A 109,046-nucleotide genomic window follows, 5' to 3' on the forward strand; every position below is an offset into this window, starting at 1 on the left:
GCTCGCCCGCGCTGGCCCAGACCGGTCGTCGCGCCTCCGTCCGCGTCGACCCGGAGGTCAACGAACTTCAACGCCGCACCTTTGACTGGTTCGTCCACGTCACGGATCGCGCGACAGGCCTGACGCCCGACCGCTGGCCAACGGAAAGCTTCTGTTCGGTCGCCGCCGTCGGCTTCGCCCTGGCCTGCTGGCCTGTCGGGGTCGAGCGGGGATGGATGACCCGAGCCGAGGCGCGCGAACGCACCCTGATCACCCTGCGCTATTTCGCAGGTCTGGCGCAGGGCCCCGAGGCGACCGGCGTCAGCGGCTACAAGGGCTTCTTCTATCACTTCCTCGACATGCAGACCGGACACCGGTTCGGCACGACCGAACTGTCGACCGTCGATACGGCCCTGCTGCTCGGCGGTATGCTGTTCTCGGCACGCTTCTTCGACGGCCGCCATGCCGAGGAAGTCGAGATCCGGCGCATCGCCCAGAGCCTGTATGAGCGTGTCGAGTGGGACTGGGCCGTGATCCGGCCGAACCGCATCTCCATGGGTTGGCACCCGGAGACCGGCCACATCCCGCACGACTGGAATGTCTACAACGAAGGCATGCTTGTGCTGCTGCTGGCCATCGGCAGCCCGACCCATCCGGTCCCGGCCGGGGTCTGGGACGAGTGGGTCCACGTCTACGAACGGAGCTGGACCGACCGCTGGGGCGAGTGGCACCTGCAGTTCGCGCCGCTCTTCGGCCACCAGTACAGCCACATGTTCATCGACTTCCGGGGCATCCGCGACGCCTGGATGCGCGGCCAATCGGCCATGACGGGCGAACAGCTCGACTATTTCGAGAACAGCCGCCGCGCCGTCCACGCCCAGCGCAAATACGCCGTCGACAATCCCGGCGGCTGGGACGGCTATTCGGCCGATGTCTGGGGTCTGACGGCCTGCGACGGACCGGGCGACTTCAAACAGGTCATCGATGCGCGCGAGCGGGAGTTCTTCAGCTACTCCGCGCGCGGCCCGGGCGACCGGGATGACGGCACCATCGCCCCGACGGCGGCCATGGCCAGCTATCCGTTCGAGCCCGCCATCGTCACCTCGACCCTGAAGGCGATGAAGGCCCGCTACGGCGCCGGCATCTACACCCAGTGGGGCTTCCTCGACTCGTTCAACCCGACCCTCACGGAGCGGGAGGGGCGGTTGCAGCACGGCCGGATCGTGCCCGGCGTGGGCTGGGTCGATGGCGACTACCTGGGGATCGACCAGGGTCCGATCGTTGTGATGATCGAGAACGGTCGGTCCGAGCTGGTCTGGCGCTACATGCATGGCGAACCGAACCTGAAGCGCGGCCTGCAGCGCGCCGGCTTCACCGGCGGATGGCTGGACGCATGATCGACCGGCGCGCCGCGCTGGGGGTGATGGCCGGGGCAGGCGCCGCGCTGGCGGGCTGCGGGCGGAACGACGGGCTCACCCGGCTGACCTTCTGGGCCATGGGGAACGAGGGGACGAATGTGCCTTCGATCCTGCCCGCCTTCGAGGCGGCGAATCCGGGCATCAAGGTGATCGTTCAGCCCCAGCCCTGGACCGCCGCCCATTCCAAACTGTTGACCGCGTATGCCGGAGCCTCGCTGCCCGACGTCTCCCAGATCGGCAACACCTGGGTGGCGGAACTGGCGGCCATCGGCGCCCTGTCGCCGACGCCGGAGGCAGCCGCCGACCTGCTGACCGACCAGTTTCCGGCGGTGCTGGAGACCAACGCCATCGCCGGTCGCGCCATGGCCACGCCCTGGTATGTCGACACCCGTCTGATCTTCCTGCGCACCGACCTGCTGAACCGCGCGGGCTTCGACGCCATGCCGACCGACTGGGCCGAATGGAAGCGGTCGATGCACGCGGTCAAGCGGGTGGCGGGCGACGGAAACTTCGCGATCCTGTTGCCGGTCAATGAGTTCGAGCAGCTTCTGACGTTCGGACTTCAGGGCGATCAACCGTTGCTGCGGGATCAGGACACGCGCGGCAATTTTTCCAGCCCATCCTTCCTGTCGGCCTTGGCCTTCTACAGGAGCCTGTTCGACGAGGGCCTCGCGCCGCTGGCCTCGGCGGCCCAGATCTCGAACGTCTGGAACGAGTTCGCCAAGGGCTATTTCACCTTCTACTTCTCCGGTCCCTGGACCATCGGCGACATGAAGAGCCGTCTGCCGGCCGCCGTGCAGCCGCATTGGACCACGGCCGGGGTGCCCGGTCCGACGGGGCCGGGGGCCTCGGCGCCCGGCGGATCTTCGCTGGCGGTCTTCAAGTCGTCGCCGCATCAGGAGGCGGCATGGAAGCTGGTCCGCTATCTGTCCGATCCGACGGTGCAGGCCGAGTTCAACGTCATCTCCGGCGACCTTCCCGCGCGGCGCTCCGCCTGGGCCGCGCCGAAGGTGGCGTCCGACCCCTATGTCACCGCCTTCAACGGCCAGCTCGCTCGGTCCAAGGCCGTGCCCAAGGTCCCCGAGTGGGAGCGGATCGTCACCGAGATGCAGATCGTCGCCGAGCGGATGGTGCGCGGCGAGTTCACGGTTCAACAGGCCGGCGCCGAGATCGACCGCCGCGCCGACCGGCTGCTCGAAAAGCGTCGCTGGATGATGGAGCAGGGGCGGGCATGATCAATCGTCGTGAACGCGCCGCCTGGGGCTTCGTCGCTCCGTCGCTGATCGCCATCGCGGTCTTCTTCGTCGTGCCGGTCGTGTCATCGCTGCTGCTCAGCCTGACCGATTTCGACATCTATGCCCTGGCCGATCTCGGCAACATGCGGTTCGTGGGCCTGCAGAATTACGAGCGGCTGCTGACCAATCCGCTGTTCTGGCAGGCGATGAAGAACACCGTCTGGTTCAGCGTCCTGGGCGTGCCGCTGTCGATCATCGCCTCGCTGGCGGCGGCGGTGATCCTCAACGCGCGCACCATCAAGTGGCGGCCGGTCTGGCGCGTCATGTTCTTCGCCCCCTATGTGACGACGCTGGTGGCCACGGCGGTGTTGTGGAACTACCTGCTGCACAGCCGCTACGGCGTCATCAACTGGGCCCTGACCAGCGTGGGCCTGCCCGCCGTCGACTGGCTGGGCGATCCGAACACCTCGATCCCGGCCATCCTGATCTTCGTGGTGTGGAAGATTTTCGGCTACAACATGCTGATCTTCCTGGCGGTTCTGCAGACCGTGCCGGACGACCTCTATGAAGCCGCGCGGATCGACGGGGCCGGGCCTTGGGCGCGGTTCACCAATGTCACCCTGCCGGCCATCGCGCCGACGCTGCTGCTGGTGTCGATCATCTCGGTGGCGGGCTTCTTCCAGCTGTTCGCCGAGCCCTATGTGATGACACAAGGGGGACCGGCGCAGTCCACCGTGACGGTGCTCTACTTCATGTACGAAGAGGGCTTCAAATGGTGGAATCTGGGGTCCGCCTCGGCCGTGGCCTTCGTCCTGTTCCTGTGCATCTTCGCGGTGACCATGGTCCAGCTGGCCGTGTCGCGGCGGCTGGGAGGAGAGCACACGTGAATCCCCGGATCCTGCTGCTGAACGTCGGCGTGGCCCTGATCGGGCTGATCGTCCTGTTCCCCCTGCTGTGGATGCTGTCGGTCAGCTTCATGGCGACGGGGGAGGCGGCCGTCTTCCCGCCGCCGCTCCTGCCCAGCGCGCCGACGCTGGAGCACTATCGCGATCTGTTCGTGAACCAGGGCATGGGCCGCTACATGTGGAACAGCTTCGCCCTGGCGACCCTGGCGACCGGGTTGGCCTTGGCTTTCACAGTTCCCGCCGGATACGCCTTCGCCAAGCTGGCGTTCCGGGGGCGAGACAGACTGTTCCAGCTGCTGATCGGCGCCTTGGTCATCCCGGCCCAGATCGGCACCCTGCCGCTATTTCTGATGCTGAAGTCCATGGGGCTGGTGAACACCTATGCCGGAGCTCTGGTGCCGTGGCTGGCCTCGATCTTCGGCCTGTTCCTGGTGCGCCAGTACGCCCTGTCCATCCCGGACGAGATGCTGGAGGCCGCGCGGGTCGATGGCGCCAGCGAGGGCCAGATCTTCCGCCGCATCGTCATACCGACCCTGACGCCCATTCTGGTCACGCTGGGACTGTTCGTGTTTTTGGGCAGTTGGAACGATTTCCTGTGGCCGCTGATCATCCTGACGGACCAGTCGAACTATACGCTGCCGGTCGCGCTGGCGGCCCTGTCGCGCGAGCATGTCCAGGATGTCGAGCTGATGATGGCGGGCGCGGTGATCACCGTGGCGCCGGTGCTCATCCTGTTCCTGGCGCTGCAACGGTTCTACATCCGCGGCATGCTGGCGGGCAGCGTGAAGGGTTGAGCATGCGTCTGTTGTTCGGGCTGATCGCGGCCGTCCTCATCGCCGCGCCGGTCCAGGCGCAATCGAACCGCACCCTCGACACGTTCGAGGCCCTGGCGCCCTGGAGCGCCGACGCCTCGACCGACGTGACGTCCACCCTGTCGAGCGTGGCCGGCCATCGCGGCGAAGCGATGCGGCTGGACTATGATTTCAACGGCCGGTCGGGCTATGCCTTCGCCGCCCGCGACCTGTCGTTCGAGGCGCCCGAGAACTACGAAATCCGCTTCTGGATCCGGGGGGAAGGGCCGACCAACACCTTCGAGGTCAAGTTCACCGACGCATCGTCCGAGAACGTCCACTGGCGCCAGACCACCCGCTACGACTTCCCGAACGGCTGGACCCAGTTCGTCATCAAGCGCCGACAGATCGCCTGGGCCTGGGGTCCGAAGGCCGACCGCACCTTCCGGGGCGCTGAGCGGATCGAGTTCGTGGTCACCGCCGGGGAGGGCGGCAAGGGTTTCATCGAGATCGACGACCTGACCCTGCGCACCCTGCCGCCGGAGCCGTCGGTGCCGCCGCGCCCGGTCGCGGAGGCGACGAGCGAAGATGGAAACTCGATCGCGTCGCTGAGTGTGGATGATGACTCTCGCAGCGCATGGGTGACGCAAGGGGCGGGCGAACAGAGCCTGACGCTGGACCTCGGCTACGAGCGTGAGTTCGGCGGCCTGACCCTCCAGTGGGTCGAGGGCCGTGCGGCCTCCGCCTATCGCGTCATGGGCTCCAGCGACCGGCGCCAGTGGCATGAGATCGCACGGGTGCGTCACGGCGACGGCGGGACCGATTGGTTGAGGACGGAAGAGGCCTCGGCGCGGTGGTTGAGGCTCGACCTGACAACGCCCCAGGCTGCGGCGAGCACGGCGGGCCAGATGGGGGCCGGCAACGGCGCCGCCGGCGCGGCCCAGGCCTTCTACGGCCTGGCCGATGTGCGCATCGAGCCTCTGGCCTTCGGCGCCTCGGACACGGCCTTCCTGACGGCCGTGGCGGGCCAGAGCCGGCGCGGCCTCTATCCGCGCGGCTTCCGCGGCGAGCAGCCCTACTGGACCCTGGTCGGGGTCGACGGCGGCGGCGAAAGCGGCCTGATCTCCGAGGACGGCGCCATCGAGCTCAAGCGCGGCGGGGCCTCGATCGAGCCGTTCGTGCTGGACAACGGGCGCCTCATCACCTGGGCCGACGCACGGATCGAACAGGCCCTGGTTGAGGACGACCTGCCGATCCCGACGGTGACTTGGACGCATGACGACTGGACGCTAAAGGTCACGGCAATGGCCGAGGGTTCGCCTGACGCGGCGGCCCTTTACGGTCGCTATGACCTGACCAACACCTCCCTGCGTGAAAGGACCCTGACCCTGGCCCTGGCCGCACGGCCGATGCAGGTGAACGGGCCGGTCCAGTTCCTGGCCGTGCCCGGAGGCGCCTCGCCCATCCGTCAGATGCAGTGGCATGGCGGCGAACTGGTGCTGGATGACACGGTTCGGGTCCATCCGCTGGTCGCGCCGGACAGCGTGCGCGCCGCGACCTTCGAGGCCGGCGCCGATCCGCAGAGCCTTCTGGCCCGCACCGGCGAAGGCGTTCGCGATGGCGCCGTGGTCGCCGACGCCGGCGGCCTGATGTCGGGGGCCATGCTCTACACCGTGACCCTTCGTCCCGGTGAGACGCGCACCTTCGGCTGGGCCTCGGCTCTGGCGGGTCAGCGTCCGGCGCTCCCGGCCACGGCCTCCGTCGAGGCGGCGCTGGATACGATCCAGGACCGGGTCGCCGCGAGCTGGCGCGAGAAGCTGGACCGGTTCGACCTGATCACCCCGCCCGAGGGCGAGCGGATCGAGGACACGATGAAAACCTCGCTGGCGCACATGCTGATGTCGCGTCAGGGTCCGGCGCTCCAGCCCGGCACCCGCAGCTACAACCGCTCCTGGATCCGCGACGGGGCCATGATGGCCGAGGGGCTGAACCGGCTGGGCCACGCCGCCCTGTCACAGGATTACCTGCGCTGGTACGCCCCCAATGTCTTCAGCGACGGCAAGGTGCCCTGCTGCGTCGACAGCCGGGGCGCCGATCCGGTGCCGGAGAACGACAGTCACGGCGAGTTCGTCTTCCTGGCCGCCGAGACCTATCGCTACACCGGCGACCTGACCCAGCTGCGCGCCGTCTGGCCGCAGGTGCAGGCGGCGATCGGGTATATGGACGCCCTGCGCGCCTCGACCCGGACCGAAGCCAACCGCACGCCGGAGACGCGTCACCTCTATGGCCTGCTGCCGCCTTCGATCAGCCACGAGGGCTATTCGGACCGCGCCGCCTGGTCCTACTGGGACGATTTCTGGGGCCTGCTCGGCTATCGCGACGCAGTGGAGATCGCCGAGGCGCTGGGCGAGACGGAGGCGGCCCTGCGCTTCGAAGCGAACCGTGCCGAGTTCCTGAACGACGTCACGACATCGATCACCGGCACGGCCATCCATCATCGGATCGACTGGATCGCGGGTGCGGCGGACCGGGGCGATTTCGACGCCACCTCGACCACCATCGGCCTGTCGCCGGGCGGGCTGCAGGCCGACCTGCCGCAGGGTCTGTTGATCCGGACCTTCGAGAAATACTGGGAGAATTTCACCGCCCGCCAGGCCAACCGCACGGCGTGGAAGGACTACACCCCGTACGAGCTGCGCAATGTCGGCGCGTTCGTGCGGCTAGGGCAGCCCGAACGGGCGATGGCGGCGCTGGACTTCTTCTTCGCCGACCGCCGGCCCCAGGCCTGGAATGGCTGGGCCGAAGTGGTGGGCCGCGATCTGCGGGAGCCGCGCTTCATCGGCGACATGCCGCACGCCTGGATCAGCTCGGACTACATCCGCTCGGCGCTCGACCTGTTCGTCTATGAGCGGGATGCGGACCATGCGCTGGTGCTGGCGGCGGGCCTGCCGATGTCGTGGATCGACAGCGCGACGGGCGTCGGAGTGCGGGAAGTGCGGACGCCCTACGGACCACTCACCTATGCGCTGCGTCGCCGGGCCGGGCTGACGACGCTGACCCTGGCGCCGGGCGTGACCCCGCCGGGCGGTTTCGTTCTGCGCTGGCCAGAGGGGCAGGATCTGCCCGCGCGCATCCGCATCGACGGGCGCGGCGGCGACTGGAAGGGCCGTGAGCTGATCATCCCGGCAGGCGCGCGGCGGGTCGAGCTGCGCTGACGCTTTTCGCCGGGTCGGTGAGGGCGTAGATCGCCTGCATGACCCAAGCTCTCCGCCGCCTCCTCGACCTGCCCGGCGTGGCCGATCTCGAGACCAAGGCTCTGATGAAGCCAGGCTATGCCGACCCTTCGCGCCGGGACGAGTTCCCGGAGGTGGACGAGGTGCTGGTCGCCGTCTTCGGCCTGAGCGCCGAACAGGCCGAGGACGCGGCGCGGCCCGACGACTGGGACGGCGTCGAGCGCCTGTCGCCTCAGGATCAGGCCGATGTCTTCGAGGTCGAGGGCTGGGACGTGCGCGACGCGAAGAGGAAGCCGCTGCGGATGCTGGCGGTGATGGCCGAGCCGCTGGCTTTGGCTATACGCGGGGTGGCGGGGACGCTGCCGGAAGCGGCCTTCGTTCCCGAACCCGCCGAAGAGAAGAGCGACTGGGGAGCGGGCCTCGCCGCCGAGGCGGCTCGGTTCAGGAAGCGCTGAGCCGCATGAACGCCTTGCCGTCCGCGTCGAACAGGTGGGCGCTGGCGGGGTCAATGTTCAGGGCCAAAGCTTCGCCGACCACCGGGCGCACGTCGCCGGGCAGCTGAACCGTCCAGGTTTCCTTCGAGCCGGGCTGACCGACATAGGCGTAGGTGGCGTTGCCCAATGTCTCGACGAAGGCGGCCTTTGCCGTGATCGCATCGCCGGGGCCGCTGAGGCCCATGTGTTCGGGACGAACGCCCAGCAGCACCGATTGACCGGGCCGAGCGGAGGCGGCGTCGACGGCCACCCGGACCGTCTCGCCGGCCGTCGTCTTGACCGTCGCGCCGGTCGCGGAGGCCTCGACCACCTCCGCGGGGATCATGTTCATCTTCGGGCTGCCGATGAACTCGGCGACGAAGCGGGTCTTCGGGTGCTCGTAGAGCTCCATCGGGGCGCCGACCTGTTCGATCACTCCGCCGTTCAGGACCACGATCCGGTCGGCCAGGGTCATCGCCTCGACCTGGTCGTGGGTGACGTAGATCATGGTGGTCTTCAGCCGCTCGTGCAGCGAGGCGAACTCGTAGCGCATGCGCACGCGAAGCGCGGCGTCCAGATTGGACAGGGGCTCGTCGAACAGGAAGACCTGGGGCTCGCGCACGATGGCGCGGCCGATGGCGACGCGCTGGCGCTGGCCGCCGGAGAGGGCCTTGGGCTTGCGGTCGAGGTATTCGGTTATGTTCAGGGTTTCGGCCGCGGCCTTCACCCTGCGGTCGATCTCGGCCTTGTCGGTCTTGGCCAGGGTCAGGCCGAAGGCCATGTTCTGGCGCACGGTCATGTGCGGATAGAGGGCGTAGGACTGGAAGACCATGGCGATGCCCCGGTCCGACGGCGAAAGAGCGTTGACGGTGCGGCCGCCGATGGAGATGTCGCCCGCGTCGACCTCCTCCAGACCGGCGATGGTGCGCAGCAGGGTGGATTTGCCGCATCCGGAGGGACCCACGAAGACGACGAACTCGCCGTCGGCGATGGTCAGGTCGACGCCCTTCAGGACCTCTGTCGCGCCGAAGGATTTGCGGATGCCGCTAAGGGCGACGTCGGCCATGTTTCCGTCCCTGAACCTGTACTTTTGCAGGGACTGTAAGCGGTTACGCCGGGCGGGAGAAGGCGTTTCGCATCATCCCTTGATGGCGCGCGAGCCCGGATCATGACGTGGGGCGCTTCGTCCGTTTGGTCGTGTCGAGCGCACCATGACGAAACGGACCAACGGACGAAACGCGTCGGCGTCCGCTCTGTCCGCGAGCCGAAGCCGCCGTTCTGGGGCGCCCGGAGGCCAAGGCGAGTCGATCGATCGAAATAGACCGCTGGAGCAGACGGGGCCGTGTTTCGCACTGTCGAATGAACTTTTATCTTCGACAGGATTCCTCTCGTTCAGCCTCCGTGCGCCCCAGCCCCCGCTGGGGTGCACGGGCAGGGAGGGGGATGCGCCCTTACCCGTTCGGCTTCTTTTTGCCCTTGAACGGCTTGCCGGCGCCCTTGGGCTTGCCGGTCCAGGCCTTGTCGCCCGTCGGAGCGGCGTCCGGGCGCGGCGTCCAGGGCTTCTTCGCGCCCTTGGGCTTGTCGATCCAGGCTTGCTTGCCTTCAGGGGTAGGGCCGTCCTTGGTCCGCTTGACCCATTTGGGCCTGGCTTCGGCCGAGGCCGCGTCGTCGCGCTTGGCCCAGGGCTTCTTCTCGACGAAGGGCTTGTCCTCGCGAGATTTCCAGGCGGGCTTGTCGCCGCCTTCACGATCCTTCCAGGCCGGCTTGTCGGTGCGGGCCGGGCGCTCGCGTGACGCCGCGGCGGCGCCCTCCGACTTGTTCGCCCAAGGTTTGCGCTCCGGACGCTCACCGTCGCCCGCAGGCTTCTTGTCCCAGCGGCTGGCGGGGCGTTCCTTCGGGCCCGGAGCGACGGCGTCGTTGACGGTCACGCCGTCTTCCAGACCGTTCGCGATAGCGGCGCGGAACCTGGCCTCGGCGGCCTTGGTGATCTCGAACTTGGTCTCGCGGTCGAAGATCTTGATCGAGCCGATGTCGCCCTTGGTGACGTGGCCGAGGCGGCACAGCGTCGGCAGCAGCCATTTCGGATCGGCGTTCTTGTCGCGCCCGATGTTGATGCGGAACCAGGCCATGTCGCCGCCGCGGGCGAAGTCGGTCAGGGGACCGTCTCGCTGGCCGCGATCGTTCACGCCCGTTGTCTGGGCGCGCTTCATGCGGTCGTCGTCATAGACATCTTCCGGGGCCGGCAGTTTCTGGCGGTACAGGCGGATCAGCGAAGCGGCGACCTGTTCGGGCGTCGTCCGCTCCAGCAGCAGACGGCCCAATTCCAGAGCTTCCTCGTCCTCGACCGGTGCGGTCAGTGCGGGGTCGGCCAGCAGGCGTTCGCGGTCCTTCTCCCGGATCATCTCGGCCGACGGCGGGCCAGACCATTCGGCGACGATTGAGGCCGATTGCAGCATCAGCTCGACCTTGCGGCGGCGGGTGTAGCTGACCATCAGGACGGAGACGCCCTTCTTGCCTGCGCGGCCGGTGCGGCCCGAACGGTGCAGCAGGCCGGCCTTGTTGACCGGGATCTCGGCATGGATGACGAGGCCAAGATCAGGCAGGTCGAGGCCGCGCGCGGCGACGTCGGTGGCGACGCAGACGCGGGCGTGGCCGTCGCGGAGGGCCTGAAGCGCTTCCGAACGGGCGCTCTGGGTCAGCTCGCCCGACAGGCCTACGACGGCGAAGCCGCGTTCACGCAGGGAGGCGGTGAGGTGTTTCACTCGCTCGCGGGTGTTGGCGAAGACCAGGGCGCCGGGGGCCTCGAAATAGCGCAGGACGTTGACGACGCCGAGCTCGACCTCGTTCGGGGCGACGCGGATGGCCTTGTACTCGATGTCGGCGTGCGACTTGTTGCCGGCGACGGTGTCGATACGCAGGGCGTCGCGCTGATAGGTCTTAGCCAGCTGAACGATGTCGCGGGCGAGCGTGGCCGAGAACAGCAGGGTCCGACGTTCGGCGGGCGCGGCGTCCAGCATGAAGGTCAGGTCTTCCTGGAAGCCCATGTCCAGCATTTCGTCGGCCTCATCGAGGACGATGGCCTTGGCTTCGGACAGGTCCAGTGCGCCGCGCTCCAGGTGGTCACGCAGACGGCCGGGCGTGCCGACGACGATATGGGCGCCGCGTTCCAGCGCCCGGCGCTCGGTCTTCGGGTCCATGCCGCCGACGCAGGAAACGATGCGCGCATCGGTCTGGGCATAGAGCCAGGTCAGCTCGTTTGAGACCTGCAGCGCCAGCTCGCGAGTGGGAGCGATGACCAGGGCGAGCGGATTGCCGAAATCGGTGAACCGCTCTGCGTCGCCAAGCAGGGTCGGGGCGAGGGCCAGGCCGAAGGCGACGGTCTTGCCCGAGCCGGTCTGTGCCGAAACCAGCAGATCGCGGCCAGCCTCGGCCTCCAGCACGGCGGCTTGGACCGGGGTGGGCTCGGCATAGCCGCGTTCGGACAGGGCGCGATCGAGCGCGGGATGGCTGGCGGGGAAGGGCATACTGTATCCGTGAGTGCGCCGGGCCCGGATTGGCAAGCGGCGCGAGGTTCGTCTGGGGAGGTCGCGGATTTCGCGAGGGCGGGGCTTCTGCGCCGCGATCAAGGCCGAATGAGGGTGATGCGGCAAGAAGGTGTCGGAATCTGACCCTCGTTCCGCGAACCCGTGACATCAGGCGGGACTGTAGGCAATGTCCGGCCGTCTACCGGGGGTGAGAATCGTCATGCGCAACGTCCTGTTTTCCACGGCTCTTTCGCTGTCGCTGGCGACCGCACCCCTGTTGACGGGACCCGCGATGGCGCAGCAGAGGCTGCAGCCCGGCGGTCAGGTCCAAGGCGAGCTGTCGGGCGGCGACGACCAGCTGGATTCGGGCGAGTTCATCGACGTCTACGAGGTGCAGGGCCGGGCGGGTCAGCCGCTGTCGGTGGTCATGCGCTCAGCAGATTTCGACACCTATCTGATGATCCGGGGACCCGGCGACTTCCAGGAGGACAACGACGACGGCGGCGAAGACGGCACCAACTCGGCGCTCGACGTCCGCCTGCCGGCCGACGGCACCTATCGCATCACCGCCACCAGCTATGAGCCGGGCGAGAGCGGCCGCTACAGCCTGTCGATGACGGGCGGCCAAGGCGGCGGCGGTCGCGCGATCGCCTCGAACATGGGCGGCGGTCGCGGGCAACAGAACTCGGGCGGCGGCATGTTGCAACCGGGGCGCGAGGCGTCCGGCGTCCTGGCCCAGGGCGATCGCCAGCTTCAGGCCGGCGAATACGCCGACGACTGGGAGCTGCAGGTACGGCGCGGCCAGACCTATACGGTCAGCCTCGATGCCGGGGATTTCGACGCCTATCTGATGGTGCGCGGCCCCGGCGGGCTCTCGGAGGACAACGACGATGATCCCGGCCAGCGCGGCGGCCGCAACAGCCGCCTGACCTTCACCGCCACGGCCGACGGCGTCGTCAATATCGCAGCGACCAGCTTCGGCTCCGGCGAGACCGGCCGCTACCAGATCCTGGCCGAAAGCGGCGGGCGGTCCTATGGCGACAACGGCCGGCCGCAGCAGCCCGCCTATCAGCCTCCGACCCGTCAGGCCGACGGCGTTCTGCAGGTCGGTCAGTCGGTCAACGGCGCCCTGGGGCAGGGCGACCGCCAACTCACCAGCGGCGAGTATGTGAACACCTACACCCTGCGCGGGCGGCGTGGTCAGCAGCTGGACCTGCGTCTGTCGTCCTCGGCCTTCGACCCCTATCTGATGATCGAGGGGCCGGGCCTAGCGGAGGCCAACGATGACGATCCGGACGGCGACGGCGTGCGCGACAGCCGCCTTCTGGTCACCCTGCCGCAGGACGGCGAATACCGTGTCAGCGCCACCAGCTACGAAGCTGGGGAACAGGGGAGCTATCGATTGTCGGCGATGCTGTCAGACGGCCGCGCCCCGCAGGGCCGGCCGCGTCAGGACTCCTACGTCGAGACGCGCGGCCAGCGTCAGGACGTGCGCGGCGGCAATATCTCCATCGGCGCGACGGTCGGCGGCGCCCTGCAGGCCGGCGACGAACAGCTGGACAGCGGCGAGTACGTCGACACCTTCACCTTCACGGGCCGTCGCGGCGAGCGGGTGGCGGCGGAGCTGACCTCCTCGGCCTTCGACGCCTATCTGATCCTGACCACGCCGTCCGGCGAGCAGCTGGACAACGACGACGGCGAGGACGGCACCAACAGCCGCCTCGATACGGTTCTCCAGGAAGAGGGCGAGTATCAGGTCATGGTGACCTCCTTCGCGCCGGGCGAGACGGGGTCGTACCGGTTCTCGGTCAGCCCCAGCCGGGGATCACCGCGTCAGGCCTCGGTCGAGGGCGGCCAGAGGGTCTTCGCCATCATGGTCGGGGTGTCCGACTACGGCGGGGCGGCCAACGACCTTCCGTACACGGACGAAGACGCCGAGAAGTTGGCCGAAACGCTTCAGCGGGGCGGCGTGCTGAACCCCTCCAGCGTCGTGCTGACCAATGCCGAGGCCACGGTCGGCGGCGTGCGTCGCGCCTTCCAGCAGGTGGCGCGCGAAGCCGGACCGGACGACATGTTCCTGTTCTTCTTCTCCGGTCACGGCAGCCAGGAAGACGCCCAGGCCAGTTCGCAGGAGCCGGACGGCCGCATGGAGTCCATCGTCCTGCGGGATGGCGAGATCACGGACCAAGAGATGGCCCAGCTGTTCGACGGGCTGAACACCCGCCTGTCCCTGCTGGTGCTCGACAGCTGCTTCTCCGGCGGCTTCGCGCGCAACGTGGTGGATCGTCCGGGCGTCATGGGTCTGTTCTCGTCGGAAGAAGATCTAACCAGCGCAGTGGCCGACAAGTTCGAGGCCGGCGGCTACCTGTCGCACTTCCTGCGGGCGGGGCTGGCCGGGGCGGGCGACGTCGACGGCGACGGCATGGTCACCGCCGGCGAGCTGGCCACCTACCTGCGCCGTCAGTTCGTGGCCGAGGTCGAGAACGTCGAGGCCGAGACCATGGAAGGTCAGCGCAATTACCAGAACCTCGTCATCGATCGGGGCGGGGTGCAGGTGGACGACGTCGTCCTCCGCCTGGCCTCGAACGGCTATAACGCCGGCTCGCACTGAGCCGTCCCAAGTTCCCTGTGGAGTACAGTCCCATGATCATCCGTTTGGCCGCCCCGGCCGCCGCCGTCCTCGCGCTCGCCGCCTGTCAGCAGCAGGAGGCCAAGGTCCCGGCCGTCCCCGCCGTTCCGGTGGCGGAGGTCGTGAGCACCGCGACCGGCGCCGATCAGGCGGTCGGCTGCATGGCCTATCTGGCCCTGAAGCAGGGGGCGCTGGAGGCCCAGACACCGCCCGGCGACGTCACCGCCGTCCGCGCGGCCATGAACGACTGGGAAGGCGTGGCGCTGAAGACCATGACCCAGGACGAGGTGAGCCAGTACTTCGCCTCCTCCGTCGCCGTCGAGGACGACGCCTCGCCCGAAAAGATGGAAGTCACGGCCGCCTGGTGCCTGGCCAACAAGCCGGCCGCCTCGTGATGGGAATGGGCCTCGCCTCGCGAGGCCCGTCTGGTGCATGACGCCCGGATGAGCGGCGACGACGGCTACTATTCCGACCTTGAGTACACCTCCGGCTATTTCCACGAGCTGGGGCCGGCGCATCTGAGGTTCTGCGGTCTGATCGCGGGGATCGACGTCGCGGTCCCCGAGGCGCCCGCCTATCTCGAGCTCGGGATGGGGCAGGGGGTGTCGCTGGCCGTGCACGCCGCCGCCAACGACGGCGACTTTTGGGGCGTCGACCTCGGTTCAGCCCATGTCGCCCACGCGCGGACCCTGGTCGCCGCTTTCGACGGCCAGGCTCAGCTGCATGAAGACAGCTTCGAGGCGTTCGCGGCGCGCGACGATCTTCCTCAGTTCGACGCCATCACCCTGCACGGTGTGTGGAGCTGGGTCTCGGACGCCAACCGGCGGATCCTCGTCGACCTGATCCGCGACCGGCTCAAGCCCGGCGGCGCGGTCTATCTGAGCTACAACTGCCAGCCCGGGTGGGCGTCGCGGTCCCCGGTCCGGCACCTGCTGAAGCTCGGCTACGAGGCGCGACCAGGCGGCGATGCGGCCGGCCGGATCGAGGCGGCTATGGAGTTCATGGAGGACGTGGTCGCCGCCGACGGCCGCTTCTTCAGCGAGAATCGGCCCGCCGCCAGCCATGCGGCGTCGCTACGCAAGGTGGGTCGTCAGTATCTCGCCCACGAGTACATGAACGACAACTGGCACGTTCCCTACTTCTCCGACGTGGCCGGCGCCCTGGCCGGGGCGGAGCTGTCGTTCGTCACCTCCGCGCGGCTGCTGGACCGAATGAACGCCATCCAGTTCCAGCCCGCCGGACAGGCGCTGCTGGACCGACAGAAGGATCCGGTCCTGCGCGAAAGCGTGCGCGACTTCCTGGTCAACCAGCAGTTCCGCCTGGACGTCTTCGCCCGAGACGCTCGGTCGCTGTCGACCGCCGAAGAGACGGCGCGGATGGACGCCCAGCCCTTCGTCCTGATCTGCGGTCTCGACGAGATCGATTTCGAGCTGACCGGGGCCCAGGGACAGGCGATGCTGCCGCAGGCGACCTACGGGCCGCTCGCCCTGGCCCTGGCCGCCGACGACTTTCGCCAGAAGGCCACCGCCGAGCTGATCACCATGCCGGGCGTATCGGCCCTGAGACGCAGCGATGTTGTCGCCGCCCTGATCACCCTTGTCGGCATGGGGGTGCTGCGTCCCGCCCAGCCTTTCAGGCCTGAGATCCGAGCCCGCTGCGGGGCCTACAACCGGCTCGTACTCGACCGCGCCGTGACGGGGCCGCATCTGCAGCACATGGCCTCGCCCGTTGTCGGCGGCGGCGTGCTGACGCCTCGCTCCGCCCAGCTGTTCCTGCGCGCCTGGCAGGCGGGCGCCCGCACGACCGACGAGATCGCCCTGTCGGTGTGGGACGTGTTCGAGACGACGAACGAACGCGCCGTCCGCGATGGCCGCGACCTGATCACTCGCGAGGACAATCTGGCCAGACTCGGCGAGATGGCCCGGCGCTTCGTCGACCAGACAGTACCGCTCTATCGCGCGCTGGCCATTCTCTAGACCCAGCGCGGGATCGGGCCGAGTTGCGGCGTCTGGTTCGGCAGGTCGACGATCGTCTGGTCCACGAAGCACCAGCCCCAGCCCTCGGGCGGGTCGTAGCCTTCGATGATCGGATGATGGGTCGCCTTGAAGTGAGCGGTGGCGTGGCGGTTCGGCGAGTCGTCGCAGCAGCCGACGTGGCCGCAGCTCCGGCACAGCCTCAGATGCACCCACATCGACCCGGTTTTCAGACATTCCTCGCAGCCCCTGGCGCTGGGCGTCACCGTGTTGATGGTCGCGGCATGTCCGCAGTTCTGTGTCAGCACCGTCGTCCCTCCCATTTCGTCCCTCGACGTCTACGCCGATCGACACGGACAAAGCCACCGCTCGACAGGCTGCGGCCGGTGGGTCAGGGTCGGTCCTTCCCGCCCGTCAGTGATTGAGCCGCCCGTGTCCCGTATCAGCCTCGCCCTCCTCGCCGCCTGTCTGACCGCCGCTTCCGGAGCGTTCGCTCAGGAAGGCCGCATCGATCCCGACCGGCTGAACGCCGCCGTCGCCGTGCTCGCGGGCGACGACTTCGAGGGCCGCGCCCCCACCACGCCGGGCGAGGAACGCTCCGTCACCTGGATCGCAGACCAATTCCGCGCCCTGGGCCTGGAGCCCGCCGGCGACGACGGCTCCTGGTTCCAGACCGTGCCGATCAACCGCTTCGTCCAGGACGGGCCGGCCCTGATTACGGCGAATGCGGGCGGGGAGATGATCACCCTGCAGCGCGGCACGGACATCATCTCAAACAGCCACCGCCCTACGAACCACATCACCATTACCGACGCGCCGGTGGTCTTCGTCGGTTACGGTGTGACTGCGCCCGAGCGCGGCTGGGACGACTTCAAGGGCGTCGACGTGCGCGGCAAGGTCGTGCTGATGCTGGTCAACGACCCGGACTTCGAGGTCCCGGCCGACAGCCCCACGGCCGGCAGGTTCGACGGCCTCGGCATGACCTGGTACGGCCGCTGGGTCTACAAGTTCGAGGAGGCGGCGCGGCGCGGGGCGGCGGCCGTCTTCGTGATTCATGAGACGGCGGCGGCCGGCTATCCGTGGAACACCCTGCAGAACTCCTCCACCGCGCCGGGCCTCGACATCGTCCGCGCCGATCCGGAGCGCGAACGGGTGCAGGCGCAAGGGTGGATCCAGCAGGCGCAGGCGGCGCGACTGATGCAGGCCGCGGGTCTCGACTATGCGACGCTGAAGACGGCGGCCCAGTCGTCGGACTTCCGCCCGGTGGAACTGAACGGCGTGACGATGTCGCTCGACTTCGGACAGACCTTCAGTCGCCTGACGACGCGCAACGTCGCGGGTCGCCTGCCGGGGACGCGCCACCCGGACGAAACGATCATGTACGGCGCCCACTGGGACGCCTACGGCCGCGCCGTGCCCAATGCGGCGGGCGACGACATCTATAACGGCGCCGTGGACAATGCGACGGGGGTGGCGGCGGTGCTGGAACTGGCGCGCCTCTATGCCGAGGCGCCGCGCACCGACCGATCGGTGATGTTCGTGTCCTGGGCGGCGGAGGAGGCGGGTCTGCTGGGCGCCTACTACTATGCGGCGCATCCGCTGGTTCCGCTGGAGACCACGGTGGTCAACATCAACATGGACAGTCTGCTGCCCGGCCCGGCGTCATCCGAGATCGTGGTCATCGGTTTCGGCAAGACCGACGCCCAGAACCGGCTGGCGGATCTGGCCTCGGAGGAGGGGCGGTCGCTGATCCCCGACCCCGCGCCCCAGGTCGGCGCCTTCTATCGCTCCGACCATTTCCCGCTGGCCAAGATGGGGGTGCCCGCCCTGTTCGCCGCCGCCGGCTTCACCGGAGCATCGGACGCCAGCCGGGCCTATGTGCGTGATCGCTATCACCAGCCGACCGACGCCTGGTCCTCCGACTGGTCGATGGAGGGGGCGGCGCAGGATGTGCAGTTGCTCTATCGGGTGGGCCGCGATCTCGCGAACAACCGCGAATGGCCGCTGTGGACGCCGGGCAACGAGTTCGAGGCCGTGCGCGAAGCCAGCGCGGCGTCTCGGATCGAATGAGGGAAAATGGTGGATGCGACAGGGATTGAACCTGTGACCCCCTCGGTGTGAACGAGGTGCTCTCCCGCTGAGCTACGCATCCATCTCGGGCCCCGCCGAAAGCGGGGAGGCGCGGACATAGCCCGCTCGCCGACTCGAGGCAAGCCTCAGATGCCGGCCGCCCGCACGCCGTCTGCGGTTTCCGCCTCCGGGTCGCCCGGCAGCCAGGCGACATGGCCGTCGTAGATGCCCTGGTTGAGGATGCCTTCTTCCTTGGCGACCAGCACGGGGACCAGCATCTGGCCGGTCACATTGGTGGCCGTGCGCATCATGTCGATGATCCGGTCGATGGCGACGATATAACCGATCCCCTCCAGCGGCAGGCCGGCCGTCGACAGGGTCAGGGTCAGCATGACGATGCTGGTCCCGGGCACGCCGGCCGTGCCCAGCGACCCCAGAACCGCCGTCAGGCCGATGAGAACGTACTGGGTCAGCGACAACTCGATCTGGAAATACTGGGCGATGAAGATCGAGGCGATGGCCGGATAGATGGCGCCGCAGCCGTCCATCTTCACATTGGCCCCGAGCGGCACGGCGAAGGCGGCATAGGCCTGGGGCACGCCGAGACGCTCCACCGTCTGGCGCAGGGTGATGGGCAGGGTGCCCAGCGAGGAGGAAGTGGCGAAGGCCGTCTGCTGCGCCGCGAAGGCGCCCCGGAAGAAGCTGCGGACGCCCAGGCCGTGGGCCTTCAGCAGGCCCGAATAGACGATCAGGATGTGGAAGAGGCAGGCCGCGTAGATGGCGAAAATGAATTTGCCGAGCGGCAACAATGCCTCCCAGCCGTAGCCGCCGACGACCGAGCCGATCAGGCCGAACACTCCGAAGGGGGTCAGCTGGATGACCCAGCGGGTGATGCGAAAGACGATGGCCGCGCCTTCGTCCACGAACCGTCGCGCCGTCTGGGCCCGGTCGCCCAGCGCCACCAGGGCCGCGCCCACCAACGCCGAGAAGAAGATGATCTGCAGAACCTTGCCTTCGGCCAGGGCTGCGAAGGGATTTGTCGGGACGATGCCGATCAGGACCTCGAGCGGAGTCGGGATCTCGCGCTCGCGCACCTCGCCGAGCGGCAGGTTGGCGAGGCCGACGCCCGGATTGATCAGGTGGCCGAAAGCGAAACCGACCAGCACGGCCAGCAGGGAGGTGATGGCGAACCACATCACCGTGCGCGCCCCCAGCCGGATCGCGCCGGCGCCTTCGCCCAGCTTGGCGATGGAGGAGGCGATGGTGAACAGCACCAGCGGCGCCACCACCATGCGGATCAGGTTCAGATAGATGTCGCCGATGGGCTGGAGCCAGACCTCCGCCTGCTCCCTCAGGATCAAACCGGCGACGATGCCGAGGGCGAAGCCGGCGGCGGTGCGCTGCCAAAGGGGGATGGCGAAGAATCTGGCGAGCATACAGGCGGCTTTCCGGGGAGGATCCTCGCAAGATGTTCGCCGCCTCCCTGCGCCGCAATGACGCGGCGGCGCAGGAATTCTGTTCGGCGCTTTAGTTTATCTGCGGCTCAGTCCAGCGGTCGGTGGTGGCTGTTCACGATGCCGAAGGTCTTGGCGTAGTCGCCGCGCGCCTCGGCGTTGCGCAGGAAGCCGACGCGCTCGACCAGAACCTCGTCGTGGCCGGCCTCGAACAGGCCGACGCTCTCGCCAATGAACTCGTCCAGCGGCATCGAGGCCGGATCCTCGGCATGACCGGGCATCAGGTCGGTGGCCACGCCGGGCGGCGCCCACTCCACCACCTTCACCGACGAGTCCCGCAACTGATGCCGCAGCGACTGCGTCCAGGAATGGATCGCCGCCTTGGTCGCCGAATAGGTGGGGGTGAAGGCCAGGGGCACGAAGGCCAGGCCCGACGATACGGTGACGAAGGTCGCTTTCGGCCGGGTCAACAGATGCGGGAGGAGGGCGTCCGCGAGCCGCACCGTGCCCCACCAGTTGATGTCTACGATCTCCTGCATCTTCGCCATGTCGAATGTCCCGCTCGACAGGTCCTCGGCCTTCATGATCCCGGCGTTGGACACGACGGCGTTCAGGTCGGGATGTTCGGCCGTGAGCTTCGCGGCGAAGGCGGTGATGTCGGCCGGGTCGGCGACGTCGAGCGTGTACCAGGCCATGCCGGGGTTGGCCTCGGCGACCTTCTTCAGCACATCCGCGCGGCGTCCGGCGATGATGACCTTGGCGCCCCTGGCGTGCAGGGCTTCAGCGAGGCCGCGCCCCAGGCCTGTGCCGCCGCCGGTGATCAGGACGGTGTCTTTGGCGGTATCCATGATGTCTCTCCTTGGGGGATGCGAACCGTTGGCGGATCAGCTATACCCGGCACTCTCCATCGGGAAGTAGGCACCCGAAAGTTCTGTACGCACCAGAAGGTAAGAAATGTCCGCTCCGGCCGTTCGCCCGCCGATTTTCGATCACCCGCCCGTCGACGCCCGCGTCGAGGCCCTGGTCACCGAGGTCATCGGCCGGGTAGCCGACAAGTGGACGATGATCGTCCTGGAGGTGTTGGTCGAGCACGGGGAACTTCGCTTCACCCGCCTGGCCGAACTGTCTGACGGCATCAGCCAGAAGATGCTGACCCAGACCCTGCGGGCGATGGAGCGCGACGGCCTGGTCGTCCGCACAGTCCACCCGGTCATCCCGCCCAGGGTCGAATATCGCCTGACCGACCTCGGCTTCAGTCTGGCGGAAGCCTTCTGCGGCGTCTGGCTGTGGGCGGAGAAGAACCTGGAGCGGATCGAAACGTCGAGGGCGGCCTTCGACGCGGCAAGGGCCGGCTGATCCCACGAAAAAGGGCGGCCCGAGGGACCGCCCTTTCATGTCGAAAAGGAAAAGACGTCCTATTCGTCGTGGACGGTGACGTCGCCGCCGTCCAGCTCGCAGAAGTTCTCCGAACCGACGACCAGTTCGCTGCCGTCGCTGAACTCGGCCTTCAGGTCGTATTCGCAGTCTTCCAGATCGTCGTCGATGGTGACGTCGACGCTGTCGCCCGACTCCAGAATGCCGTCGCCGAAGATGTCTTCTTCCCACTCGTCGGTCGAAGGGACCGAGATATAGAGCGAGATCAGGTCGTGCTCGCTCTCGTTATGCAGGGTGAAGGTGACCGGCTCGGTCACCTGGGCGAAGGCGGCCGGAGCGGCGCCGGCGAACAGGGCGGCGGTAACGCCGGCCAGAAGGATGTTTTTCACGGTAGGTCCCCGAAGGATGGATGCCGCAGAGCGCGGATGACGCTTCCCTAGCACCATCTGCATCGCGGGTCATCGACACGAAAACTGACAGTTGGCCGTCATTTGGCGATCAGGCCCAGCGCTCCACCGATCAGAACGGCGGCGGCGATCCAGGGAATCCAGTCGTGCCGCTCCAGAAATGTGCGACGACGCAGGTCGCTGACGTCATCGTCTTCCTCGTCCATCAGGCCCCCGTGAGCGCCCGGGCGACGTAGTGTTCGACCACGATCATATCGACGGCCTCTTCGACGTCCTCGAAGGCGTCGACGATGATGTCGGGCTCCAGTTCTTCCATCGGGATCGGTGTGTAGCCGAAGGTCACGCCGATGACGGGCAGGCCGGCTTCGCGCGCGCAACCGACGTCGGGCGACGCGTCTCCGACCATGATGGCCCGCTCCGGATCGCCGCCGACGGATTTGACCGCCTCGACCAGATGGCAGCCTGAGGGCTTGCGCACCGAGACCCGGTCTGGCCCGACGATGGCGGCGAAATGCTTGGTCAGATCGATCTTGCCGAGCAGCAGCTCCGACAGGTCCGACCGCTTGTTGGTGACGACGACCAGGGTCGCGCCGCGCTCGGCCAGGGTTTCCAGCGTCTCGATCACGCCCTCGTACGGGGCGGAATGATCGGCGATGTGGTCGATGTAGTCGGCGATGAAGGCGTCGAAGAGTTCGGGGGAAGCCGCGCGCTCGGCCGAGGCTCCGGCCAGCTCGAACCCGTGCTTCAACAGGGCGCGCGCCCCGCCTCCAATCAGCTCGCGCGCGCTTTCCATCGGCGCGGGCGGCAGGCCTTCCTGAACCAGCATCCGGTTCAGCGTGCCGACCAAATCCTCGTGCGTCTCGACCAGGGTGCCGTCCAGGTCGAAGCCGATGGTCCAGCCTTCGAGGTCGCGTTCGATCATGGTTCTTCTCCCGTCCGGCCGCCCGATGGGTTAGACCACGCCGCGTGACTAGCCGCCGGACCGATTCATGACCACACCTTCCGCACGCGCCGCCATCATCCTCGCCGCCGGCCAGGGGACGCGGATGAAGTCGCCCCTGCCCAAGGTGCTCCACCCGGTCGGCTGCCGCGCCATGCTCGACCACGCCATCGATGCGGCCGAGGCCTTGGGCTGCGAACGGATCGTCGTCGTCGTCGGATCGCACTCGCCCGAGGTCCGCGCTCATGTCGTCAAGCGTCTGGGCGAGGACGCCGTCGCGGTTCAGGACCCGCCCATGGGCACGGGCCACGCCGTCCGGGCCGCCGAGGCGGTGCTGGGCGACTTCGTGGGACAGGTCGTGGTGACCTATGGCGACGTGCCTTTGCTGCGCGCCCATGACATCGAGGCTGTGTTCCAGAAGACCGATGGCGTTACCGTCATCGGCTTCGAGGCCGCCGATCCCGGCGCCTACGGTCGGCTCGTCATGGACGGCGAGACCCTGACCGCCATCACCGAGGCGAAGGAGGCTACGCCTGAGGTTCTGGCCATAACTGCCTGTAACTCCGGCGTCATGGCCGCGCCGGTGGGGCTACTCTTCTCCCTTCTGGCCGAGGTCACGAACGACAACGCCAAGGGCGAATACTACCTCACCGACGTGGTCGAGCTGGCCAGGAAGCGTGGCGAACCGACCCGGGTGACCATGGCCTCGGAGGACGCGGTCATGGGCGTCAACGCCCAGGGCGAGCTGGCCCAAGCCGAGGCCCTGTTCCAGAAGGTCCAGCGCGAAACCTTCCTCGCCGCAGGGGTCACGATGGCCGCGCCGGATACGGTCCACTTCGCCTGGGACACCCAGGTCGGAGCCGGATCAATCATTGAACCCTTCGTCGTCTTCGGGCCGGGCGCCCGCGTCGCCGAACGCGCCCTCATCAAGAGCTTCAGCCATATCGAGGGCGCCGCGATCGCCCCCGGCGCCGAGGTCGGTCCCTACGCCCGTCTGCGTCCCGGCGCCGATCTGGGCGAGGACGTGAAGGTCGGGAACTTCGTCGAGGTGAAGAACGTCCGCATGGACGCCGGCGCCAAGGCCAGCCACCTGTCCTATCTCGGCGACGGCTCGGTCGGGGCGGGCGCGAACATTGGCGCGGGCACGATCTTCTGTAACTATGACGGCTTCTTCAAACACCGCACGATGGTGGGCGAGGGAGCTTTCGTCGGCTCCAACTCCGCCCTCGTCGCCCCTGTGACCATCGGCGCCGGCGCCATGGTCGGATCGGGCTCGGTCATCACCCGCGATGTCGAGCCGGGCGCCCTGGCCCTGGGACGCGGCGAGCAGAGGGTTAAGCCCGGCTGGGCCGCGCGCTTCATGGAGACGATGCGCGCCAAGAAGGCGAAGAAATGAGCGACGCGCAAAAGCAACGCGCCGGAGAAGCCGCGGCCCTCCGCGTCGAGGCCGGCATGGTCGTGGGCCTGGGCACCGGCTCCACAGCCGCCTGGTTCGTCAAGGCGCTGGCGGCGCGGAACCTGACCGGGCTGCGCTGCGTCCCGACCTCGGAGAAGACCGCCGACCTGGCCCGCGAGCTCGGCCTGCCTCTGGTCACTCTGGAGGACGTGTCGAAGATCGACCTGACCGTCGACGGGGCCGACGAGGTCGGGCCGGGTCTGGCCCTCATCAAGGGCGGAGGCGCGGCCCTGTTGCGCGAGAAATTGGTGTGGGAGGCGTCGGATCGCTGCATCGTCATCGCCGATGCGGCCAAGGTCGTGCCGGTGCTCGGCGCCTTCCCCCTGCCGATCGAGGTCGTCGCCTTCGGGCACAAGACCACCGGCAACCGGATCGCCGACGTCCTGATCGACCACGACATCGCCATGCCCGCCCGCCTGCGTCAGGCGGATCGCGGCGTGGTCCGCACCGACGGCGGCAACGTCATCTATGACGCCAAATGCCAGGCCATCCACGACCCGGTCCGCCTCGCCGACGACCTCAAGCTGATCACCGGCGTGGTCGAGCACGGGCTGTTCCTGGACCTCGCCGACGAAGCGATCATCGGCTTGGATTCCGGCGTTAACGTCCTACTTCCCTGATCTCCGACGCGACCTGAAAGCTGAGCATGGCCGAGTACGACTACGACCTCTTCGTCATCGGCGCCGGTTCCGGCGGGGTGCGCGCTGCAAGGCTGACCGCGTTGGGCGGCAAGCGGGTCGCCATCGCAGAAGAGTTCCGCGTCGGCGGCACCTGCGTCATCCGGGGCTGCGTGCCGAAGAAGTTCATGGTCATGGCCTCCGAGGTCAGCCACGCGCTCGAGATCGCCAAGGGCTACGGCTGGTCGTTCGACAATGCGACATTCGATTGGCCGAAATTCATCCAGGCCAAGGATGTCGAGATCGCCCGGCTGTCGGGCATCTACGCCGCCAACCTCGGCAAGGCCGGCGTCGAGCTGATCCACGGCCGCGCGGTGCTGAAGGACGCCCACACGGTCGAGATCCTCGGCAAGGACCAGACGATCACTGCCGATAAGATCCTGATCGCCACCGGCGGCCGCCCCTGGATGCCCGAGACCCTGCCGGGCATCGAACACGCCATCACCTCCGAAGAGGCCTTCCACCTGCCGGAACTGCCCAAGCGCATCCTGATCGCGGGCGGCGGCTATATCGCGGTGGAGTTCGCCGGGATCTTCGCCGGGCTCGGCGTCGAGACGACCCTGATCTATCGCGGCCCGAACATCCTGCGCGGCTTCGACGACGACGTGCGCGCGCACCTCGCCGGCGAGATCGAGAAGCGCGGCATCAAGGTCATTCTGGGCTGCCAGCATAGCGAGTTGAAGAAGACCGCGACCGGCATCGTCAACGTGCTGGAGAACGGCATGGAGATCGAGACCGACGTCGTCATGTTCGCCACTGGCCGCGTCCCGCACGTCAAGGATCTGGGCCTGGAGACCGCCGGGGTCGAGCTGAACGAGAAGGGGGCGATCAAGGTCGATACTCTGTCGAAGACCACCGCCGACAACATCTGGGCCATCGGCGACGTGACCGACCGGATGAACCTGACCCCCGTCGCCATCCGCGAGGCGGTCGCCTTCCATGAGACGGTCTACAAGGACAACCCCCAGCATTTCGACTACGAGGCCGTCGCCACCGCCGTGTTCTCGCAGCCGCCGGTCGGCGTGGTGGGCCTGAGCGAGGCGGATGCCCGCCACACCTGCGCCAAGGGGGTGGACATCTATTCGACCCGCTTCCGGCCGATGAAATACGCTTTCACCGGCTCCGAGGAGCGGGTGTTGATGAAGCTGGTGGTCGACGCCGACACCGACCGCGTCGTCGGCGTCCACATCGTGGGTCCCGAGGCTCCGGAGATGATCCAGCTGGCCGCCATCGCCGTGAAGGCCGGTCTCACCAAGGCTCAATGGGACGCCACCTGTGCCGTCCATCCGACCATGGCCGAGGAATTGGTGACCCTGAAGGTCAAGCAGTCGCAGGAAACAAACGCCGGGTAGTTTGTTGTTTCGCATCCGCGAGACGCCTATCTTGCGGCCATGACCAAGCGCTGGACCCCTGAATCCTGGAGAGAAAAGCCCGTCGTGCACATGCCGACGGACTATCCGGACCCGCGCGCTTTGGCCGCCGTCGAAGACGAACTGCGCGCCCTGCCGCCGCTGGTCTTCGCGGGCGAGGCCCGCAGCCTGACCGCCAAACTGGCGCGGGTCGAGGCCGGCGACGCCTTTCTGCTTCAGGGCGGGGATTGCGCCGAGAGCTTCAAGGAGTTCTCGACCGACAACATCCGCGACACCTTCCGCCTGATCCTGCAGATGGCGGTGGTCCTGACCTTCGCGGGCAGGAAACCCGTGGTGAAGGTCGGTCGCATCGCCGGCCAGTTCGCCAAGCCGCGGTCGTCTCCGGTCGAGAAGATCGACGGCGTCGAGCTGCCCTCCTACCGCGGCGACAACATCAACGGCTCGGCCTTCACGCCCGAAGAGCGGGTGCCCGATCCCCAGCGTCTCTTGAAGGCCTATAACCAGTCGGCCTCCACCCTCAACCTGCTGCGCGCCTTCGCCGGCGGCGGCTATGCCGACCTCTACAATATTCACCGCTGGACCCAGGGCTTCGCCGAAGGCGGCGTGGGCGCCCAGTACCGTGAACTCGCCGAAAAGATCGCCGAGGCCCTGGCCTTCATGGAGGCCGTCGGCGTCACGCCCGAGACCCATCCGGACCTCAGCCGCGTCGAGGTCTTCACCTCGCATGAAGCCCTGCTGCTGAACGTGGAGAGCGCCCTGACGCGGCTGGACGGCGGGTCTGGCGACTGGTTCGACACCTCGGCCCATATGCTGTGGATCGGCGAGCGCACGCGCCAGCTGGACGGCGCCCATGTCGAGTTCATGCGCGGGATCAAGAACCCCATCGGCGTGAAGTGCGGCCCGACGATGGAGCCGGACGACCTGCTGCCCCTGATCGACGCCCTGAATCCGGACAACGTCCCCGGCCGTCTGACCCTGATCGGCCGTTTCGGCCATGACAAGGTGCACAAGCGTCTGCCGCAACTGATGTCGGCGGTGAAGGCTCACGGCAAGCGCGTCATCTGGTCGATCGACCCGATGCACGGCAACACCCTGATGGCGGCCAGCGGCTACAAGACGCGTCCGTTCGACCGCATCCTGGGCGAGGTGAAGGGCTTCATCGAGGTGGCCGAGCACGAGGGCGTCCACCCCGGCGGCGTCCATCTGGAGATGACGGGCCAGAACGTCACCGAATGCATCGGCGGCGCGCAAGCCGTGTCCGAGGACGACCTGTCCAGCCGCTACCACACCCACTGCGACCCGCGCCTCAACGCCGATCAGGCGCTGGAGCTGGCCTTCCTGGTGGCCGAGCGTCTGAAGTCCGGCCGTCTGAACACGTCGCGGGCCGCGTGACCGATACGGACGACAGGGGAGGGCGCACCGCCTACCAGGGCGCGCCAGGCGCCTTCAGCCACGAGGCCTGCCTGGAGCTGCGTCCGTGGGACGAACACGTCGGTTACGACACCTTCGACGAGGCCATTTCCGCCGTGAAATCCGGCGCGTGCGACTGCGCCCTTATCCCGGTCGAGAACTCGACCATCGGCGTGGTCGAGCCGGCCGCGACCTTTGTCGCTCAGTCCGGCCTGCTGGTTCTCGGCGACGCTTGGCGTCCGATCCGCATGGCGCTGCTGGCCATCGACGGCGTGGAGTTGGACAAGCTGAAATCGGTCGCCAGCCACCCGGTCGCGCTGCGCCAGTGCGCCCGGACGCTCGAACACCTGGGGTTGGAGATCGTCGAGGCCTTCGACACCGCCGGCGCGGCTCGCGATCTGGCCGAAAGCGGCGACCGCACCCGCGCGGCGATCGCGCCGGTCGCCGCCGCCGAGGTCTATGGTCTGGTGATCCTGCGCAACGACCTTCAGGATTCCGACGACAACCGCACGCGATTTGTTCTTCTGGCCCGCGAACCGGCTTGACGCCGCACGATCGTTGCGTGTCTTAAGGCTGGACGGATCGCTGACGATCCGAACAACTGGTTCGACCCATGTCCCCGCTGCGCGCTTCGCTTTCGACCCCTTCGCTCCGTTCGCGCGCGGCTGCCTCCTATTTTGGCGGTTCTTTCTACGGCTTTCGATACGCCGGCTGAGGCCTCGAGCGACCCCCGCTCCTGACAGCCTCGCCGGCGACCGCCCTTAACCAGGGCGGCGGCGCACCCATTCGCCCTTCGTCGAAATGCATCCCCTGAAAGCCCAAAATCCATGTCCGCTTCGAACCTCCAGCAAGTCTGGCCCGCCATGACCCCCGAAGAGATGTCGCCCGAGCAGATGGCGCTGGCCGCCCTGCGCCACGAGATCGACCTCGTCGACGACGAACTTCTGTCCCTGTTCCAGCGTCGTCTCGCCATCGCCGCGAAGGTCGGTCAGGCCAAGGACGCGCCCCACGGACCCCACACCAAGCTGCGCCCCGACCGCGAACAGACCGTCCTCAGCCGCGTCATGGCCAAGGCCGATCCCGAGAACCTCCAGGCTGTCGAAGGCCTGTGGCGCGAGATCGTCGGCTGGGGTCTGGCGCGCCAGGGCCAGCTGCAGGTCCAGGTCTGGGCCCCGACCGATCCGACCCGCGCCTTCGACGGCGCTCGACACCGGTTCGGCGCGGCCGCCTCGATCCGCATGGTCCGCGATCCACAGGGCGCCCTGGCTTTCGCCGCCGAGGGCAAGGGCGTGGCCGTGCTGGCCGTCAACACCGACGATCCCTGGTGGCTGGGTCTGCGCCGCGACTGGTCCAGCTTGAGCGTGTTCGACGGCTTCGGCGCCGCGGGCGGGCAGCCGACCTCCCTGGCCGTGGGCAAGATCGATCCGTCGGCGCTGCCCACGGGCCGCCGGGTCGTGGTCAGCGCAGGCGGCGACGCCGGCGACGGCGGCGGCGCGCGTCGCTGGGGCCTCAATACCCACCACGGCTGGACCCTGGCCCTGACCGATGCGGACCTGACCCCCGGCGACGCCGAGGGCTGCGTCGGTGCGATCGGCTAGGTCGCCGGAGCGGCCGCCGGTCTTGCGGCGGCCGAGGGCGGCAGCGGGGCCGGCGCCGGCTGGCCCGGATCGCCGGGCAAGGACTTGATGTAGCGATAGACGTTGCGCTTGTCGGCCTCCGACATGGCGCGGACGCTCGGCCAAGGCATGGGCGGCAGGCTGTCGCCCGTCTCCAGCAGATGGACCCACTCGTCCTCGGAATGGCCGGCGGCGGTCAGGCGCAGGTTCTTGCCGTAGCTTGTGCCCCACGGCCCCGTATGACCCTCGGTGGAGCCCTTCAGCCACTCGCTCTCGGGCGGTTGGGCCCCGCCGGTCATGGCATATTGCGGCGTGTGACAGTCGTTGCAGCCGCCGATCCGCACCAGATACCGACCGGCGTCGATGTCGGTCGCGGCCGCCACGGTCGGACCGTTCGAAACATCGGCCTCCGCGGTTGTCTTCGTCGAGACCTGCCCACAGCCGGACAGCAGCACACCGGCGAGGCCGGCGACGAGAATGGCCGTTCTGTGCATCTGAGATTCCCCCGTTCTCGGAGGAGGGAGCGCCATGGCGACGCTTGCGTCAACCCACGACGGCGTCAGACCGCCATATTGTCGATCAGCCGCGTCTTGCCGAGCCAGGCCGCGACCAGAACCCTTCCCGGACCGTCAACCACGCCGCTGGAGAAGGCCGCCAGATCGTCCGCACGACGCACGGCGACATAGTCCACGCGCTCGAACCCGGCCTTCAGGATCTCGGCGTAGGCGTCGCGCTCGACCGCAGCCAAGGGTCGCTTGTCCGCCGCCTTGATCGCCGCCTCGGCGATGATGCCGTTGAGCCGCCGCGCGACCTCCAGTTCGGTCTCGGACAAGTAGGCGTTCCGCGACGACAGGGCCAGACCGTAGCCGTCCCGCTCGGTCGGCGATCCGACGATCTGGGTCGGGATATCGAGGTCCCGCGCCATCCGCGTGACGACCATCAGTTGCTGATAGTCCTTCTCTCCGAACACGGCGACGTCGGCCTGGACCTGGTTCAGCAGCTTGGCCACCACCACCGCCACCCCGCCGAAGAAGTGCGGGCGGAAATCCGTCTCCAGCCCCTGCGACGGCCCGCCGACGCTGACGCCGGTGACGAAGCCCTCGGGATACATCTGGTCCACCGTGGGGGCGAACAGCAGATCGCATGCCGCGCCGGCCAGCAGTTCAGCGTCCCGCGCCTCCTGCCGGGGATAGGTCCCCAGGTCCTCGTGCGCCGCGAACTGGGTCGGGTTGACGAAGACGCTGGCGACGACCTTGTCCGCCCGCCGCCCGGCCTCTCGCACCAGGGTCAGATGGCCCTCGTGCAAGGCGCCCATCGTCGGCACGAATCCCACGGTGAAGCCCTGGCGTTTCCAGTCGCGCACGATCGCACGCAACGCTTCGACCGTTCGCGCGATAGGCAGGGGAGGAGGGTTGTCGCTCATGCTTACCGGATTAACCCTTCGACTTAAGCCTGTTCGTGCACGGGGCGGAAAAACCTGCCGGGCTAAGAGGGGCTTATGACGCCCAGCAGAATGCTTCGTCCAGTGCTCCTCGGTCTCGCCGGCCTCGCGACCTCGTCGTGCAGTGCGGTCGAGGGCGACCCGCACCGGTTTGAACAGATGGCGCAGTATGTCGCCGACATCCCGCTCGACGGCGGCGCCGCCGGTCCGGCCCGCGCGGCCGCCAACAGCGGTCTTCGTCCGGCGCTGGCCACGACCGAAGCCGTCGTGAACCCCGGCGCCCTGCGTGTCGAGGTTCTGGATCCGCACGATCTCTGGGACGCCCGCGACGCCGGCCTGCGTGGCGCGGTCGAAGCTGCGGCTCCAGCCCTTATCGAGGCCGCCGCTCCCGTGGTGACCGAGGCCGTGGTCCAGCGCGTCTCCGCCGAAATGCCCGCCCGCCGCATCGCTCCGCCGACGCCGCGTCAGGTCGCCCGCACGACTCTTCAGCTCGGGGCCTTCGCCAGCCCGGCCGCCGCCCAGCGCGCTTGGGGCCGGATCGCCGACGCCGGTCACGGGGTGGCCGAACTGACCCCGGTCTTCGAGGCGGTCGAGGTGGACGGGCGCAGCCTGACCCGGCTCAAGGTATCGGCTCCGGTCGACGACGCCCGCGCCGTCTGCCGGGCCGCGGATGCTGCCAAGCTGGGCTGCTTGCGGCGAGGCTAGGTCTCATCCACAGCCGTCTTTTAACCTTTCGTTGACGGAAGGCGCGGCGCCCCCGATTCTGGCGAACCATGAGGACCGGCAAGTGAGTCGGTCGTCGCCAGCATTCGGAACTCTCCATGACGCAGCCTCAGGTCATCGTCGTCGGCAATGAAAAGGGCGGGGCCGGCAAGTCCACCCTGGCGATCCACATCGTCGCGGGCCTGCTGCACGCAGGCCGGCGCGTCGCCATTCTGGATCTCGATCTGCGCCAGCGGTCGATGAGCCACTTCTTCGCTCACCGCGCCGCTTGGACCGCCGCCAACGGCGTCGTCCTGCCCATGCCGTCCGAGCCGGATCTGGGCGACGGCAAGGTCCTGGCCCGCGCCGACGAGGCCGAGCAGATCGCGACCTTCGAGCGCGCCTTCGCCGAAGCCCAAGGCGCCGACGTCATCCTGATCGACACCCCCGGCGGCGACACGCCCCTGTCGCGGGCGGCCCACGCCAAGGCCGACCAGATCGTCACCCCGATGAACGACAGCTTCGTCGACTTCGACATGCTGGGTTCGGTCGATCCCGTGACGCTGGAGCTGCTCAAGCCTTCGACCTATTCCGAGAGCGTCTGGGAGGCCCGCAAGCACCGCGCCATCAAGGAAGGCCGCCACGCCGCCATCGACTGGGTCGTCATCACCAACCGCCTCGCCGTCGCCGAGGCCCGCAACCGCAAACGCCTCGAAGAGCGGATGCTGAAACTGGCCAAGCGGGTCGGCTTCCGCGTCGGCCCGGGCCTGCGCGACCGGGTCATCTACCGCGAGCTCTTCCCCTTCGGCCTGACCGTCGCCGACCTGTCCAGCGAGGTGCGCCCCGTCGCCGTCTCGCTCGCCCACGTCGCCGCGCGTCAGGAGATGCGCAACCTGATGCAGTCGTTGGGCCTCGACGCCGCCAGCCTGCCGGCGCTCGACGCAGCGGCCTGACTCGAGCTCACCGATGGGCCTGATCTGGCTGGTGCTCGTCGCCATCGGCGTCTGGGCGCTGGTCCGGCTGGGTCGACAGACCGAGGGGCCCCGACGTGGGCAATGGCGGGTCGCGGCGACGCTGATCTCGGCCGTGCTGCTCGCGGGTGGGGCGCTGGTCCTGTCGAAGGGCGGATGGATCAGCGGGGCGGCGCTTGTCGGGGCGGGGCTGTGGCTGACGGTGTCTTCGCGGATGCGGACCGTGCCCCGCACGGCGGAGGGGCTCAGCGCCTCGGACGCTGCCTCCACTCTCGGCGTGTCGGTCGATGCCACTCCTGAAGCCGTCAATGCCGCCTGGCGCAGGCTGATGGCGCGGGCGCACCCGGATCAGGGCGGCACCGAAGGGCTGGCGGCGCGGCTGAACGCGGCCAAGGATCGGCTGCTCAAAAAGTAACCCTCCCCTGGTGGGAGAGGGCTTGAGGCCCGCAGAGCGATAGCTATGCGTCGGGGCCGAAAGGGTGAGGGTCGAAGCTCACCGGCACGCACGACCCTCACCCTTTCGCGTTTCCAATCGCTGCGCTCGTGGACGCTCAAGCCCTCTCCCATTGGGAGAGGGTGACGGTTGGATCAAACCCCCCTAAACCTCGCCCCATGCCGAAGCTGACCAGTTCCATCGATCCGCAGTCGCCGAGCTTCAAGGCGCTGCACGCCCACAACACCGCCCTCAACGCCGAACTGCGCGAGCGGGTGGCGACGGCGGGCAGGGGCGGTTCCGACGCCAGCCGCGATCGCCATGTCTCGCGCGGCAAGCTTCTGCCCCGCGACCGCGTCGAACGCCTTCTGGATCCCGGTTCGCCCTTCCTCGAGGTCGGCCAGCTCGCCGCCAACGGCATGTACGGCGACGAGGCCCCCGGCGCCGGAATGATCTGCGGCGTCGGGCGCGTCTCGGGCCGCGAGGTCATGATCGTCGCCAACGATCCGACGGTGAAGGGCGGCGCATACTTCCCGATGACGGTGAAGAAGCACCTGCGGGCCCAGGAGATCGCCGAGCAGAACAACCTGCCGTGCGTCTATCTGGTCGATTCCGGCGGGGCCAACCTGCCGCACCAGGCCGAAGTCTTCCCCGACCGCGACCATTTCGGCCGCATCTTCTTCAACCAGGCAAACATGTCGGCGAAGGGCATCCCCCAGATCGCCTGCGTCATGGGCTCCTGCACCGCCGGCGGGGCCTATGTGCCGGCCATGTCGGACGAGACGGTCATCGTCCGCAACCAGGGCACCATCTTCCTGGCCGGCCCGCCTTTGGTGAAGGCCGCCACCGGCGAGGTCATCTCCGCCGAGGAACTGGGCGGGGCCGAAACGCACGGCCGCAAGTCCGGCGTCGTCGACTATGTCGCCGAGAACGACGAGCACGCCCTGGAAATCGTCCGCGACATCGTCGGCCATCTGAACAGCGTCAAGCGCGTCGACATGGACATCCGCGAGCCCAAGGCGCCGGCGCTGGACCCGGCCGAGCTCTACGGCCTGATCCCCGACGACGTCCGCGCCCCCTATGACGTGCGCGAGGTCATCGCCCGCGTCGTCGACGGCTCGGAGTTCGAGGAGTTCAAGCCGCTTTATGGCACGACACTCGTCTGCGGCTTCGCCCGCATATGGGGCTATCCGGTCGCCATCCTGGCCAACAACGGCGTGCTGTTCTCCGAGAGCGCGCTGAAGGGCGCGCACTTCATCGAACTGGCCTGCAAGCGGAAGATCCCGCTGGTCTTCCTGCAGAACATCTCCGGCTTCATGGTCGGTGGAAAATACGAGGCCGGCGGCATCGCCAAGGACGGGGCCAAACTGGTCACCGCCGTCGCCTCGGCGAGCGTGCCCAAGTTCACCATCCTGATCGGCGGCAGTTTCGGCGCCGGCAACTACGGCATGTGCGGCCGCGCCTATTCCCCGCGCTTCCTCTTCACCTGGCCGAACAGCCGGATCAGCGTCATGGGCGGCGAACAGGCGGCCTCCGTCCTCGCCACCGTCCACCGCGACGCCGACAGCTGGACCCCCGAACAGGCCGAGGCCTTCAAGGCTCCGGTCCGCCAGAAGTACGAGGACGAGGGCAACCCCTACTACGCCACCGCCCGGCTGTGGGACGACGGCGTCATCGACCCGACCCAGACAAGGGATGTGCTGGGGCTGGCGATCTCCGCCTCGCTGAACGCGCCGATACCCGACACGACGTTTGGCGTGTTCAGGATGTGATTGAGGAGCTTTCCATGACCGACCAACCCAACGAATCCGACCTGAACGCGCTCGATATCACCGACGCCGAGGCCGCCGAGATCAACGCGATCGCCCAGCCGCTGGTGCCCGGCGCCGCGCCCGACGCGAACGACGACCTGGTGCAGGTCGACGGCACGACCGACGGCGTGGTCTTCGTCACCATCAACCGTCCGCACAAGAAGAACGCCTTCGACGCCGCGACCATCGCGGCCCTGTTCGAGACTTTCGAGACCCTGCACGGCGCCGACAACGTCCGCGTCGTCTTCATCCGCGGCGCGGGCGGAACGTTCAGCGCGGGCGCCGACCTGTCGTGGATGCGTGACGCCATCGACTGGTCCGAGGGCGACAACCGCGACGACGCCATGGGCTTGGCGAAAATGCTGAAGGCCCTGCACGACATTCCGGCCCTGACGGTCGCCCTGGTCGAGGGTTCGGCCATGGGCGGCGGGGCCGGCATCGTCTGCGCCTGCGACATGGCCGTGGCGGTCGAGGGCGCGCGCTTCGCCTTCTCCGAGGTCAAGCTGGGCCTCATCCCCGCGACCATCGCCCCCTATGTCATCGAGGCCGTCGGGCCGCGCCGTGCGAAGCAGTTGTTCCTGACCGCCAACATCTTCGACGCCGACTACGCCGCCCATGCCGGCATCATCGACATGGTCCTGCCCGAGGGGTCGATCGACGAGTTCGTCTCCATGCTGACCGACAGCCTGACGCAGAACGCCCCCCAGGCCATGGGGGAGGCCAAGCGTCTGGTTCGCGATGTCGCCGGTCGCCACATCGACCACGGCCTGATGGAAGAGACCGCCAAACGCATCGCCCGCGCCCGCGTCTCGCCCGAAGGCCAAGAAGGCGTCCGCGCCTTCCTCGACAAACGCCCGGCCCGCTGGGCGGAATAGAGAGCCTCATGTTCAAGTCCGTCCTGGTCGCCAATCGCGGCGAGATCGCCTGTCGCGTCTTCCGCACCGCCAAGCGGATGGGTATCCGCACCATCGCCGTCTACTCCGAGGCCGACGCGAACGCCCTGCACGTGCGTGAGGCCGACGAAGCCGTCCTGATCGGCCCGGCCCCGGCGCGCGAGAGCTATCTGGCCGCCGAAAAGGTCCTGGCCGCCGCCAAGGCCTCGGGCGCCGAGGCCATCCACCCCGGCTATGGCTTCCTGTCGGAGAATGCGGAGTTTGCGGAGGAAGTGGTCGCTGCCGGCATCATCTGGATCGGCGCCCCGCCGGCCTCGATCCGCGCCATGGGTCTTAAGGACGCGGCGAAAAAGCTGATGGTCGAGGCCGGCGTCCCGGTCACCCCCGGCTACATGGGCGAGGACCAGTCGCCCGAGCGCCTGAAGGCCGAGGCCGACGCCATCGGCTACCCCGTCCTGATCAAGGCGGTGGCGGGCGGCGGCGGCAAGGGCATGCGCCGTGTCGATGCGTCCGACGCCTTCCTCGACGCCCTCGCTTCGTGTCAGCGCGAGGCCGCGTCCAGCTTCGGCGACGACCGGGTGCTGATCGAGAAATACATCCTGTCGCCTCGCCACATCGAGGTTCAGGTCTTCGGCGACAGCCACGGCGAGGTCGTCCACCTGTACGAACGCGACTGCTCCCTGCAGCGCCGCCACCAGAAGGTCATCGAGGAGGCTCCGGCTCCCGGCATGGACGCCGCGACGCGCTCGGCGATCACCGACGCCGCCGTCCGCGCCGCCAAGGCCGTGAACTACGTCGGCGCCGGCACGATCGAGTTCATCGCCGACGCCTCGGAAGGGCTGAAGGCCGACCGCATCTGGTTCATGGAGATGAACACCCGGCTGCAGGTCGAACACCCGGTCACCGAAAGCATCACCGGCGTCGATCTGGTCGAATGGCAGTTCCGCGCCGCCGCCGGCGAGCCCGTACCGCTGAAACAGGCCGCCATCCCCCTGAACGGCTGGGCCATGGAGGCCCGCCTCTATGCCGAGGACCCGTCCAACGGCTTCCTGCCGTCGATCGGCAAACTCGATCATTTCGTCCTGCCCGACGATATCCGGGTGGACACCGGCGTCTATCAGGGCGGCGAGGTCAGCCAGTTCTACGACCCCATGATCGCCAAGCTGATCGTCCACGAGGACACGCGCGAGGCCGCCGCCGAAGCCCTCGCCGAAGCCTGCGCCGATGTCGAAGTCTGGCCCGTGCGGACCAACGCCGGCTTCTTGGTGCGCTGCTTGGAACATCCCCGGTTCGTTGCGGGTGAGGTCGATACGGGGTTCATCGGTGCAGAAGAGGCCGAACTCGCCGCTGCGGACCTGAGTATGGAGGTGCAACTCGCAGCTCTGGCCGTTGAGAATGCCGGTATTCACGAGCCTGGCCTGTCCGTGCCGTCATCGCAAAGTGATCTTTGGTCACCGTTCGATCCGCTCTTTGGTCTAAGTGGTCTTCGGCTAAACGGACAACGCTCCCAAGCCTTCAGGGTCTGGGTCGATGGGCAGCGAATCGACGGCGGGGTGAGCCTGAACGGAAGCCATTACACCGTGACCGTAAACGGAGCGGAAGACTTGGCCCTTGTTTACGGCGGGAAGGTTGAACTCTCCGCGCGCAACGCCGTGGTTGGCGTCGCTGGCCGAAGCCAACCGATCCTTTTCTTCCGCGGCAATGCTCATCTGATGTCAGGCTATGCCTCAGCCGCGACGGGCGGCACCGCCTCGGACGGCACGCTCCGCGCCCCCATGCCCGGCAAGATCGTCGCCACGCCCGCAAAGGCCGGCGACACGGTGACCAAGGGCCAGCCGATCATCGTGCTGGAGGCCATGAAGATGGAGCACGCGCTGACCGCGCCCTTCGATGGCGTCGTCGGCGAGATCGGCTATGCGGTCGGGGACCAGGTCGGGGCCGACGCCGTGCTGGCGAAGGTCGAGGCGAACGCCTAACTGCCGCCCATGCCTCTGCACATGATCAAGCTCTGCGTCGGCGTCTCCGACGTGGAGTGGCTCGAGACCCGCGCGGCCAAAGGCGAACCCCTGATCGTCCACACCCGGATGACGCCCAAGCGCGCGGCCGAAATCGAGGACGGCGGCTCGCTGTTCTGGGTCATCAAGGGGACGATCCTCTGCCGCCAGCCGGTGCTGGACATCACCACGACAGGAGAGGGCAAGACCTCTCGCTGCGAGATCACCCTAGCCCCCGAGGTGATCCGCACCGCTTCGCTCGCCCGTCGCCCGTTCCAGGGCTGGCGCTATTTCGAGCCCAAGGACGCGCCCGTCGATCTTTCGACCCTCGACGCCGGCGACATGCCCGAGGACTTGGCGAAACAGCTGCGCGAAATGGGGGCGTGGTAGGGCTACATCCTCCCGCAAGGGGAGAAGGGCTTTGTTGACCTTCGCCGCCCGACGTGGTCTCCGCGCCCTCCCATGACCTTCCTTAGCCCCGCCACCCGCACCGCCACCCGCGAACTCTTGACCCTGGCCTGGCCGGTGGTGCTGGCGCGGATCGGCATCATGACCATGGGGCTGACGGACGCCATCGTGGTCGGCAACTACGCCTCGCGTGAGCTGGCCTTCCATTCGCTGGCCTGGGCGCCCCATTCGATCATCGTGGTGACGGCGGTCGGCCTGCTGTTCGGGGTTCAGGTCATGACCGCCCGGATGCTCGGCGAGGGCCGCCGCGCCGAGGTCGGGGCCGTCCTCAGGCGGGGTCTGGCCTACGCCTTCCAACTCGGCATGGCCGCCTCCATCGCCCTGGTGTTCGTCGGTCCCTGGCTGCTGGGCCAGATGCGTCTTGAGGCCGGCCTGGCCGAGGGCGCGGGACCGGCCCTGGTGGTCCTGGCCCTGTCCATGCCCGCCTATCTGATCTCCGTGGCGGCCCAGTTCTTCCTCGAGGCGCTGGGCAAGCCCAAGCCCGGCATGGTCGCCATGTGGATCGCCAACGGCGTCAACCTGGCGCTCAACCTGCTGCTCGTCCCCGACCTTCTGGGCCTCGGCATTCATGGCGCCGAAGCCTCCTGCTGGGCCACCTTCTCGGCGCGCGCGGCCCTGGCGCTATTCCTCGTCATCTACATCGTCCGCCTGCCAGAGGCCCGGGCGCTGGGCGTCTTCACCAAGCCCGCGCCGGATCCCGTCGCCGCCGCCGAACAGCGCCGCATCGGCTATGGCGGCGGCTCGTCCTATTTCATCGAGGTCGCAGCCTTCGCGGCCATGACCTTCATCGCCGGCCAGCTCGGAACGAACGAGACCGCCGCCTGGGCCGTGGTGCTCAACATCTCGGCCGTCGTCTTCATGGTTCCGATGGGCCTGTCCTCGGCCACGGCGGTCCTCGTCGGCCGCGCCTATGGGGCGGCCGAGGGCAGGGCGGTTCTGCGCGCCGGCCTCGTCGGCATCGGGGTGGTCACGGCCCTGACCCTGATCGTGGCCCTGCTGGTCTGGCCCAGCGCCCACCTGCTGGTCGGCGCATATAATCGCGATCCGGCCCTGCTGGCGCTCGCCGCGCCCGCCGTGGTCCTGGCGACCCTCTTCTTCATGGCCGACGGCATCCAGGTCGTCGCGGCCCAGGCCAATCGCGCGGCGGGAGACGTCTGGTGGCCGACCATCATCCATTTCGCCGCCTATGGCGGGGTGATGATGCCGTTGGGCTGGCTCCTGGCGCACCAGATCGGGGTGAACGGTCTGGTCTGGGCCGTCATCATCGCCAGCCTGGTGTCATCGACGCTTCTCACCGGCCGCTTCGTGCGGATCGCGCGGCGGATGAGCTCGCGCACCTGACATTTTTCCTCCCACTCGGGAGGGTGGTCGAAGCGAAGCTGAGACCGGGTGGGGGCGGCAAGGCAAACCCCGCAGACGTCTCCGGGTCGCCTTGCCCTTCCCACCCGGCTTCGCCTACGGCTCAGCCACCCTCCCCCGATGGGGAGGGAGATGACGTGGCCCGTGCCGATCTCTATATCCCGCAGCTTCCTCAGAACGACCGGAAACCCATGTCCCGCATCCTGATCACCTCGGCGCTGCCGTACATCAACGGCATCAAGCATCTGGGGAATCTCGCGGGCTCCATGCTGCCGGCGGACGTCTACGCCCGCTTCAAGCGCGCCCAGGGCCATGAGACCCTCTACATCTGCGCCACCGACGAGCACGGCACCCCGGCCGAACTGGCCGCCGCCGCCGCCGGTCAGGACGTCCAGACCTATTGCGACGAACAGCACGAGATCCAGAAGCGGGCAGGGGAGGCGTTTGGCCTCAGCTACGACTGGTTCGGCCGCTCCTCGAACGCCGCCAACCGTCGCCTGACCCAGCATTTCGCCAAGGTCCTCGAAGACAACGGCCTGATCGAGGAACGCGTCGACCGGATGATCTATTCGATCGACGACCAGCGCTTCCTGCCCGACCGCTATGTCGAGGGGACCTGCCCCCACTGCGGCCACGTCGGCGCGCGCGGCGACCAGTGCGACAACTGCGGCCGCCTGCTGGACCCGACCGACCTGATCGCCCCCTATTCGTCGGTCTCGGGCTCGACCAACCTCGAGGTCCGCGACACCCGCCACCTCTATCTGCTGCAGACGAAGATCGAGGGCCGCATCCGGGAGTGGATCGAATCGAAGTCGGACTGGCAGACGCTCGCCCGCTCCATTGCCCTCAAGCATCTTGACGAAGGCCTGATCGACCGCGGCATCACCCGCGATCTGAAATGGGGCGTGCCGGTGGTCGGTCCCGACGGCGGGCCGCGTCCGGGCATGGAGGGCAAGGTCTTCTACGTCTGGTTCGACGCCCCCATCGAATACATCGGCGCGACCGAGGAATGGGCCGAGGCGAACGGCCGGACCTGGCGCGACTGGTGGCGTCTGGACGAAGGCGCCGAAGACGTCCGCTACGTCCAGTTCATGGGCAAGGACAATGTCGCCTTCCACACCGTCAGCTTCCCCGCGACCATTCTGGGTTCCGGCGAACCCTGGAAGACGGTCGATACGCTCAAGGCCTTCAACTGGCTGAACTGGTACGGCGGCAAGTTCTCGACGTCCCAGAAGCGCGGCGTCTTCATGGACCAGGCGCTGGAGCTCCTGCCCGCCGACTACTGGCGATGGCGTCTGACGGCCTACGGCCCGGAACATTCCGACTCGGCTTTCACCTGGGAGGATTTCCAGGCCTCGACCAACAAGGACCTGGCCGACGTCCTCGGCAATTTCGTCAACCGCATCGTCAAGTTCGCCGAGTCGAAGTTCGAGGGCGTGGTCCCGGAAGGCGGCGAACCCGGGCCGCTGGAACAGAAGCTGGAGGCCGACGTCCGCGCCGGCCTCGCCGAAGCGACCGAGGCCTTCGAGGCCATGGAGTTCAGGAAGGCCTGTCAGGCCCTGCGCGCCGTCTGGGTGCTCGGCAACGAATACCTTCAGGAGGCCGCACCCTGGACCGCCTTCAAGACCGATGTCGACCGCGCCGCCGTCGGCGTTCGCACCGGCCTGAATCTGGTCGCCCTGTTCGCGCGCATCGCCGCCCCGGTCATGCCCGTCTCGGCCGAAAAGATCGCCGCCGCCGTGGGCGAGACGGACCTCGCCTGGCCCGCGCTCGATGCGAACCTGCTGGACCAGCTGCCGCGCGGCCAGAAGGTCGCCGCCGCCGAAGTCCTGTTCAAGAAGATCGAGGACGTTCAGGTCGCCGAGTGGTCGGAGCGGTTCGGAGGCGCCCAGTGACGCCCGCGCTGGCGGAACATTCGCCGGCGACCCTCTCGGCCGTTCGCGACCGCCTCGCCCGCACCGGCCGCGCCCAGCTCCACGGGCTCCTGACCGAGTCCTACGCCGCCCACCTCCGGGCCGAGGCGGACAAGCCCGACTTCAACGTCGTGACCCGCCGCTCGACCGGCCACGTCGACCTGCCCGGCGCCTGGCTCCATTCGCTGGAGCCGCAGCAGCGTCAGGCTCTCGGCCAGGCGGTGCAGACCGCCGCCACCGAAGACTTCCAGTACCTGTTCGACAACCACCCGATCTTCGACATGGCCGAGGCGGGGACCGCCGAGCCGGTCTGGGCCGATCTGGTCGCCTTCCTGAACGGCGAAGCGTTCTTGACGCTGATGCGCGAGGCGACGGGCGAACCCCGCGTCGCCATGGCCGACGCCCAACTGACTCGCTTCCGCAAGGGCCACTTCCTCACCGAGCACGACGATACGGCCGAGGGAAAGAACCGCTACTACGCCTATGTGCTGGGGCTCACGTCCGGCTGGCGCATCGACTGGGGCGGCCTACTGGCCTTCCACGACGGTTGGGGGAACGTCGCCGAGGCCTTCACTCCGCGCTTCAACACCCTGAACCTGCTGAAAGTGCCCGCGCCCCATTCTGTGACGCAAGTCGCCCTGTCCGCCGGCGCCGACCGGATCTCGGTCACCGGCTGGCTGCGCGGCGTCTGACTATTCGAACAGGCTTTCCGGCGCGCCGTATTCGTCGTGCCAGCCCATGTAGGCGACGTCGGTCGGGCCGATGATGTGGACAACTTCGGTCCAGCGTCCGCCCTGTCGACGCATCAGGCCAAAGGTGCCCGGCCCATCGAACATGCCCTCCGCCAGCTCCTCGGCGTAGGAGGTGCGGGTGAAGTCGATCGGACGGCCGTCCGGACGCTGCACCTTACCGGAGAAGAAGGCCCAGTCGCCCTGAACTCTCAGCGTATCGACGACGAACTGGACCGGCTGGTTCAGCTCGGCCTCGATCGGCGCGCGTAGGGTGTCCAGCAGCGGGCGGCGCAGGGGGTCGCCAACGGGGATGTTACGCGTGCCGGATTGGACGATCGGCGCCGGGTGCGCCGACTTGGTCTCGCCCGCCATGGGGCCGGCCAGCAGAAGGGACAGAAGCAGCACGCTCATCGAGGAATTCCGGACCATGCGGCCGCCGGAGTCAGTCCGCCTTCGCCGCCGGTTCGGACACTACGGGGCCCGCGGCCGGGGTGGAAGCCGCCGCCGGCGCCGTGTCAGGCGACGTCAGGGGCGCGCCCTGGCCGGGCAGGGCGCTGTCCTCGCTGCGGGTCCCGCGCTCGAACTCCTCGACCTCCTCGGGCGAAATCGCGAGGAAGGCCGGGGCCGAGGCGTTGAACTGTTCCGTATTGCCGGTGCGGACCACGACGGAGCGCGCTCCGTCCCAGACCATGTGCAGGGCGACGTAAAGGACGATGATCAGGCCGACGTAGCCGATCCAGCGGTACTTGTTCAGCAGCTTGGCGATGAAGGTCGCCGCCACGCCCATCAGGCCGATCGACAGGATCAGGCCGAACACCATGATCCATGGATGCTCGTGCGCCGCGCCGGCCACGGCCAGCACATTGTCCAGCGACATGGTCACGTCGGCGATCATGATCTGCAGCAGGGCCGCGCCGAAGGTCTTGCGCTTGATGCCCAGCTCTTCCGGCGTCGGCCCCTGACCGTGCTCGATGGCCAGCGCCAGTTCGAGTTCCTTCTGCGCCTCGGCCTGATCGTGGGTCGCCTGCTCGCGCAGCTCGCGCCACATCTTCCAGCAGACCCAAAGCAGCAGGACGCCGCCCGCCAGCAACAGGCCCACGATGGCCAGCAGCTGCACCGTCACCAGGGCGAAGACGATGCGCAGCACGACGGCGGCGGCCAGACCGACGAGAATCGCCTTGCGACGCTGTTCGACGGGCAGGGCGGCGGCGGCCAGACCCACGGCCACGGCGTTGTCGCCGGCCAGGACCAGGTCGATGGCAAGCACCTGTCCGAGGGCGGTCAGCTGGCTGGTGAGTTCGGGGGAGGAGAGGAATTCCATGATCGCTCTCTAGCGTCAGCGTGGCCGTGCGCCAAGTCGCCGCATCAGCCCCTCTGCTTCCGCGAGGCCTCGTACAGGGCGATGGCCGCCGCGTTCGACACGTTCAGGCTTTCGAATCCGCCCGGCATGGAAATCTTCGCCAGCACATCGCAGTGCTCGGCCACCAGCCTGCGGATACCGTCGCCCTCCGAACCCATGACCAGAACCGTCGGCCGGTGGTCCAGCGCGCCTTCCAGCGTCTCCTCCGACGACCCGTCCAGCCCGACCGCCCGCCAGCCCAGCTCGGCGAGGGTCTCCAGCGCCCTCGAGAGGTTCGTCACCCGTGCACAGGGCAGGCGCTCGGTCGCTCCTGCCGCCGCCTTGGCCAGCGCCCCGGCCAATACCGGCGAATGCCGGTCCTGGACGACGATTCCCCGCGCCCCGAACGCGAGCGCCGAGCGGAAGATGGCGCCGACGTTCTGGGGATCGGTCAACTGGTCCAGCATGACAATGATTCCCTCCGCCGGCTCGGCCAGGTCCTCGAGCGCCACGCCTTCCAGCGGCTGAACCTTGAAGGCCAGGCCCTGGTGCACCGCGCCGGCGGGCAGCATCCGCTCCAGCGCCAGGGCGTCGATCACCTCGATCTTGTGGCCGTTCGGAACGCCGTCCCGCTCCAGCTCGGCGGCGCGATCGGCGGTCGCCAGGAGGCGACCCGTCCCCTTCCTCGCCGGGTTGGAAAGCGCCGCCAGCACAGGATGTCGGCCCCACAGGAACCCGTCGGCGTCGACCTTGCCGCGCCCTGCGCGAGGGGCCCCGGTGGAGAACCCCTTGGTCGGCGGATTGGGGTTCCAGCCGCCCCGGTCGGGGCCGCCTTTCGGGGGATCGAAAGCCCCACCCTTGCGGGGTCGATCGCCGGTTTTTCCGGGCGTATTTTTACCCGATTTCCGGTCGTTGCGTTCTGGATTTCTCGACACTATAAGACGCCCTCCGATTTGGAGCCCTAGGGCTTTCGGGTCTGGCGCCCCCTCTATCTCAGGCGTGTCAGAGACCGAAAGCTTTTGTGTCCGGACGGTTCGAAAACGCGCTGGGGGAATGTCCCGAGCGGCAAAGGGGGGGGACTGTAAATCCCCTGCGTAAGCTTCGAAGGTTCGAGTCCTTCTTCCCCCACCACGCGCTTTCGAAACGACGGATCGGACCCCATATGAGGATCGGCGGTCGAGGCTTTCGCGAGCCGAGGCCGTCTCCGTGCGGGTATAGTACAATGGTAGTACAGCAGCCTTCCAAGCTGAATATGTCGGTTCGATTCCGTCTACCCGCTCCAGGTTTTTGACAGCACACAGCGCCCCTCAACCCGGGCCATCAGGAGTTTGGCCATGGCCAAGGAAAAGTTCGAACGCACCAAGCCGCACTGCAACATCGGCACGATCGGTCACGTTGACCACGGCAAGACGACGCTGACGGCGGCGATCACGATGACGCTGGCCAAGGCCGGCGGCGCGAAAGCCATGAACTACGCCGACATCGACGCCGCGCCGGAAGAAAAGGCTCGCGGCATCACGATCAACACGGCTCACGTGGAATACGAGACGGCCAACCGTCACTACGCCCACGTCGACTGCCCCGGCCACGCCGACTATGTGAAGAACATGATCACCGGCGCGGCCCAGATGGACGGCGCGATCCTGGTGGTGTCGGCCGCCGACGGCCCGATGCCGCAGACCCGCGAGCACATCCTGCTGGCCCGTCAGGTCGGCGTGCCGGCCCTGGTGGTCTTCATGAACAAGGTCGACCTGGTCGACGACAAGGAGCTGCTGGAGCTCGTCGAGATGGAAGTGCGCGAGCTGCTTTCGTCCTACCAGTTCCCGGGCGACGACATTCCGATCACCATGGGCTCGGCCAAGGCCGCGACCGACGGCGTGAACCCGGAAATCGGCGAGCAGCAGGTTCTGGCGCTGATGGAAACCGTCGACGCCTACATTCCGCAGCCGGAACGTCCGGTCGACCTGCCCTTCCTGATGCCGGTCGAAGACGTCTTCTCGATCTCGGGCCGCGGCACCGTGGTCACGGGTCGCGTCGAGCGCGGCATCGTCAAGGTCGGTGAGGAAGTCGAGATCGTCGGCATCCGTCCGGTCCAGAAGACGACCTGCACGGGCGTGGAAATGTTCCGCAAGCTGCTGGACCAGGGCCAGGCCGGCGACAACGTCGGCGTTCTGCTGCGCGGCACCAAGCGTGAAGACGTCGAGCGCGGTCAGGTCCTGTGCAAGCCGGGTTCGATCACCCCGCACACCAAGTTCCTGGCCGAGGCCTACATCCTGACCAAGGAAGAAGGCGGCCGTCACACGCCGTTCTTCACGAACTACCGCCCGCAGTTCTACTTCCGCACCACGGACGTGACCGGCATCGTTCACCTGAAGGAAGGCGTCGAGATGATCATGCCCGGCGACAACGCCGAGCTGAACGTCGAGCTGATCACCCCGATCGCCATGGAAGAGAAGCTCCGCTTCGCCATCCGTGAAGGCGGCCGCACCGTCGGCGCCGGCGTCGTCGCCAAGATCGTCGAGTAAGCAGGAAGACCGATCTTCGGATCGATCTGGAGAGGCCCCGGAGAAATCCGGGGCCTTTTTCTTTGCCCTCTCCCGGTGGGAGAAGGTGGCCGCGAAGCGGACGGATGAGGGTCGGGTCTGTCCATCGGCGAAGCCGTCGCACCGTCTCACTTCGAGAGCGCGACCCTCACCCTTTTGCGCAAGGCCGATCGCTCCGCTCCCGGGCGCTCAAGCCCTCTCCCCCGGGAGAGGGACGCCCATACCCATCAACGGTTCGTCCGAATTCCCCAGTCCGATCAACGCCCGGCTCTAATGAGAGCCTTTTTACCCATCACCCCCCGAAACGCCCTCACACTGTCCGATCCATAGCGGAGGGGCGGACATGGATGAGGCGATCGAAACTTCAGGCCGGAACCGGGTGCCGCCTGAGGTCTGGGAGGCGGTCAGGGACGACTATATCGCGGGTCTGTCGGGACCGGACTGCTGCCGGCGGCACGGGGTGACCCTGTCGGCCCTGCGAGACCGGGCCGCACGCCATGGCTGGCGGCGCACCGACCAGCCCTGGATCCCGCCGCAATCGCTCGACCCGCGCGACGAGGGGCGGCTGCTGGAAGAAAAGGTCTACGGCAACCTCGACATGATCGAGTGGAGCGATCTGTCCGAGGTCGCCGACGGTCGGATGATGCGCGCCGTCCTGCGCGGCGACGCGGCCGAGTTCATGCGCTGGCACAAGGTCTGCGAAATCATCCGGCTCCGCCAGGCCGAGGTCGATCGCTGGAAAGAGGAGGACGCGGCCCGGGGCTTCAATCTGCGCGAAGCGGCCCGCGAGGTCGAAGCCGCCGAGGCCGAACCCGACTCAACGGACTATCTCGACTCCGAAACCGACGAGAGTCTGGAGGACCAGGGGCCAGTGAAGGGCTTCACCGTCACGCGGGAGGGGAAACTGGTGCGGAAGAGATCACACGTCTTCTCCCCATGCGCAGGCGCGCATGGGGAAGAGACAGGACCGCCTCACCCGTTCGGTTTGCCCGTCGCGGGATCCGTCGCCGTCTCGCCCGAGTTCGACGATCCCTTCGATCCGCCGGGCTCGGTGGCGGGGCGAGGGGGCTGACCGTCGCCGGCCGGCTTCTCCTGTTCGTATTCGGACTGGCGGCCCGGGCCGCGGCCGGTGTCTCCGACGGGATCAGTCATGGTCGTGCTCCGTGTTGATCACAGCAACGCCCCTCGGCGGCCGTCGGCTCCGCAAGATCTTGTTCACCACGCCATTACACCGTCCCGAAACGGGCCTCGCGCTACACCAGCGCAGGAACGCGCCTTGCTCGGAGGCGTGGGTCGGAGACGCGCATGCCCGGAACGCTACAGATCGAGGTCGTCAAGGCGGACCAGCTCACGGTCGCCGACCGGGCCCTGTGGCGCGCCATGGTCGACGCCAACCCAGAACTCGCCAGCCCCTATTTCCGCTGGGAGTTCACCGAGATCGCCTCGAAGATCAGCCCGGACGCGGCCGTGGCGATTCTGAGCCGCGACGGAAAGACCATCGGCTATTTCCCCCACCAGCGGCGCGGATCGGCGATCCAGCCGCTCGGCGCCCCGATGAACGACTATCACGGCGTCATCGCCATGCCCGGCGAGACGCCGTCCCTGGCCGCCGTCGCCGCCCTGCTGAACGCGCCGCGCCTGAACGTCTCGGCCTGGGTCGGGCCGTCGGGGGCGGGGGAGCTGCGCGAGACCCTGATGACGGTCACGCCGGAAGAAGGCTACGACGCCTGGTACGCCGAGCGCCGCACGACCTGGGGCAAATACTTCAAGGACAAGGAACGGGCGCGTCGCAGCCTGGAAACCGAACTGGGTCCCATCCGCGTCGAACGCGGCCTGCGCGATCCGAAGCTGCTCGACGAGTTGATCCAGCTGAAGCGCGACCAGTACGCCCGCACCAACCGCCACGACATCTTCGCCTGCGGCTGGACCGGCGATCTCCTGCACGCCCTGATGGCGTCGAAGCACGGGGACTTCGGCGCGTCGATGGCCGCGCTGTGGGCCGGGGACCGGCTGACGGCGATCGAATACTCGCTGCACGCCGGCGATCGCTACCATTTCTGGTTCCCGGCCTATGTGCCCGAGCTGGCGCGCTGCTCGCCGGGCATCCTGCTGACCATGGACACCATGCGGCTGGGCTGCGCGGCGGGCTTCCGGGTCTTCGACTTCGGGTTCGGCGGCGAGGGCTACAAGAAGTATTTCTGCAATGCGACGCAGAGCGTGCGCGAGGCGGTGATCCTGAAGCCGGGCGTCGGAGCCATGCTGTCGGACGCGGCCGTGGGCCTTTTGAACACCGCCGGCGGCAAGGGCGAGCGGATCCGCACGAGCGTGCGCCGTCGATGGGCCGCCATCGAGGCCTGCGAGGTGACCCCCGCCAACCGCCTGATGGGCGCGGTCGCCGCCGCCGGCGCGGCCATGAAGAAGGTGAGCGGCGCGCGCCACGCCGCCTGATCGAGATGAGCATGACCCAGACCAACAGCCGCACCCGCTATCCCGGCCCGATCACCGAGGCGAAGAAGCACCCCCACGCCCTGGTCGACCAAGGCTTCGCCACCGACGAGGCCCTGGCCGAAATCCTGCACCGATACCCGGCCGAACTCTTCGACATCAATCTGTACGACTACGATGACGAGGGGCAGGTGAGCCTGCGCACCGGCGCGCGCGGCGGCCTGACGGGCGACCAGCTGCTGGCCGCGATCCAGGCCGGGCGTCTGTGGGTCAATCTGCGTCAGGCCGAGAAGGGCTGTCCGGACCTGTGGAACGCCGCCATGGGCGAGTTCGCCAAGATCCAGGCGACCTATCCCGGCATGCGGGCTGTGACCAACGCCGGCCAGCTGATCATCTCCTCGCCGGTCGCCAAGGTGCCCTACCATTTCGACGCTGCGGGCGTGGTGCTGTTCCATCTGCGCGGCCGGAAACGCCTCTTCATATATCCTGGCGACGAGGCCCATCTGCCGGAAAAGGCGATGGAGCAGGTGGTGGCCCGCCAGACGACCGAGGAGCTGCCCTATACCCGCGCCTTCGAGGCGGACGCCCAGGTCATGGATCTGGAGCCGGGCGAGGCCCTGACCTGGCCGCTCTATGCGCCGCACCGGGTCGAGAACCTCGACAAGTTCTGCGTCTCGCTGTCGATGGATTTCCAGACCTGGCCCACGCGGTTCAGGAACGGCGCCATCTACACCAACGCCGTGATCCGCAGCCGGGGAGGGCGCCCGCGCTTCACCGACGGCATGTCGACGCCTGAGCTCGCCGCCCGCTGGGCCGCCTCCCTGGCGCTGCGTCGCGTGGGGGGACTGAAGAGCCGCATCGAGCATTTCAAACGCGATTTCACCCCGGAAGTCGGCGCGGCCGATGGGGCAGGGGCCTTACAGACCTGACAGGTTTCTCCCTCCCACACGGGGGAGGGTGGTCGCGCAGCGACCGGGTGGGGGCGGCCGGAGATGCGGACGGGGGCCTGTGGGCTTGATCCTGTCGCCGCCACCCGACCTCCGCTTCGCTCCGGCCGCCCTCCCCCCAGAAGGAGGGAAAGGTCCTGCGAAGGTGAATTCGAGGTCATGACGTCGAGTTAAACTGACATCCGTCCATCGTGGGGTCAGGTTCGTCTCGTTCAGGAGAGGAAACCAAGCCATGAGAAAGACCGTCACCGCCGCCGCCGCCGTCGCCCTGCTGGCCGCCCTCGGCGCCGCCGCCCCGGCCTCGGCCAAGGCCGACCGCGAAGTCCGCATTCGCTACGCCGCCGCCCGGGTGGTGGTCATCGTCGAAAACCGCAACGACATCGCGGTCGAGATCGAACCCGGCTCCGGCAGCCTGCCCATGCCCACCGTGACTCGCTCGGGTGACGAGGTCCGCATCAACGGCAACCTCGGCCGCAACGCCTTCCGCCGCTGCCAGAGCGGCCCCGCCTCCGCCCGCCAGCCGGGGGAGGGCGCCTCGGTCGAGGTTCGCCGGCACGGCCGCGTCAACCTCTCGGCCGCGCCCCTGATCGTCGTCCGCACGCCGCCCGCCGTGGACGTCTCCAGCGAGGACTCGGCCGTGTTCGGCTCCATCGGCCGCGGCGCGACTTCGATCGAACTGGGCGCGGGCGGTTGCGGCGACTGGACCGTGGCCAACACCGCCGGCTCCTCGGACCTGTCCATCGGCGGCTCGGGCACCATCCGCGCCGGAACCTCGGCCAGACTGGAAGCCTCCATCGGCGGCTCGGGCAACATCTACGCCGGAGCCACCCGTGATCTGGACGCCTCGATCGGCGGCTCGGGTACGATCGTGGTGGCCAGCGCCACGGGCGAGGTCGATGCGTCCATCGGCGGCTCGGGCGACATCCGCGTCAACGGCGGCCGTCCCGCTTCGGTGGACGCTGCAATCGCGGGCTCGGGCGACATCACCATCACCGGCGACGCCGGGGCTCTGGACGCCTCCATCGCCGGCTCTGGCAACGTCACCGTGACCGGCACGGTCTCCAGCCTCGACGCCAGCCTGATCGGCGGCGGCGACGTCCGCGTCGGTCGGGTCACCGGCTCCGTCTCCCAGTCCGTCATGGGCGGAGGCCGAGTGAGAATCGGCAGCTGAGCCTCCTGAACTCAGTCTGCTGAAAAGAGACGGCCCGGGTGCGTGGAACCGCCCGGGTCGTCTTGCCATGCCTATTCTCAAAACGAATGATGCGCCGGGGAGCGCTTGCGTCAGAAATCGAGGTTGGGCGAAGTCGAACAGCGGTGTCAGGTTAGCCTCCCCGGACTGCGCCGGGCGAGATGCGATGATGATCAAAACCCTGCTCGCGGCCGCCGCCGTTCTGACCCTGTCCGGTTGCGCCATGGTCGCCCAGACCAGCGCCCCGCCTGCCGGCCTGTCCTGGTACGTCATCAGCCAGCTGAACAGCTTCTATGACGATCCCGAGGACCCCACCAACCGGCCGCCGCTCTTGACCGAGCCGCCCGCCGGCGTCGTCCGGGCGATGGACGTCAATGGCGACGGCGCCAACGACTGGGTCGTCGACTGGCCCGAAGGCGCCCAGTTTTGCGGCACGGGCGGCTGCCGCTACACCGTGTATCTGACGCACGGCCAGAACCTAGTCCGCGTCTTTGATCGACAGGTGCTCGATGGCCTAACCTTCTCCATGGCCGACGGAGAACCCCGGTTCGAGGGCAGCTTCCACCACGGCTCTTGCAACGATCGTCGTGACGACTGCCGCCTGGCCTGGGGGCTGGACTCCACGACGCGCACGCTGGTCCCGCGCCCATCGGCCAACGGCGACACCTTCTCTTCGCGGGATGAAGAGGGACCGATCGACGACATCTGGTCGGGCGAGGACTGATCGCCTTCAGAGCGTGAGAAAGTCGGTCAGACCGTCCCTGACCGCTTGACCAAATCGGAATCAAACGTCATAAGCGCCAACTCTTGTTGGACTGGCTGTGCGGGCAACCGCAGACGCAGTTCGCAGGAACGACCTAAGCGCCTGTTCTTTGCAGCTTCTTGGGACTTCACGGCCTTCGCGGGGGACTGCGTGGGCCGATCGTTTTTGCGAAGTGCGTACCTGAAGGGTTTCGACCCTTGGGCTCCGGTCTTTGAAATGGTTCACAGGACGCAGGTTCGCCTGCTTGGGAAATACGACCGATATGGATCAAAGCATCCGCATCAGGCTCAAGGCCTTTGATCACCGCGTCCTCGACTTTTCGACGCGCGAGATCGTGAACACGGCCAAGCGCACCGGCGCGACCGTTCGCGGTCCGATCCCGCTGCCGACCCTGATCGAAAAGTTCACCGTGAACCGCTCGCCGCACGTCGACAAGAAGTCGCGGGAGCAGTTTGAAATCCGCACGCACAAGCGTGTCCTCGACATCGTCGACCCCACCCCGCAGACCGTGGACGCGCTCATGAAGCTCGACCTGTCCGCCGGCGTGGACGTCGAGATCAAGATTTAAAGAAACAAAGGCGGGATCCGATATGCGCACGGGCGTGATCGCCAAGAAGCTGGGCATGACCCGCGTGTTCGCCGAAGACGGCGCGCACGTTCCGGTCACTGTGCTCCAGCTCGACGACTGTCAGGTCGTCGGCCAACGCACTCAGGAGCGGGACGGCTACGTCGCCCTGCAACTGGGCGCCGGGGTCAAGAAGGCAAAGAATACGAACAAGGCTCAACGCACGACCTTCGCCAACGCGGAAGTCGAGCCGAAGCACGTCGTCATGGAGTTCCACGTTTCGGAAGACGCCATGATCGACGTGGGAGCGACACTGTCGGCCGACCACTTCGTCGCCGGCCAGAAGGTCGACGTCCAGGCCGAGACGATCGGTAAGGGCTTCGCCGGCGCCATGAAGCGCTGGAACTTCGGCGGTCTGCGCGCCACGCACGGCGTGTCGCTGTCGCACCGCTCGCACGGCTCGACCGGTAACCGTCAGGACCCGGGCAAGACCTTCAAGGGCAAGAAGATGGCGGGTCATTACGGGACCGAAACCGTCACCACCCAGAACCTGACCGTCGTCCGCGTGGACGCCGAGCGCGGCCTGATCATGATCAAGGGCGCTGTCCCGGGTCACGAAGGCACGTGGGTCAAGGTCCGCGACGCGCACAAGAAGCCGTTCGCCGATCTGCCGTTCCCGGGTTCGTTCAAGACCAAGGGCGGCGCTGCTGCTGCTTCCGCTCCGGCCGAGACGCCGGCTGAAGAAGCTCCGGCCGTCGAAACCGTCGAAGGCGGTGAAGCGTAATGAAACTCTCGAGCATCAATCTGGACGGCAAGGCCCAGGGCGACGTTGAACTGTCGGACGCCGTCTTCGGCATCACCGACATTCGCGGCGACCTGCTGGCCCGTTACGTCAACTGGCAGCTGGCGAAGCGCCGCGCCGGCACCCACAAGGTTCAAACCCGCAACGAGAACTCTCGTACGGGCAAGAAGATGTACAAGCAGAAGGGCACCGGCGGCGCTCGTCACGGTTCGCGTCGCGCCCCGCAATTCGTCGGCGGTTCGCGCGCCTTCGGCCCGATCGTCCGCGACCACGGCTTCGACCTTCCCAAGAAGGTTCGCGCCCTGGCCCTGCGCCACGCCCTGTCGTCCAAGGCCAAGAGCGGCGACCTCGTCGTCGTCGACGCCCTGACGGTCAAGGACGCGAAGACCTCGGCCCTGCGCGAAACCTTCGGCAAGCTGGGCTGGACCCGCACGCTGATCATCGCCGGTCCGGAAGTCGACGAGAACTTCGCCCTGGCTTCGCGGAACATCCCGCAGATCCACGTGCTCCCGAATGCCGGCCTGAATGTCTATGACATCCTGCGCGCCGACAAACTGGTGCTCTCGAAGGCCGCCGTTGAGGCGATCGAAGCCCGCTACGCCGACTACGTTCCGTCGCGTCGCGAGCAAGCCGAGAAGGACGCCGCGTAATGGCTGCCCAACCTACCGCCAAACACTACGACACCATCCTTTCGCCGATCATCACCGAGAAGGCGACGATCCTGTCGGAGCAGAACAAGGTCGTGTTCCGCGTTGCCGGAACCTCGACCAAGGACGAGATCGCCGCTGCGGTCGAAAGCCTGTTCAAGGTCAACGTCCTGAAGGTCAACACCCTGGTTCAAAAGGGCAAGACCAAGCGCTTCCGCGGCATCATGGGCCGTCGGGTCGACATCAAAAAAGCGATCGTGACGCTGGCCGAAGGCCAGTCGATCGACGTCACCACGGGGCTCTAATCAGATGGCCTTGAAATCATACAATCCGACCTCGCCGGGCCGTCGCGCCCTGGTGCTGATCGACCGCTCGGAACTGCACAAGGGCCGTCCCGAGAAGTCGCTGACCGAAGGCCTGACCAAGTCGGGCGGCCGGGGCGCCGGCGGCCGTATCGCCGTCCGCTTCCGCGGCGGCGGCGCCAAGACCCTGTACCGCAAAATCGACTTCAAGCGTCGCAAGTTCCAGACGGCGACTGTCGAGCGGTTGGAATACGATCCGAACCGCACCGCCTTCATCGCCCTCATCACCTATGAGGACGGCGAAAAGGCCTACATCATCGCGCCGCAACGCCTCAAGGCGGGCGACGCGATCGTGGCCGGCGAGAAGACCGACGTTAAGCCGGGCAACGCCATGCCGCTGCGCTCGATCCCGGTCGGCACCATCATCCACTGCGTGGAAATGAAGCCGGGCAAGGGCGCTCAGCTGGCCCGCTCGGCCGGGGCCTACGCCCAACTGGTCGGTCGCGATCAGGGCTACGCCCAAATCCGTCTCGGCTCGGGCGAGCTGCGCATGGTCCTGGACGGCTGCATGGCCACGGTGGGCGCCGTATCGAACGCCGACCACATGAACCAGAACCTCGGCAAGGCCGGTCGCGTTCGCCACATGGGCTGGCGTCCGCACGTTCGCGGCGTCGCCATGAACCCGATCGACCACCCGCACGGTGGTGGTGAAGGCCGGACCTCTGGCGGTCGCACCCCGGTTACGCCGTGGGGCAAGGACACCAAGGGCACCCGCACCCGCAAGAACAAGGCGACGGACAAGTTCATCATCCGTACCCGCCACGTTAAGAAGGCTCGCTAAAGATGGCTCGTTCCTCCTGGAAAGGCCCGTTTGTCGACGGGTATCTGCTCAAGAAGGCCGACGCCGCTTCGACGTCGGGCCGCAAGGACGTGATCAAGACCTGGTCGCGCCGCTCCACCATCCTGCCGCAGTTCGTGGGCCTGACGTTCGGCGTCCACAACGGTCACAAGCACGTCCCCGTGCACGTGAACGAGGACATGGTCGGCATGAAGTTCGGCGAGTTCTCGCCGACCCGTTCGTTCCCCGGCCACGCCGCGGACAAGAAAGCGAAGCGGAAGTAAGATGCCCAAGACCAACAACACCCGTCGCGTCGGCGAGACCGAAGCGCGCGCCAAGCTGACGAACGTCCGGATCAGCCCTCAGAAGCTGAACCTGGTCGCCGCCTCGATCCGTGGCCTGCCCGTCCAGCGCGCGCTGAACGAGCTGGAGTTCAGCCGCAAGCGCATCTCGGACGACGTCCGCAAGGTCCTGTACTCGGCCGTCTCCAACGCCGAGAACAACCACAATCTCGACATCGACAATCTGATCGTGTCCGAGGCCTTCGTGGGCAAGAACCTGGTGATGAAGCGTTTCGCGAGCCGCGCTCGTGGTCGCTCGTCGCGTATCCTGAAACCGTTCAGCGAGATCACCATCGTGGTCCGTGAAGCCGGCGAGGCCGCCTGATATGGGTCAGAAAATCAATCCGATCGGTTTCCGCCTCGGCGTGAACCGCACGTGGGACAGCCGTTGGTTCGCCGACGGCGCCTCCTACTCGCGTCTGCTGCACCAGGACCTGAAGCTGCGCACGTGGCTCAAGGAACGCCTGAACGCCGCCGGCGTGTCGCGCATCATCATCGAGCGTCCGCACAAGAAGTGCCGCGTGACGATCTACGCCGCCCGTCCGGGCGTCGTGATCGGCAAGAAGGGCGCTGACATCGAGAAGCTGCGCAAGGACATCTCGGCCCGCACCGAAGGCGAAGTCCACCTGAACATCGTCGAGGTCCGCAAGCCCGAGACCGACGCTCAGCTGATCGCCGAGAACATCGCGCAGCAGCTGGAACGCCGTATCGCCTTCCGTCGCGCCATGAAGCGTTCGATGCAGTCGGCCATGCGTCTCGGCGCCAAGGGTGTCCGCATCAACGTCTCGGGCCGTCTCGGCGGCGCGGAAATCGCTCGTATGGAATGGTACCGCGAAGGTCGCGTGCCGCTTCACACCCTGCGCGCTGACATCGACTACGGCTTCATCGAAGCCAAGACGACCTACGGCATCATCGGCGTGAAGGTCTGGGTGTTCAAAGGTGAAGTGCTCGAGCACGACCCGATGGCCCAGGACAAGCGCTGGGCTCAGGAAGCCGCAGGTCCGTCGTCCAACGAAGGCCGTGAACGTGGTGGCCCGCGCGGCGACCGTGGTCCCCGCCGTGGCCGTGAGGGCTAAGGAACATGCTGCAGCCTAAGAAAACTCGTTATCGCAAGGCCTTCAAGGGCCGCATCCACGGCGCGGCCAAGGGTGGCTTCTCGCTGAACTTCGGTTCGTACGGCCTGAAGACCCTGGAGCCGGAACGCATCACCGCGCGTCAGATCGAGGCGGCTCGCCGCGCGATCACCCGTCAGATGAAGCGGCAGGGCCGTGTCTGGATCCGCGTCTTCCCTGACCTGCCCGTCACGGGCAAGCCGGCCGAAGTCCGCATGGGCAAGGGCAAGGGCGCCGTCGACCACTGGGCGGCGCGTTGCCACCCGGGTCGGATCCTGTTCGAAATCGACGGCGTCGCCGATGACGTGGCTCGCGAAGCCCTGCGTCTGGGCGCCGCCAAGCTGCCGGTCCGCACCAAGGTGGTCACCCGCCTGGACGCCGGTATCGCGCACGTGGAGCACGCCGCCTGATGACCAAGATCGCTGATCTCCGCTCGCAGACGCCGGACCAGCTGGGCGACCAGCTGCTCTCGCTGAAGAAAGAGCAATTCAACCTGCGCTTCCAGGCGGCCACCGGCCAGATGGAAAAGACTCACCGCGTCGGTGAAGTCCGCAAAGACATCGCACGCATCTCCACGCTTCTGCGTGAGAAGCGTTCGGCCTCGTAAGGAAACCCCATGCCCAAACGTATTCTCGAAGGCGTGGTCGTGTCCGACAAGGGCGACAAGACTGTCGTCGTCGTCGTCCAACGCACGCTGCTGCACCCGGTCATGAAGAAGATCGTGCGCCTGTCCAAGAAGTACCACGCCCACGACGAAGCGAACGCCTTCAAGGAAGGCGACGTCGCTCGCATCGTCGAGTGCGCCCCCAAGTCCAAGCTGAAGCGTTGGGAAGTCCTGTCCAAGGACACCCCGGCCTCGGCCTCGTAATCAGAAGGATCTGACACTATGATCCAGATGCAAACTAACCTGGAAGTGGCCGATAATTCGGGCGCCCGCCGGGTCATGTGCATCAAGGTGTTGGGCGGCGCCAAGCGTCGCTACGCCTCGGTCGGAGACACCATCGTCGCTTCGGTGAAAGAAGCGATCCCGCGCGGTCGCGTGAAGAAGGGTGAAGTGGTTCGCGCCATCGTCGTGCGCACCGCCAAGGACATCCAGCGCAAGGATGGTTCGGTCATCCGCTTCGACAAGTCGGCCGCCGTCATCGTCAACAAGCAGAACGAGCCAGTCGGCACGCGGATCTTTGGCCCAGTTCCTCGTGAACTGCGCGCCAAGAACCACATGAAGATCATCTCGCTGGCCCCGGAGGTCCTGTAACCATGGCCGCCAAGATCAAAAAGGGCGACCGCGTCGTCGTCCTCGCCGGCAAGGACAAGGGCCGCACCGGCGAAGTCCTGAAGGTTCTGCCGACCGAGAACCGCGTCCTGGTCCAGGGCGTGAACATGGTCCAGCGCCACACGCGTCCGACCCAGGGTGATCCCCAGGGCGGCATCAAGAACAAGGAAGCCTCGCTTCACCTGTCGAACGTCGCGATCGCCGACGCCAACGGCAAGGCGACCCGCGTCGGCTTCCGCGTCGAGGGCGACGCCAAGGTGCGCTTCGCCAAGACGACCGGAGACGTCATCTGATGGCTGACACGAAATACACCCCGCGTCTCAAGACCGAGTACGCCGAGCGCATCAAGGGCGTGATGACCGAAAAGTTCGGTTACACCAACCCGATGCAAATGCCGAAGCTGGACAAGATCGTCCTGAACATGGGCATCGGTGAAGCTGTCGCCGACTCCAAGAAGGTCAATGCGGCCCTCAAGGATCTGACGGCGATCGCCGGTCAGAAGGCCGTGCCGACCAAGGCTCGTAACTCCATCGCCGGCTTCAAGCTGCGCGAAGGCATGGTCATCGGCGGCAAGGTCACGCTGCGCGGCGACCAGATGTACGAGTTCCTCGACCGTCTAATCACGATCGCCCTGCCGCGCGTGAAGGACTTCCGTGGTCTGAAGCCGACGTCGTTCGATGGTCGCGGCAACTACGCCATGGGCCTCAAGGAGCACATCGTGTTCCCGGAGATCAACTACGACCAGATCGACCAGATGTGGGGCATGGACATCATCGTCTGCACCACGGCCAGGACCGACGACGAGGCGCGCGCGCTTCTGACCGAGTTCAAGTTCCCGTTCATCAAGAACTGATCGGGAAGGGAAAAGCAAAATGGCAAAGAAAAGCGCCGTAAACCGCAACGAGGCCGTTAAGGCGCTGGTTGCGAAGTATGCCGCGAAGCGGGCCGCCCTGAAGGCGACCGCCAACGACGAGAGCCTGCCTCTGGAAGAGCGTTTCGACGCCCGCCTGAAGCTGGCTGAGCTGCCGCGTAACTCGGCCGCCGTCCGTATCCGCAACCGCTGCGAAGTGACGGGCCGTCCGCGCGCCTTCTATCGCAAGCTCAAGATGAGCCGGATCGCCCTGCGTGAACTCGGCAACCTGGGACAGATCCCGGGCCTGACGAAGTCCAGCTGGTAAGGGGAGCGACAGACATGATGATCAACGATCCCCTGAGCGACATGATCGCTCGCATGAAGAACGCGGCCATGCGCAAGCGTTCGAAAGTGCTCACCCCGGCCTCCCGTCTGCGCCAGCGCGTCCTCGACGTGCTGCAGGACGAAGGCTACATCCGCGGCTATTCGCTGGTTCAGAACCCCGGCGAGTTTCCGCAGTTCGAGATCGAGCTCAAGTATTTCGACGGCCAGCCGGTCATCGCTGAAATCGCTCGCGTGTCCAAGCCGGGCCGCCGCGTCTATTCGGCGATCACCGATCTGAAGCCGGTCAAGAACGGCCTGGGCATCTCGATCCTTTCGACTTCGAAGGGCGTCATGTCCGACGCCGCTGCTCGCGACGCCAACGTCGGCGGCGAAGTCCTCTGCAGGGTCTACTAAAGATGTCCCGTATCGGAAAACGTCCCATCACCTTGCCGAAAGGCGTGACCGTCGCCATCGACGGCCAGACCGTGACCGTGAAAGGCCCCAAGGCCGAGCGTTCGTGGACTGTCGCTGAAGAAGTCGAAGTCACCCAGGAAGACGGCGCCCTGAACCTGGCGATCCGCGCCGACACCCAGCGCGCTCGCGCGATGTGGGGTCTGTCGCGCACGCTGCTCGACAACATGGTCACCGGCGTGACCGAGGGCTTCGAACGCACGCTCGAGCTGGTCGGCGTCGGTTACCGCGCCGCCATGAAGGGCAACGACCTGTCGCTGCAACTCGGCTTTTCGCATGAAGTGGACATCAAGGCTCCGGCCGGCGTGACCTTCGCGGTGCCGAAACAGACCGAGATCAAGATCTCGGGTCCGGACAAGCAAGTCGTCGGCGAATTGGCCGCCAATATCCGCAAGCTGCGTCCGCCGGAGCCCTACAAGGGCAAGGGCGTCCGCTACGCCGGCGAGAAGGTTCGTCGCAAGGAAGGCAAGAAGAAGTAAGCCATGGCTCTTTCTCTGCAACAACAAGCCAAGAAGCGCACCGAGCGCAACCGTCGTCGCCTCAAGGCTGTCGGCAACGGCCGTCTGCGTCTGTCGGTCTACCGTTCGGACAAGAACATCTCGGCCCAGGTTATCGACGATTCCAAGGGGATCACGGTGGCTTCGGCTTCGTCGCTGGAAGGCGACAAGGCCGGAACGTCCAAGGGCTCCAACAAGGAAGCCGCTGCTGCGATCGGCAAGCTGGTCGCCCAGCGCGCCATCGAGAAGGGCGTCACCGAAGTGGTCTTCGACCGCGGCGGCTACATCTATCACGGACGGGTGAAGGCGCTGGCGGATGCCGCGCGTGAAGCCGGCCTGAACTTCTAAGGACCGCACAGATGGCGCAAGCTCCTCAACGTGGCGGCGGCGGCAACGACCGCAACCGTCGCGACAACAACCGCAACAGCCCCGTCGCCGATGGTCCGGATTCGGACATCGTCGAAAAGCTGGTCCACATCAACCGCGTCGCGGCCACCGTCAAAGGCGGCCGTCGCTTCTCCTTCGCAGCCCTGATGGTCGTCGGTGACGGCAAGGGTCGCGTCGGCTTCGGTCACGGCAAGGCGCGCGAAGTGCCGGAAGCCATCCGCAAGGCGACCGAAGAAGCCAAAAAGACGATGATCCGCGTTCCGCTGCGCGAGAACCGCACCCTGCACCACGACGGCAACGGCCGTTGGGGCGCCGGCAAGATCATGATGCGCGCCGCCCCTCCGGGAACCGGCGTCATCGCGGGCGGTCCGATGCGCGCCGTGCTCGAAACCCTCGGCGTCCATGACGTCGTGGCCAAGTCGACCGGTTCGTCGAACCCCTACAACATGATCCGTGCGACGTTCGAGGCGCTGAAAGTCCAGTCCTCGCCGCGCCAGGTCGCTTCGAAGCGCGGGAAGAAGGTCTCCGACCTGATGGGCCGCCGCAACGACGGCGCTTCGGCCCCGGTCGAAGCCGAAGCCGTGGAGTCCTAAGTCATGGCCGACAAGAAAACGATCACCGTGCGCCAGATCGGTTCGCCGATCCGCCGCAAGAACGACCAGCGCGCCACCTTGGTGGGCCTGGGTCTGAACCGTATGGGCCGTGAGTCCACGCTGGAAGACACCCCCTCGGTCCGTGGCATGATCGCCAAGGTCCACCACCTGACCGAGATCGTCGAAAAGTAAGCCTGATCCTTCCCTTCGGGGAAGGGCGGGGCGACCAGGTAGGGGCGGCTCGCGAGAGTCGCCTTTACTGCTTTGAGGGGAGCCGCTATAGCGCGCGACCTTGAAGTTCCGGGTTCGGCCGATTTCGCCGCGCCCACACATCGAAAACACGCCGAGTCCGCTGCTGCAGTGGGCGCTAGCACCCGAAAGGATCAGGCACATGAAACTGAACGAAATTCGCGACAACGAAGGCGCCCACAAGAAGCGCATGCGCGTCGGCCGCGGTCCGGGGTCGGGCAAGGGCAAGACCGCCGGTCGCGGCGTCAAGGGTCAGAAGTCGCGTTCGGGCGTCGCCATCGGCGGCTTCGAAGGCGGCCAGATGCCGCTGTACATGCGCATGCCGAAGCGCGGCTTCAATAACCCGAACGCGCTGAAGCTGGCCGAAGTGAACCTGTGGCGCCTGCAGGACGCCATCGACGCCGGCAAGCTGGACATCAAGGGCGAGATCAAGGGTGAAGCCCTGGTCGCCGCCGGCGTGATCCGCCGCGTCAAGGACGGCGTCCGTCTGCTGGGCACCGGCGAACTGAAGTCCAAGTTGAATCTCGTCGTCTGGTCGGCCACGGCCGGCGCCAAGAAGGCGATCGAGGCTGCCGGCGGCTCTGTCGTCGAACAGCGCATCGAAGCCGAAGCCAAGGCCGCTGCCCGCGTCGAGAAGCGCAACGCCGCCAAGGGCAAGGTTCCGGCTCCGAAGGCTCCCCGTGGCGACGCCAACAAGATCTCGGCTCGCACGACGCGTACGGCCGCTAAGGCCTAAATCCAATAAAGCTCGAGGGGCGGTCTCGCTAAGGGGCCGCCCTTCGCCTATCTGGACGAAGGCGTCGGATTCGAAGACCGGATCGGGCGCCGCGTACTGACAAGTCGGGGTAACGACATATGGCTTCGGCCGCCGAACAACTTGCCGCCAATATGAACATGGGTTCGTTCGCGAAGGCGACCGAACTCCACAAGCGTTTGCTGTTCACGCTTGGCGCGCTTCTCGTCTACCGCATCGGCACCTACGTGCCGATCCCGGGAATCAACTCCGCCGCCTTCCTGCAGTTTTTCCAGGATCCGGACGGACAACGCGGCGTCCTGGACATGTTCAACATGTTCTCGGGCGGCGCCGTGGAGCGGATGGCCGTCTTCGCGCTGAACGTGACGCCCTACATCTCCGCGTCCATCATCGTGCAGCTGATGGGCAGCGTGTACCCCCCGTGGGAGAAGCTGAAGAAGGAAGGCGGCGAGAGCGGCCGCAAGCAGCTGAACCAATACACCCGTTATCTGACGGTGTTCCTGGCTCTGGCGCAGTCCTTCGGCATCGCCGCGGGCCTCAACGCCCAGCCAGGCCTGATCGACGAGCCCGGCGTCTTCTTCATCGCCACCACGGTCGTCTCCCTGACGGGCGGCACCATGTTCCTGATGTGGCTGGGCGAGCAGGTGACGGCTCGCGGCGTCGGCAACGGCATCTCGCTGATCATCTTCGCCGGTATCGTCGCGGTCCTGCCGGGCACGATTGCGCGGATGCTCGGTCTGGCCCAGCAGGGTCAGATCTCGGCCTTCGTCCTTCTGTTCATCGCCGTCCTGGCGGTCGCCACCATCATCTTCATCGTCTTCATGGAACGGGCCCAGCGTCGTCTGCTGATCCAGTACCCGAAACGCCAGGAAGGCAACCGGATGGCCGGCGGGGAACGTTCGTTCCTGCCGCTCAAGGTGAACACCGCCGGTGTCATCCCGCCGATCTTCGCCTCGAGCCTGCTGCTTCTGCCGACCACGGTCGCTCAGATGACGGCGACGGCCGACCTGCCGTCGTGGATGAGCTGGCTGCCGCTCGTGACCGCCCAACTGACCCATGGCCAGCCGCTGTTCATGGCGCTCTACGCCGGTCTGATCATCTTCTTCTGCTTCTTCTACACCTCGATCACCTTCAACCCTGAAGACACGGCCGAGAACCTGAGGAAGTACGGCGGCTTCCTGCCGGGCATTCGTCCGGGCAAGCGGACGGCGGAATATTTGGACTACGTCCTGACTCGTCTGACCGTGATCGGCGCCGCCTATATCACGGCCGTCTGCCTTCTGCCGGAGCTGCTCGTCGCGAACATGGGCAACAGCCTGTATTTTGGGGGCACCTCGATCCTGATCGTCGTGTCGGTGACGATGGACACCGTGGCGCAGATCCAGTCGCAGCTGCTGGCTCACCAATACGAAGGCCTGATCAAGAAGGCTCGTCTGCGGGGCCGTGGCGGTCGCGGCGCGCCCGCGCCGGTCCGTCGCTAGAACCAAGAAAGCCGGGAGGGGCCTGAGCATGAATCTGATCCTGTTCGGGCCCCCCGCGGCCGGTAAGGGGACCCAGGCCAAGCGGCTGGTCGAGCAGCGCGGCATGGTCCAGCTGTCGACCGGCGACATGCTGCGCGAGGCCATCGCCTCGGGCTCCGAGCTGGGTCAGCAGTGCCAGGCCATCATGTCGGCCGGCGGGCTGATCGCCGACGACATCGTCATCGCCCTGATCGAGGCCCGTCTCAAAGAGGCCGAGGACGCCGGCGGCGCCATCTTTGACGGCTTCCCGCGCACCCTGGGTCAGGCTGAGGCGCTGGACGCCATGCTGGCCAAGCTCGGCAAGAAGATCGACCACGTCGTCCGCCTGAAGGTCGACGACACCCAGCTTCTGGAGCGTGTCGCCAAACGCTACGCCGACCAGGGGCGTCCGGACGACAATCCGGAAAGCTTCAAGGTCCGGCTGGACGCCTATAACCGGAACACCGCGCCGCTCCTGCCGTACTATGGCGACAAGGGTCTGCTGACGGAGGTGGATGGCATGGGCTCGATCGAGACCGTGGCCGCCGCCATCGACACCGCTCTGGACGCCGGCTGAACCAAACCTGAGCCTTCGCCGTTGCCGTGCGTTCAGGCGGCCATGGTAGAAGCGGGCGTGGATCATCCTCTGACATCGCGGCGCGCGCGCCGGCTGGGTCGCGTCGGCGTCATCGTCGGGGTCGCGGCCGTGCATGCGGCGGTGTTCGCAGCCATCGGTCTGCAACGCGCCGAGGTCATCGATGTCCCGATGCTCCAACCGATCCAGGCCGAGCTGTTCCGTCCCTTCACGCCACCTCCGCCGCCTCCGCCGCCTGAACGTCCGGCCGTGGTCGAGCCCGGAGGGGGCGCCCCCGCCGCGCCGTCCCGGGTGCACGTCACCCCGACGCCGCCGGAGCGTCCGCCCGAGCTCCCCGTCGCCCCGCCGAAGCCCGCGCCCGTTCAGAGCGTCGTCATCGGCGCCTCGCCCACCGCCACCCTCAACAGCGGGCTCGGCCAGGGCGGGGAAGGGACAGGAACCGGCTCGGGCGTCGGAGAGGGCGACGGTCCAGGCTCGGGCTCGGGCCCGCTGATCCTCCGCGGCGCCTCCAGCAATGAGATTCTCGCCTTCGTGCCGCCCGAGGCGCGCCGCCAGCGTCGGGCCGGGCGGGCGGCGATCAACTGCGTCATCCGCGCCGACACCCGTCTGGACCAGTGCCAGGTGGTGAACGAGAGCCCGTCCGGCTTCGGGTTCGGCGAGGCCGGCGTTCGCGTCGCCGAGACCCATTTCCGCTTCCGCCCGCCGACCACGGCTTCAGGGCGAGCCGTCGAGGATTTCCGCGTCACGGTCACGGTCAATTTCGGGCGGCAGTAGCCTCGATTTGACAGCCGCCCGGCAATCACTCCCAACTGCGCCCCAACTTGCGGTGGGGCGTCCATGACTTTCAGGTTCGACGGAACGGCGACGGCGATCGCCCTGGCTCTGGCGATGAGCGTCGCGATCCCGGCGATCGCGACGGCGCAGACGACGCCCGCCACCTATGCCCAGTCCATTGATGGCCTGACGCGCCAGGACGGGCTCTTGACTCTTTTCACGGACGCCGCATCCGGCAAGGTCCTGCTGCAGCTTCCCGCTCCGGCCGCTGACGGCACGCTGGCTCGCGTCATCCACCACACGGCGCTCCGCACCGGTGTCGGGTCGGCGATGACAGGGCTGGACCGCGCCCAGATCGGGCCGACCAATATCCTCGCCTTCCGTCGCATCGGCAAACGCGTGCTCGCCGAGTTCGAGAACCCCCGCTATCGGGCGCCGAACGGTACTACGGATGAACAGGCTGCGGCCCGCGACGCCTTCGTCGGCTCGACGGTCTGGGCCGGCGACGTCGTGGCCGCTGCGCCGGACGGTTCCGTGCTGGTGGACATCTCCAGTTTCATCACCCGCGACGCCCACGGCATCGTCCAGGCCCTGGCACAGACGGGGCAGGGGACGCTGCGCCCCAACGCCGATCTGACCGTGGTGGACGCGTCCCAGGCCAAGGCCTTCCCCGACAACGTCGAATTCGAGGCCCGACTGACCTTCTCCGTCGATGGCCCCGGTCCGGTGCTACGCCAGATCGCGCCCGACGCCCGGCTGGCGACATTTACCGTCCATCACAGCTTTATCCGCTTGCCCGACGCCGGATACCAACCGCGCGCCTATGACCCGCGCACCGGCGCGCTGTCGACCGTCGTCACTGACTTTTCGGCGCCGCTGGACGCGCCCATCGTCAGCCGACTGGCCAACCGGTTCCGGCTGCTGAAGACTGATCCATCAGCCGCCCGTTCCACAGTGGTCGAGCCCATCGTCTTCTACGTTGACCGCGCGGCGCCCGAGCCGATCCGCTCGGCCCTAATCGAGGGCGCCCAGTGGTGGGCCCAGGCGTTTGACGCGGCCGGTTACATCGACGCATTCCGCGTCGAGGTCCTGCCCGAGGGCGTCGATCCGCTGGACGCCCGTTATAACGTCATCAACTGGGTCAACCGCGCGACCCGCAGCTGGTCGTATGGTCAAAGCGTCGTAGATCCCCGCACCGGCGAGATCGTCAAGGGTAGCGTCCTGCTCGGCTCTCTGCGTATGCGTCAGGACATGCTGATCTTCGAGGGTCTGGTCGGCGCCGATCAGACGGGGCAGGGCGGTCCCAACGATCCGCAGGTCATCGCACTGGCCCGCATTCGTCAGTTGTCGGCGCACGAGGTCGGCCATGCCATCGGCCTGCTTCACAACTTCGCCGCGTCGACCCAGGACCGCGCCTCGGTGATGGATTACCCGGTGCCGCAGATCGCCGTGAACGGAGACCGTCTGGATTTCTCGGACGCCTATGCCGTCGGCATGGGCGAGTGGGACCGGTTCGCCATCGATTGGCTCTATGCCGACGTCTCTCAGGCCGAGCTGAATCGGCGAGCGACCGAGGGCGCGGCCCGACTGCGCTTCACGTCCGATGGCGACGCCCGCGTCGGCGGCGACGCCCAGCCCTGGGGCAGTCTGTGGGACAACGGCTCGGACCCGGTCGCGGAGCTGACCCACCTGATGCAGGTCCGCCGCGTGGCGTTGGATCATTTCGGCCTGGGCAACCTGCCCGCCGGCTCCGCCGTCAACGACCTGCGTCGGCGCCTCGTGCCGATCTATCTCTACCATCGCTACCAGGTGGATGCGGTCGCCAAGCTCGTCGGCGGCATCGACTACGGCTACCCGGTCGTGGGCGACGGCCGCGAGGCGTCGACGCCGATTCCGGCCGCGACCCAACGCGCGGCCCTGGCCGTCCTGATGACGACCCTGGATCCCGCCGCGCTCGATCTGCCCGAGCCGCTTCTGGCCCTGCTCGACGCCCAGCAGTCGGGCGACAGCGACCCCCAGCACGACATTGAGGTCTTCGCCACCCGGCAGGGCCAGATCTTTGACCCCGGCAGCGCCGTCGAGGCCGCCGCGGACACGACCTTGACCGCCCTGTTCGCCCCCCGCCGGGTCGAACGTCTCGCCGACGCCGAACGTCGCGACCCCGGCGCCCTGGGTCTCGCCGAGACCATCGACAACGTCATCGCCACCGCCTTCAGACCCGCCGACGGCCGCCTCGCCGAACCCGCGCGCCGGGTTCAGGCTCGAACCGTCCTGACGCTGGCCGGGTTGACGCGGTCGTCCGCCGTTTCTGGAACCACGGCCGCCGTGGTCAGCGATCGGCTGGAGGCGCTGGCGAGGCGGCTGGCCACGTCGCGCGCCGACGATCGGGTCCAGCGCGCTCATGACCACTGGCTGGCCGCCCTGATCACCGACCGCGAGCGGATGGACCAGCTACTGGACGCCAACCGCATCGAAACCCCGACCCCGCCGGGCAGTCCGATCGGGGCGGAGAGCTGCTGGCACTGCGGAACCTGACCGCGCCGGTTGACGGAAACTGAATCACCTGTATAAGGCCCGCTTCCGCGAAAGACGCGCACGCTCCTGGTCTGTTGACCGGAGCGTTTTATGCGTCTGTCAACGCGCATCTGGAGAGCTTCGTGGCCCGTATCGCTGGCGTCAACATTCCGACCAACAAGCGCGTTGAAATCGCGCTTCAGTACATTCACGGCATCGGCCCTGCGTCGGCCAAGGAAATCACCGAGAAGGTCGGCATCGAGCCGGCTCGCCGCGTGAACCAGCTGACGGACGCCGAAGTCCTGCAGATCCGCGAGACGATCGACCGCGACCACACCGTCGAGGGCGACCTGCGCCGCGAGACGTCGATGAACATCAAGCGTCTTATGGACCTCGCCTGCTACCGCGGCCTGCGTCATCGCAAGGGCCTGCCGGTCCGCGGCCAGCGCACCCACACGAACGCCCGCACCCGCAAGGGTCCCGCCAAGCCGATCGCCGGCAAGAAGAAGTAAGAGAGCGAACTGATGGCCAAGGAACCGGGTCGCGTAAAGAAGCGCGAGCGCAAGAACATCACCTCGGGCGTCGCCCACGTGAATGCTTCGTTCAACAACACGATGGTGACCATCACCGACGCTCAAGGGAACGCGATTTCCTGGTCGTCGGCCGGTCACATGGGCTTCAAGGGTTCGCGCAAGTCGACCCCGTACGCCGCCCAGATGGCTGCCGAAGACGCCGGGAAGAAGGCCCAGGAACACGGCGTCAAGACGCTGGAAGTCAATGTCTCCGGTCCGGGTTCCGGCCGTGAGTCGGCCCTGCGCGCCCTGCAGTCGGTCGGCCTGACCATCACGACCATCCGCGACGTCACCCCGATGCCGCACAACGGTTGCCGTCCGCCCAAGCGTCGCCGCGTCTAAGCCACGCCTACGCCTCCCCATCTCACGCCGGTCCTGTACGCACCTGACGAGGTCGCGAGGGACCGGCGAACTCCATTCGAGGGACACCCATGATCGAACGAAACTGGCAAGAACTGATTCGTCCCGAGAAGCCGCAGATCGAACTCGGTTCTGACGCCCAGCGCAAAGCGCGGCTGGTCGCCGAGCCCCTCGAGCGTGGTTTCGGCGTGACGCTCGGCAACGCCCTGCGCCGCGTCCTCCTGTCGTCGCTGCAAGGCGCGGCCGTCACCGCCATCCAGATCGATGGCGTCGTGCACGAATTCTCGTCGCTGGAAGGCGTGCGGGAGGACGTCGTCGACATCGTGCTGAACATCAAGCAGCTGGCCCTGCGCATGCACGCCGAAGGCCCCAAGCGCATGACGCTGAAGGCCACCGGCCCCGGCCCGGTCACCGCCGGCCAGATCGACGTCCCGTCGGACATCGAGGTGCTGAACCCGAACCACGTCATCTGCACCCTGGATGACGGCGCTTCGATCCGCATGGAACTGACCGTTCAGAACGGCAAGGGCTATGTCGCCTCGGAGTTCAATCGTCCGGAAGACGCCCCGATCGGCCTAATCGCCGTCGACGCCCTGTATTCGCCGGTCAAGCGCGTCGCTTATCGCGTCGAGCCGACCCGCCAGGGTCAGTCGCTGGACTACGACAAGCTGGTTCTGGAAGTCGAAACCAACGGAGCCGTCTCGCCGGTTGACGCGGTGGCCTACGCCTCGCGCATCCTGCAAGACCAGCTTCAGATCTTCATCACGTTCGACGAACCGAAGAAGGCTGTCGAAGCCACGGATGGCAAGCCCGACCTGCCGTTCAACCCGGCTCTGCTGAAGAAGGTCGACGAGCTGGAACTGTCGGTCCGTTCGGCCAACTGCCTGAAGAACGACAACATCGTCTACATCGGCGATCTCATCCAGAAGACCGAAGGCGAGATGCTCCGCACCCCGAACTTCGGCCGCAAGTCGCTGAACGAGATCAAGGAAGTGCTGACCTCCATGGGTCTGTCGCTCGGCATGGACGTGCCGAACTGGCCCCCGGAAAACATCGAAGACCTGGCCAAAAAGTTCGACGACCAGATCTAGTTTCAACCCTCCGCCCGGACCTCATCAGTCATCGGAGCGGTTAGAATGATAGCGGCTCAGGGTCCCCGTGAGGGAAACCGGAGCCGGAGTAGGAGAGACCCCGATGCGCCACGGCGCCGCCTATCGCAAGCTCGGCCGCACGGCCAGCCACCGCACCGCCATGTTCGCCAACATGGCCGCGTCGCTGATCAAGCACGAGCAGATCACGACCACCCTGCCCAAGGCCAAGGAGCTTCGCCCCTTCGTCGAGAAGCTGGTGACCTTAGGCAAGAAGGGCGATCTGCACGCCCGTCGTCAGGCCATCAGCCACGTCCGTGACGTGACCCAGGTGGGCAAGCTGTTCGAAACGATCGGCCCGCGTTACGCCGAGCGCAACGGCGGCTATATCCGCATCATGAAGGCCGGCTATCGCCACGGCGACAACGCCCCGATGGCCGTGATCGAGTTCGTCGACCGCGACACCTCGGCCAAGGGCCAGGACTCGGGTCCGGTCTATGCGATCGAGGGTGACGACGAGGCGTAGGCTTCGGCGCACGACCATGTATCTGAAGGGCGACCCGGGCGACCGGGTCGCCCTTTTGCTTGAGCGGAGGCCCGGCATGACCGCCGACCTGGAGATCATCGGATCAAAGCGGATCGCGGTCTGCGCCCCTCAGGGCGCGCTTTTGGTCGCCGAGCGGGACGTCAATGACTTCATGTCGGAAGCGATGTCGCTGGAGGCCGACTGGCTGTTGCTGCCGGTCAGTCGCCTCGGGCCGGATTTCCTGCGTCTGCGCACACGTCTGGCCGGCGAGATGGCCCAGAAATGCTCGACCTATCGTATCGGTCTGGCCGTTGTCGGGGACATCTCGGAAGCGGTGGCCGCCAGCGACGCCCTGAGGGACTTCGTTCGCGAGAGCAATCGCGGTACGCAGGTCTGGTTCGCGGACGACGAAGCCGCATTCCGGAAACGTCTCGAGGATCAGGTCCCCGCATGACCGTCGACATCGCGATCATCCCTTACCGGCCGGATCATGCCGCCGCCTGGGTGTCGTTGAACGAATACTGGATCCTCGCGGGCGGCTATGTGCTGGAGGCCAAGGACCGTCTGGTGCTCGACGATCCGGAGGGATCGATCCTGTCGAAGGGTGGCGTCATCTTCATCGCCGAGCGGGACGGGGAGGCGGTCGGCTGCTGTTCCCTGATGGCCATGCCCGACGGCTTCGAAGTCGGCAAGATGGCGGTGGCCGCCGATGCGCAAAGCCTCGGCCTCGGGCGCAAGCTGCTCGACGCCTGCGAGGCCCACGCCCGATCCGCCGGGGCGTCGCGTCTGTATCTGGAGACCAACAGTTCCCAGACCCACGCCATCGCCCTGTACCACCGGTTCGGCTTCGTGGATCTGCCGCCGCAGCCGACGCCCTACGCCCGCTGCAACGTCTGGATGGAGAAGCGCCTATGACCGACCTGATCCTCTACAGCCACCCCTTCTCGTCCTACTGCCAGAAGGCCATCGTCGCCTTCTACGAAAAGGACCTGCCGTTCACCCAGCGGATGCTGGAGGATGAAGGGGCGATGGCGGAGTTGAAATCGCTCTGGCCCTTCGGCCAGTTCCCAATTCTGAGAGACGGCGACCGCCGCTTCGCCGAGGCCTCGATCATCATCGAACGGCTAGACCGGATCTCGCCCGCGACACCCATGATTCCCACCGATCCCGACCTGGCGCTTGAGACACGGTTCATGGATAGGGTATTCGACAATCACCTTCAGGCCAACCAGCAGCGCATCATCTACAACGCCCTGCGGCCCGAGGGTCAGCGCGATCCCTTGATCGATCAGGAGGCGAAGGCGAAGCTGGAGACCGCCTACTCCTGGCTGAACGAGGTAATGGCCGACCGCAGCTGGGCGGCGGGCGAGGTTTTCACCCTGGCCGACTGCGGCGCCGCGCCGGGCCTGCTCTACGCACACTGGACTCACGCGATCCCGAAGGAGCACGTCCATCTGTGGGCCTATCGCCGCCGCCTGCTGGCCCGGCCGTCCTATGCCCGCGCACTCGACGAGGCGCGGCCGTACCGGAACTACTTCCCGCTCGGCGCGCCCGACGAGGACTGAGGTCTACTCCTTCGACAGGTCCTGCTGCGTGAACCAGGCGATTGCCGCGACCAGAGGGATCGCGCACCACAGGAGCAGGCCCAGGACGGCCGGCCAGACACCGTCTCCGCCGCCCGCTGTCAGGCTGGGCGTATGCAGGATTGCCCCCTTCAGCACGTCGTAGGAGATGTTGGGCAGCAGCAGGTGCGGCTGCCACGACTGGGGCGTCCAGCCCACGAAGGCGATGAAGTTGCCGGCGAAGGCCTGAGCGATCGAGACCACGATGGGCACGAAGAGGGTGGCGATCAGCGAGCGGGTCATCACCGCCGCCAGCAGGCCCAGCAAGCCCACCCGGACGATGCGGATGTAGCTCAACAGGACCAGTTCGAAGAACTTCGCCGCCGTCTCGCTATCCATGGAAAAGGTCAATGGCCGAGCGAAGATGATCGCCTTGCCCAGTTCGCCGATCATGCCGCAGACCAGCATGACGGCGAGGACCACCAGGGTAAGCAGCTTGGCCACCCCGACCTTGCCGAGAACGAGGTTCAGTCGGCTGTTCCGCGCCGTGATCAGCCGCCAGGTCTCCCAGCGATAGTCGCCCGCGTAGAGGGTCGCCATGCCGATCAGGACGAACAGCAGGGTGATGGGATTGGCCATGTCGGTGGCGACCGAGACCAGCGATTGGCCGAGGTCGAGCGGCCCCCCGGCGATCAGATTGGGCGGCAGATTCGCACCCTGGATCTCCACCATCTTGGACTTCATGAACATCTGGCCGAATAGACCGATGACCAGGGCGACGACGGGGAAGAAGACGATGCTCCACAGCGCCGTCGTACGGTTTCGGGCGAAGCGATAGGCCTCGGAGCGAAGGGCGTCAGCCAGCATGGCCCACCTCCTGAATGAACTTCTCCGGGTGTTGCACCGAACCGGTCTCGCTCATGAAGACGCTCTCCAGATCGGCGCCGATCCAGCGGGCCTCGTCGATATCGACGCCGCCCTGGACCAGGGCGCGCAGCAGGGCGGGCGCCTCGGCGCGGGGCAAGGTGGCCATCACGGCGTCGGCCTCGACCACTCCAGATGCGCCGGGCAGGGCGGAAACGATTTCCAGTGTCTTCGACAGCGGCGTTGCCGACAGCCGCAGCCGTTCGCCGGACGCGGTCAGGTCCGAGACCAGACCCTCGCGCACCAGCCTGCCCCGGTTCAGGATGGCCACGCGGTCGCAGACGCGCTGGACCTCCAGCAACTGGTGGCTGGCCAGGATGACGGTTATCCCGTCCTTCTCGGACAGAGACCGGATCAGGGCGCGCATTTCCTGGATGCCGGGCGGGTCCATGCCGCTGGTCGGCTCATCGAGGATGACGAGTTCGGGCTCGGTGATCAGGGCAGCGGCTACGCCCAACCGTTGCAGCATGCCGACGGAGAAGCCGCGCACCTTGCGGTCGCCGGCCTCGGTCAGGCCGACGCGCTCCAGCCAGCCGGCGACCCGCGCCGCATCGGGCCTCAGGCCGTGAGCGGCTGACAGCCAGACCAGCACCTGACGCGCGGTCATGAAGGGCGGGAACCTCGGCGTCTCGATCATCGAGCCCATGCGGCGCGAGGCGGCCACGTCGCCGATCCGCCCGCCCATGACCACGGCCTCACCGTCGCTGGAGCGGATCAGGCCCAGCAGGATGCGGAACAGGGTCGACTTGCCCGCCCCGTTCGGCCCCAGCACGCCGTAGACCCCGCCGCGCGGGATCGACAGGCTCAACCCGTCCAGGGCGCGCACCGACCCATAGGTCTTGGTCAGATTGCGGGTCTCGATGACAGCGTTCATGGCCCTGACCTTCGCCCGCTCGCGTTAAACCGACAAGCGGGGTGCGCATTAAGCTTCCGACAGGTTCGCCGCGACGTCGCCGACGTAAAATAGCGTCATTCGACGGTTACGACAGACGCCATCCTCGTATAGAGGACCCGGTCCAGCGCGCCCGGTAGCGCGACGACAAGCGACACATGACTTCAGGAGTGGCGAAGATGAGCAAGGTTCTGGTGATCGGCGCAGGCGGCGTGGGATCGGTGGCCGTCCACAAGATGGCGATGAACCCCGACATCTTCTCGCACATCACCCTGGCCTCGCGCACGAAGTCCAAGTGCGACGCCATCGCCGCCTCGGTGAAGGAGCGCACCGGCGTGGTGATCGACACAGCCGCCATCGACGCCGACGACGTCGCCGCCACGACCGCCCTGATCAATCAGGTCCAGCCGGTCCTGGTCGTTAACCTGGCCCTGCCGTACCAGGACCTGAACATCATGGACGCCTGCCTGGCCGCAGGCGTGAACTACCTCGACACCGCCAACTACGAGCCGCGCGACGAAGCCAAGTTCGAATACAAGTGGCAGTGGGCCTATCAGGATCGCTTCAAGGAAGCTGGTTTGATGGCGCTGCTGGGTTCGGGCTTCGACCCCGGCGTGACCTCGGTCTTCACCACCTGGACGAAGAAGCACCAGTTGGACACCATCCAGACGCTGGACATCCTGGACTGCAACGGCGGCGACACCGGCCTGCCGTTCGCGACCAACTTCAACCCCGAGATCAACCTGCGCGAAGTGACCGCCCCGTCGCGTCACTTCGAAAACGGCCAGTGGATCGAGGGTCCAGCCCTGACCAACAAGCAGACCTTCGACTTCGAGGGCGTCGGGCCGAAGAACATGTACCTCATGTACCATGAGGAGTTGGAGTCGCTGGCGAAGTTCTATCCCGAGATCAAGCGTATCCGCTTCTGGATGACGTTCGGCGACTCATACCTCAAGCACCTCGACGTGCTGGGCAACGTCGGCATGCTGTCGATCGAACCGATGCAATTCCAGGGCCGCGAGATCATCCCCATCGAGTTCCTGAAGGCCCTGCTGCCGGAACCGTCCTCGCTGGGCCCGCTGACCAAGGGCAAGACCAACATCGGCACCATCGCCACCGGCCTGAAGGACGGGGTCCAGAAGACGGTCTACGTCAAGAACATCTGCGACCACGAAGAGGCCTATGCCGAGACCGGCAACCAAGCCGTCAGCTACACCACCGGCGTTCCGGCCATGATCGGTGCGGCCCTGATGGTCACCGGCGCCTGGAAGGGCGAAGGCGTGTTCAACATGGAGCAGCTTGATCCCGATCCCTTCATGGACATGCTGAACAAGCACGGCCTGCCCTGGACGGTCGAGGAGCTGGACGCTCCGCTGGCCTTCTGACCTAGAGACATGTCGCACACTCCCACGGCCGCTATGGAAACCAAGGCCGGCGGCCCCGGCGCCTTCGCCCGCTTCGATCTGAACCGCGTCCCGTCGCCCGCCTTCGTGGTCGATGAGATGGCGATCCGTCGCAACCTCGGCGTCCTCAAGGACGTCGGAGAGCGTGGCGGCGCTCGGGTGCTGCTGGCGCTCAAGGCCTTCTCCATGTGGTCCCTGGCCGATGTGGTCGAGGAATACCTGGACGGCGTCTGCGCCTCGGGCCTGTGGGAGGCGCGACTGGCGCGGGAGTTCTACAAGGGTCACCTGACCACCTACTCCCCAGCCTACAAGCCCGAGGACCTGCCCGAGATCCTGCGGATTTCGGACAGCGTCATCTTCAACACCCCGAGCCAGGTTGCCCGCTTCGCCGACCTGATCGCGGCGGCTCGGGCCGAGGGCGAGGTGTTCGACATCGGCCTGCGCCTCAACCCGGAGCATTCCGAGGCCGAGGTCGCCAAATACGACCCCTGCCAGTTCGGGTCGCGTCTGGGCTTCCCGATCTCACAGCTGAAGCCGGAGCACCTCGAGGGCGTCGATGGCCTGCACCTGCACGCCCTGTGCGAACAGGGGTTCGAGCCGCTGGAGCGGGTCTGGGGCGCGATTGAGCCGAAGCTGACCCCACTGTTGCCGCATGTGAAATGGCTGAACCTCGGCGGCGGCCACCATGTGACCCGCGCCGACTACGATCGTGACGGTCTGGCCGCCTTCCTGAAGACGCTGCACGAGCGCCATGGGGTGGAGGTCTATATCGAACCCGGCGAGGCGATCGCGCTCGACGCCGGCATCCTGGTCGGGCAGGTGCTGGACACCTTCCAGAACAGTTTGCCCATCGCCATCACCGACATCTCGGCTACCTGCCATATGCCCGACGTCATCGAGGCGCCCTACCGCCCGGCCATGCTGGGCGAGGGGACGGAGGGGACGCGCTATCGTCTCGGCGGCCCGTCCTGCCTGGCCGGCGACATTCTCGGCGACTACGTCTTCGAGACGCCGCCGACGGCCGGGACGCGCATCGCCTTCCTGGATCAAGCCCACTATTCGATGGTGAAGACCAACACCTTCAACGGTGTTCCCCTGCCGGCGATCGCCCTGTGGAACTCCGAGACGGACGCCCTGACGATCGTCCGCGAGTTCGGCTACGAGGCCTTCCGCGACCGCCTGTCCTGACGGTCGCGGGCTCAAGGCCCGTCAGTTGATCCCGAGGGTGGGGCTTAGCAGGTCCAGATCGGCGGCCGGGATCAGCACCAGATCGGGGTGGGCGGCCCGCATGGCGTCGATGAAGATCCGGCTGTCGCCGACCACGACGACATAGGCCTGATCCGAGGTCAGGCGGGCGGCGGCGGCCTGCATCGAAGCCGGCGTCGTCGCCCGGATGCGGTCGCCATAGCGTTCGGATTCGTCCAGCGGCAGGCCCAGCGTCACGGCGTCGGCCAGGAAGCCGCTGAGGCCGCCGGTCGTCTCGATGTTCCGGGAGAAGCCGCCGGTCAGATAGGTCTCGCGGTCTGTCAGGCCCTGTTCGCTCAGGGTCTCGGTTCTAACGCGGTCCATCTGGGCCAGGACTAGATCGACGACCTCCAGGGCGCTCTCGTTCTTGGTCTGGGTCGTCGCGGTCAGGAGGCCGCTGTCGGCCCGGGCCGGCAGGGAGGAGTTGGCGCCGTAGCTCAGGCCGCGCTTGGCCCGGACTTCTTGGAACAGATGGCCGTTCTGACCGCCGCCCAGCACCGCGTTGGCCACGGCCAGAGGATAGAAGTCGGGGTCCGATCGCGCCGGACCGCGAACGCCGGCGGCGATGGCGGCCTGCCCCGCGCCCGGCAGGTCGACGACGATCAGGCGCGGGGCCGGGGCCTCGCCGGCTCGCTCGCCGACCGTGGGCAGGGCTTCGGAGGGCCTGGTCCAATCGCCCAGGGTCCGTTCGGCGAAGGCGAAGCCTTCCTCGGCGCTCATGCCGCCGGTGATGATCAGGGCGGCGTTGTCTGGCCGCCACCAGCGATCGTGCTGGGCCTGGACCTCGGCGCGGGTGATCGACTGCACCGAGGCGGGCACGCCCGAGGCCGGGGCGCCATAGGGGGCCGCGCCGAAGGCCGCGCGGTTCAGCACCAGGCTGGCCAAGGGGCCAGGTTGGCGAAGGCCCACGGTCAGGGCGTTGACCGACCGGGTCCGGGCCCGCTCCAGCTCGGCGTCGGCGAAGGTCGGGCGCTCGACCACATCCGACAGAATGTCGCCGATGGCGCCGGCGGAGGCGATGGGGGCCGAGAAGCCGATGGAGCTGGAATCCGCATCGGCCCCTCCGCCGCCGACGGCGCCGGCCGCCTCCAGAGCCTGGGCGATCTGCAGGGCGGTGCGGTCGCCCGCGCCCTGGCTGGCGAGGCCGGCGGTGAAGTTCGACAGACCGGGCCGATCCGCCGGATCGGAAGACGCCCCGCCCGCGATGACCAGTTGGGCGTTCATGATCGGCAGATCGGTGGAGCGCGCCACGATGACCCGCAAGCCGTTCGACAGGGTCCGTTCGGCGATCACCGGCTGGGCCTTCTCCCGCGGCTCGGACGGCGCCGGCGGCGCTTCGCGCTGGCCCTCGGGACGCAGTTCGTTGGCCGGGAGGATCGCCGGAGGCACGGTAAGGAAGGTCGGCATCGGCGCCGGGTTTTTCCACGAATCCTCGGCCACGTCGGCGGGCCGCTGGCCTTCATCGAGATAGCGGATCGAGACGCGGGCGCTCTCGTCCAGATATTTGCGGGCCACGCGTTGAACGTCGGCGGCCGTGACGGCGCGGATGGCGGCGACCCGCGCATCCGGCGCATGCGGATCGTGCTCGGCGACCAGGGCCCGGCCCAGCATGAAGGCGCGGCCGGACGAGGTTTCGCGCTGACGCAGGTCGGCGGCCAGCAGCTCGGTGCGAGCCTCGGCCAGTTCCGCGGCGGTGATCGGTTCGTCGCGGATGCGGACGATCTCCGCGTTCAGGGCGGCCTCGGCCTCCTCGACCGTCTTGCCGGATGCGACGGTCACCTGGGCGTTGATCGTGCCGCCTTCTTCCTCGACGTCAGGGCCGAGGTAGGCGGAAGCGGCGACCTGTTGTCGGTAGATCAGGGACTGGTAGAGGCGAGAGCTCTGACCGCGCGACATGACCGCCTCCAGAACCTCCAGCGCCGCATTGTCGTCGCTGGTGGCGTTCGGGCCCGGGAAGATCGCCGCGATGGCGGGCAGGGGGACGTTTGGGGCGTAGGCGGTCACCTGACGGGGGCTGGTGCGCGGCGGCGAGACCGGCCGCTCGAAGACCGGCACCGGGCGCTCGGGGTTCTGGATGCCCGCGAAATACTGATCGACCCAGCGATCCAGCTGGGCCGGTTCGAAGTTCCCTGAGACGATCATGGTCGCCGTGGCGGGCCGGTAGTAGGCTTCGTGGAAGGCGCGGGCGTCCTCGATCCGAGCCGAGTCCAGCTGTTCCAGCGAGCCGATCACGCTGCGGCGATAGATGTGCTCGTCATAAGCGTTGTCGCCGATGACGAAGACGCCGAGGCGGCCGTAGGGCGGGGCGTAGACACGCTGGCGCAGCTCTTCCTGGACGATGGCGCGTTCGGCGTCGAACACGGCCTGATCGACCACCGGGCGGGCCATCCGCTCGGCGTGGGTCCACAGCATGGTCTCCAGATACTGGGGCGGCACGGTCTCGTAGTAGTTGGTGAAGTCCTGGCCGGTAGAGGCGTTGCGTGACCCGCCGGCGTTCTCGACGATGGTCGAGATCTGGCCGTAGGGCAGGTTGACGGTCTTCCTAGACAGAATGTGTTCGAACAGGTGGGCGAAGCCGGAGCGGCCTTCGGGGTCGTCCTTGCCGCCGACGTCGTACCAGAGCTGCACCGTCACCGTGCCTGCCGTCGGGTCGGGCATGGCGTAGACGTCCAGGCCGTTGGCCAGTTCGCGATGGGTGAACTCCAGCGGCGGCGGAGCGATTTCGGCGGATGTCTGGGCCGAAACCGCCATCGGCGCGGCCGCCAGAAGCGCGGCGAAGGAAGACCCGAGGAGCAGTGCGCGGAACATGACGGCCTCAAACGTGACGACTTGGATGCCGGACCCTAGGCCGGGCCCTGCCGCGCCTCAAAGTTACGACGGGTTAATGTGGACAGCGCCGCGTACGCGAGACATTGCGGCGTTCGTCGGCTAGACCTCGCGTCCGATGTCGATCCTGCACCCCAAGGCCCGCAAGGCCGCCATCGCCTTCATCTTCGTGACGGCCGTCCTCGACATCCTGTCGATGGGCGTGATCATGCCGGTCCTGCCGTCGCTGATCGAGGAGTTCGCGGGGTCCGACGCCTCGGCCGGGATCTGGAACGGAGCCTTCGTGGCCATGTGGGCGGCGATGCAGTTCCTGGCCTCGCCGGTCACCGGGTCGCTGTCGGATCGCTACGGCCGTCGCCCCGTGATCCTGATTTCCTGCGCCGGTCTGGCGCTGGACTGGATGCTGATGGCCCTGGCCCCGAACCTGTGGTGGCTGGCGGTGGGACGCATCCTGGGCGGCCTGACCTCTTCCAGCTTCACGGCGATCTACGCCTATATGGCCGACATCACCGCGCCTGAGAACCGGGCCCGGGCCTATGGGCTGATCGGCGCCGCCTTCTCGGGCGGGTTCGTGCTGGGTCCGGTCATCGGAGGGTTTCTGGGCGAGATCGGGCCGCGGGCGCCCTTCTGGTTCGCCGCCGCCCTGTCCGGCGTGGCCTTCCTCTACGGGTTGTTCATCCTGCCCGAGAGCTTGCCGGCGGAGAAGCGGATGCCGTTCAGCTGGAAGCGCGCCAATCCTCTCGGCGCAATGGAGCTTCTGCGTCGCCACGCGGAGCTCACGGGCCTCGCGGTGGTGAACTTCCTGCTCTATTTCTCGCACCACGTCTTCTCGGCGATCTTCGTGCTGTATGCGATGCACCGCTACGGCTGGGGTCCGCGCGAGGTCGGGCTGTTGCTGGCTGGAGTGGGCGTCGTCGACATGGCGATGCAGGGCGCGGTGGTGGGGCCGGTCATTAAGGCGCTGGGCGATCGCAGGACGATGCTGGTGGGCTTCCTCGGCGGCACGATCGGCATGGCCATGATGGGCTGGGCGCCGAACGGCCTGTGGTTCACCCTCGCCATGCTGCCCAACGCCCTGTGGGGTCTCGCCATGCCCACGATGCAGGCCCTGATGACGCGACGGGTCGGGGACGACGAGCAGGGTCAGCTTCAGGGCGCGAACAACTCGGTCGCCTCCATCGCCGGCATCGCTTCACCTCTGTTCTTCGGCTGGGTCTATGCAATCTCCGTGGGGCCGGAGCCCTGGGTTCCTCATCCGGGCATGGCCTTCTTCATGGCCGCAGCGGTTCTTGCCGCCGCCGGCCTGCTGGGGTGGCGCGTCGGGGTGAAGGCGGAACGCGCCGAGGCCGCAGCCTCCACGCCTTGATCCGGCCCGAAAGCGGGACAGATATAGGGGCCTCGACATGGCTCATTTCCGGACGACGATGAAGACCTCGATGATCGCCCTCACGGCGGCCCTGACGCTGGCCGCCTGCGGCAACGCCAACTCGACCAAGGCCCAGGACGGCGTCTTCGCCGAGCCCACCGACCGCCGGATTCCGACCGACGCCTCGACGATGAAGCAGAGCTTCGCCCCCGTGGTGCGGGAGGCGGCGCCGGCCGTGGTCAACATCTCCGCCCGATCGATCCAGCGGGTCCAGGCCGACCCCTTCTTCCAGATGTTCGGCGGCGGCATGCCCCAGCAGCGGGTGGCCGAGAGCGCCGGCTCGGGCGTCATCGTCCGCTCCGACGGCATCGTCGTGACCAACAATCACGTCATCGAAGGCGCCCAGCAGATCCGGGTGGTCCTGAACGATCGCCGCGAGTTTCCGGCGGAGGTGATCCTCGCCGACGCCCGGTCCGACATCGCCGTGCTCAAGCTGCAGGGGGTCACCGAACAGCTTCCGGTCCTCGCCATCGATGACCGCGAGGAGCAGGAGGTCGGCGACCTGGTCCTGGCCATCGGCAATCCGTTCGGCGTGGGCCAGACGGTGACCAACGGCATCATCTCGGCCCTGAACCGGACGGAGACGGGGATCTCGGACAGCGGTTCCTTCATCCAGACCGATGCGGCCATCAATCCGGGCAACTCCGGTGGGCCGCTGGTGGACATGGACGGCGACGTCATCGGCATCAATACGGCGATCTTCTCGCGGTCGGGTTCGTCGTCGGGCGTCGGCTTCGCGGTGCCGGCCTCGATGGTGCGGCGGGTCGTCGATTCGGCGCTGGGCGGGGAGACGGCGGTCGTCCGCCCCTGGCTCGGCGTGAAAGGCGACACCGTGTCGTCGGAGATCGCCCGTTCGCTGGGTCTCACCCGGCCCCAGGGGCTGATCGTTACCGACCTCTACGACGGCGGTCCCGGCGACCGGGCCGGCCTGCGTCAGGGCGACGTCATCACCGCCATCGACGGGGCCGAGGTCCATGACCAGGCGGGCCTGAACTTCCGCATCGGGACGAAGAGCCCGAACGAGGCCGTGGCGGTGACCGTCCTGCGCGACGGCCGGATCCAGACGATCAACGCCCGGGTCCAGTCCCTGCCGGGCGACGCCAAGGGCGATGGCGAGGTGATCCAGCAGGGTCCCTTCGCCGGGGCCGAAATCGCCGTGCTCAACCCGGCCCTGGCCGACCGTCTGGGCGGCGATCCGTTCGCCAGCGGCGCCATCGTCACCGGCGTCGGGGGTCGGACCGCAGCGAGGGCCAACGGCTTCCGTCCCGGCGACGTCGTGACCCAGATCGACGGCCGTCCAGTGCGGGACATCACCGCCGTCCGTCGCGGGGTCCGCGGCTCGGAGGTGACGATCCAGCGTCAGGGCCGGGTGATGACCGGACGGGTAGGCTATACCGGCTAGGCGTCCGCCTTGATCGGCGATCCGATCGACCAGCAGTGGCCGAACGGGTCCTGGATCACGCCGTAGCGATCGCCCCAGAATTGGTCGGCCAGGGGATGGATCGGGACCGCGCCGGCCACGAGGGCGCGGTTCCACCATTCGTCGGCGTCGTCGACATAGAGGTGCAGGGTCACGGACTTCGGCTCGACATCGACCTCGCCGCCCATCTCGGGGAACTCGTCGGACAGCATCACGGAGCCGCCGTTGATATGGAGGTGGGAGTGCATCAGCCGCTCGCCGTCCTCGGCCAGCATGCGGCGGACCTCGATCGCTCCGAAGGCGCGGGCGTAGAACTCCACCGCCGCCTGACCGCCGCGGGAGGCGATGCTGAGGTAGGGGGTGATGCCGGTGAGGGGCCGGGGCGCGTCGACGCGGTCCATGCGAACTCCTTGGTTTCAGGCCATTGTAACGCGTGAAATAGGCCAGGCGAACGGCTACATGTCGTCGCCCATGTCCGACCTGTTCGAAGCCTCCGGCATCCATCCCCCTGACGCGCCGCTCGCCGACCGCCTGCGTCCCGCGACGCTGGACGAAGTGGTGGGGCAGGATCACCTGCTGGGCGAGGGCGGGCCGATCCGGCGGATGATCGAGGCCGGACGTCTGGGCTCCATGATCCTGTGGGGGCCGCCCGGCACCGGCAAGACGACCATCGCACGGCTGCTGGCCAAGGCCGCCGGCTACCAGTACCAGCAGATTTCGGCCGTCTTCTCGGGCGTCGCCGACCTGAAGAAGGCGTTCGAGCAGGCGCGGATGCGGCGGGCGGCCGGGCAGTCGACCCTGTTGTTCGTCGACGAGATCCACCGCTTCAACCGCGCCCAGCAGGACGGTTTCCTGCCGTTCGTGGAGGAGGGGGTGGTCACCCTGGTGGGGGCGACGACCGAGAACCCGTCGTTCGAGCTGAACGGGGCCTTGTTGTCGCGCAGCCAGGTCTTCGTGCTGAAGCGGCTGGACGATGCCGCCCTGGATCAACTGCTGACGCGGGCCGAGGCGATGGAGGGGATGTCGCTGCCCCTGACCCCCGAGGCGCGCCACGCCCTGACGGCGCTGGCGGACGGCGACGGTCGCTATCTGCTGACCATGGCCGAGACCCTGTTCGCCCTGCCGCCTGAGCCCGTTCTGGACGTCCAGGCGCTGGCGGGGACGCTGCAAAGGCGAGCGCCGGCCTACGACAAGTCGAGAGAAGAGCACTACAACCTCATATCCGCGCTGCATAAATCGGTGCGAGGGTCGGACCCGGATGCGGCCCTGTACTGGCTGGCGCGTATGCTGAACGGGGGCGAGGACCCGCTCTATCTGGCGCGCCGGATCGTGCGGATGGCGGTCGAGGACATCGGCGAGGCGGACCCGCTGTCGATCCTCGTGGCCAATGCGGCCAAGGACACCTATGACTTCCTGGGCAGTCCCGAAGGCGAACTGGCCCTGGCCCAGGCGGTGGTCCATCTGGCCACCGCGCCAAAGTCGGTCGGGGTCTACGAGGCCTATAAGGCGGCCAAGAAGGCGGCGGCCGAAACAGGCTCCCTGATGCCGCCTGCCCATATCCGAAACGCGCCGACCAAGCTGATGAAGTCGCTCGGGTACGGGAAGGGCTATCAGTACGACCCCTCGACCGAGACCGGCTTCTCGGGGGCGAACTACTTCCCCGACGAGATGGAGCGGCGGGTCTTCTATGCGCCCAAGGGGGAGGGGCACGAGGAGAAGATCAAGGCGCGTCTGGAGCACTGGGCGGCGATGCGGGCGGAGATCCAGGCGAAGGGCTAGGGGGAGGGTGGACACGCGTCATCGTTCCTCCGCTGCGAACGGGTTGGGGAAGTCGACGGAGCCTGGGCGTTCGCCCGGAACCGATGTGGCCCCCTGCTTTCGCGTTACGGGGACCGATGAATGTTTTTCGGCTCGCGCCGAAGGCTCCGTCCCCGACCGGGTCCGCGAGCGTCGCCCAGCGGGTGTACGGACACCCCGGGAGGGGTCTGCATCATCGTCGCAACGATGACCGACCACAGGTCCCGAGTCCTTTGGACCCTCAGGCGATAGGCCCGCGACGGGCGGCGGGCTCAGGCCCGCCGGGCTCCGAGGTTTCACGCCCCTCGGACAACCCCGTTACGATCGGCCCCGCCGCACGTCCGGGTCCTGGGCCCAGGACGCCTTCCCCAACGACGGGATGCGAGCAGTGTAACGGAGGAATCCGCGGCGCCTGCGATAAAGGGCTTAATCAGAGCCGGGCGTTGAATTCGTTGGACGAATTCCGGTGCCCGTTGATGGGTATGGCGCTGACACCCCTCTCCCGGCGGGAGAGGGGTGGCGCCTCCCGGAAAGGGGCTCAGTCGGCGGCCTGCGCTTCCACTACGTCCGGTTCCAGCTTGTAGACCTTGGCGCAGTATTCGCAGGTGACGTGGATCTTGCCGTCGGGCTCGACCATGTCGGCGCGTTCTTCGGGGCCGAAGGACGCCAGCACGGCGCCGATGCGGTCGGCGGAGCAGCGGCACTGGGCCTTCAGCGCTCGGGCGTCCTCGAGCCGCACGCCGTCCTCGTGGAACAGGCGATAGAGCAGGGTCTCCGGCGACACCGTCGGGTCGATCAGTTCGTCGTCGCCGAGCGTCTGGAACAGGGCGCGGCTGCGGTCCCAGACTTCCTCGGTCGAGCCGCGGGCGTCGTCGCCGGCGATCAGCTGGATCAGGGCGCCGCCCGCGCGCCAAGTGGTCCCGCCCTCATTGGTGACCGAACCGACGGCAAGGCGGACCTTGGTCGGGATCTGCTCGGACTGGACGAAATAGTGCTCGGCCGCCAACGACAGGCTTTCGCCTTCGATGGGGGTGATGCCTTGCGTGCGCTCGAAGTCGGGGCCGCGATCCAGAGTCATGACGAAGACGCCCTGGCCCAACAGGGTCTTGGCGCCGGGGCGGGCGAACCCTTCGGACGCGGCGGCGACCTCGGCCTCGTCGAAGCGGCAGTAGCCGCGCAGGTGGCCCTCGGTGTCGTAGTCGGCGACGACGTAGCGGACGGGACCGTCACCCTGGGCCTGAACGATCAGGCGGCCTTCGAACTTCAGGGCCGAGCCGACCAGGGCGGCGAGCACGCAGGCCTCGCCCAAAAGCGCGGCGACCGGCTCCGGGTAGGCGTGGGCCGCCAGAATTTTATCGATGGCGTCGCCGAGACGGACCAGGCGCCCGCGCACGGGCCAGCCCTCGATCTGGAAGGCGGCGGCGAGATTGTCGGTCGGAACGGCGGCGGGCGCGTGATCGGTCACGGCGAGGTCCTTGCGGGGAAAACTGGAGAACGGTGCAAGATAGGAAGCCGGTGCGACATTGTAAGGGCGGGGGTGGGGGTGACGCCCGCGCGGGGTGGCTCGCGGAAGCGTCGCCGCATGCTATCTGTCGCAACCGGCCCGACGGTCCGTCCGTTTCCGCAGAGCCGATATCGAGGAAAGCCTGAGCCCATGCCCGCCAAGCCGAACCTGAAGCCGCTGGACAAGCAGGCCATCGTGATCACCGGCGCCACGTCCGGCATCGGTCTGGCCACCGCGCGCCGTGCGGCGCGGGCGGGTGCCTGCGTCTTCCTGATCTCCCGAGGCGAGAAGGACCTGACGACCCTGGTCGAGGAGTTGCAGCAGGAGGGGGCGCGCGTCGCCTATGCGGTCGCCGACGTGGCGGACTACGACGCGCTGGCCGAGGCGGCGGACAAGTGTCGGCGGCTGTTCGGCGGGTTCGACACCTGGGTCAACAACGCCGGGACCTCCATCTATGGCCCGATCCGCGAGACGACGCTGGAAGACCAGCACCGGGTGTTCGAGACCAACTACTGGGGCGTGGTGAACGGGTCGCTGGTGGCGGCGGAGTATCTGCGGGGCCAGCCGGACGGCGGGACCATCGTCAACGTCGGCTCGGTGCTGGGCGACGCGCCCATGCCGGTGCAGGGGGTCTATTCGGCGTCGAAGCATGCGGTGAAGGGCTTCACCAACGCGTTTCGCATGGAGCTGATGCGTGAAGGGGCGCCGGTGGCGGTCAGTCTGGTCAAGCCGGCGGCGGTGGACACCCCATATCCCAAACACGCGCGAAATCTGACCGGATACGCGGTTCAGAACCCTCAGCCGGTCTATGCGACCCGGGTGGTGGCCGACACGGTCCTGTGGTGCGCGACCCATTCGGTGCGGGAGATCACCGTCGGCGGGGGCGGGCGCGTCATTTCGTCATTCTACAACCTGCTGCCAGGCTTGGCGGAACCACTTTTCGCGCGGTTCGCTCCTGTTGCGATGCGGGACAGGGGTTCCGCCTATGAGCCGTACGACGACGGGCTGTACGACCCGACAGACGACGGCCTCTATGAAGAGGTTCACTATCCCATGGTTCGACAGTTCAGCGCCCTGGCCGAGGTTCGCAAACACCCCGGGATCACCGCAGGCTCCGTGGCCCTGGTGGCGGTCGCCGCCCTGGCGACGCTGCTGCTGACCCAGCGCACCGGCCCGCGCCGGTATGAGGAAATCCGCGACCGTCTGAATCCGCGCGGCTGGATCGACGCGGAAGCCCTGCGTCACCGATTCGATGACATCTCTCGCGGTCTGACCGAGCGGGCCGAGGAAGTCGCGGATCGCGCCGGGGACTTCGGCGACGACGCCCGGCACCAGATGAAGAAGCTGGTCAAGCGTGGGCAGCGGGCGATGTCGGACAAGCAGCGTCGGAAATATGCGCGCGAGGGTCGTCGCTATGCGGAAGAGGCGGGTCGTTCGGCGCGCCGCTATGCCGGCGACGCAGGGCGTTACGCCAAGGATCACGCGCGTGAAGGCGGGGCCCTGCTGGCCGTGGCGACCATCGCGGCGGCCATCGGCGCGGCGGCTCTGGAGAGCCGTCAGCCGGACAGCCGGGTGCGTCGGATCACCGGGCTTTAGACGATACCGATAAAGGCGTTGCTGCGCCTGCGAAGGTGAGCGAAAGGGAGGCATGGCCGCCTCCCCGACGCTCATTTTCGACTTCGATTCGACGCTTGTGCGCATCGAAACCCTCGAAGCTCTCGCGGATATCGCGCTGGAGGGGCATGTCGATGCCCTCGCGGTGCGGGCGAAGATCGCGTCCCTGACCGAGCGAGCGATGGCCGGAGAGCTGGATTTCGGCCAGGCGCTGCGGGCGCGGCTGGCGATGCTGCCGCTGACCCGGATGCATGTTCAGGCGCTGGCGGACCGGATTCTGGACGAGGGGACGCCGTCGGTCAGGCGGAACCTTCGCTTCTTCAACGAGAACGCGGACAAGATCATCATCCTGTCGGGCGGGTTCCGCGAGGTGATCCTGCCCATCGCAGAGCGGCTGGGGGTGTCGTCCGACCGGGTGATCTGCAACGACCTGACCTATGACGCCGAGGGACGGGTCACGGGGGTGGACGACGCCAATCCGTTGTCGCGCGAGAACGGCAAGCCGACGGTCATCAAGGCTCTGGGTCTGACCGGGCCGGTGGTCATGGTCGGTGACGGCTGGAACGACGCCGAGGTCAAGCTGGCCGGGGCGGCGGACCGGTTCTACGCCTTCACCGAGATCGCGCGGCGCGAGAAGGTCGTGGCCGTGGCCGACGGCGAGGCCAAGTCGATCGACGAACTGCTGCACGCCGAGGGGTTGGCCGGACGATGGTCCTATCCGCGCAGCCGGATCAGGATGCTGTTGCTGGAAAACATCCACCCCGCCGCCGTCGAGCGGCTGGAGGAGGCGGGATACTCCGTCGAGACGATGAAGGGGGCGCTGGACGAGGACGAGCTGATCGAGAAGATCAAAGGCGTCCATGTGCTGGGCATCCGCTCCAAGACCAATGTCACCGAACGGGTGCTGGAGGCGGCGGACCGGCTGCTGGCCGTGGCGGCCTTCTGCATCGGCACCAACCAGATCGACCTCGACGCCTGTGCGGCGAGGGGGATCGCCGTGTTCAACGCGCCCTATTCGAACACCCGCAGCGTGGTGGAGCTGGCCATCGGCCTGACCATCACCCTGATGCGCGACGTGGTCGACAAGTCGGCGGCGATGCACGCCGGCAAGTGGAACAAGTCGGCGGACGGATCACGCGAACTGCGCGGCAAGACCCTGGGCATCGTCGGCTATGGGGCCATCGGATCGCAGCTGTCGGTGCTGGCGGAGGCCTTGGGGATGCGGGTGATCTTCCATGACCTGAACGAGCGCCTGGCGTTGGGCAACGCCAGGCGGATGCGGTCGCTGGACGCCCTGCTGGTCGAGGCGGACGTGGTGACCCTGCACGTCGACGGGCGGGCGGAGAACACCAACCTGATCGGCGCGGCGCAGTTCCAGATGATGCGGCCCGGGACCCTGTTCCTGAACCTGTCGCGCGGACATGTGGTCAACGTCGGCGATCTGGCTCAGGCCATTCAGGGCGGGCGCGTCGGCGGGGCGGCGCTGGACGTCTTCCCGGAAGAGCCGCGCACCAACGCCGATCCGTTCGAGAGCCCGCTGATGAGGCTGAAGAACGTGATCCTGACGCCGCACATCGGCGGCTCGACCGAGGAGGCTCAAGAAGCCATCGCCGAGTTCGCGGCCGAGCGCCTGCTGGGTTATCTGAACCGAGGCGACACCACCTTCTGCGTCAATTTGCCAAACGTGCAACTGACGGAAGTGTCTGGAGGTCACCGCATCCTGCACATCCACCGGAATCAGCCGGGCGTCCTGGCCGAGCTGAACCGCGAGCTGTCGGCGGCGGGGCTGAACATCCTCGGCCAGCATCTGAAGACCGACGAAAAGACCGGCTATGTCATCATGGATGTGGACCGCGATTACGACCCACAGGCCTTGCGTGTCCTGAAGAGTGTGGCGGGAACGCTGCGCTTCCGGCTTCTGCACTGATTGCCGACGCCTGTTCCGCGCGGAAAACCGCAAACACTTTTCCTGATCAGGCTGAAAGCTTCCCCGGCGGCATCTTGCGCTCGCGGGAAACGGGCGCAGACTGTTGCTGAACGGTCGTGATCAACCGACCGACGGGAGGAAGACCATGTCACGCTATCTTCGCGGCGCAGCCCTGGCTGCGTTGACGTTCGCCGCAGCCTGCGCCGCCACCGGCGCCTCGGCCCAGACCTACAACCGCCTGGTCGTGTTCGGCGATTCGCTGAGCGACAACGGCAACCTCTATCTGGCGTCGGGTCGGACGCAGCCGGTGTCGCCGCCTTACTTCCAGGGCCGGTTCTCGAACGGCCCGGTGTTTACCGAACTGCTGGGCTTCAACGCCGTGAACTTCAATGGCGCCGTGACCGGCAGCATCAACCTGGCCTATGGCGGTTCCCGGACGGACAACAGCATCGCCTTCCCGCCGGGCATGCGCCAGCAGCTGACCACCTATGTCGGCCGAGGCGGAGCGTTCGGCGCCGGCGATCTGGTCAGCGTTCTGGGCGGGGCCAACAACATCTTCCAGGGCCTGAACGCCTTCGCCGTCCTGCCGCCGGCGTCCCAGTCCAATCCGACCGCCTATATGAACCCGATCCTGTCGGCCGCCGTTTCCGACATCAACTTCATGGTCAACGACATCGCATCGCGCGGGGCCGGAACCATCCTGGTCACCAACCTGCCGCGTCTGGGCATCACGCCCCAGTTCTCGAGCGGCGCCGGAGCGGCGCTGGGGCCGCTGGCCGACTATTCGGGGTCGACCTTCAACAGCAGTCTCCAGGCGGCGATGCTGACCACGGCGGCCGCCCGGCCGAACACCAACATCATCCTGTTCGACATCGCCAAGGTCAGCGATGTCCTGGCCGCCAATCCCGGCCGCTTCGGTCTGTCGAACGTGACCCAGACCTGCCTGGTCGGGGCGACGGCCTGCGCCAACCCGGACAGCTATCTGTACTGGGACTCCGTGCACCCGACGGCCGCCGGGCACCGGCTGTTCGCGAGCCTCGCCAACGACTACCTGTACTATGGCGACATCGGCGCAGCCTCGACCGTGCAGGGCGAGACGGCGTTCCGCCACCGGGAAGATTCGCTGGACGCCTCGACCGCGCGTTTGTCGGGCCGTGCGTCTTGGGAGGAGGGAACCTCGATCTCCGTCGGCGGCCTCTATGACCGGACCGAAACGGATGCGCGGGGCACGGTGGCTTCGGCCGAGGCCGAAAGCTACGGCGCCGAGATTCGCATGGAGTCGGGGTCGGAGCGCCTGCGCTTCGGTCTGGCGGGCAGCTATCGCAACGCGGACGTCAACGCGGGCCGGACCAGCTTCGAACTGCAGACCCTGGCTCTCGACGTCTACGGCGGCTGGCGTTCGGGCAACCTGTTCGTGAACGCGGCGGCCGGCGTGGCCAGCGACGACTACAACGACATCGAGCGCATCAGTTCCCTGACCCCCCTGACGATGACCGGCTCCACGCGCGGCGTCAGCACCGGCGCCCGTCTCCAGGGCGGTCTGTGGCTTGATGCCGGCGGGATCGCGATTTCGCCCCGCGTGGCCGTGACCTGGGGGGCCTCGGACATCGATGGCTACGACGAACAGGGCTTCGCCGCCTCATACGCCTACCGCGATCGTACCGTGAAGGGCATCTCGGCCGAGGCCGTGCTGCGCGCCGAGGCCGATCTGGGCGGCCTGGCCGTCTTCGCCGAGGGCGGCTATCGCGACGTCGTGGACGACAGCTCCGACGCCGTTCGCGTGGGCATCGCCGGCAACCCGGCCCAGGTGCTGTCGCGTCATTATGACGATCCGTTCGGCGGATCGGTCCTGGCCTCCGCCGGGGTGTCCGGCGACGTGGGTCCGTTCGAGGTCGAGATCGGCTATCGCGGTCGCTTCGGCGACCATGCCGACAGCCACATGGGCGGCATCACCCTGACGCTGCCGCTGCCCTGACCGAAATCGAAGCTAAGACGGGAAGGCGCGTCGGTTCGACCGGCGCGCTTTTCCGTTAGGTTCCAGGGCTGCGACGCCCTGTCGCGGCGTGCGCCCCAAAGTCGCCTCAGCAAACGTTAATACAGCGGCTCGCCGCAGCGCCCCGGACGGGATCATGCGCTCGCAGGCTTCCACAGCTTCTCGAAAAGCGCCACCCGAGCCGACGATTTCATGCGCCGCCTGCTTCCGACCGCCCGTGCCTTCCTGATCCATTCCGGCCAGACCGGCGCCCTGATCGGCGTCGCGGTCCTGGCCATGGCCATGGCGCCGGCGGACCCGGAACCGCGCATCGACACCGTCGCCCTGCCGGAGCTGCCGCCGGTGACCGCCGTGGCGACGCCCGCCGGTCCCTTGATGCGGCCGATGACCTTCGAGGAGCCCGTGCGCGGCTTCGCCATCAACTCCCGCTTCGGCATGCGGCGCCTGGGCGGCGAGCCGGGCGTGCGCATGCACAAGGGCGTCGACATCGCCGCGCCCCAGGGCACGTCCGTCTATTCGGCCGCCGAGGGCGAGATCGTCCGCATCGGCCGCCAGCCCGAGGGCTATGGCAACTTCATCGAGATGCGCCACCCGAACGGCATGACGACGATGTACGCCCATCTGAGCCGCATCGACGTGGCGTCGGGAGACCGGGTGATGGCCGGCGAGCGCATCGGCCTTGTCGGTTCCACCGGCTATTCCACCGGCCCGCACCTGCATTTCGAGGTTCGTCGCGGCGGGGAACAGGTGAACCCCTCGCGCGTCGTCGGCGAGACCTTCCAGGTGGTGGTCGAACCGGCGGCCTGAGGAGGGCGGACCTCCAGGTCCGCATCCCGGGCTTCGAAGGAAAGACCGGACCGGGAGGTCCGCGCTCCAAGAAATCCATTTCCCATGTAAAGTTTCCTTTGCTACCTCTGGCGCAGTGACCGGCTGGGGGATGAGTGAATGGCGGCCTTGACGCTCGACGGCGTGAGCAAGCGCTACGGCGACTTTCAGGCGGTGAAGGACCTGAGTTTCCAGGTCCGGAAGGGGGCCATCTGCGGGTTCCTGGGTCCAAACGGGGCCGGGAAGACCTCGACCATCCGCATGATTCTCGGCCTGCAGTCGGCGACCGCGGGGACCATCGACATTCTCGGCGCCTCGGACGGGCGCAAGGTCCGTGACCGGATCGGCTTCCTTCCCGAGGAGCGCGGTCTCTACAAGAAGATGACCCCGGTGGAGGCGATCGCCTTCTTCGGTTCACTGAAGGGCCTGCCCGCGAGCGAGGGCCGGAAGCGGGCGCGGGAGATGCTGGTGGCCCAGGGCCTCGGCGCCTCGCAGAAAAAGAAGATGAAGGAGCTGTCCAAGGGGATGGCGCAGAAGGTCCAGTTGATCGCCTCGGTCGTGCACCGGCCGGAGTTCGTGATCCTGGACGAACCGTTCAGCGGCCTCGATCCCGTCAACCAGCAGGGGCTGGAGGCGGTCATCCGCGATCTGGCGGCCAATGGCGCGACGGTCCTGTTCTCGACCCATGTGATGCAGCACGCTGAGCGCCTGTGCGATCAGGTCGTACTGGTGGCGCGGGGCCGCAAGGCCTTCGACGGGACGGTGGCCGAGGCGCGGGCGACGTCGCGCCGCTTCCTGGAACTGGAAGGCGAGATAACGGCCGAGGCCGTCGCCGCCCTGCCGGGCGTGACCGGCGTCGAAGTGGTGTCCGATCACGGCGGCGTCCGCGTGCTCAAGGGCGCTCTGGCCAGCGGGGCAGGGGGGCAGGAGGCGCTGAAGACGGCGTTCGTGACCGGCCTCGACGTGCGCCGGTTCGAGCTCAAGGAGCCCACACTGCACGACGCCTTCATCGACCTGACCGGCGATCACCCCGATCAGGACCAGAGCGTGGCCCGGCCCGCCGCCGGTTCGGAGATCCCCCAATGAGCCGCATCCTGCTGATCGCCCAGCGCGAGTTCATGGCCTATGCCAAGACGGTCGGCTTCTGGCTGTCGCTGCTGGCCTTTCCCCTGTTCGGAGTTCTGGGCGGGGCGGTGCCCCTGCTGGTGCGCGGCGCCGATCCCGTGCGCGCTGTCGTCCTGATCGAGGAGGGGCCGGCCGCAACGGGCCTGGCGGCCGCCGTGAAGGGCGTGCTGGACGCCGACGCCGCGCGTCAGGCCGAGCGAGCCCGCGAGGCCGCCGAGAAGGCCGCAGCCTCGTCCGGCGCGCCTCCGGGCGCCGCGGCCAGCGCCATCGCCTCCATGAGCAAGGCGCGGATGCGGTTCGTGGATGCGCCCGCCGACCTGGCCTCGGCGCAGCCCGGCGCGGCCCAGGAGGCCGTGGTGCGCCGCTACCTGACGGACGAAACGCCCAAGGAGCAGCGACTGGACGCGGTCGTCTTCCTGACCCGCACCGAGGCGGGCCCGGCGGCCCGGGTGTGGACCGCGCGGGCGACCGACGACACGGTCGAGGACTTCGTGCGTCGCGCCCTGAGGGACGCGAACCGCGACACCGTCCTGCGCGCGGCCGGCATCGATCAGGCGGTGGTGGAGCGTGTCGACGCCTTCCGGCCCGAGATCACCGCCTTCTCGCCGCGTTCGGCCAGCGGGGGCGAGGTCTCGTTCAAGGACCGTCTGCCCGGGATCATCGGCCTGGCCTTCAGCTTCATCCTGTGGTCGTTGATCATCACGGGGGCCTCGATCCTGCTGAACAGCGTGATGGAGGAGAAGTCGAACAAGATCCTGGAGGTCCTGCTGTCGTCGGCCTCGGCGACCGAAATCCTGACCGGCAAGGTGCTCGGGGTGGCGATGCTGACCCTGTCGGTGCTGGTGGTCTGGGGCGGGATCGGCGCCGTGGGCCTGATCACGGCGGCGCCCTCGGCGGCGGCGGACGTGGCCGAGGTGCTGATGCGCGACGGGCTGATCTTCTACTTCATCGGCTACATCGTCGGCGGCTACCTGATGTACGCGGTGCTGTTCGCGGCCATCGGCGCCTTCTGCGAGACGCCGCGCGACGCCCAGACGCTGATGGGACCGATCATGATGGTGCTGGTCGTGCCGCTGCTGGTGGTCCAGATGGCGATGGTGAATCCCGACGCCCCGATGGTGAAGTTCCTCAGCTGGGTGCCGTTCTTCACGCCCTTCCTGATGAGCGCGCGGGCGCCGTCTGGGCCGCCGCTGGTCGAGATCATCGGCACGATGGCGGGGATGTTCGCCGTGGCGCTGCTGATGGTCTGGCTGGCCGGACGGGCGTTCCGGGCGGGCGCCCTGTCGGACGTGAAGCTGAGCTGGAAGACGTTCGGCGCTGCGATGAGCGGCGGAGGGCGGTGAGTTCAGCGTCCCTCTCCCCTTGCGGGAGAGGGCTTTAGGTTCCGCAAAGCGTAGCGATGCGCGTTGGTCGAAAGGCTGAGGGGGCCCTTGGGCTCACCGCTTCACTCTTTGCCTCGCCCCAAACGCCGGTTTGACCCCTCGCCCGATGGCGCCAGGACGACGGCTACGCCGCCGTGCGCGATCTCCTTCTCCCACGAGGCGCGAGGGGCGGGACAAACAAAAAGGCCGCCCCCGAAGGAGCGGCCTTTGATCGTTCAGCCTCTGATCGAAATCAGGCGCCGCGCGGGGCGCGGGGCTTCGGAGGCGGCAGCAGGCCTTCGCGCTGCATGCGCTTGCGGGCCAGCTTGCGGGCGCGACGGACGGCCTCGGCCTTCTGACGGGCGCGCTTCTCCGAGGGCTTCTCGTAGTGCACGTGGCGCTTCATTTCACGGAAGCTGCCTTCGCGCTGCATCTTCTTCTTCAGGGCCTTGAGGGCCTGATCGACGTTGTTGTCGCGGACGAAAATCTGAACCAGGTTAAACTCTCCTTTGGCCGCCCGCCGCGTCCTGTAGAGGCGGGCAGACAAATAAAATCCGATCCCGCGGGCGACAGCCCGGCGAGCGAAGGCGGGCAAGTACACCAACCTCCGCCCCCTGTCCAGATCGTCGCGCCGCTTCTCTGAGGCTCGCAACGCCCGTGGGACGGGCGTATTCTAGGGTCATGACCGACGCGCCGCACCTGTCGAACACGCCTGAGCCGGATTGGGCCGACCGGATGGAGCAGTCCGTGCTCGATTCGGCGCTGGAACGGGCTCCACGGCTGGGCTGGAACGCCCGGCTGGTGCGCGAGGCCTGCGCGGCGAACGGCCTCTCCGAAGGCGATCAGGAGCTTCTGCTGCCCAACGGACCGCGCGATCTGGCCGCGTTGCTGTGGCGTCGGCATGACGCCGAGGCGTTGGCCGAACTGGGTGATCCGGCGGACCTGAAGATCCGCGAGCGAATCGCCAGGGCGCTGGAGACGCGGCTGGAGGTGGCCATGGCGCACCCCGAGGCTGAGAAGCGGGCGGCGGGCTTCATGGCCCTCCCGACCAATGCCGACCTGGCGCTGAGCCTGACCTGGGGGACGGCGGATCGGCTGTGGCGGTGGGCCGGGGATGCGGCGACCGACTGGAACCACTATTCGAAGCGGACCATCCTGTCGGGCATCCTGATCCCGGCGATGACGCTGCGGCTGTTCAACGGCAAGGACGCTTCGGACGCCTTCATCGCCGCCCGGATCGAGAACGTCATGGCCTTCGAGAAGTGGAAGGCGGGCAAGAATTTCGACGCCCCGGTGCGGAAGGTGACGGAGATGCTGAGTCGGCTGCGGTATCCGCTGAGGACGTAACTCTTTCCCAGTGGGAGAGGGTAGGCTTAGAGCGCCTTCACCCGGTTCACGTGCGCCATCTTGCGGCCCGGGCGGGCTTCAGCCTTGCCGTAGAGGTGGAGGCGCTGGTCGGGCTTGGCCGCGAGTTTGGACCATTGCTCGACCTCGTCGCCGAGGAGGTTGGTCATCTCGACCTGGGCGTGGGCCTTTGTCGGGCCGAGCGGCCAGCCGGCGAGGGCGCGGATGTGCTGTTCGAACTGATCGCAGACGCAGCCGTCCTGGGTCCAGTGGCCGGTGTTGTGGACGCGCGGGGCGATCTCGTTGACCAGCAGGGTCCCGTCGCCGAGGTCGAACAGTTCGATGCCGATGACGCCGACATAGGCCAGGCCGTCCAAGATGGCGGCGGCGATGGCGCGAGCGCGCTTCTCGGTCTTGGCGTCGATCCGGGCGGGGGCGTTGGTGGTGCGCAGAACGCCGCCCGCGTGCTTGTTCTCGCCCAGAGGATAGACGGCGACCGAGCCGTCGCGGCCGCGGGCGGCGATGATGGACAGTTCGCGTGTGAAGGCGGCGCGGGCCTCCAGGATCGCCGGGCGGCCGCCGAGTTCGGCGAGCGCCGCGTCGGCCTGTTTCGCGGACTTGATCCAGATCTGGCCCTTGCCGTCGTAGCCGTCGCGGCGGGTCTTCAGGAGAGCCGGCGTGCCGAGGATCTCCAAAGCGGCCTTGAGGGCTTCGAGGCTCTCGACGGGGGCGAAATCGACGGTGGTCGCGCCGACGGCGTTGAGGAAGGTCTTTTCGTCCACCCGGTCCTGAGCCACCGCCAGGGCCGTGGGGCCTGGGGCGACCAGGGCGCCGGCCTCGGCGAGGCGTTCGACCGAGGCGGCGGGCACGTTCTCGAACTCGAAGGTGACGACGTCGCAGACGCGGCCGAAGACGCTGAGCGCCGTGGGGTCGTCATAGGCGGCGACGATCTGGCCGCGGGAGACGCGACCGGCCGGGCTGTTTTCCTCGGGATCGAGGATGACGACGTCGAAGCCGAGGCGTGAGGCGGCCTGCGACAGCATCCGGCCCAGCTGGCCGCCGCCGAGGATGCCGATGGTCGAACCGGGGGGGAGGGGAAGTTCGGCCAAGGTCAGTCTTCGACCGTTTCGAGGACCGAGGCCGTCTGCTCCTCGCGGAAGGCGTCGAGGCGACCGGACAGGGCGGCGTCGCTCAAGGCGAGGATCTGGGCGGCCAGGATGCCCGCGTTCTTCGCGCCCGCCTCGCCGATGGCCAGAGTGGCGACAGGGACGCCGCCGGGCATCTGGACGATGGAGAGCAGGCTATCGAGGCCTTTCAGCGCCTTGGACTGGACGGGCACGCCGAGCACGGGCAGTGCCGTCATTGACGCGGCCATGCCGGGCAGGTGGGCCGCGCCGCCGGCGCCGGCGATGATGACCTTGAATCCGGCGTCCCGGGCCCCGCTGGCGAAGTCGAACAGGCGCTGAGGCGTGCGGTGGGCCGAGACGACGCGGGCGTCCCAGGCGACCCCCAGACGGTCGAGCATGTCGGCCGAGTGCTTCATGGTGGGCCAGTCCGAGCGGCTGCCCATGATGATCGCCACCGGGGGGGTCGTCGTCGCCATGCGTCGTAGGCCTCGCGCGGGAAAGCGGCCGGTTACAGCACGCGCGTTGCGCCCGCAACCAAGGGCGTTAGCTTAGGCGGCGAGGCGCACGTCCTGATTCCGCGCCCGGAGCTCCACCTGCCGTGACCGACGCGCCGAACATCGACGATCCGGCAGCAGAGATCGCCAGGCTGCGCGCCGAAGTGGCGGCCCTGACCGCGCGCGCCGAGGCGGCGGAGGCGGCGGCGGAGCACGATGTCCTGACGCCCGTGCTGAACCGGCGCGGCTTCGTCGCGGCGATGACGCGGACCATGGCCTATTGCACCCGCTACAAGGTCCCGGCGGTGCTGCTGTATCTGGATCTCGACGGGTTCAAGGCGGTCAACGACACCCTGGGCCACGCGGCGGGGGATGCGGCCCTGGTGAAGGTGGCGGAACTGCTGGTCGAGAATGTGCGGGCGACCGACGCCGTGGGGCGGCTGGGCGGGGACGAGTTCGCTGTGCTGCTGCTGAACGCCGACATGGAGGCGGGCAGGGAGAAGGCCGCCGGGCTGAAGGCGGCGCTGGACGAAGCGGCGTTTGTGTACGACGGCCAGTCTGCCGTGCTGGGCGGATCGTTCGGCGTGCGGGCCTTCGCCGGGCAGGCGGACGTGGAAACCTGGCTGGCCGAGGCGGACGCGGCGATGTGGGTCAGGAAGCGGGGGCGGTGATCGCCTAGGCGATGATGTCCGGCAGGATCCGGCTCTCGATTTTCACGATCTCGTCGCGGAGCACGAGCTTCTTGCGCTTCAAGCGGGCGATCAGAAGCTGATCCGGGATCGGCATGTGCGACAAGGCCTCGATCGAGGCGTCGAGGTCGGAATGCTCGAGACGGAGGGCCTTCACCTGCGCCTGCAGGGCGATCTCTTCGTCGGTCAGGAAGGGTTGGTCGTCGTTCATGCGGTCCCCGCGAAGGCGGGCTTATAGCCGAGGCCGCGTCAGGCCGGAAGGCGTTCGGCGAGCGTCGTCAGCGCCGGACGCGGCACGACGCGGGTCCAGAGCCGGGCGACGGCGACCAGCGCCTCGATGTAGGGGCTCGGCGAGCCGGACGACGCGGGCGCCAGCGCTTCCAGGCCGGCCATGAGATGGCGTTCGGCGGCCAGCTCGACGGCCTTGACCTGATCGCGCAGCGCCTCGCGGGCCGTGCCGTCCATGTCGGGGTTTGTGGCCTTGAGGGTCCGGCGGACGGCGCGCAGCGGTTCCACCGCGGCGGCGTCCCAGGCGCGGGCGGTGTCGCAGGCGCCCTCGATGGCGTCCTCGTCCAGCGGCCGGCCCGTCGCGGCGGTCCAGGCGGCCCAGAGGAGGAGGGGTACGTTCTGCCCGGTCCTGTCCTGAAGCTGGAGACAGGCCTCCTGAACGCCTGGGGCGGCGTAGGCCTTCAGCGCCCAGTCCCAGAACGGGGTGTCAGCCATCGGTCGGTCCCCTGAGCCCGGCCCAGCGTTTCACAGGAGTCCAGTCGAGGCCGAACAGATCGAGCGCCCTGCCGACGGACTGATCGACCATCTCCTCGATCGAGGCGGGCTTCGCGTAAAAGGCAGGCAGGGGCGGGGCGATGGTGGCGCCCATCTCCGCCAGCGCCGTCATGGTGCGCAGGTGGCCGAGGTGGAACGGCGTCTCGCGCACCACCAGGACCAGGGGCCGACGCTCCTTCAGCACCACGTCGGCGGCGCGGGTCAGGAGGGTGGAGGTCACACCGGTGGCGATCTCGCTCATCGTGCGCACCGAGCACGGGGCGACGATCATGCCCAGCGACCGGAACGACCCCGAGGCGATGGAGGCGCCGACATCGGTGAGCTTGTGAACCACCGATGCGCGGCCGGTCAGGTCGTCGGCGGAGAAATCCGTCTCCTGCGACAAGGTGAGCAGGGCGGCGCGCGTGACGACCAAATGGCTCTCGACGCCCAGTTCCTTCAGCGCGTCCAGCACCCGAATGCCGTAGATCACGCCGGATGCGCCAGAGACGCCCACCACCAGTCGATCAGGCGGGTTCCGTACGGCTACGTTCACATCTTGGTCCATATTGGAGGGGAGGCTCCGACGTGTCCGGAGGATTTTAAGGGTCTGTTGACGTCACCGAACCGTGATTTCACAGACGCCAAATCCGGGCGCTCACTGTGTGGTCCCTTAGACATGGAGGCGCAAGCCATGACCATCGAAGCTCGTATCCGCGAACTGGGAAATCGTCACCGCCAGCTGGATGAGACCATCCGGCAGGAGGTCGGCCATCCGGCGACGGATCCGCTGCAGGTCAGGGAGCTCAAGCGAAGGAAGCTCCGGCTCAAGGAGGAAATCACCAGTCTGGAGGCCAGGGCAGGGTAGCCCGGGTCTCCGCCAGGAAAACGAACGGCCCCGGGAGCGATCCCGGGGCCGTTTTTCTTTCTATTGCTTTCCCTCCCCCAAGGGGGAGGGAGAAGATCAGTCCCCCGTTCCGAAGACCGAGGCGGCCGTCGGCTCGGCGGTGCGGCGTTCGCGTTCTTCGGGGACGAACTCCGGCTCGGCCGGGGTGTCCTCGATGGGCTGGAGGGCGGCGCCGCCCTTCTTGGCGTCGTCGCGGTTCTTCTTCTCTGCGGCCTTGGAGATGATTTCGTCCAAGACCAGCTGGCCGACGAGACCCAGCGTCACCGGGTCGACCGGTTTGATCTGGGGGCTGTTCCAGTGGGTGCGGTTACGCACGCTGTCGATCGTCGACTTGGTGGTGCCCAGCAGTTTGGCGATCTGGGCGTCGGTCACCTCGGGGTGATTCTTGACGAACCACATGATGGCGTCCGGCCGGTCCTGGCGACGCGAGACGGGCGTGTATTTCGGAGCCGGCTTGTTGGACTTCAGCAGTTCGGCGTGGCGGCTGACGATGGCCTTCATGCGGTAGTTTTCGTCGTCCTGCGCCTTGTCGAGTTCGGCGCGGTCCAACTGGCCGCCGGTGATGGGGTCGACGCCGCGGATGTCGCGGGCCACGTCGCCGTCGGCGATGCCGCGCACTTCCAGCGGATGCAGGCCGCAGAAGTCGGCGATCTGCTCGAACGTCAGCGAGGTGTTGTCCACCAGCCAGACCGCGGTGGCCTTAGGCATGAGGATGTCGGTCATGGGCGAAGTCCCGGATAGATGAGGCCCGTGTATTCGGGCTCTGGATACGACGGCGCCCGACCTTTCGGCCGGGCGCTGAAGGAACCGATATAGGCCGTTTCGCTGCAAAAGAAAACGTCATGATTGCAGGCAAGGCCCAAGCGTGGCTGTAAGCGGAGTGATCTGGCATAGTATCGGTCGATCCGTCCGCCCGCCCGTTGAGGACGAGCCATCCAGGCCATACAGCTCCGGTTCATGCGGGATATTGAACACTGTCATATCGGACGCGTTCAGCGGCCTTAAGGACCACCAAGGAGGAAGCCCATGTCTATCGCTCTCACCACTCTCGCAGCCATGGCCATGCTGGCCGGCGGCTCCCAGGAATACGCTCCGTCCGGGGACGGGCCCCAGCGGGTCGCGCCGCGCGGCAGCTTCGCCGAAAGCTGCAGCGGCTCCTATGTGAACCAGGGGCGCCTCTACGCCGACTGCCGCGACATGCGGGGCAATCTGCGCGGCACCTCGATCGAGCTCGCCCCCTGCGCGCCTTTCGACATCGCCAACAGCGACGGCCTGCTGGTCTGCGGCAACATCCGCGGTTCCTATGAGGGCGGAAACAACAACGGCGGCGGCGGACGTCCGGGCGGCGGAAACGGCGGCGGCTGGGGTAACGGCGGCAACAACGCCGGCGGTTGGGGCGGCGGCAACAACGGCGGCGGCTGGGGCAATGGCGGCAACAATGGCGGAGGCTGGGGCGGAAACAACGGCCGCAGCGGCATCACCGTCTACGCCGACCGGGACTATCGCGGCTATTCGCAGTCGTTCCGGGGCGAGATCGCCGATCTGGGTCGCTCGGGCCTGAACGACCAGATCAGCTCCATCGAGCTCAACGGCGGCGCGTGGGAAGTCTGCACCGACGCCTATTTCCGCGGCAACTGCCAGATCATCACCTCCAGCACACGCAACCTGAACAACACGGGCATCAACGACCGCATCTCCTCGATGCGCCCGGCCCGTGGCGGCGGTCGTTGGTAGAAAAATGTCCGGGCGGGCGAGTATCGCTCGACGCCTGAGCCGCTAGACCGTCAGCACTATCTTGCCGACATGCTCGCCCGCCTCCAGCCGGAGGTGGGCGAGTTTCGTTTCGGCCAGGGGGAAGGTCGCCTCGATGCGCGGGAGGACCGCGCCGGAAACGACCCAGGGCCAGACGGCCGCCTCCACCGCAGCCGCCAGACGCGCTTTCTCGTCTGCGGAGCGGCGACGCAGGGTCGAGCCGGTCAGGGTCGCCTGCTTCATCATCATCCGCATGAGATCGACGGTGGCCGCCGCGCCGCTGAGGGTGGCGATGACGACCCAGCGCCCGCCGGGGTTCAGGGCGTTCAGGTTGGTCTCCGCATAGGCCGCCCCGACCATGTCGAGGATGACGTCGGCGCCGCCTGCCGCCTTGATCCCGGCGTCCAGATCGGCCTCGGAGGCGTCGAGGCTGACGTCGGCGCCCAGGGCCCTGGCGGCTTCCGTCTTGGCCGCGCCGCGCGAGGTGGCGATGACGCGGGCGCCCGCCGCCTTCGCCATCTGGATGGCGGTGACCCCGATGCCGGACGTGGCGCCGTGGACCAGCAGGGTCTCGCCAGCCCTCAGGGCGCCGCTCTCGAAGACGTTGGCGAAGACGGTGAAGACGGTCTCGGGCAGGGCGGCGGCCTGGACGAATTCGAGGCCGTCGGGAATCGGCAGGGCGTGGCGGGCGTCAACGACGGCGTATTCGGCGTATCCGCCCCCGCCCAGCAGGGCGCAGACCCGGTCGCCGATGGTCCAGCGGGTGGCGTCGGCGCCGACCTGATCGACCTCGCCGGCGACCTCCAGCCCCAGGATGTCCGACGCGCCGGGCGGGGGAGGGTAGCCGCCCTTGCGCTGAAGCAGATCCGGGCGATTGACCCCGGCGGCGCGGATGCGGATGCGGATTTCTCCGGCGCCGGCCTGCGGATCGGAGCGTTCGGCCAGCCGAAGGGCCTCCGCCGGGCCTGATCCGCCCTCGATCTGGATGACCCGCATGTTCCTCAGCCTTGCAATCGTCCGTATCCGGGCGCGTAAATGGGCCTCTTCGAGGTTCTGGCCAAGGAGGCGACGATGATGTTTGACGATCTTGAACCCCGCACGCAGCGCGGTGCGGCGTTGGCGAGCCTGGGTCGCGAGGACCTGGACCTTTATTCGGTCGAGGAACTGGGCGAGCGGATCGAGGCGCTCGAGGCCGAGATCGCTCGTGCGCGGGCCGCGATTTCCGGCAAGGCCGCCAAGAAGTCCGCCGCCGACGCCCTGTTCAACTTCGGGAACTGATGCGGTTCCTCACAGGCGGTTTCCGTGGCATGCCGATTGCAGCCGACAGGCTCGCGCCCGCTTACAGGGCCGCTAGAGTGAGCGTACCGTACCACGATGACCATGGTTGAGTTGATGGCCGACGACAGCACCACGCCTGGCCCGGCATCGCGCGCGGGGGAAATCCGTGATTTTGCGCGCTCCGAACTGTTCGAACGCACCTTCCAGGAGGGCATGGATCTGGTCGAGGAGACCGCCGCCTATCTGGACGGCGACGGCCGGCGGGAATCCAAGCTGCTGTCGCGCTCCGCCGCCCTGGCCTATGCCGCCGAGAGCATGAAGCTGACCACGCGGCTGATGCAGGTCGCGTCCTGGCTGCTGGTGCAACGCGCGGTACGCGAGGGCGACATGTCGCCGGAAGCCGCCTGCGAGCCGCGCTATCGCCTCAACGAACGCAAGGTCGAGGGCGAGCCCAGCCACGCCGAGATGCCGATCGCCCTGGTCGAATATCTGGTCCGGGCCGAGAAGCTGCACGACCGGGTGCTGTATCTGGATCGGCGGATGTATCTGGACGCGGCTCCGCAACCGGACGCGAACCCCGTGCGGAGCCAACTGGGCATGCTGGAAGCGGCGTTCAGGACGTAACATCCCTTCTCCCGCAAGGAGGGGAAGATCGGCTACGGCCCGACGTCGTTGGCCACGGCCGTCCCGTCGTCGACCACGGCCGGCAGGCTGACCGCGATGCCCAGGGCTTCGGCCAGCTTCTGGTCGCGGCGGTAGACGTCCTCGCGGAAGGCCACGCGGCCCTGGCCGTCGACGAAAGCGGTCCAGTAGAGCAGGCGCACGGTGATCTCGCGGCCCGTCTGGATGCGGCGGGTGTCGCGGCTGACCTGGGCGTCGTCGAACTCGCCCAGCAACACGGGATCGGGCGTCAGCAGGATGCGGGCGAACTCGACCGCGTTTTGAACGCGGACGCAGCCGTGCGAGCGCTGGCGCATCGACAGGTTGAAGGCGGCCTTGGACGGGGTGTCGTGCAGGAAGATAGCGTAGCTGTCGCGCAGCTCGAACTTCACATAGCCCAGAGCGGCGGTCGGGCCGGCGCGCTGAATCACCGTGCCGTTTGAGACATACATGTTCTGCGAAGCCAGATAGCCCGGGCCGCGCGGCAGGATCTCGCGGCGAGCGATGCCGGCCGGGACGTACCAGGGCGGGTTGGCCACGACCGAGGCGAAGGGCTTCTCCAGGCTGGGCGTCTGGGTCGCCGGGGCGCCGCAGACGACGCGGTTGGAGTGAACCGGCCGGCCGTCCTTCCAGTAGACCATGATGGCGGCGGCGGTGTTGACCTCGATCCGCTCGGGATTCAGCTCGCGCTTCAGCCAGCGGCGGCGTTCCAGGTTGAGGGCGATCTGGCGGGCGCGATCGTCGGCCGAGGCGCCGAGCGAGCTCTGGGTGCCGGCGCCGATGCGGCCGTCGGCGGCCAGGCCGTGGCGGGCCTGGAAGCCGCGCATGGCGGCCTGAAGCTCAGGACCGTAGACCAGACCCTCGGCCGTCAGCCGGGCGCCGTCCGCGGCCGACAGGTCGCCCTCGGCCACCAGACGGGCGATCAGGACCGGGACGCGGTTGTCGCTCGATCCCGGCTCAATCGTGCCGGAGCGGGCGACGAAGCGGGGCCAGCCGCCCTGGCGAATGATCCGGCGGTAGCGGACGTAGCCGGCCGAAAGGTTGGAATAGCCGATGTCGGTCGGGGCCAGGCCCTCGAACCATTCGACCAGCTTGTTCTGGACCAGGGCGTCGTTCAGGCCGACCGGGAGGTCGACGCGGTTCTTCTGCATCTCCCACAGCTCTTCGACCGTCTCGGGACGGACGGCGCCCTCGGCGAGGACGCGGGCGTAGGTCAGGGCGGCGGCCGTGGTGCGCATGTCCGCCGTCTCGGGATCGGCGGCCAGACCCACGAAGTCGAAATAGTCCGAACGCGACAGGCCGTGGCGTTCGGCGCGCGACGAGGCTTGGGTCAGGGCGCGCAGGCGGGCCGCGTTCCAGACGGGACGCCAGCCGTTCAACTCATAGAAGGCGCGGATGTCGGGCTGGGCGGACGCGGGCATGCGGTCCAGCTGCGCCAGGAAGGCGGCCTGATACTGGCTGACCGGGGCGGCGACGGCGGCCTGGGCGGGGGCGTTCTGCGGCGCGGTCTGGGCCATGGCTGGCGCGGCGAGGGCCGAAACGGCGGCGCCGAGAGTGAGTTCGCGTCGATTCATGGTCGTATTCGCCTTCGTCCGACGCCGCATGGAGCCCGTGTCCACGCCCGGGAGTCGAACGACGCCATGTTATCGGTGTTCCGGACAAACAAAAAGCGCCGGCCACAGGACCCGCGCTCTTCGTGTCGTCTTTGTCGCACCGGTGTGGCCGGTGAGGCAGCCTACTTCTTGATGAAGCCGCCGAACTTGTTGTTGAAGCGCGAAACGCGACCGCCGCGGTCCAGCATCTGCTGGTTGCCGCCGGTCCAGGCCGGGTGCGTCGACGGATCGATGTCCAGGTTCAGCACGTCGCCCTCTTTGCCGTAGGTCGAACGGGTCTGATAGGTCGTGCCGTTCGTCAAAGTGACGGTGATGAAGTGGTAGTCGGGGTGCGTATCGGCCTTCATGGTCGTGGTCCGGTCTCTTGTACGCGATGACGATGCCGACCGTCGGTGCGTGAAAAATGAGAAAACCCGCCAGAGCCCGGCGGGAATGAGCGGCGGCGTTTACACCGCAGGGCGTTCCGGGGCAAGAGCCGCGCATGACAGTCACGCCGCCGACCCCTGACGCCTATTCGAACGCGGAGGCGCTCGGGCGGCCCGGCGCCGGCGCCCTTCTGGCCGAACAGATGGAAGGGGCGGGCGAACGGCGCGAGAAGCGCAAGGACATACGGCCGCTGCTGCGGCTGTGGCCGTATCTGATGCAGCACCGGCTGGACGCCCTAATCGCGGGCTTCTGGCTTCTGGGCTCGACGGCGGCGTCCCTAGCCCTGACGGCGACGGCGCGAGGCGCCATCGACCACGGGTTCGAGAACGGCGGGCGCGACATCAATCGCTGGTTCCTGTTCCTGGGGCTGAACGCGGTGATTCTGGGCGTGGCGACGGCCGTCCGGTATTTCTACGTCACCAAGACCGGCGAGCGGATGATCGCGGACCTGCGCAAGTCGCTGTTCGACCGCATCCTGACGCTGGACCCGTCGTTTTTCGCGAAGATGCGGACCGGCGAGGTGTTGAGCCGGCTGACAACCGACATCGCCCTGGTCGAGACCCTGCTGACGACCTCGGTGTCGTTCGCCCTGCGCAACTTCCTGACCCTAGTCGGGGGTATCATCCTCCTGTTCATCGTCAGTCCAAAGCTGACGGGGCTGGTGCTGCTGACCGCGCCCTTGTTGATCGCGCCGATCTTCCTGTTCGGGCGGAGCGTCAGGAAGCTGACCGTGCGGTCCCAGGACCGGTTCGCCAGCGCCGTCGGCTTCGCCGGCGAGAGCGTGGACGCCATCGAGACGGTGCAGGCCTTCGGCCGCGTGGGCAGCGCCGTCTCCCGGTTCGGCGCGGTGGTGGAGGAGGCGTTCGGCGTCTCCATCGTGCGGATGCGGGCGCGGGCCTGGATGACGGCCGTGGTCATCGTGGTGATCTTCGGCGGGGTGACCTTCGTCCTGTGGTTGGGGGCCCAGGACGTGGCCAAGGGCGTAATGACGCCCGGCGCCCTGTTGCAGTTCGTGCTGCTGTCGGTCTTTACGGCGGGGTCAGTGGGCGCGCTCGGCGAAAGCTGGGGCGACGTGCAGAAGGCCTCTGGGGCCATGGAGCGGATCGACGAGTTGATGAAGTCGGCGCCCTCGATCATGGCGCCGGCTTCGGCCGTGGCCCTGCCGAGCCCCCCGGAAGGCCGGGTGGGCATGGCGGGGGTGAGGTTCGCCTATCCGGGGCGGCCCGACCTGCCCGCGCTGAAAGGCTTCGACCTGACGGTGCGGCCGGGCGAGACCGTGGCCCTGGTCGGACCCTCTGGGGCGGGCAAGTCGACGGTCTTCCGCCTTCTGCTGCGCTTCTACGATCCGCAGGAAGGCGCCGTCAGCGTGGACGGGGTCGATGTGCGTCAAGCCGATCCGGTCGAGGTGCGCGGGCGGTTCGCCTGGGTCTCGCAGGAGGCGCCTCTGTTCTCGGGTTCGGCCATGGAGAACATCCGCTTTGGCCGCGAAGAGGCGTCGGAGGATGAGGTTCGCCAGGCCGCATCGGAGGCCCAGGCCCTGACCTTCGTCGAGGCGCTGCCGGAAGGGTTCGCCACGCCGCTGGGCGAGCGCGGCAAGAGCCTGTCGGGCGGGCAGAGACAACGCCTCGCCATCGCGCGCGCCCTGGTGCGAGACGCGCCGATCCTCCTGCTCGACGAGGCGACCTCGGCGCTGGACGCCGAGAACGAGCGGCTGGTGCAGACGGCGTTGGATCAGGCGATGGAGGGGCGGACCACCCTGGTCATCGCCCACCGTCTGGCCACCGTCCTGCGTGCCGACCGGATCGTCGTCATGGAGGACGGGATCGCCGTCGAGGAGGGGACGCACCACGAACTGGTGGCCAAGGGCGGCCTCTACGCGCGTCTGGCGGAGCTGCAGTTCCGCGAGGGGTGAAACCGTTCGAGCGCGGAACGGTTAGGCCTGGATGCTGACAGCCCTGATCCTCGCCGCCGTCCTGTCGCAGAGCCAGCCCGGAGCCGCCGACCTGGCGCCCGCCTTCGGCAACACCCTGGTCTCCACCTATCCCGACGGGCGGACCGCGCGGATGTGGTTGCAGCCGAACGGCCGCTATGAGGGCCGTGGCCGGCGCGGCGGGGCCAGCAGCGGCGTCTGGAGCGTCCGTGACGGCCAGGTCTGCTTCGGCCAGCGCCGTCCGATCTGGTCGCCGCGATCCTTCTGCACCCCCATCGTGCGTGGAGGGATCGGCACGAAATGGACCGCGCGGGCGGTGACCGGCGAGACCATCCAGGTCGAACTGATGGCGGGTCGCTAGGGCCGAGCCGCGACCGCCACGCCGGGGAAGTCGCTGAACACCGCGTCCACGCCCAGATCGTAGAAGCGCCGGATCCAGCCGGGCAGGTCGCCGCGATGGTCGGTCGGCAGGAACATGTCTTCGGCTCGGAAGGTCCAGACGACGACCTTAAGTCCCGCCAGATGGGCGTCGGCGACCAGCATCGTCGGCGTGCCTGCGGCTCCGGCCGGCGTGCGCGGGATGACCATGGCGGTCTCGACGGCGGCCCATTCGGCGTAGGCCGCCAGTTCGGCCAGCCCCTCGGGCGTGACCATCGCGGCGTAGGTCTGGCCGGGCAGGTCGGCGGGGCCGCCGGACGGCGACATCAGCTGGGCGAGAGGGCTGTCGATCAGGCCGTTGAGGGTCTTCAGCGTTCCGACTTCGAAACACTGAACCACGATGGGGCTGTCGGCGGCCGCGAGGTCGTTGCGTCGGACGATCTCGACGAAGGGCGCGATCATCGAGAGGCCCGCCTGTTCGAAATGGGTCGGATGTTTCAGTTCCGGCGCGACGCCGATGACGCGGCCGGTGCGGACGGTGGCCTCGCGGGCGATGTCGATGACCTGCTGAAAGGTCAGGATCGTCTCGTCGGGCCACGCCGTATTGCCGGGGCGAATCGTCGGCAGGCGTTCGCGGGCGCGCAGGGTCTGGAGCTCGGCGAAGGTAAAGTCCTCCGTGAACCAGCCGGTGGTCGCGACCCCGTCGATGGTCTTCGTCGTCCGACGGTCCGCGAACTCGGGATGGTCGGCGACGTTGGTCGTGCCGCCGATCTCGTTCTCATGCCGGACGACCAGATGGCCGTCCTTGGACATGACCAGGTCGGGCTCGATGAAGTCCGCGCCCTGTTCGATGGCCAGTTCATAGGCTGCGCGGGTATGCTCCGGGCGCTCGCCGGAGGCGCCGCGGTGGGCGATGACGAGCGGGGTGGGCATCGCCGCGGCTACGCCGCCTGCAGCACCTTGCGCAGCTGCGGGTGCAGTTCCGGATTGGCCGCCAGGACCGACGCTCCCGTCTTCGGGTCCCCGTCCTGTTCGATGGTGGTGACGATGCCGCCGGCCTCGGTCACGAACAGCACGCCGGCCGCCACGTCCCAGGGCTTCAGATTGCGCTCGAAGAAGGCATCGTAGCGGCCGCAGGCGACCCAGGCGAAGTCCAGCGCCGCCGAGCCCAGACGACGGATGCCCGCCGTGCGCTGGCCGATGGCGTGGATGTCCTTGATCGACTGCGCGTGGCCCGTCTTGCCGATGAAGGGCAGGCCGGTCGAGATCAGGCTTTCCGACAGGTCGCGACGGCCGGCGACACGGATGCGCTGGTCGTTCAAGTAGCAGCCCTTGCCCTTCTCGGCCCAGAACAGCTCGTTCATGATCGGGTTGTAGGTGACGCCCGCGACGATCTCGGACGAGCCGTCCGGCGCATAGCGTTGCAGGCCGACCGTGATCGCGAAATGCGGCATGGCGTGCATGAAGTTGGTCGTGCCGTCGATCGGGTCGACGATCCAGGTGTGGGACTTGTCGGTCCCCTCGACCATGCCCCGTTCCTCGCCCAGGAAGCCGTAGCCGGGGCGGGCCTTCATCAGCAGTTCGTAGAGAGTGTCCTCGGCCTTGATATCGGCGGCGGTGACGAAGTCGCCAGGGCCTTTGCGCGAGACCTGAAGCTGGGCCACCTCGCCGAAGTCGCGAAGCATGGGGCGAGCCGTCTTGCGGACCGCATCGGTCATGACGGAAACGAGGGCGGAGGCGAGGGCCATGGGGATCTCCTGGTCCGTCTGTCCTGAAAAGGCCCCCAAACTTCGAGGAAGCAGGCCCGGACAGACGGAGAAGTTCACAGGGGCGCGACATGCGCCTCCGGTAGTCGGCAGTGAGTTAATCCGCGCGGCGGACGTATTCGCCGGTGCTCGTGTCGACGACGATGCGCTCGCCCGCCGACATGTACGGCGGGATCATGATGCGCACGCCGTTGTCGGCGATGGCGGGCTTGTAGGACGAGGAGGCCGTCTGGCCCTTCACGGTCGGCTCGGTCTCGGCGACGGTCAGGGTGACCTGGTCCGGCAGCGACAGACCGATCGGACGGTCCTCGTGCATCTCGATGACGACCTTCATGCCGTCCTGCAGGTAGGGGATCGAGTCTTCGCCGACCCAGTCCTTCTGCAGTTCGATCTGCTCGTAGGTGGCGTCGTCCATGAAGACCAGGGCGTCGCCCTGTTCGTACAGGAACGAGAAGTCCTTCTGTTCCAGCGTGACGCGTTCGACCTTGTCTTCCGAGCGGAAGCGTTCGTTCAGCTTGTTGCCGGTCTCGAGGTTCTTGGCCTCGACGTTGGCGAAGGCGCCGCCCTTGCCGGGTTTGACGTGGGTGGCCTTGGTGACGACCCACAGGCCGCCGTTGTGTTGCAGGACCATGCCCGGCTTGATGGTGTTGCCGTTGATTTTCGCCATGGGAATCACAGGGGTCTGGGGCGCTGCCCAAACGGCTGCGCGAAATCGGGCGCGATCCCTAGAGGAAGCTGTCGCTTAGGGCAAGCTGAGGGGTGATCAGTGAACGGTCGGCTGGCTGGCTTCGACTTTGCGATCCACGGCATTGGCGAAGCTGACGCCGCGCGCGGTGGGATTGGCGAGCTTGCCGGCCGTCGGATCCAGCTTGCGGGCCTCGTGGGCGAAGGCCGCGGCCAGGCCGGCCGACGTCATCGCGGCGGCGATCTGCATGCCCCGGCTGGCGGGACGCAGCGCGATCCAGGCCGAGTTGATGGCCTGGGCTCCGGCCCAAAGGATCATGGCCTGGGTGCGGGTCTTGTTGGACGGAGCGTTCCAGACCCGGACCGCTGACAGGGTCGTGGCCGAAAAGACGGCCGGCAAAACCAGGCTGAAGGCGCCGCGCGGACGCTCGGTCACGGGGCCCGCGCCCTCACGCAGCTGGGACGCTGTGCGACGAGGCGGCTTGATCGCACCGCTGGCAAGGGCGGTGGCCAGAAGGGCGAAGCCGGCGGTGGCGATGATGCCGAGGGCGACGTGGCCTGCGCTGCGTTCGCCGGCGTT

The 109,046-nt window shown here is 67.6% G+C and carries 116 protein-coding genes, 3 tRNA genes and 1 pseudogene (2 of these 120 running past the window's edge); 87 read left to right on the top strand and 33 right to left on the bottom strand.

Translation table 11 applies throughout. The features are described from left to right. The 6 genes in view from O5O43_RS05035 to O5O43_RS05060 are tightly spaced (at most 38 nt apart) and all read left to right on the top strand, a layout consistent with a single transcriptional unit that may run on beyond the window. Window positions 1–1,376 carry the 3' portion of a glucoamylase family protein gene (locus O5O43_RS05035; protein WP_271085822.1) on the top strand. The gene continues 58 nt to the left of window position 1, outside the view, so the window shows 1,376 of its 1,434 coding nt (coding positions 59–1,434); its start codon lies beyond the left edge, outside the window; its stop codon occupies window positions 1,374–1,376. Continuing rightward, entirely contained in the window at window positions 1,373–2,632 is a 1,260-nt protein-coding gene (locus O5O43_RS05040) for an extracellular solute-binding protein (RefSeq protein WP_271085823.1), read from the top strand. The genes O5O43_RS05035 and O5O43_RS05040 overlap by 4 nt, the downstream gene beginning before the upstream one ends. Then, window positions 2,629–3,519, top strand: a complete 891-nt coding sequence (locus O5O43_RS05045; protein WP_271085824.1) for a sugar ABC transporter permease — start codon at window positions 2,629–2,631, stop codon at window positions 3,517–3,519. The genes O5O43_RS05040 and O5O43_RS05045 overlap by 4 nt, the downstream gene beginning before the upstream one ends. After that, entirely contained in the window at window positions 3,516–4,331 is an 816-nt protein-coding gene (locus tag O5O43_RS05050) for a carbohydrate ABC transporter permease (RefSeq protein ID WP_271085825.1), read from the top strand. Before O5O43_RS05045 ends, O5O43_RS05050 begins: the two co-directional genes overlap by 4 nt. A gap of 2 nt (window positions 4,332–4,333) precedes the next feature. Further along, the gene (locus O5O43_RS05055; RefSeq protein WP_271085826.1) at window positions 4,334–7,543 is read left to right on the top strand and encodes a discoidin domain-containing protein; all 3,210 of its coding nucleotides are present in this window, start codon (window positions 4,334–4,336) and stop codon (window positions 7,541–7,543) included. 38 nt (window positions 7,544–7,581) lie between these two features. Continuing rightward, window positions 7,582–8,016 (top strand): hypothetical protein, encoded by a 435-nt coding sequence (locus O5O43_RS05060; RefSeq protein ID WP_271085827.1) that lies wholly within the window; start codon window positions 7,582–7,584, stop codon window positions 8,014–8,016. Here the strand turns inward: O5O43_RS05060 and ugpC are convergent. Continuing rightward, complete coding sequence (ugpC, locus tag O5O43_RS05065) at window positions 8,003–9,100, bottom strand: sn-glycerol-3-phosphate ABC transporter ATP-binding protein UgpC (RefSeq protein WP_271085828.1); 1,098 nt, start codon at window positions 9,098–9,100, stop codon at window positions 8,003–8,005. The genes O5O43_RS05060 and ugpC overlap by 14 nt on opposite strands. A gap of 385 nt (window positions 9,101–9,485) precedes the next feature. Beyond that, window positions 9,486–11,558 carry a DEAD/DEAH box helicase gene (locus O5O43_RS05070; protein ID WP_271085829.1) on the bottom strand — a complete coding sequence of 691 codons (2,073 nt, stop codon included), beginning with the start codon at window positions 11,556–11,558 and terminating at the stop codon, window positions 9,486–9,488. 220 nt (window positions 11,559–11,778) lie between these two features. Between O5O43_RS05070 and O5O43_RS05075 the strand changes: the two genes are divergently transcribed. The 3 genes from O5O43_RS05075 to O5O43_RS05085 are packed head-to-tail and all read left to right on the top strand — an operon-like array spanning window position 11,779 to window position 16,163. Continuing rightward, the gene (locus tag O5O43_RS05075) at window positions 11,779–14,169 is read left to right on the top strand and encodes a pre-peptidase C-terminal domain-containing protein (RefSeq protein ID WP_271085830.1); all 2,391 of its coding nucleotides are present in this window, start codon (window positions 11,779–11,781) and stop codon (window positions 14,167–14,169) included. A gap of 32 nt (window positions 14,170–14,201) precedes the next feature. Continuing rightward, window positions 14,202–14,582 carry a hypothetical protein gene (locus O5O43_RS05080; protein WP_271085831.1) on the top strand — a complete coding sequence of 127 codons (381 nt, stop codon included), beginning with the start codon at window positions 14,202–14,204 and terminating at the stop codon, window positions 14,580–14,582. 48 nt (window positions 14,583–14,630) lie between these two features. Continuing rightward, a complete protein-coding gene (locus O5O43_RS05085) occupies window positions 14,631–16,163 on the top strand; it encodes a class I SAM-dependent methyltransferase (protein ID WP_271085832.1) in 1,533 nt (510 codons plus the stop codon). On the opposite strand, the gene O5O43_RS05090 is transcribed toward O5O43_RS05085, so the two are convergent. Then, window positions 16,160–16,468, bottom strand: a complete 309-nt coding sequence (locus O5O43_RS05090; protein WP_271085833.1) for a UBP-type zinc finger domain-containing protein — start codon at window positions 16,466–16,468, stop codon at window positions 16,160–16,162. The two genes, O5O43_RS05085 and O5O43_RS05090, sit on opposite strands and share 4 nt — an antisense overlap. Before the next feature lie 124 nt (window positions 16,469–16,592). Between O5O43_RS05090 and O5O43_RS05095 the strand changes: the two genes are divergently transcribed. Further along, on the top strand, window positions 16,593–18,230 hold the full coding sequence (locus O5O43_RS05095; protein ID WP_271085834.1) for a M28 family peptidase: 1,638 nt from the start codon (window positions 16,593–16,595) through the stop codon (window positions 18,228–18,230). Between the two features lie 7 nt (window positions 18,231–18,237). Here O5O43_RS05095 and O5O43_RS05100 read toward each other — a convergent pair. The 3 genes from O5O43_RS05100 to O5O43_RS05110 all read right to left on the bottom strand — a co-directional run bounded on the left by O5O43_RS05100 (window position 18,238) and on the right by O5O43_RS05110 (window position 20,532). Continuing rightward, window positions 18,238–18,312, bottom strand: a tRNA-Val gene (locus O5O43_RS05100). Window positions 18,313–18,376: 64 nt separating this feature from the next. Beyond that, complete coding sequence (locus O5O43_RS05105) at window positions 18,377–19,666, bottom strand: dicarboxylate/amino acid:cation symporter (protein WP_271085835.1); 1,290 nt, start codon at window positions 19,664–19,666, stop codon at window positions 18,377–18,379. A 107-nt stretch (window positions 19,667–19,773) separates the two neighbouring features. Then, the gene (locus O5O43_RS05110; protein WP_271085836.1) at window positions 19,774–20,532 is read right to left on the bottom strand and encodes an SDR family NAD(P)-dependent oxidoreductase; all 759 of its coding nucleotides are present in this window, start codon (window positions 20,530–20,532) and stop codon (window positions 19,774–19,776) included. 106 nt (window positions 20,533–20,638) lie between these two features. Between O5O43_RS05110 and O5O43_RS05115 the strand changes: the two genes are divergently transcribed. Beyond that, window positions 20,639–21,040, top strand: coding sequence for a helix-turn-helix domain-containing protein (locus tag O5O43_RS05115; RefSeq protein ID WP_271085837.1), 402 nt, complete (start codon window positions 20,639–20,641; stop codon window positions 21,038–21,040). Between the two features lie 59 nt (window positions 21,041–21,099). Here the strand turns inward: O5O43_RS05115 and O5O43_RS05120 are convergent, their stop codons facing one another. The 3 genes from O5O43_RS05120 to O5O43_RS05130 all read right to left on the bottom strand — a co-directional run bounded on the left by O5O43_RS05120 (window position 21,100) and on the right by O5O43_RS05130 (window position 22,387). Beyond that, window positions 21,100–21,447 (bottom strand): hypothetical protein, encoded by a 348-nt coding sequence (locus O5O43_RS05120; RefSeq protein ID WP_271085838.1) that lies wholly within the window; start codon window positions 21,445–21,447, stop codon window positions 21,100–21,102. Between the two features lie 98 nt (window positions 21,448–21,545). Next, the gene (locus O5O43_RS05125) at window positions 21,546–21,671 is read right to left on the bottom strand and encodes a hypothetical protein (RefSeq protein WP_271085839.1); all 126 of its coding nucleotides are present in this window, start codon (window positions 21,669–21,671) and stop codon (window positions 21,546–21,548) included. Continuing rightward, window positions 21,671–22,387 carry an HAD-IA family hydrolase gene (locus tag O5O43_RS05130; RefSeq protein WP_271085840.1) on the bottom strand — a complete coding sequence of 239 codons (717 nt, stop codon included), beginning with the start codon at window positions 22,385–22,387 and terminating at the stop codon, window positions 21,671–21,673. The genes O5O43_RS05125 and O5O43_RS05130 overlap by 1 nt, the downstream gene beginning before the upstream one ends. A gap of 67 nt (window positions 22,388–22,454) precedes the next feature. Here O5O43_RS05130 and glmU point away from each other — a divergent pair, with 67 nt between their 5' ends. The 6 genes from glmU (at window position 22,455) to O5O43_RS05160 (ending at window position 28,916) form a co-directional block, all read left to right on the top strand. After that, complete coding sequence (gene glmU, locus O5O43_RS05135; protein WP_271085841.1) at window positions 22,455–23,801, top strand: bifunctional UDP-N-acetylglucosamine diphosphorylase/glucosamine-1-phosphate N-acetyltransferase GlmU; 1,347 nt, start codon at window positions 22,455–22,457, stop codon at window positions 23,799–23,801. Then, window positions 23,798–24,481, top strand: coding sequence for a ribose-5-phosphate isomerase RpiA (gene rpiA / locus O5O43_RS05140; protein WP_271085842.1), 684 nt, complete (start codon window positions 23,798–23,800; stop codon window positions 24,479–24,481). The genes glmU and rpiA overlap by 4 nt, the downstream gene beginning before the upstream one ends. A gap of 26 nt (window positions 24,482–24,507) precedes the next feature. Continuing rightward, window positions 24,508–25,890 carry a glutathione-disulfide reductase gene (gor, locus tag O5O43_RS05145; RefSeq protein ID WP_271085843.1) on the top strand — a complete coding sequence of 461 codons (1,383 nt, stop codon included), beginning with the start codon at window positions 24,508–24,510 and terminating at the stop codon, window positions 25,888–25,890. 39 nt (window positions 25,891–25,929) lie between these two features. Further along, complete coding sequence (locus tag O5O43_RS05150; RefSeq protein WP_271085844.1) at window positions 25,930–27,300, top strand: 3-deoxy-7-phosphoheptulonate synthase class II; 1,371 nt, start codon at window positions 25,930–25,932, stop codon at window positions 27,298–27,300. Further along, window positions 27,297–27,863, top strand: a complete 567-nt coding sequence (locus O5O43_RS05155; protein ID WP_271085845.1) for a prephenate dehydratase domain-containing protein — start codon at window positions 27,297–27,299, stop codon at window positions 27,861–27,863. Before O5O43_RS05150 ends, O5O43_RS05155 begins: the two co-directional genes overlap by 4 nt. A gap of 282 nt (window positions 27,864–28,145) precedes the next feature. Then, window positions 28,146–28,916, top strand: a complete 771-nt coding sequence (locus O5O43_RS05160) for a chorismate mutase (protein ID WP_271085846.1) — start codon at window positions 28,146–28,148, stop codon at window positions 28,914–28,916. Here the strand turns inward: O5O43_RS05160 and O5O43_RS05165 are convergent. Next, window positions 28,913–29,428 carry a cytochrome C gene (locus O5O43_RS05165; protein WP_271085847.1) on the bottom strand — a complete coding sequence of 172 codons (516 nt, stop codon included), beginning with the start codon at window positions 29,426–29,428 and terminating at the stop codon, window positions 28,913–28,915. The genes O5O43_RS05160 and O5O43_RS05165 overlap by 4 nt on opposite strands. A 65-nt stretch (window positions 29,429–29,493) precedes the next feature. Continuing rightward, entirely contained in the window at window positions 29,494–30,357 is an 864-nt protein-coding gene (panC, locus tag O5O43_RS05170; RefSeq protein ID WP_271085848.1) for a pantoate--beta-alanine ligase, read from the bottom strand. A 90-nt stretch (window positions 30,358–30,447) separates the two neighbouring features. Here panC and O5O43_RS05175 point away from each other — a divergent pair, with 90 nt between their 5' ends. The 10 genes from O5O43_RS05175 to O5O43_RS05220 all read left to right on the top strand — a co-directional run bounded on the left by O5O43_RS05175 (window position 30,448) and on the right by O5O43_RS05220 (window position 41,611). Next, a complete protein-coding gene (locus O5O43_RS05175) occupies window positions 30,448–31,080 on the top strand; it encodes an SPOR domain-containing protein (protein ID WP_271085849.1) in 633 nt (210 codons plus the stop codon). A 116-nt stretch (window positions 31,081–31,196) separates the two neighbouring features. Next, on the top strand, window positions 31,197–32,030 hold the full coding sequence (locus O5O43_RS05180; protein WP_271085850.1) for a division plane positioning ATPase MipZ: 834 nt from the start codon (window positions 31,197–31,199) through the stop codon (window positions 32,028–32,030). Between the two features lie 13 nt (window positions 32,031–32,043). Then, window positions 32,044–32,463: a molecular chaperone DnaJ gene (locus O5O43_RS05185; RefSeq protein ID WP_271085851.1), complete on the top strand. Its 420-nt coding sequence runs from the start codon at window positions 32,044–32,046 to the stop codon at window positions 32,461–32,463. 197 nt (window positions 32,464–32,660) lie between these two features. After that, window positions 32,661–34,253, top strand: coding sequence for a carboxyl transferase domain-containing protein (locus O5O43_RS05190; protein ID WP_271085852.1), 1,593 nt, complete (start codon window positions 32,661–32,663; stop codon window positions 34,251–34,253). Between the two features lie 14 nt (window positions 34,254–34,267). After that, complete coding sequence (locus O5O43_RS05195; RefSeq protein WP_271085853.1) at window positions 34,268–35,167, top strand: enoyl-CoA hydratase-related protein; 900 nt, start codon at window positions 34,268–34,270, stop codon at window positions 35,165–35,167. 8 nt (window positions 35,168–35,175) lie between these two features. After that, the gene (locus O5O43_RS05200; protein WP_271085854.1) at window positions 35,176–37,161 is read left to right on the top strand and encodes an acetyl/propionyl/methylcrotonyl-CoA carboxylase subunit alpha; all 1,986 of its coding nucleotides are present in this window, start codon (window positions 35,176–35,178) and stop codon (window positions 37,159–37,161) included. Window positions 37,162–37,170: 9 nt separating this feature from the next. After that, window positions 37,171–37,569, top strand: a complete 399-nt coding sequence (locus O5O43_RS05205; RefSeq protein WP_271085855.1) for a DUF1489 domain-containing protein — start codon at window positions 37,171–37,173, stop codon at window positions 37,567–37,569. Window positions 37,570–37,641: 72 nt separating this feature from the next. Continuing rightward, window positions 37,642–38,988, top strand: coding sequence for an MATE family efflux transporter (locus tag O5O43_RS05210; protein WP_271085856.1), 1,347 nt, complete (start codon window positions 37,642–37,644; stop codon window positions 38,986–38,988). 155 nt (window positions 38,989–39,143) lie between these two features. Further along, entirely contained in the window at window positions 39,144–40,901 is a 1,758-nt protein-coding gene (gene metG / locus O5O43_RS05215) for a methionine--tRNA ligase (RefSeq protein ID WP_271085857.1), read from the top strand. After that, window positions 40,898–41,611, top strand: a complete 714-nt coding sequence (locus O5O43_RS05220) for a 2OG-Fe(II) oxygenase family protein (protein ID WP_271085858.1) — start codon at window positions 40,898–40,900, stop codon at window positions 41,609–41,611. The genes metG and O5O43_RS05220 overlap by 4 nt, the downstream gene beginning before the upstream one ends. Here O5O43_RS05220 and O5O43_RS05225 read toward each other — a convergent pair whose 3' ends face one another. The 3 genes from O5O43_RS05225 to rlmB are packed head-to-tail and all read right to left on the bottom strand — an operon-like array spanning window position 41,612 to window position 43,924. Continuing rightward, window positions 41,612–42,061, bottom strand: a complete 450-nt coding sequence (locus O5O43_RS05225; RefSeq protein WP_271085859.1) for a hypothetical protein — start codon at window positions 42,059–42,061, stop codon at window positions 41,612–41,614. A 31-nt stretch (window positions 42,062–42,092) separates the two neighbouring features. Next, window positions 42,093–42,971 carry a TerC family protein gene (locus tag O5O43_RS05230; protein ID WP_271085860.1) on the bottom strand — a complete coding sequence of 293 codons (879 nt, stop codon included), beginning with the start codon at window positions 42,969–42,971 and terminating at the stop codon, window positions 42,093–42,095. 44 nt (window positions 42,972–43,015) lie between these two features. Continuing rightward, window positions 43,016–43,924: a 23S rRNA (guanosine(2251)-2'-O)-methyltransferase RlmB gene (rlmB, locus tag O5O43_RS05235; protein ID WP_271085861.1), complete on the bottom strand. Its 909-nt coding sequence runs from the start codon at window positions 43,922–43,924 to the stop codon at window positions 43,016–43,018. Between the two features lie 112 nt (window positions 43,925–44,036). Here rlmB and O5O43_RS05240 point away from each other — a divergent pair. The 40 genes from O5O43_RS05240 to O5O43_RS05435 all read left to right on the top strand — a co-directional run bounded on the left by O5O43_RS05240 (window position 44,037) and on the right by O5O43_RS05435 (window position 70,377). After that, window positions 44,037–44,120 (top strand) — tRNA-Tyr (locus O5O43_RS05240). A 77-nt stretch (window positions 44,121–44,197) separates the two neighbouring features. Next, a tRNA-Gly gene (locus O5O43_RS05245) sits at window positions 44,198–44,271 on the top strand. Between the two features lie 52 nt (window positions 44,272–44,323). Continuing rightward, a complete protein-coding gene (gene tuf, locus O5O43_RS05250) occupies window positions 44,324–45,514 on the top strand; it encodes an elongation factor Tu (protein WP_271083699.1) in 1,191 nt (396 codons plus the stop codon). Window positions 45,515–45,875: 361 nt separating this feature from the next. Next, entirely contained in the window at window positions 45,876–46,604 is a 729-nt protein-coding gene (locus O5O43_RS05255) for a hypothetical protein (protein WP_271085862.1), read from the top strand. A gap of 233 nt (window positions 46,605–46,837) precedes the next feature. Next, a complete protein-coding gene (locus O5O43_RS05260; protein ID WP_271085863.1) occupies window positions 46,838–47,980 on the top strand; it encodes a GNAT family N-acetyltransferase in 1,143 nt (380 codons plus the stop codon). A gap of 11 nt (window positions 47,981–47,991) precedes the next feature. After that, window positions 47,992–48,906 (top strand): cupin-like domain-containing protein, encoded by a 915-nt coding sequence (locus O5O43_RS05265; RefSeq protein WP_271085864.1) that lies wholly within the window; start codon window positions 47,992–47,994, stop codon window positions 48,904–48,906. Window positions 48,907–49,156: 250 nt separating this feature from the next. Beyond that, window positions 49,157–50,095 carry a DUF2807 domain-containing protein gene (locus O5O43_RS05270; RefSeq protein WP_271085865.1) on the top strand — a complete coding sequence of 313 codons (939 nt, stop codon included), beginning with the start codon at window positions 49,157–49,159 and terminating at the stop codon, window positions 50,093–50,095. Between the two features lie 187 nt (window positions 50,096–50,282). Then, complete coding sequence (locus O5O43_RS05275) at window positions 50,283–50,837, top strand: hypothetical protein (RefSeq protein ID WP_271085866.1); 555 nt, start codon at window positions 50,283–50,285, stop codon at window positions 50,835–50,837. A gap of 301 nt (window positions 50,838–51,138) precedes the next feature. Further along, window positions 51,139–51,444, top strand: a complete 306-nt coding sequence (gene rpsJ, locus O5O43_RS05280) for a 30S ribosomal protein S10 (RefSeq protein WP_003164367.1) — start codon at window positions 51,139–51,141, stop codon at window positions 51,442–51,444. A gap of 22 nt (window positions 51,445–51,466) precedes the next feature. Next, window positions 51,467–52,225: a 50S ribosomal protein L3 gene (gene rplC, locus O5O43_RS05285; protein WP_271085867.1), complete on the top strand. Its 759-nt coding sequence runs from the start codon at window positions 51,467–51,469 to the stop codon at window positions 52,223–52,225. Further along, window positions 52,225–52,893: a 50S ribosomal protein L4 gene (rplD, locus tag O5O43_RS05290; RefSeq protein WP_271085868.1), complete on the top strand. Its 669-nt coding sequence runs from the start codon at window positions 52,225–52,227 to the stop codon at window positions 52,891–52,893. The genes rplC and rplD overlap by 1 nt, the downstream gene beginning before the upstream one ends. Then, window positions 52,893–53,195, top strand: a complete 303-nt coding sequence (locus O5O43_RS05295; protein WP_271085869.1) for a 50S ribosomal protein L23 — start codon at window positions 52,893–52,895, stop codon at window positions 53,193–53,195. The genes rplD and O5O43_RS05295 overlap by 1 nt, the downstream gene beginning before the upstream one ends. 4 nt (window positions 53,196–53,199) lie before the next feature. Beyond that, the gene (gene rplB / locus O5O43_RS05300) at window positions 53,200–54,033 is read left to right on the top strand and encodes a 50S ribosomal protein L2 (protein ID WP_271085870.1); all 834 of its coding nucleotides are present in this window, start codon (window positions 53,200–53,202) and stop codon (window positions 54,031–54,033) included. A 2-nt stretch (window positions 54,034–54,035) separates the two neighbouring features. Beyond that, entirely contained in the window at window positions 54,036–54,314 is a 279-nt protein-coding gene (rpsS, locus tag O5O43_RS05305) for a 30S ribosomal protein S19 (protein ID WP_271085871.1), read from the top strand. A gap of 1 nt (window position 54,315) precedes the next feature. After that, complete coding sequence (gene rplV / locus O5O43_RS05310) at window positions 54,316–54,696, top strand: 50S ribosomal protein L22 (RefSeq protein ID WP_271085872.1); 381 nt, start codon at window positions 54,316–54,318, stop codon at window positions 54,694–54,696. Window position 54,697: 1 nt separating this feature from the next. Next, window positions 54,698–55,447 carry a 30S ribosomal protein S3 gene (gene rpsC, locus O5O43_RS05315; RefSeq protein ID WP_271085873.1) on the top strand — a complete coding sequence of 250 codons (750 nt, stop codon included), beginning with the start codon at window positions 54,698–54,700 and terminating at the stop codon, window positions 55,445–55,447. Window positions 55,448–55,452: 5 nt separating this feature from the next. Beyond that, window positions 55,453–55,893, top strand: a complete 441-nt coding sequence (gene rplP / locus O5O43_RS05320; RefSeq protein ID WP_271085874.1) for a 50S ribosomal protein L16 — start codon at window positions 55,453–55,455, stop codon at window positions 55,891–55,893. Continuing rightward, on the top strand, window positions 55,893–56,090 hold the full coding sequence (gene rpmC / locus O5O43_RS05325; protein ID WP_271085875.1) for a 50S ribosomal protein L29: 198 nt from the start codon (window positions 55,893–55,895) through the stop codon (window positions 56,088–56,090). Before rplP ends, rpmC begins: the two co-directional genes overlap by 1 nt. Before the next feature lie 9 nt (window positions 56,091–56,099). Next, on the top strand, window positions 56,100–56,351 hold the full coding sequence (rpsQ, locus tag O5O43_RS05330; RefSeq protein ID WP_183213200.1) for a 30S ribosomal protein S17: 252 nt from the start codon (window positions 56,100–56,102) through the stop codon (window positions 56,349–56,351). 18 nt (window positions 56,352–56,369) lie between these two features. Further along, window positions 56,370–56,738, top strand: a complete 369-nt coding sequence (gene rplN / locus O5O43_RS05335; RefSeq protein ID WP_077354965.1) for a 50S ribosomal protein L14 — start codon at window positions 56,370–56,372, stop codon at window positions 56,736–56,738. Window positions 56,739–56,740: 2 nt separating this feature from the next. Then, complete coding sequence (gene rplX, locus O5O43_RS05340) at window positions 56,741–57,049, top strand: 50S ribosomal protein L24 (protein WP_271085876.1); 309 nt, start codon at window positions 56,741–56,743, stop codon at window positions 57,047–57,049. Continuing rightward, window positions 57,049–57,609 carry a 50S ribosomal protein L5 gene (rplE, locus tag O5O43_RS05345; RefSeq protein WP_271085877.1) on the top strand — a complete coding sequence of 187 codons (561 nt, stop codon included), beginning with the start codon at window positions 57,049–57,051 and terminating at the stop codon, window positions 57,607–57,609. Before rplX ends, rplE begins: the two co-directional genes overlap by 1 nt. Before the next feature lie 19 nt (window positions 57,610–57,628). Beyond that, window positions 57,629–57,934, top strand: a complete 306-nt coding sequence (rpsN, locus tag O5O43_RS05350) for a 30S ribosomal protein S14 (RefSeq protein ID WP_271085878.1) — start codon at window positions 57,629–57,631, stop codon at window positions 57,932–57,934. Between the two features lie 14 nt (window positions 57,935–57,948). After that, window positions 57,949–58,347: a 30S ribosomal protein S8 gene (gene rpsH, locus O5O43_RS05355; RefSeq protein ID WP_271085879.1), complete on the top strand. Its 399-nt coding sequence runs from the start codon at window positions 57,949–57,951 to the stop codon at window positions 58,345–58,347. Window positions 58,348–58,349: 2 nt separating this feature from the next. Beyond that, window positions 58,350–58,883 carry a 50S ribosomal protein L6 gene (rplF, locus tag O5O43_RS05360; protein ID WP_271085880.1) on the top strand — a complete coding sequence of 178 codons (534 nt, stop codon included), beginning with the start codon at window positions 58,350–58,352 and terminating at the stop codon, window positions 58,881–58,883. Between the two features lie 3 nt (window positions 58,884–58,886). After that, the gene (gene rplR, locus O5O43_RS05365) at window positions 58,887–59,249 is read left to right on the top strand and encodes a 50S ribosomal protein L18 (protein WP_271085881.1); all 363 of its coding nucleotides are present in this window, start codon (window positions 58,887–58,889) and stop codon (window positions 59,247–59,249) included. Window positions 59,250–59,260: 11 nt separating this feature from the next. Continuing rightward, window positions 59,261–59,881: a 30S ribosomal protein S5 gene (rpsE, locus tag O5O43_RS05370; RefSeq protein ID WP_271085882.1), complete on the top strand. Its 621-nt coding sequence runs from the start codon at window positions 59,261–59,263 to the stop codon at window positions 59,879–59,881. Between the two features lie 3 nt (window positions 59,882–59,884). Next, entirely contained in the window at window positions 59,885–60,073 is a 189-nt protein-coding gene (rpmD, locus tag O5O43_RS05375) for a 50S ribosomal protein L30 (protein WP_271085883.1), read from the top strand. A 199-nt stretch (window positions 60,074–60,272) separates the two neighbouring features. After that, window positions 60,273–60,866, top strand: a complete 594-nt coding sequence (gene rplO / locus O5O43_RS05380; RefSeq protein ID WP_271085884.1) for a 50S ribosomal protein L15 — start codon at window positions 60,273–60,275, stop codon at window positions 60,864–60,866. Between the two features lie 119 nt (window positions 60,867–60,985). Then, window positions 60,986–62,365, top strand: coding sequence for a preprotein translocase subunit SecY (secY, locus tag O5O43_RS05385; protein WP_271085885.1), 1,380 nt, complete (start codon window positions 60,986–60,988; stop codon window positions 62,363–62,365). A 28-nt stretch (window positions 62,366–62,393) separates the two neighbouring features. After that, window positions 62,394–62,960, top strand: coding sequence for an adenylate kinase (locus tag O5O43_RS05390; protein ID WP_271085886.1), 567 nt, complete (start codon window positions 62,394–62,396; stop codon window positions 62,958–62,960). Window positions 62,961–63,017: 57 nt separating this feature from the next. Continuing rightward, window positions 63,018–63,752, top strand: a complete 735-nt coding sequence (locus tag O5O43_RS05395; RefSeq protein ID WP_271085887.1) for a TonB family protein — start codon at window positions 63,018–63,020, stop codon at window positions 63,750–63,752. Between the two features lie 63 nt (window positions 63,753–63,815). Beyond that, the gene (locus O5O43_RS05400; protein ID WP_271085888.1) at window positions 63,816–66,287 is read left to right on the top strand and encodes a zinc-dependent metalloprotease; all 2,472 of its coding nucleotides are present in this window, start codon (window positions 63,816–63,818) and stop codon (window positions 66,285–66,287) included. A 122-nt stretch (window positions 66,288–66,409) separates the two neighbouring features. Then, window positions 66,410–66,778 carry a 30S ribosomal protein S13 gene (gene rpsM, locus O5O43_RS05405; protein ID WP_271085889.1) on the top strand — a complete coding sequence of 123 codons (369 nt, stop codon included), beginning with the start codon at window positions 66,410–66,412 and terminating at the stop codon, window positions 66,776–66,778. A 12-nt stretch (window positions 66,779–66,790) separates the two neighbouring features. Then, window positions 66,791–67,180, top strand: coding sequence for a 30S ribosomal protein S11 (gene rpsK / locus O5O43_RS05410; protein ID WP_008264180.1), 390 nt, complete (start codon window positions 66,791–66,793; stop codon window positions 67,178–67,180). A gap of 89 nt (window positions 67,181–67,269) precedes the next feature. Next, complete coding sequence (locus O5O43_RS05415; RefSeq protein ID WP_271085891.1) at window positions 67,270–68,289, top strand: DNA-directed RNA polymerase subunit alpha; 1,020 nt, start codon at window positions 67,270–67,272, stop codon at window positions 68,287–68,289. A gap of 103 nt (window positions 68,290–68,392) precedes the next feature. Then, window positions 68,393–68,812: a 50S ribosomal protein L17 gene (rplQ, locus tag O5O43_RS05420; RefSeq protein WP_271085892.1), complete on the top strand. Its 420-nt coding sequence runs from the start codon at window positions 68,393–68,395 to the stop codon at window positions 68,810–68,812. Between the two features lie 76 nt (window positions 68,813–68,888). Next, a complete protein-coding gene (locus O5O43_RS05425) occupies window positions 68,889–69,266 on the top strand; it encodes a DUF4180 domain-containing protein (protein ID WP_271085893.1) in 378 nt (125 codons plus the stop codon). Next, window positions 69,263–69,727 (top strand): GNAT family N-acetyltransferase, encoded by a 465-nt coding sequence (locus tag O5O43_RS05430; RefSeq protein ID WP_271085894.1) that lies wholly within the window; start codon window positions 69,263–69,265, stop codon window positions 69,725–69,727. Before O5O43_RS05425 ends, O5O43_RS05430 begins: the two co-directional genes overlap by 4 nt. Then, on the top strand, window positions 69,724–70,377 hold the full coding sequence (locus O5O43_RS05435; RefSeq protein WP_271085895.1) for a glutathione S-transferase family protein: 654 nt from the start codon (window positions 69,724–69,726) through the stop codon (window positions 70,375–70,377). The genes O5O43_RS05430 and O5O43_RS05435 overlap by 4 nt, the downstream gene beginning before the upstream one ends. Window positions 70,378–70,380: 3 nt before the next feature. On the opposite strand, the gene O5O43_RS05440 is transcribed toward O5O43_RS05435, so the two are convergent. Together O5O43_RS05440 and O5O43_RS05445 are read right to left on the bottom strand one after the other, a co-directional pair. After that, window positions 70,381–71,241: a hypothetical protein gene (locus tag O5O43_RS05440; RefSeq protein ID WP_271085896.1), complete on the bottom strand. Its 861-nt coding sequence runs from the start codon at window positions 71,239–71,241 to the stop codon at window positions 70,381–70,383. Next, window positions 71,231–72,172, bottom strand: a complete 942-nt coding sequence (locus tag O5O43_RS05445; RefSeq protein ID WP_271085897.1) for an ABC transporter ATP-binding protein — start codon at window positions 72,170–72,172, stop codon at window positions 71,231–71,233. The genes O5O43_RS05440 and O5O43_RS05445 overlap by 11 nt, the downstream gene beginning before the upstream one ends. Window positions 72,173–72,369: 197 nt before the next feature. Between O5O43_RS05445 and O5O43_RS05450 the strand changes: the two genes are divergently transcribed. Both O5O43_RS05450 and O5O43_RS05455 read left to right on the top strand, forming a co-directional pair. Beyond that, a complete protein-coding gene (locus O5O43_RS05450) occupies window positions 72,370–73,575 on the top strand; it encodes a saccharopine dehydrogenase family protein (RefSeq protein WP_271085898.1) in 1,206 nt (401 codons plus the stop codon). A 9-nt stretch (window positions 73,576–73,584) separates the two neighbouring features. After that, window positions 73,585–74,781, top strand: a complete 1,197-nt coding sequence (locus tag O5O43_RS05455; protein ID WP_271085899.1) for a carboxynorspermidine decarboxylase — start codon at window positions 73,585–73,587, stop codon at window positions 74,779–74,781. 21 nt (window positions 74,782–74,802) lie between these two features. On the opposite strand, the gene O5O43_RS05460 is transcribed toward O5O43_RS05455, so the two are convergent. Beyond that, complete coding sequence (locus tag O5O43_RS05460; protein ID WP_271085900.1) at window positions 74,803–77,646, bottom strand: pitrilysin family protein; 2,844 nt, start codon at window positions 77,644–77,646, stop codon at window positions 74,803–74,805. Window positions 77,647–77,782: 136 nt separating this feature from the next. Here O5O43_RS05460 and O5O43_RS05465 point away from each other — a divergent pair, with 136 nt between their 5' ends. After that, window positions 77,783–79,030 (top strand): TCR/Tet family MFS transporter, encoded by a 1,248-nt coding sequence (locus O5O43_RS05465; RefSeq protein WP_271085901.1) that lies wholly within the window; start codon window positions 77,783–77,785, stop codon window positions 79,028–79,030. Window positions 79,031–79,067: 37 nt separating this feature from the next. Beyond that, window positions 79,068–80,492: a Do family serine endopeptidase gene (locus tag O5O43_RS05470; protein WP_271085902.1), complete on the top strand. Its 1,425-nt coding sequence runs from the start codon at window positions 79,068–79,070 to the stop codon at window positions 80,490–80,492. Here O5O43_RS05470 and O5O43_RS05475 read toward each other — a convergent pair. After that, the gene (locus O5O43_RS05475) at window positions 80,489–80,911 is read right to left on the bottom strand and encodes a VOC family protein (RefSeq protein WP_271085903.1); all 423 of its coding nucleotides are present in this window, start codon (window positions 80,909–80,911) and stop codon (window positions 80,489–80,491) included. The two genes, O5O43_RS05470 and O5O43_RS05475, sit on opposite strands and share 4 nt — an antisense overlap. A 70-nt stretch (window positions 80,912–80,981) precedes the next feature. Here O5O43_RS05475 and O5O43_RS05480 point away from each other — a divergent pair, with 70 nt between their 5' ends. After that, complete coding sequence (locus O5O43_RS05480) at window positions 80,982–82,289, top strand: replication-associated recombination protein A (RefSeq protein WP_271086387.1); 1,308 nt, start codon at window positions 80,982–80,984, stop codon at window positions 82,287–82,289. A 556-nt stretch (window positions 82,290–82,845) separates the two neighbouring features. Here the strand turns inward: O5O43_RS05480 and O5O43_RS05485 are convergent. Beyond that, entirely contained in the window at window positions 82,846–83,772 is a 927-nt protein-coding gene (locus tag O5O43_RS05485) for an Hsp33 family molecular chaperone (protein ID WP_271085904.1), read from the bottom strand. 189 nt (window positions 83,773–83,961) lie between these two features. On the opposite strand from O5O43_RS05485, the gene O5O43_RS05490 reads away from it, so the two are divergent. The 7 genes and pseudogenes from O5O43_RS05490 (at window position 83,962) to O5O43_RS05515 (ending at window position 92,638) form a co-directional block, all read left to right on the top strand. Then, a complete protein-coding gene (locus O5O43_RS05490; protein WP_271085905.1) occupies window positions 83,962–85,407 on the top strand; it encodes an SDR family oxidoreductase in 1,446 nt (481 codons plus the stop codon). Between the two features lie 52 nt (window positions 85,408–85,459). Further along, window positions 85,460–85,987 (top strand): annotated as a pseudogene (locus O5O43_RS15965) (HAD-IB family phosphatase); the annotation flags it as partial. A 135-nt stretch (window positions 85,988–86,122) separates the two neighbouring features. Then, complete coding sequence (gene serA, locus O5O43_RS15970; RefSeq protein WP_348637157.1) at window positions 86,123–87,352, top strand: phosphoglycerate dehydrogenase; 1,230 nt, start codon at window positions 86,123–86,125, stop codon at window positions 87,350–87,352. Between the two features lie 145 nt (window positions 87,353–87,497). Beyond that, window positions 87,498–89,327, top strand: coding sequence for an SGNH/GDSL hydrolase family protein (locus O5O43_RS05500; RefSeq protein ID WP_271085907.1), 1,830 nt, complete (start codon window positions 87,498–87,500; stop codon window positions 89,325–89,327). Between the two features lie 210 nt (window positions 89,328–89,537). Further along, window positions 89,538–90,152, top strand: coding sequence for a M23 family metallopeptidase (locus tag O5O43_RS05505; protein ID WP_271085908.1), 615 nt, complete (start codon window positions 89,538–89,540; stop codon window positions 90,150–90,152). Between the two features lie 138 nt (window positions 90,153–90,290). Then, on the top strand, window positions 90,291–91,256 hold the full coding sequence (locus tag O5O43_RS05510; protein WP_271085909.1) for an ABC transporter ATP-binding protein: 966 nt from the start codon (window positions 90,291–90,293) through the stop codon (window positions 91,254–91,256). Further along, window positions 91,253–92,638, top strand: coding sequence for an ABC transporter permease (locus tag O5O43_RS05515; protein ID WP_271085910.1), 1,386 nt, complete (start codon window positions 91,253–91,255; stop codon window positions 92,636–92,638). Before O5O43_RS05510 ends, O5O43_RS05515 begins: the two co-directional genes overlap by 4 nt. A gap of 271 nt (window positions 92,639–92,909) precedes the next feature. On the opposite strand, the gene rpsU is transcribed toward O5O43_RS05515, so the two are convergent. Next, the gene (rpsU, locus tag O5O43_RS05520) at window positions 92,910–93,152 is read right to left on the bottom strand and encodes a 30S ribosomal protein S21 (RefSeq protein ID WP_271086388.1); all 243 of its coding nucleotides are present in this window, start codon (window positions 93,150–93,152) and stop codon (window positions 92,910–92,912) included. 185 nt (window positions 93,153–93,337) lie between these two features. On the opposite strand from rpsU, the gene O5O43_RS05525 reads away from it, so the two are divergent. After that, window positions 93,338–94,003: a COQ9 family protein gene (locus O5O43_RS05525; protein WP_271085911.1), complete on the top strand. Its 666-nt coding sequence runs from the start codon at window positions 93,338–93,340 to the stop codon at window positions 94,001–94,003. 26 nt (window positions 94,004–94,029) lie between these two features. On the opposite strand, the gene O5O43_RS05530 is transcribed toward O5O43_RS05525, so the two are convergent. After that, the gene (locus tag O5O43_RS05530; RefSeq protein ID WP_271085912.1) at window positions 94,030–95,109 is read right to left on the bottom strand and encodes a 5-(carboxyamino)imidazole ribonucleotide synthase; all 1,080 of its coding nucleotides are present in this window, start codon (window positions 95,107–95,109) and stop codon (window positions 94,030–94,032) included. Window positions 95,110–95,111: 2 nt separating this feature from the next. Beyond that, the gene (gene purE, locus O5O43_RS05535) at window positions 95,112–95,603 is read right to left on the bottom strand and encodes a 5-(carboxyamino)imidazole ribonucleotide mutase (protein ID WP_271085913.1); all 492 of its coding nucleotides are present in this window, start codon (window positions 95,601–95,603) and stop codon (window positions 95,112–95,114) included. A 122-nt stretch (window positions 95,604–95,725) separates the two neighbouring features. Here purE and O5O43_RS05540 point away from each other — a divergent pair, with 122 nt between their 5' ends. Next, window positions 95,726–96,292, top strand: a complete 567-nt coding sequence (locus O5O43_RS05540; RefSeq protein ID WP_271085914.1) for a GGDEF domain-containing protein — start codon at window positions 95,726–95,728, stop codon at window positions 96,290–96,292. Between the two features lie 4 nt (window positions 96,293–96,296). Here O5O43_RS05540 and O5O43_RS05545 read toward each other — a convergent pair whose 3' ends face one another. From O5O43_RS05545 to O5O43_RS05555, 3 genes are read right to left on the bottom strand one after another with little or no spacing between them, the layout of a single operon-like run. Continuing rightward, entirely contained in the window at window positions 96,297–96,521 is a 225-nt protein-coding gene (locus tag O5O43_RS05545; RefSeq protein WP_271085915.1) for a DUF465 domain-containing protein, read from the bottom strand. A gap of 38 nt (window positions 96,522–96,559) precedes the next feature. Next, entirely contained in the window at window positions 96,560–97,033 is a 474-nt protein-coding gene (locus O5O43_RS05550; protein ID WP_271085916.1) for a TIGR02444 family protein, read from the bottom strand. Then, complete coding sequence (locus O5O43_RS05555) at window positions 97,026–97,640, bottom strand: UbiX family flavin prenyltransferase (RefSeq protein ID WP_271085917.1); 615 nt, start codon at window positions 97,638–97,640, stop codon at window positions 97,026–97,028. Before O5O43_RS05555 ends, O5O43_RS05550 begins: the two co-directional genes overlap by 8 nt. 126 nt (window positions 97,641–97,766) lie before the next feature. On the opposite strand from O5O43_RS05555, the gene O5O43_RS05560 reads away from it, so the two are divergent. Next, the gene (locus tag O5O43_RS05560; protein ID WP_271085918.1) at window positions 97,767–97,940 is read left to right on the top strand and encodes a DUF465 domain-containing protein; all 174 of its coding nucleotides are present in this window, start codon (window positions 97,767–97,769) and stop codon (window positions 97,938–97,940) included. Between the two features lie 96 nt (window positions 97,941–98,036). On the opposite strand, the gene O5O43_RS05565 is transcribed toward O5O43_RS05560, so the two are convergent. Next, window positions 98,037–98,702 (bottom strand): cell cycle transcriptional regulator TrcR, encoded by a 666-nt coding sequence (locus O5O43_RS05565; protein ID WP_271085919.1) that lies wholly within the window; start codon window positions 98,700–98,702, stop codon window positions 98,037–98,039. Between the two features lie 303 nt (window positions 98,703–99,005). Between O5O43_RS05565 and O5O43_RS05570 the strand changes: the two genes are divergently transcribed. After that, the gene (locus O5O43_RS05570) at window positions 99,006–99,713 is read left to right on the top strand and encodes a beta/gamma crystallin-related protein (protein WP_271085920.1); all 708 of its coding nucleotides are present in this window, start codon (window positions 99,006–99,008) and stop codon (window positions 99,711–99,713) included. Window positions 99,714–99,755: 42 nt separating this feature from the next. On the opposite strand, the gene O5O43_RS05575 is transcribed toward O5O43_RS05570, so the two are convergent. After that, window positions 99,756–100,727 carry an NAD(P)H-quinone oxidoreductase gene (locus O5O43_RS05575; RefSeq protein WP_271085921.1) on the bottom strand — a complete coding sequence of 324 codons (972 nt, stop codon included), beginning with the start codon at window positions 100,725–100,727 and terminating at the stop codon, window positions 99,756–99,758. A gap of 75 nt (window positions 100,728–100,802) precedes the next feature. Here O5O43_RS05575 and O5O43_RS05580 point away from each other — a divergent pair, with 75 nt between their 5' ends. Further along, window positions 100,803–101,009 carry a DUF1192 family protein gene (locus O5O43_RS05580; RefSeq protein WP_348637152.1) on the top strand — a complete coding sequence of 69 codons (207 nt, stop codon included), beginning with the start codon at window positions 100,803–100,805 and terminating at the stop codon, window positions 101,007–101,009. Between the two features lie 114 nt (window positions 101,010–101,123). After that, window positions 101,124–101,633 carry a DUF1465 family protein gene (locus O5O43_RS05585; protein WP_271085922.1) on the top strand — a complete coding sequence of 170 codons (510 nt, stop codon included), beginning with the start codon at window positions 101,124–101,126 and terminating at the stop codon, window positions 101,631–101,633. Between the two features lie 32 nt (window positions 101,634–101,665). On the opposite strand, the gene O5O43_RS05590 is transcribed toward O5O43_RS05585, so the two are convergent. Continuing rightward, window positions 101,666–103,243 (bottom strand): L,D-transpeptidase family protein, encoded by a 1,578-nt coding sequence (locus tag O5O43_RS05590; RefSeq protein WP_271085923.1) that lies wholly within the window; start codon window positions 103,241–103,243, stop codon window positions 101,666–101,668. Window positions 103,244–103,404: 161 nt separating this feature from the next. Then, the gene (rpmE, locus tag O5O43_RS05595) at window positions 103,405–103,629 is read right to left on the bottom strand and encodes a 50S ribosomal protein L31 (protein WP_271085924.1); all 225 of its coding nucleotides are present in this window, start codon (window positions 103,627–103,629) and stop codon (window positions 103,405–103,407) included. A gap of 134 nt (window positions 103,630–103,763) precedes the next feature. On the opposite strand from rpmE, the gene O5O43_RS05600 reads away from it, so the two are divergent. Both O5O43_RS05600 and O5O43_RS05605 read left to right on the top strand, forming a co-directional pair. After that, the gene (locus O5O43_RS05600) at window positions 103,764–105,620 is read left to right on the top strand and encodes an ABC transporter transmembrane domain-containing protein (RefSeq protein ID WP_271085925.1); all 1,857 of its coding nucleotides are present in this window, start codon (window positions 103,764–103,766) and stop codon (window positions 105,618–105,620) included. A 31-nt stretch (window positions 105,621–105,651) separates the two neighbouring features. Then, window positions 105,652–105,999 carry a hypothetical protein gene (locus tag O5O43_RS05605; RefSeq protein WP_271085926.1) on the top strand — a complete coding sequence of 116 codons (348 nt, stop codon included), beginning with the start codon at window positions 105,652–105,654 and terminating at the stop codon, window positions 105,997–105,999. Here O5O43_RS05605 and O5O43_RS05610 read toward each other — a convergent pair. From O5O43_RS05610 to O5O43_RS05625, 4 genes are all read right to left on the bottom strand, one after another. After that, entirely contained in the window at window positions 105,996–106,949 is a 954-nt protein-coding gene (locus tag O5O43_RS05610) for a glycerophosphodiester phosphodiesterase (RefSeq protein WP_271085927.1), read from the bottom strand. The two genes, O5O43_RS05605 and O5O43_RS05610, sit on opposite strands and share 4 nt — an antisense overlap. A gap of 8 nt (window positions 106,950–106,957) precedes the next feature. After that, window positions 106,958–107,764, bottom strand: coding sequence for an inositol monophosphatase family protein (locus O5O43_RS05615; protein WP_271085928.1), 807 nt, complete (start codon window positions 107,762–107,764; stop codon window positions 106,958–106,960). A gap of 115 nt (window positions 107,765–107,879) precedes the next feature. Beyond that, entirely contained in the window at window positions 107,880–108,449 is a 570-nt protein-coding gene (efp, locus tag O5O43_RS05620; protein ID WP_271085929.1) for an elongation factor P, read from the bottom strand. Between the two features lie 96 nt (window positions 108,450–108,545). Then, window positions 108,546–109,046, bottom strand: partial view of a tryptophan-rich sensory protein gene (locus tag O5O43_RS05625; protein WP_271085930.1) — the 3' portion only. It continues 57 nt past the right edge of the window; only the last 501 of its 558 coding nucleotides appear in the window; its start codon lies beyond the right edge, outside the window; it ends in the stop codon at window positions 108,546–108,548.

It is taken from the genome of Brevundimonas sp. NIBR11, assembly GCF_027912535.1.
In the GTDB taxonomy this organism is placed as follows: domain Bacteria; phylum Pseudomonadota; class Alphaproteobacteria; order Caulobacterales; family Caulobacteraceae; genus Brevundimonas.

Bases quoted from the DNA above. Each gene is read 5' to 3' on its own strand.
- O5O43_RS05040 (WP_271085823.1), top strand. From the start codon at position 1,373: ATGATCGACCGGCGCGCCGCGCTGGGGGTGATGGCCGGGGCAGGCGCC.
- O5O43_RS05045 (WP_271085824.1), top strand. From the start codon at position 2,629: ATGATCAATCGTCGTGAACGCGCCGCCTGGGGCTTCGTCGCTCCGTCG.
- O5O43_RS05055 (WP_271085826.1), top strand. From the start codon at position 4,334: ATGCGTCTGTTGTTCGGGCTGATCGCGGCCGTCCTCATCGCCGCGCCG.
- O5O43_RS05060 (WP_271085827.1), top strand. From the start codon at position 7,582: ATGACCCAAGCTCTCCGCCGCCTCCTCGACCTGCCCGGCGTGGCCGAT.
- ugpC (WP_271085828.1), bottom strand. From the start codon at position 9,100: ATGGCCGACGTCGCCCTTAGCGGCATCCGCAAATCCTTCGGCGCGACA.
- O5O43_RS05070 (WP_271085829.1), bottom strand. From the start codon at position 11,558: ATGCCCTTCCCCGCCAGCCATCCCGCGCTCGATCGCGCCCTGTCCGAA.
- O5O43_RS05075 (WP_271085830.1), top strand. From the start codon at position 11,779: ATGCGCAACGTCCTGTTTTCCACGGCTCTTTCGCTGTCGCTGGCGACC.
- O5O43_RS05080 (WP_271085831.1), top strand. From the start codon at position 14,202: ATGATCATCCGTTTGGCCGCCCCGGCCGCCGCCGTCCTCGCGCTCGCC.
- O5O43_RS05085 (WP_271085832.1), top strand. From the start codon at position 14,631: ATGAGCGGCGACGACGGCTACTATTCCGACCTTGAGTACACCTCCGGC.
- O5O43_RS05105 (WP_271085835.1), bottom strand. From the start codon at position 19,666: ATGCTCGCCAGATTCTTCGCCATCCCCCTTTGGCAGCGCACCGCCGCC.
- O5O43_RS05110 (WP_271085836.1), bottom strand. From the start codon at position 20,532: ATGGATACCGCCAAAGACACCGTCCTGATCACCGGCGGCGGCACAGGC.
- O5O43_RS05115 (WP_271085837.1), top strand. From the start codon at position 20,639: ATGTCCGCTCCGGCCGTTCGCCCGCCGATTTTCGATCACCCGCCCGTC.
- O5O43_RS05125 (WP_271085839.1), bottom strand. From the start codon at position 21,671: ATGGACGAGGAAGACGATGACGTCAGCGACCTGCGTCGTCGCACATTT.
- O5O43_RS05130 (WP_271085840.1), bottom strand. From the start codon at position 22,387: ATGATCGAACGCGACCTCGAAGGCTGGACCATCGGCTTCGACCTGGAC.
- glmU (WP_271085841.1), top strand. From the start codon at position 22,455: ATGACCACACCTTCCGCACGCGCCGCCATCATCCTCGCCGCCGGCCAG.
- rpiA (WP_271085842.1), top strand. From the start codon at position 23,798: ATGAGCGACGCGCAAAAGCAACGCGCCGGAGAAGCCGCGGCCCTCCGC.
- gor (WP_271085843.1), top strand. From the start codon at position 24,508: ATGGCCGAGTACGACTACGACCTCTTCGTCATCGGCGCCGGTTCCGGC.
- O5O43_RS05150 (WP_271085844.1), top strand. From the start codon at position 25,930: ATGACCAAGCGCTGGACCCCTGAATCCTGGAGAGAAAAGCCCGTCGTG.
- O5O43_RS05160 (WP_271085846.1), top strand. From the start codon at position 28,146: ATGTCCGCTTCGAACCTCCAGCAAGTCTGGCCCGCCATGACCCCCGAA.
- O5O43_RS05165 (WP_271085847.1), bottom strand. From the start codon at position 29,428: ATGCACAGAACGGCCATTCTCGTCGCCGGCCTCGCCGGTGTGCTGCTG.
- panC (WP_271085848.1), bottom strand. From the start codon at position 30,357: ATGAGCGACAACCCTCCTCCCCTGCCTATCGCGCGAACGGTCGAAGCG.
- O5O43_RS05175 (WP_271085849.1), top strand. From the start codon at position 30,448: ATGCTTCGTCCAGTGCTCCTCGGTCTCGCCGGCCTCGCGACCTCGTCG.
- O5O43_RS05180 (WP_271085850.1), top strand. From the start codon at position 31,197: ATGACGCAGCCTCAGGTCATCGTCGTCGGCAATGAAAAGGGCGGGGCC.
- O5O43_RS05185 (WP_271085851.1), top strand. From the start codon at position 32,044: ATGGGCCTGATCTGGCTGGTGCTCGTCGCCATCGGCGTCTGGGCGCTG.
- O5O43_RS05190 (WP_271085852.1), top strand. From the start codon at position 32,661: ATGCCGAAGCTGACCAGTTCCATCGATCCGCAGTCGCCGAGCTTCAAG.
- O5O43_RS05195 (WP_271085853.1), top strand. From the start codon at position 34,268: ATGACCGACCAACCCAACGAATCCGACCTGAACGCGCTCGATATCACC.
- O5O43_RS05200 (WP_271085854.1), top strand. From the start codon at position 35,176: ATGTTCAAGTCCGTCCTGGTCGCCAATCGCGGCGAGATCGCCTGTCGC.
- O5O43_RS05205 (WP_271085855.1), top strand. From the start codon at position 37,171: ATGCCTCTGCACATGATCAAGCTCTGCGTCGGCGTCTCCGACGTGGAG.
- O5O43_RS05210 (WP_271085856.1), top strand. From the start codon at position 37,642: ATGACCTTCCTTAGCCCCGCCACCCGCACCGCCACCCGCGAACTCTTG.
- O5O43_RS05225 (WP_271085859.1), bottom strand. From the start codon at position 42,061: ATGAGCGTGCTGCTTCTGTCCCTTCTGCTGGCCGGCCCCATGGCGGGC.
- O5O43_RS05230 (WP_271085860.1), bottom strand. From the start codon at position 42,971: ATGGAATTCCTCTCCTCCCCCGAACTCACCAGCCAGCTGACCGCCCTC.
- tuf (WP_271083699.1), top strand. From the start codon at position 44,324: ATGGCCAAGGAAAAGTTCGAACGCACCAAGCCGCACTGCAACATCGGC.
- O5O43_RS05255 (WP_271085862.1), top strand. From the start codon at position 45,876: ATGGATGAGGCGATCGAAACTTCAGGCCGGAACCGGGTGCCGCCTGAG.
- O5O43_RS05260 (WP_271085863.1), top strand. From the start codon at position 46,838: ATGCCCGGAACGCTACAGATCGAGGTCGTCAAGGCGGACCAGCTCACG.
- O5O43_RS05265 (WP_271085864.1), top strand. From the start codon at position 47,992: ATGACCCAGACCAACAGCCGCACCCGCTATCCCGGCCCGATCACCGAG.
- O5O43_RS05270 (WP_271085865.1), top strand. From the start codon at position 49,157: ATGAGAAAGACCGTCACCGCCGCCGCCGCCGTCGCCCTGCTGGCCGCC.
- O5O43_RS05275 (WP_271085866.1), top strand. From the start codon at position 50,283: ATGATCAAAACCCTGCTCGCGGCCGCCGCCGTTCTGACCCTGTCCGGT.
- rpsJ (WP_003164367.1), top strand. From the start codon at position 51,139: ATGGATCAAAGCATCCGCATCAGGCTCAAGGCCTTTGATCACCGCGTC.
- rplC (WP_271085867.1), top strand. From the start codon at position 51,467: ATGCGCACGGGCGTGATCGCCAAGAAGCTGGGCATGACCCGCGTGTTC.
- rplD (WP_271085868.1), top strand. From the start codon at position 52,225: ATGAAACTCTCGAGCATCAATCTGGACGGCAAGGCCCAGGGCGACGTT.
- O5O43_RS05295 (WP_271085869.1), top strand. From the start codon at position 52,893: ATGGCTGCCCAACCTACCGCCAAACACTACGACACCATCCTTTCGCCG.
- rplB (WP_271085870.1), top strand. From the start codon at position 53,200: ATGGCCTTGAAATCATACAATCCGACCTCGCCGGGCCGTCGCGCCCTG.
- rpsS (WP_271085871.1), top strand. From the start codon at position 54,036: ATGGCTCGTTCCTCCTGGAAAGGCCCGTTTGTCGACGGGTATCTGCTC.
- rplV (WP_271085872.1), top strand. From the start codon at position 54,316: ATGCCCAAGACCAACAACACCCGTCGCGTCGGCGAGACCGAAGCGCGC.
- rpsC (WP_271085873.1), top strand. From the start codon at position 54,698: ATGGGTCAGAAAATCAATCCGATCGGTTTCCGCCTCGGCGTGAACCGC.
- rplP (WP_271085874.1), top strand. From the start codon at position 55,453: ATGCTGCAGCCTAAGAAAACTCGTTATCGCAAGGCCTTCAAGGGCCGC.
- rpmC (WP_271085875.1), top strand. From the start codon at position 55,893: ATGACCAAGATCGCTGATCTCCGCTCGCAGACGCCGGACCAGCTGGGC.
- rpsQ (WP_183213200.1), top strand. From the start codon at position 56,100: ATGCCCAAACGTATTCTCGAAGGCGTGGTCGTGTCCGACAAGGGCGAC.
- rplN (WP_077354965.1), top strand. From the start codon at position 56,370: ATGATCCAGATGCAAACTAACCTGGAAGTGGCCGATAATTCGGGCGCC.
- rplX (WP_271085876.1), top strand. From the start codon at position 56,741: ATGGCCGCCAAGATCAAAAAGGGCGACCGCGTCGTCGTCCTCGCCGGC.
- rplE (WP_271085877.1), top strand. From the start codon at position 57,049: ATGGCTGACACGAAATACACCCCGCGTCTCAAGACCGAGTACGCCGAG.
- rpsN (WP_271085878.1), top strand. From the start codon at position 57,629: ATGGCAAAGAAAAGCGCCGTAAACCGCAACGAGGCCGTTAAGGCGCTG.
- rpsH (WP_271085879.1), top strand. From the start codon at position 57,949: ATGATGATCAACGATCCCCTGAGCGACATGATCGCTCGCATGAAGAAC.
- rplF (WP_271085880.1), top strand. From the start codon at position 58,350: ATGTCCCGTATCGGAAAACGTCCCATCACCTTGCCGAAAGGCGTGACC.
- rplR (WP_271085881.1), top strand. From the start codon at position 58,887: ATGGCTCTTTCTCTGCAACAACAAGCCAAGAAGCGCACCGAGCGCAAC.
- rpsE (WP_271085882.1), top strand. From the start codon at position 59,261: ATGGCGCAAGCTCCTCAACGTGGCGGCGGCGGCAACGACCGCAACCGT.
- rpmD (WP_271085883.1), top strand. From the start codon at position 59,885: ATGGCCGACAAGAAAACGATCACCGTGCGCCAGATCGGTTCGCCGATC.
- rplO (WP_271085884.1), top strand. From the start codon at position 60,273: ATGAAACTGAACGAAATTCGCGACAACGAAGGCGCCCACAAGAAGCGC.
- secY (WP_271085885.1), top strand. From the start codon at position 60,986: ATGGCTTCGGCCGCCGAACAACTTGCCGCCAATATGAACATGGGTTCG.
- O5O43_RS05390 (WP_271085886.1), top strand. From the start codon at position 62,394: ATGAATCTGATCCTGTTCGGGCCCCCCGCGGCCGGTAAGGGGACCCAG.
- O5O43_RS05400 (WP_271085888.1), top strand. From the start codon at position 63,816: ATGACTTTCAGGTTCGACGGAACGGCGACGGCGATCGCCCTGGCTCTG.
- rpsK (WP_008264180.1), top strand. From the start codon at position 66,791: ATGGCCAAGGAACCGGGTCGCGTAAAGAAGCGCGAGCGCAAGAACATC.
- O5O43_RS05415 (WP_271085891.1), top strand. From the start codon at position 67,270: ATGATCGAACGAAACTGGCAAGAACTGATTCGTCCCGAGAAGCCGCAG.
- rplQ (WP_271085892.1), top strand. From the start codon at position 68,393: ATGCGCCACGGCGCCGCCTATCGCAAGCTCGGCCGCACGGCCAGCCAC.
- O5O43_RS05425 (WP_271085893.1), top strand. From the start codon at position 68,889: ATGACCGCCGACCTGGAGATCATCGGATCAAAGCGGATCGCGGTCTGC.
- O5O43_RS05430 (WP_271085894.1), top strand. From the start codon at position 69,263: ATGACCGTCGACATCGCGATCATCCCTTACCGGCCGGATCATGCCGCC.
- O5O43_RS05435 (WP_271085895.1), top strand. From the start codon at position 69,724: ATGACCGACCTGATCCTCTACAGCCACCCCTTCTCGTCCTACTGCCAG.
- O5O43_RS05440 (WP_271085896.1), bottom strand. From the start codon at position 71,241: ATGCTGGCTGACGCCCTTCGCTCCGAGGCCTATCGCTTCGCCCGAAAC.
- O5O43_RS05445 (WP_271085897.1), bottom strand. From the start codon at position 72,172: ATGAACGCTGTCATCGAGACCCGCAATCTGACCAAGACCTATGGGTCG.
- O5O43_RS05450 (WP_271085898.1), top strand. From the start codon at position 72,370: ATGAGCAAGGTTCTGGTGATCGGCGCAGGCGGCGTGGGATCGGTGGCC.
- O5O43_RS05455 (WP_271085899.1), top strand. From the start codon at position 73,585: ATGTCGCACACTCCCACGGCCGCTATGGAAACCAAGGCCGGCGGCCCC.
- O5O43_RS05460 (WP_271085900.1), bottom strand. From the start codon at position 77,646: ATGTTCCGCGCACTGCTCCTCGGGTCTTCCTTCGCCGCGCTTCTGGCG.
- O5O43_RS05465 (WP_271085901.1), top strand. From the start codon at position 77,783: ATGTCGATCCTGCACCCCAAGGCCCGCAAGGCCGCCATCGCCTTCATC.
- O5O43_RS05470 (WP_271085902.1), top strand. From the start codon at position 79,068: ATGGCTCATTTCCGGACGACGATGAAGACCTCGATGATCGCCCTCACG.
- O5O43_RS05475 (WP_271085903.1), bottom strand. From the start codon at position 80,911: ATGGACCGCGTCGACGCGCCCCGGCCCCTCACCGGCATCACCCCCTAC.
- O5O43_RS05480 (WP_271086387.1), top strand. From the start codon at position 80,982: ATGTCCGACCTGTTCGAAGCCTCCGGCATCCATCCCCCTGACGCGCCG.
- O5O43_RS05490 (WP_271085905.1), top strand. From the start codon at position 83,962: ATGCCCGCCAAGCCGAACCTGAAGCCGCTGGACAAGCAGGCCATCGTG.
- O5O43_RS05500 (WP_271085907.1), top strand. From the start codon at position 87,498: ATGTCACGCTATCTTCGCGGCGCAGCCCTGGCTGCGTTGACGTTCGCC.
- O5O43_RS05505 (WP_271085908.1), top strand. From the start codon at position 89,538: ATGCGCCGCCTGCTTCCGACCGCCCGTGCCTTCCTGATCCATTCCGGC.
- O5O43_RS05510 (WP_271085909.1), top strand. From the start codon at position 90,291: ATGGCGGCCTTGACGCTCGACGGCGTGAGCAAGCGCTACGGCGACTTT.
- O5O43_RS05515 (WP_271085910.1), top strand. From the start codon at position 91,253: ATGAGCCGCATCCTGCTGATCGCCCAGCGCGAGTTCATGGCCTATGCC.
- O5O43_RS05525 (WP_271085911.1), top strand. From the start codon at position 93,338: ATGACCGACGCGCCGCACCTGTCGAACACGCCTGAGCCGGATTGGGCC.
- purE (WP_271085913.1), bottom strand. From the start codon at position 95,603: ATGGCGACGACGACCCCCCCGGTGGCGATCATCATGGGCAGCCGCTCG.
- O5O43_RS05545 (WP_271085915.1), bottom strand. From the start codon at position 96,521: ATGAACGACGACCAACCCTTCCTGACCGACGAAGAGATCGCCCTGCAG.
- O5O43_RS05550 (WP_271085916.1), bottom strand. From the start codon at position 97,033: ATGGCTGACACCCCGTTCTGGGACTGGGCGCTGAAGGCCTACGCCGCC.
- O5O43_RS05555 (WP_271085917.1), bottom strand. From the start codon at position 97,640: ATGGACCAAGATGTGAACGTAGCCGTACGGAACCCGCCTGATCGACTG.
- O5O43_RS05560 (WP_271085918.1), top strand. From the start codon at position 97,767: ATGACCATCGAAGCTCGTATCCGCGAACTGGGAAATCGTCACCGCCAG.
- O5O43_RS05565 (WP_271085919.1), bottom strand. From the start codon at position 98,702: ATGACCGACATCCTCATGCCTAAGGCCACCGCGGTCTGGCTGGTGGAC.
- O5O43_RS05570 (WP_271085920.1), top strand. From the start codon at position 99,006: ATGTCTATCGCTCTCACCACTCTCGCAGCCATGGCCATGCTGGCCGGC.
- O5O43_RS05575 (WP_271085921.1), bottom strand. From the start codon at position 100,727: ATGCGGGTCATCCAGATCGAGGGCGGATCAGGCCCGGCGGAGGCCCTT.
- O5O43_RS05580 (WP_348637152.1), top strand. From the start codon at position 100,803: ATGATGTTTGACGATCTTGAACCCCGCACGCAGCGCGGTGCGGCGTTG.
- O5O43_RS05585 (WP_271085922.1), top strand. From the start codon at position 101,124: ATGGCCGACGACAGCACCACGCCTGGCCCGGCATCGCGCGCGGGGGAA.
- O5O43_RS05590 (WP_271085923.1), bottom strand. From the start codon at position 103,243: ATGAATCGACGCGAACTCACTCTCGGCGCCGCCGTTTCGGCCCTCGCC.
- rpmE (WP_271085924.1), bottom strand. From the start codon at position 103,629: ATGAAGGCCGATACGCACCCCGACTACCACTTCATCACCGTCACTTTG.
- O5O43_RS05600 (WP_271085925.1), top strand. From the start codon at position 103,764: ATGACAGTCACGCCGCCGACCCCTGACGCCTATTCGAACGCGGAGGCG.
- O5O43_RS05605 (WP_271085926.1), top strand. From the start codon at position 105,652: ATGCTGACAGCCCTGATCCTCGCCGCCGTCCTGTCGCAGAGCCAGCCC.
- O5O43_RS05610 (WP_271085927.1), bottom strand. From the start codon at position 106,949: ATGCCCACCCCGCTCGTCATCGCCCACCGCGGCGCCTCCGGCGAGCGC.
- O5O43_RS05615 (WP_271085928.1), bottom strand. From the start codon at position 107,764: ATGGCCCTCGCCTCCGCCCTCGTTTCCGTCATGACCGATGCGGTCCGC.
- efp (WP_271085929.1), bottom strand. From the start codon at position 108,449: ATGGCGAAAATCAACGGCAACACCATCAAGCCGGGCATGGTCCTGCAA.